At 41.4% G+C, this 115343-nt stretch carries 101 protein-coding genes and 1 pseudogene (2 of these 102 cut by a window edge); 31 read left to right on the top strand and 71 right to left on the bottom strand.

Features of this window, described 5'->3' with window-relative positions; translation table 11 throughout:
* Positions 1 to 503: the 3' portion of a TraB/GumN family protein gene (locus ATS75_RS13315; RefSeq protein ID WP_058560910.1), read on the top strand. Its footprint begins 418 nt before the window's first position; 503 of the gene's 921 nt are visible here — the last part of the coding sequence; its start codon lies off the left edge, out of view; the stop codon is at positions 501 to 503.
* 118 nt (positions 504 to 621) lie between these two features.
* Here ATS75_RS13315 and trpS read toward each other — a convergent pair whose 3' ends face one another.
* From trpS to rpe, 3 genes are all read right to left on the bottom strand, one after another.
* Entirely contained in the window at positions 622 to 1626 is a 1005-nt protein-coding gene (gene trpS / locus ATS75_RS13310) for a tryptophan--tRNA ligase (protein ID WP_058560909.1), read from the bottom strand.
* A 64-nt stretch (positions 1627 to 1690) separates the two neighbouring features.
* Positions 1691 to 2356 (bottom strand): phosphoglycolate phosphatase, encoded by a 666-nt coding sequence (locus tag ATS75_RS13305; RefSeq protein ID WP_058560908.1) that lies wholly within the window; start codon positions 2354 to 2356, stop codon positions 1691 to 1693.
* A complete protein-coding gene (rpe, locus tag ATS75_RS13300) occupies positions 2356 to 3039 on the bottom strand; it encodes a ribulose-phosphate 3-epimerase (RefSeq protein WP_058560907.1) in 684 nt (227 codons plus the stop codon). The genes ATS75_RS13305 and rpe overlap by 1 nt, the downstream gene beginning before the upstream one ends.
* 531 nt (positions 3040 to 3570) lie before the next feature.
* Between rpe and ATS75_RS13295 the strand changes: the two genes are divergently transcribed.
* Positions 3571 to 3861, top strand: coding sequence for a hypothetical protein (locus ATS75_RS13295; RefSeq protein WP_058560906.1), 291 nt, complete (start codon positions 3571 to 3573; stop codon positions 3859 to 3861).
* A 3-nt stretch (positions 3862 to 3864) separates the two neighbouring features.
* Positions 3865 to 4050 carry a DUF2970 domain-containing protein gene (locus ATS75_RS13290; RefSeq protein WP_058560905.1) on the top strand — a complete coding sequence of 62 codons (186 nt, stop codon included), beginning with the start codon at positions 3865 to 3867 and terminating at the stop codon, positions 4048 to 4050.
* Here the strand turns inward: ATS75_RS13290 and ATS75_RS13285 are convergent.
* From ATS75_RS13285 to ATS75_RS13245, 9 genes are all read right to left on the bottom strand, one after another.
* Entirely contained in the window at positions 4013 to 4864 is an 852-nt protein-coding gene (locus tag ATS75_RS13285; RefSeq protein WP_058560904.1) for a Dam family site-specific DNA-(adenine-N6)-methyltransferase, read from the bottom strand. The genes ATS75_RS13290 and ATS75_RS13285 overlap by 38 nt on opposite strands.
* Before the next feature lie 54 nt (positions 4865 to 4918).
* Positions 4919 to 6268, bottom strand: coding sequence for an AAA family ATPase (locus ATS75_RS13280; protein ID WP_058560903.1), 1350 nt, complete (start codon positions 6266 to 6268; stop codon positions 4919 to 4921).
* Entirely contained in the window at positions 6268 to 7338 is a 1071-nt protein-coding gene (gene aroB / locus ATS75_RS13275) for a 3-dehydroquinate synthase (RefSeq protein ID WP_058560902.1), read from the bottom strand. The genes ATS75_RS13280 and aroB overlap by 1 nt, the downstream gene beginning before the upstream one ends.
* 25 nt (positions 7339 to 7363) lie before the next feature.
* Positions 7364 to 7882 (bottom strand): shikimate kinase AroK, encoded by a 519-nt coding sequence (gene aroK, locus ATS75_RS13270; protein ID WP_054204874.1) that lies wholly within the window; start codon positions 7880 to 7882, stop codon positions 7364 to 7366.
* A 184-nt stretch (positions 7883 to 8066) separates the two neighbouring features.
* A complete protein-coding gene (locus ATS75_RS13265) occupies positions 8067 to 10157 on the bottom strand; it encodes a type IV pilus secretin PilQ (protein WP_058560901.1) in 2091 nt (696 codons plus the stop codon).
* Positions 10144 to 10680 carry a pilus assembly protein PilP gene (locus tag ATS75_RS13260; protein ID WP_058560900.1) on the bottom strand — a complete coding sequence of 179 codons (537 nt, stop codon included), beginning with the start codon at positions 10678 to 10680 and terminating at the stop codon, positions 10144 to 10146. Before ATS75_RS13260 ends, ATS75_RS13265 begins: the two co-directional genes overlap by 14 nt.
* Positions 10677 to 11294 (bottom strand): type 4a pilus biogenesis protein PilO, encoded by a 618-nt coding sequence (locus tag ATS75_RS13255; RefSeq protein WP_058560899.1) that lies wholly within the window; start codon positions 11292 to 11294, stop codon positions 10677 to 10679. The genes ATS75_RS13260 and ATS75_RS13255 overlap by 4 nt, the downstream gene beginning before the upstream one ends.
* Complete coding sequence (locus tag ATS75_RS13250) at positions 11294 to 11857, bottom strand: PilN domain-containing protein (protein WP_058560898.1); 564 nt, start codon at positions 11855 to 11857, stop codon at positions 11294 to 11296. The genes ATS75_RS13255 and ATS75_RS13250 overlap by 1 nt, the downstream gene beginning before the upstream one ends.
* Positions 11845 to 12924, bottom strand: a complete 1080-nt coding sequence (locus tag ATS75_RS13245) for a pilus assembly protein PilM (protein WP_058560897.1) — start codon at positions 12922 to 12924, stop codon at positions 11845 to 11847. The genes ATS75_RS13250 and ATS75_RS13245 overlap by 13 nt, the downstream gene beginning before the upstream one ends.
* A 132-nt stretch (positions 12925 to 13056) precedes the next feature.
* Here ATS75_RS13245 and ATS75_RS13240 point away from each other — a divergent pair, with 132 nt between their 5' ends.
* Positions 13057 to 15561, top strand: coding sequence for a penicillin-binding protein 1A (locus ATS75_RS13240; RefSeq protein WP_058560896.1), 2505 nt, complete (start codon positions 13057 to 13059; stop codon positions 15559 to 15561).
* A gap of 74 nt (positions 15562 to 15635) precedes the next feature.
* Here ATS75_RS13240 and metL read toward each other — a convergent pair whose 3' ends face one another.
* Together metL and metB are read right to left on the bottom strand one after the other, a co-directional pair.
* Positions 15636 to 17981: a bifunctional aspartate kinase/homoserine dehydrogenase II gene (gene metL / locus ATS75_RS13235; RefSeq protein WP_058560895.1), complete on the bottom strand. Its 2346-nt coding sequence runs from the start codon at positions 17979 to 17981 to the stop codon at positions 15636 to 15638.
* A 5-nt stretch (positions 17982 to 17986) separates the two neighbouring features.
* A complete protein-coding gene (metB, locus tag ATS75_RS13230; RefSeq protein WP_058560894.1) occupies positions 17987 to 19249 on the bottom strand; it encodes a cystathionine gamma-synthase in 1263 nt (420 codons plus the stop codon).
* 237 nt (positions 19250 to 19486) lie between these two features.
* On the opposite strand from metB, the gene metJ reads away from it, so the two are divergent.
* Entirely contained in the window at positions 19487 to 19807 is a 321-nt protein-coding gene (gene metJ, locus ATS75_RS13225) for a met regulon transcriptional regulator MetJ (protein WP_058560893.1), read from the top strand.
* Between the two features lie 86 nt (positions 19808 to 19893).
* Here metJ and ATS75_RS13220 read toward each other — a convergent pair whose 3' ends face one another.
* Complete coding sequence (locus ATS75_RS13220; protein WP_058560892.1) at positions 19894 to 21135, bottom strand: malic enzyme-like NAD(P)-binding protein; 1242 nt, start codon at positions 21133 to 21135, stop codon at positions 19894 to 19896.
* Positions 21136 to 21743: 608 nt separating this feature from the next.
* Positions 21744 to 21956 (bottom strand): 50S ribosomal protein L31, encoded by a 213-nt coding sequence (rpmE, locus tag ATS75_RS13215; RefSeq protein ID WP_058560891.1) that lies wholly within the window; start codon positions 21954 to 21956, stop codon positions 21744 to 21746.
* Positions 21957 to 22188: 232 nt separating this feature from the next.
* Between rpmE and priA the strand changes: the two genes are divergently transcribed.
* The 5 genes from priA to ATS75_RS13190 all read left to right on the top strand — a co-directional run bounded on the left by priA (position 22189) and on the right by ATS75_RS13190 (position 27305).
* Positions 22189 to 24375: a primosomal protein N' gene (gene priA / locus ATS75_RS13210; RefSeq protein ID WP_058560890.1), complete on the top strand. Its 2187-nt coding sequence runs from the start codon at positions 22189 to 22191 to the stop codon at positions 24373 to 24375.
* A 20-nt stretch (positions 24376 to 24395) separates the two neighbouring features.
* Positions 24396 to 24926 carry an SPOR domain-containing protein gene (locus tag ATS75_RS13205; protein ID WP_058560889.1) on the top strand — a complete coding sequence of 177 codons (531 nt, stop codon included), beginning with the start codon at positions 24396 to 24398 and terminating at the stop codon, positions 24924 to 24926.
* An 80-nt stretch (positions 24927 to 25006) separates the two neighbouring features.
* Entirely contained in the window at positions 25007 to 25525 is a 519-nt protein-coding gene (gene hslV, locus ATS75_RS13200) for an ATP-dependent protease subunit HslV (protein WP_058560888.1), read from the top strand.
* 11 nt (positions 25526 to 25536) lie between these two features.
* Positions 25537 to 26865, top strand: coding sequence for an HslU--HslV peptidase ATPase subunit (gene hslU, locus ATS75_RS13195; RefSeq protein ID WP_058560887.1), 1329 nt, complete (start codon positions 25537 to 25539; stop codon positions 26863 to 26865).
* A 65-nt stretch (positions 26866 to 26930) separates the two neighbouring features.
* A complete protein-coding gene (locus tag ATS75_RS13190; protein WP_058560984.1) occupies positions 26931 to 27305 on the top strand; it encodes a gamma-butyrobetaine hydroxylase-like domain-containing protein in 375 nt (124 codons plus the stop codon).
* Positions 27306 to 27831: 526 nt separating this feature from the next.
* Here ATS75_RS13190 and ATS75_RS13185 read toward each other — a convergent pair.
* The 5 genes from ATS75_RS13185 to ATS75_RS13165 all read right to left on the bottom strand — a co-directional run bounded on the left by ATS75_RS13185 (position 27832) and on the right by ATS75_RS13165 (position 32810).
* Positions 27832 to 28167, bottom strand: coding sequence for a hypothetical protein (locus ATS75_RS13185; protein WP_058560886.1), 336 nt, complete (start codon positions 28165 to 28167; stop codon positions 27832 to 27834).
* A 452-nt stretch (positions 28168 to 28619) separates the two neighbouring features.
* The gene (locus ATS75_RS13180) at positions 28620 to 29006 is read right to left on the bottom strand and encodes a hypothetical protein (protein ID WP_235591180.1); all 387 of its coding nucleotides are present in this window, start codon (positions 29004 to 29006) and stop codon (positions 28620 to 28622) included.
* Positions 29007 to 29247: 241 nt separating this feature from the next.
* Positions 29248 to 31128: a methyl-accepting chemotaxis protein gene (locus ATS75_RS13175; RefSeq protein WP_058560885.1), complete on the bottom strand. Its 1881-nt coding sequence runs from the start codon at positions 31126 to 31128 to the stop codon at positions 29248 to 29250.
* Positions 31129 to 31245: 117 nt separating this feature from the next.
* Positions 31246 to 32274 carry an MJ1255/VC2487 family glycosyltransferase gene (locus tag ATS75_RS13170; RefSeq protein ID WP_058560884.1) on the bottom strand — a complete coding sequence of 343 codons (1029 nt, stop codon included), beginning with the start codon at positions 32272 to 32274 and terminating at the stop codon, positions 31246 to 31248.
* Positions 32271 to 32810 (bottom strand): phosphatase PAP2 family protein, encoded by a 540-nt coding sequence (locus ATS75_RS13165; RefSeq protein ID WP_058560883.1) that lies wholly within the window; start codon positions 32808 to 32810, stop codon positions 32271 to 32273. The genes ATS75_RS13170 and ATS75_RS13165 overlap by 4 nt, the downstream gene beginning before the upstream one ends.
* Before the next feature lie 206 nt (positions 32811 to 33016).
* On the opposite strand from ATS75_RS13165, the gene rraA reads away from it, so the two are divergent.
* Together rraA and ATS75_RS13155 are read left to right on the top strand one after the other, a co-directional pair.
* The gene (gene rraA / locus ATS75_RS13160; protein WP_058560882.1) at positions 33017 to 33514 is read left to right on the top strand and encodes a ribonuclease E activity regulator RraA; all 498 of its coding nucleotides are present in this window, start codon (positions 33017 to 33019) and stop codon (positions 33512 to 33514) included.
* The gene (locus ATS75_RS13155; protein ID WP_058560881.1) at positions 33515 to 34561 is read left to right on the top strand and encodes a formimidoylglutamase; all 1047 of its coding nucleotides are present in this window, start codon (positions 33515 to 33517) and stop codon (positions 34559 to 34561) included.
* 32 nt (positions 34562 to 34593) lie between these two features.
* Here the strand turns inward: ATS75_RS13155 and ATS75_RS13150 are convergent, their stop codons facing one another.
* Both ATS75_RS13150 and hutI read right to left on the bottom strand, forming a co-directional pair.
* A complete protein-coding gene (locus ATS75_RS13150; RefSeq protein WP_058560880.1) occupies positions 34594 to 36252 on the bottom strand; it encodes a GGDEF domain-containing phosphodiesterase in 1659 nt (552 codons plus the stop codon).
* Positions 36253 to 36382: 130 nt separating this feature from the next.
* Positions 36383 to 37627 carry an imidazolonepropionase gene (hutI, locus tag ATS75_RS13145; RefSeq protein WP_058560879.1) on the bottom strand — a complete coding sequence of 415 codons (1245 nt, stop codon included), beginning with the start codon at positions 37625 to 37627 and terminating at the stop codon, positions 36383 to 36385.
* A 115-nt stretch (positions 37628 to 37742) separates the two neighbouring features.
* Between hutI and hutC the strand changes: the two genes are divergently transcribed.
* The 3 genes from hutC (at position 37743) to hutH (ending at position 41737) form a co-directional block, all read left to right on the top strand.
* Positions 37743 to 38450 carry a histidine utilization repressor gene (gene hutC / locus ATS75_RS13140; RefSeq protein ID WP_058560878.1) on the top strand — a complete coding sequence of 236 codons (708 nt, stop codon included), beginning with the start codon at positions 37743 to 37745 and terminating at the stop codon, positions 38448 to 38450.
* Positions 38451 to 38528: 78 nt separating this feature from the next.
* The gene (gene hutU, locus ATS75_RS13135; RefSeq protein WP_058560877.1) at positions 38529 to 40202 is read left to right on the top strand and encodes a urocanate hydratase; all 1674 of its coding nucleotides are present in this window, start codon (positions 38529 to 38531) and stop codon (positions 40200 to 40202) included.
* 2 nt (positions 40203 to 40204) lie between these two features.
* Positions 40205 to 41737 carry a histidine ammonia-lyase gene (gene hutH / locus ATS75_RS13130; RefSeq protein WP_058560876.1) on the top strand — a complete coding sequence of 511 codons (1533 nt, stop codon included), beginning with the start codon at positions 40205 to 40207 and terminating at the stop codon, positions 41735 to 41737.
* Between the two features lie 16 nt (positions 41738 to 41753).
* On the opposite strand, the gene ATS75_RS13125 is transcribed toward hutH, so the two are convergent.
* Positions 41754 to 42524 (bottom strand): hypothetical protein, encoded by a 771-nt coding sequence (locus tag ATS75_RS13125; RefSeq protein WP_058560875.1) that lies wholly within the window; start codon positions 42522 to 42524, stop codon positions 41754 to 41756.
* A gap of 133 nt (positions 42525 to 42657) precedes the next feature.
* On the opposite strand from ATS75_RS13125, the gene ATS75_RS13120 reads away from it, so the two are divergent.
* Both ATS75_RS13120 and hemN read left to right on the top strand, forming a co-directional pair.
* On the top strand, positions 42658 to 44685 hold the full coding sequence (locus tag ATS75_RS13120; protein ID WP_058560874.1) for a methyl-accepting chemotaxis protein: 2028 nt from the start codon (positions 42658 to 42660) through the stop codon (positions 44683 to 44685).
* Between the two features lie 115 nt (positions 44686 to 44800).
* A complete protein-coding gene (gene hemN, locus ATS75_RS13115) occupies positions 44801 to 46174 on the top strand; it encodes an oxygen-independent coproporphyrinogen III oxidase (protein WP_058560873.1) in 1374 nt (457 codons plus the stop codon).
* A 57-nt stretch (positions 46175 to 46231) separates the two neighbouring features.
* On the opposite strand, the gene ATS75_RS13110 is transcribed toward hemN, so the two are convergent.
* The 3 genes from ATS75_RS13110 to ATS75_RS13100 all read right to left on the bottom strand — a co-directional run bounded on the left by ATS75_RS13110 (position 46232) and on the right by ATS75_RS13100 (position 48706).
* On the bottom strand, positions 46232 to 46744 hold the full coding sequence (locus tag ATS75_RS13110) for a DUF2489 domain-containing protein (RefSeq protein WP_058560872.1): 513 nt from the start codon (positions 46742 to 46744) through the stop codon (positions 46232 to 46234).
* A complete protein-coding gene (gene yihI, locus ATS75_RS13105; protein WP_058560871.1) occupies positions 46744 to 47334 on the bottom strand; it encodes a Der GTPase-activating protein YihI in 591 nt (196 codons plus the stop codon). The genes ATS75_RS13110 and yihI overlap by 1 nt, the downstream gene beginning before the upstream one ends.
* Before the next feature lie 739 nt (positions 47335 to 48073).
* Entirely contained in the window at positions 48074 to 48706 is a 633-nt protein-coding gene (locus tag ATS75_RS13100; protein WP_058560870.1) for a c-type cytochrome, read from the bottom strand.
* Between the two features lie 282 nt (positions 48707 to 48988).
* On the opposite strand from ATS75_RS13100, the gene yihA reads away from it, so the two are divergent.
* Positions 48989 to 49645 (top strand): ribosome biogenesis GTP-binding protein YihA/YsxC, encoded by a 657-nt coding sequence (yihA, locus tag ATS75_RS13095; protein ID WP_058560869.1) that lies wholly within the window; start codon positions 48989 to 48991, stop codon positions 49643 to 49645.
* Here the strand turns inward: yihA and ATS75_RS13090 are convergent.
* Both ATS75_RS13090 and ATS75_RS13085 read right to left on the bottom strand, forming a co-directional pair.
* Positions 49642 to 50169, bottom strand: a complete 528-nt coding sequence (locus tag ATS75_RS13090) for a DUF1285 domain-containing protein (protein ID WP_058560868.1) — start codon at positions 50167 to 50169, stop codon at positions 49642 to 49644. The two genes, yihA and ATS75_RS13090, sit on opposite strands and share 4 nt — an antisense overlap.
* Before the next feature lie 263 nt (positions 50170 to 50432).
* Complete coding sequence (locus tag ATS75_RS13085; protein WP_058560867.1) at positions 50433 to 51020, bottom strand: YceI family protein; 588 nt, start codon at positions 51018 to 51020, stop codon at positions 50433 to 50435.
* A 435-nt stretch (positions 51021 to 51455) separates the two neighbouring features.
* Here ATS75_RS13085 and ATS75_RS13080 point away from each other — a divergent pair, with 435 nt between their 5' ends.
* Together ATS75_RS13080 and ATS75_RS13075 are read left to right on the top strand one after the other, a co-directional pair.
* Entirely contained in the window at positions 51456 to 52376 is a 921-nt protein-coding gene (locus ATS75_RS13080) for a lipase family alpha/beta hydrolase (protein WP_058560866.1), read from the top strand.
* A gap of 35 nt (positions 52377 to 52411) precedes the next feature.
* On the top strand, positions 52412 to 53182 hold the full coding sequence (locus ATS75_RS13075; RefSeq protein ID WP_161936900.1) for a lipase secretion chaperone: 771 nt from the start codon (positions 52412 to 52414) through the stop codon (positions 53180 to 53182).
* Positions 53183 to 53240: 58 nt separating this feature from the next.
* On the opposite strand, the gene polA is transcribed toward ATS75_RS13075, so the two are convergent.
* Positions 53241 to 55976 carry a DNA polymerase I gene (gene polA, locus ATS75_RS13070; protein ID WP_058560864.1) on the bottom strand — a complete coding sequence of 912 codons (2736 nt, stop codon included), beginning with the start codon at positions 55974 to 55976 and terminating at the stop codon, positions 53241 to 53243.
* Between the two features lie 517 nt (positions 55977 to 56493).
* Here polA and elbB point away from each other — a divergent pair.
* From elbB to ATS75_RS13055, 3 genes are all read left to right on the top strand, one after another.
* Positions 56494 to 57144, top strand: coding sequence for an isoprenoid biosynthesis glyoxalase ElbB (gene elbB / locus ATS75_RS13065; RefSeq protein ID WP_058560863.1), 651 nt, complete (start codon positions 56494 to 56496; stop codon positions 57142 to 57144).
* 197 nt (positions 57145 to 57341) lie between these two features.
* On the top strand, positions 57342 to 57734 hold the full coding sequence (locus ATS75_RS13060; protein ID WP_058560862.1) for a c-type cytochrome: 393 nt from the start codon (positions 57342 to 57344) through the stop codon (positions 57732 to 57734).
* 189 nt (positions 57735 to 57923) lie between these two features.
* Positions 57924 to 60503 carry a diguanylate cyclase domain-containing protein gene (locus tag ATS75_RS13055; protein ID WP_058560861.1) on the top strand — a complete coding sequence of 860 codons (2580 nt, stop codon included), beginning with the start codon at positions 57924 to 57926 and terminating at the stop codon, positions 60501 to 60503.
* On the opposite strand, the gene rep is transcribed toward ATS75_RS13055, so the two are convergent.
* Positions 60504 to 62522: a DNA helicase Rep gene (gene rep, locus ATS75_RS13050; protein ID WP_058560982.1), complete on the bottom strand. Its 2019-nt coding sequence runs from the start codon at positions 62520 to 62522 to the stop codon at positions 60504 to 60506.
* Between the two features lie 123 nt (positions 62523 to 62645).
* Here rep and ubiK point away from each other — a divergent pair, with 123 nt between their 5' ends.
* Entirely contained in the window at positions 62646 to 62906 is a 261-nt protein-coding gene (gene ubiK / locus ATS75_RS13045; RefSeq protein ID WP_058560860.1) for a ubiquinone biosynthesis accessory factor UbiK, read from the top strand.
* Between the two features lie 53 nt (positions 62907 to 62959).
* On the opposite strand, the gene can is transcribed toward ubiK, so the two are convergent.
* The 7 genes from can to ilvG all read right to left on the bottom strand — a co-directional run bounded on the left by can (position 62960) and on the right by ilvG (position 71389).
* A complete protein-coding gene (gene can, locus ATS75_RS13040) occupies positions 62960 to 63613 on the bottom strand; it encodes a carbonate dehydratase (protein WP_058560859.1) in 654 nt (217 codons plus the stop codon).
* A 16-nt stretch (positions 63614 to 63629) separates the two neighbouring features.
* A complete protein-coding gene (locus tag ATS75_RS13035) occupies positions 63630 to 64808 on the bottom strand; it encodes a methyltransferase (RefSeq protein WP_058560858.1) in 1179 nt (392 codons plus the stop codon).
* 31 nt (positions 64809 to 64839) lie between these two features.
* Positions 64840 to 65892 (bottom strand): ABC transporter substrate-binding protein, encoded by a 1053-nt coding sequence (locus ATS75_RS13030; protein WP_058560857.1) that lies wholly within the window; start codon positions 65890 to 65892, stop codon positions 64840 to 64842.
* Between the two features lie 98 nt (positions 65893 to 65990).
* Positions 65991 to 67541, bottom strand: a complete 1551-nt coding sequence (gene ilvA / locus ATS75_RS13025; protein WP_058560856.1) for a threonine ammonia-lyase, biosynthetic — start codon at positions 67539 to 67541, stop codon at positions 65991 to 65993.
* A gap of 2 nt (positions 67542 to 67543) precedes the next feature.
* A complete protein-coding gene (ilvD, locus tag ATS75_RS13020) occupies positions 67544 to 69400 on the bottom strand; it encodes a dihydroxy-acid dehydratase (RefSeq protein WP_058560855.1) in 1857 nt (618 codons plus the stop codon).
* A gap of 97 nt (positions 69401 to 69497) precedes the next feature.
* A complete protein-coding gene (ilvM, locus tag ATS75_RS13015) occupies positions 69498 to 69743 on the bottom strand; it encodes an acetolactate synthase 2 small subunit (RefSeq protein ID WP_058560854.1) in 246 nt (81 codons plus the stop codon).
* The gene (gene ilvG, locus ATS75_RS13010; RefSeq protein WP_058560853.1) at positions 69740 to 71389 is read right to left on the bottom strand and encodes an acetolactate synthase 2 catalytic subunit; all 1650 of its coding nucleotides are present in this window, start codon (positions 71387 to 71389) and stop codon (positions 69740 to 69742) included. Before ilvG ends, ilvM begins: the two co-directional genes overlap by 4 nt.
* Before the next feature lie 861 nt (positions 71390 to 72250).
* Between ilvG and ATS75_RS13005 the strand changes: the two genes are divergently transcribed.
* Together ATS75_RS13005 and ATS75_RS13000 are read left to right on the top strand one after the other, a co-directional pair.
* On the top strand, positions 72251 to 73129 hold the full coding sequence (locus tag ATS75_RS13005) for a TraB/GumN family protein (protein WP_058560852.1): 879 nt from the start codon (positions 72251 to 72253) through the stop codon (positions 73127 to 73129).
* A 448-nt stretch (positions 73130 to 73577) separates the two neighbouring features.
* Positions 73578 to 74195, top strand: a complete 618-nt coding sequence (locus ATS75_RS13000; RefSeq protein WP_058560851.1) for a hypothetical protein — start codon at positions 73578 to 73580, stop codon at positions 74193 to 74195.
* Positions 74196 to 74216: 21 nt separating this feature from the next.
* Here the strand turns inward: ATS75_RS13000 and ATS75_RS12995 are convergent, their stop codons facing one another.
* The 23 genes from ATS75_RS12995 to cutA all read right to left on the bottom strand — a co-directional run bounded on the left by ATS75_RS12995 (position 74217) and on the right by cutA (position 100578).
* Positions 74217 to 75950: a response regulator gene (locus ATS75_RS12995; RefSeq protein ID WP_058560850.1), complete on the bottom strand. Its 1734-nt coding sequence runs from the start codon at positions 75948 to 75950 to the stop codon at positions 74217 to 74219.
* A 124-nt stretch (positions 75951 to 76074) separates the two neighbouring features.
* Positions 76075 to 78408, bottom strand: coding sequence for a fatty acid cis/trans isomerase (locus tag ATS75_RS12990; protein WP_058560849.1), 2334 nt, complete (start codon positions 78406 to 78408; stop codon positions 76075 to 76077).
* 4 nt (positions 78409 to 78412) lie between these two features.
* Positions 78413 to 78775, bottom strand: coding sequence for a hypothetical protein (locus ATS75_RS12985; RefSeq protein ID WP_058560848.1), 363 nt, complete (start codon positions 78773 to 78775; stop codon positions 78413 to 78415).
* A gap of 141 nt (positions 78776 to 78916) precedes the next feature.
* Positions 78917 to 79582: an SDR family oxidoreductase gene (locus ATS75_RS12980; RefSeq protein ID WP_058560847.1), complete on the bottom strand. Its 666-nt coding sequence runs from the start codon at positions 79580 to 79582 to the stop codon at positions 78917 to 78919.
* A gap of 106 nt (positions 79583 to 79688) precedes the next feature.
* Positions 79689 to 80495: a VOC family protein gene (locus ATS75_RS12975; RefSeq protein WP_058560846.1), complete on the bottom strand. Its 807-nt coding sequence runs from the start codon at positions 80493 to 80495 to the stop codon at positions 79689 to 79691.
* A gap of 104 nt (positions 80496 to 80599) precedes the next feature.
* Positions 80600 to 81313: a hypothetical protein gene (locus ATS75_RS12970; protein WP_058560845.1), complete on the bottom strand. Its 714-nt coding sequence runs from the start codon at positions 81311 to 81313 to the stop codon at positions 80600 to 80602.
* A 111-nt stretch (positions 81314 to 81424) separates the two neighbouring features.
* On the bottom strand, positions 81425 to 83218 hold the full coding sequence (locus tag ATS75_RS12965) for an alkaline phosphatase (RefSeq protein ID WP_058560844.1): 1794 nt from the start codon (positions 83216 to 83218) through the stop codon (positions 81425 to 81427).
* 11 nt (positions 83219 to 83229) lie between these two features.
* A complete protein-coding gene (locus ATS75_RS12960) occupies positions 83230 to 84819 on the bottom strand; it encodes an alkaline phosphatase (protein WP_058560843.1) in 1590 nt (529 codons plus the stop codon).
* A 237-nt stretch (positions 84820 to 85056) separates the two neighbouring features.
* A complete protein-coding gene (locus ATS75_RS12955) occupies positions 85057 to 85680 on the bottom strand; it encodes a tetratricopeptide repeat protein (protein WP_058560842.1) in 624 nt (207 codons plus the stop codon).
* Between the two features lie 115 nt (positions 85681 to 85795).
* The gene (locus tag ATS75_RS12950; RefSeq protein WP_058560841.1) at positions 85796 to 87109 is read right to left on the bottom strand and encodes an adenylosuccinate synthase; all 1314 of its coding nucleotides are present in this window, start codon (positions 87107 to 87109) and stop codon (positions 85796 to 85798) included.
* Between the two features lie 218 nt (positions 87110 to 87327).
* Positions 87328 to 88206 (bottom strand): protease modulator HflC, encoded by an 879-nt coding sequence (hflC, locus tag ATS75_RS12945; RefSeq protein WP_058560840.1) that lies wholly within the window; start codon positions 88204 to 88206, stop codon positions 87328 to 87330.
* Between the two features lie 5 nt (positions 88207 to 88211).
* A complete protein-coding gene (hflK, locus tag ATS75_RS12940) occupies positions 88212 to 89378 on the bottom strand; it encodes an FtsH protease activity modulator HflK (RefSeq protein ID WP_058560839.1) in 1167 nt (388 codons plus the stop codon).
* Positions 89379 to 89484: 106 nt separating this feature from the next.
* Entirely contained in the window at positions 89485 to 90768 is a 1284-nt protein-coding gene (gene hflX, locus ATS75_RS12935; RefSeq protein WP_058560838.1) for a ribosome rescue GTPase HflX, read from the bottom strand.
* 16 nt (positions 90769 to 90784) lie between these two features.
* A complete protein-coding gene (gene hfq / locus ATS75_RS12930; RefSeq protein ID WP_058560837.1) occupies positions 90785 to 91051 on the bottom strand; it encodes an RNA chaperone Hfq in 267 nt (88 codons plus the stop codon).
* Between the two features lie 80 nt (positions 91052 to 91131).
* Positions 91132 to 92049 (bottom strand): tRNA (adenosine(37)-N6)-dimethylallyltransferase MiaA, encoded by a 918-nt coding sequence (gene miaA, locus ATS75_RS12925; RefSeq protein WP_082665479.1) that lies wholly within the window; start codon positions 92047 to 92049, stop codon positions 91132 to 91134.
* Positions 92050 to 92059: 10 nt separating this feature from the next.
* Positions 92060 to 93889 (bottom strand): DNA mismatch repair endonuclease MutL, encoded by a 1830-nt coding sequence (gene mutL, locus ATS75_RS12920; protein WP_058560835.1) that lies wholly within the window; start codon positions 93887 to 93889, stop codon positions 92060 to 92062.
* Positions 93890 to 93904: 15 nt separating this feature from the next.
* Positions 93905 to 95200 (bottom strand): N-acetylmuramoyl-L-alanine amidase, encoded by a 1296-nt coding sequence (locus tag ATS75_RS12915; RefSeq protein WP_414858288.1) that lies wholly within the window; start codon positions 95198 to 95200, stop codon positions 93905 to 93907.
* Between the two features lie 69 nt (positions 95201 to 95269).
* The gene (gene tsaE / locus ATS75_RS12910; protein ID WP_058560981.1) at positions 95270 to 95737 is read right to left on the bottom strand and encodes a tRNA (adenosine(37)-N6)-threonylcarbamoyltransferase complex ATPase subunit type 1 TsaE; all 468 of its coding nucleotides are present in this window, start codon (positions 95735 to 95737) and stop codon (positions 95270 to 95272) included.
* Positions 95738 to 95884: 147 nt separating this feature from the next.
* Entirely contained in the window at positions 95885 to 97225 is a 1341-nt protein-coding gene (gene accC / locus ATS75_RS12905) for an acetyl-CoA carboxylase biotin carboxylase subunit (RefSeq protein WP_058560833.1), read from the bottom strand.
* Between the two features lie 26 nt (positions 97226 to 97251).
* The gene (gene accB, locus ATS75_RS12900) at positions 97252 to 97716 is read right to left on the bottom strand and encodes an acetyl-CoA carboxylase biotin carboxyl carrier protein (protein WP_058560832.1); all 465 of its coding nucleotides are present in this window, start codon (positions 97714 to 97716) and stop codon (positions 97252 to 97254) included.
* A 33-nt stretch (positions 97717 to 97749) separates the two neighbouring features.
* Complete coding sequence (gene aroQ, locus ATS75_RS12895; RefSeq protein WP_058560831.1) at positions 97750 to 98202, bottom strand: type II 3-dehydroquinate dehydratase; 453 nt, start codon at positions 98200 to 98202, stop codon at positions 97750 to 97752.
* A 226-nt stretch (positions 98203 to 98428) separates the two neighbouring features.
* Complete coding sequence (locus ATS75_RS12890) at positions 98429 to 100258, bottom strand: protein-disulfide reductase DsbD (protein ID WP_058560830.1); 1830 nt, start codon at positions 100256 to 100258, stop codon at positions 98429 to 98431.
* Entirely contained in the window at positions 100258 to 100578 is a 321-nt protein-coding gene (gene cutA / locus ATS75_RS12885; protein ID WP_058560829.1) for a divalent-cation tolerance protein CutA, read from the bottom strand. The genes ATS75_RS12890 and cutA overlap by 1 nt, the downstream gene beginning before the upstream one ends.
* A gap of 161 nt (positions 100579 to 100739) precedes the next feature.
* Here cutA and ATS75_RS12880 point away from each other — a divergent pair, with 161 nt between their 5' ends.
* The 3 genes from ATS75_RS12880 to groL all read left to right on the top strand — a co-directional run bounded on the left by ATS75_RS12880 (position 100740) and on the right by groL (position 103352).
* The gene (locus ATS75_RS12880; RefSeq protein ID WP_058560828.1) at positions 100740 to 101216 is read left to right on the top strand and encodes an FxsA family protein; all 477 of its coding nucleotides are present in this window, start codon (positions 100740 to 100742) and stop codon (positions 101214 to 101216) included.
* A 151-nt stretch (positions 101217 to 101367) separates the two neighbouring features.
* Entirely contained in the window at positions 101368 to 101655 is a 288-nt protein-coding gene (locus tag ATS75_RS12875) for a co-chaperone GroES (protein WP_054204533.1), read from the top strand.
* A 47-nt stretch (positions 101656 to 101702) separates the two neighbouring features.
* Entirely contained in the window at positions 101703 to 103352 is a 1650-nt protein-coding gene (gene groL / locus ATS75_RS12870) for a chaperonin GroEL (protein ID WP_058560827.1), read from the top strand.
* 113 nt (positions 103353 to 103465) lie between these two features.
* Here the strand turns inward: groL and ATS75_RS12865 are convergent, their stop codons facing one another.
* Complete coding sequence (locus ATS75_RS12865; RefSeq protein WP_058560826.1) at positions 103466 to 104947, bottom strand: bifunctional ADP-dependent NAD(P)H-hydrate dehydratase/NAD(P)H-hydrate epimerase; 1482 nt, start codon at positions 104945 to 104947, stop codon at positions 103466 to 103468.
* A 166-nt stretch (positions 104948 to 105113) separates the two neighbouring features.
* Here ATS75_RS12865 and ATS75_RS12860 point away from each other — a divergent pair.
* Together ATS75_RS12860 and yiaY are read left to right on the top strand one after the other, a co-directional pair.
* Positions 105114 to 105326: pseudogene (locus ATS75_RS12860) on the top strand (VOC family protein); the annotation flags it as partial.
* Positions 105327 to 105489: 163 nt separating this feature from the next.
* Positions 105490 to 106638: an L-threonine dehydrogenase gene (yiaY, locus tag ATS75_RS12855; protein WP_152996224.1), complete on the top strand. Its 1149-nt coding sequence runs from the start codon at positions 105490 to 105492 to the stop codon at positions 106636 to 106638.
* 493 nt (positions 106639 to 107131) lie between these two features.
* Here the strand turns inward: yiaY and speD are convergent, their stop codons facing one another.
* From speD to ATS75_RS12805, 9 genes are all read right to left on the bottom strand, one after another.
* Complete coding sequence (gene speD, locus ATS75_RS12845) at positions 107132 to 107944, bottom strand: adenosylmethionine decarboxylase (RefSeq protein ID WP_058560823.1); 813 nt, start codon at positions 107942 to 107944, stop codon at positions 107132 to 107134.
* An 87-nt stretch (positions 107945 to 108031) separates the two neighbouring features.
* Positions 108032 to 108445 carry an OsmC family protein gene (locus tag ATS75_RS12840; RefSeq protein WP_058560822.1) on the bottom strand — a complete coding sequence of 138 codons (414 nt, stop codon included), beginning with the start codon at positions 108443 to 108445 and terminating at the stop codon, positions 108032 to 108034.
* A 79-nt stretch (positions 108446 to 108524) separates the two neighbouring features.
* The gene (locus ATS75_RS12835; RefSeq protein WP_058560821.1) at positions 108525 to 108872 is read right to left on the bottom strand and encodes a DUF3802 family protein; all 348 of its coding nucleotides are present in this window, start codon (positions 108870 to 108872) and stop codon (positions 108525 to 108527) included.
* A gap of 146 nt (positions 108873 to 109018) precedes the next feature.
* A complete protein-coding gene (gene astD / locus ATS75_RS12830) occupies positions 109019 to 110488 on the bottom strand; it encodes a succinylglutamate-semialdehyde dehydrogenase (protein WP_058560820.1) in 1470 nt (489 codons plus the stop codon).
* Positions 110489 to 110503: 15 nt separating this feature from the next.
* Positions 110504 to 111520, bottom strand: a complete 1017-nt coding sequence (gene astA / locus ATS75_RS12825) for an arginine N-succinyltransferase (RefSeq protein ID WP_058560819.1) — start codon at positions 111518 to 111520, stop codon at positions 110504 to 110506.
* 86 nt (positions 111521 to 111606) lie between these two features.
* Positions 111607 to 112812, bottom strand: coding sequence for an aspartate aminotransferase family protein (locus ATS75_RS12820; protein WP_058560818.1), 1206 nt, complete (start codon positions 112810 to 112812; stop codon positions 111607 to 111609).
* Between the two features lie 515 nt (positions 112813 to 113327).
* On the bottom strand, positions 113328 to 114488 hold the full coding sequence (locus ATS75_RS12815; RefSeq protein WP_058560817.1) for an HDOD domain-containing protein: 1161 nt from the start codon (positions 114486 to 114488) through the stop codon (positions 113328 to 113330).
* A gap of 51 nt (positions 114489 to 114539) precedes the next feature.
* The gene (locus ATS75_RS12810; RefSeq protein ID WP_058560816.1) at positions 114540 to 115121 is read right to left on the bottom strand and encodes an anthranilate synthase component II; all 582 of its coding nucleotides are present in this window, start codon (positions 115119 to 115121) and stop codon (positions 114540 to 114542) included.
* 154 nt (positions 115122 to 115275) lie between these two features.
* A protein-coding gene (locus ATS75_RS12805; RefSeq protein WP_058560815.1) for an acyl-CoA thioesterase crosses the window boundary here: on the bottom strand, positions 115276 to 115343 show its end. 337 nt of this gene lie beyond the right edge of the window; the window shows 68 of its 405 coding nt (coding positions 338-405); its start codon lies beyond the right edge, outside the window; the stop codon is at positions 115276 to 115278.

The raw sequence follows: 115343 nt of genomic DNA, 5'->3' as shown, positions 1-115343 counted from the left end.
CGATGGAACTGCAAAAACAAAATTTAATGGGTGAAGGGGTTGATGCTTACTTCACAAAAAAAGCCACTGAGGATAATAAAACAAAAAATTACTTAGAAACAATGGAGTTTCAACTAGCGCTATTTAAAACAATGGGCCAAGGTAACGAGAATGACTTTATTAAACGTAACTTAGCTGAAATGAATAACTACAGTGAGATGTTTAAAGGATTATTAACTGCGTGGCGAGAAGGCGATACCGATACACTAAATAAAGTCGCACTTGAAGATATGCAGCAAAATGATCCTAATAGCTACAAACAGCTTATTGCTGATAGAAATAATGACTGGTTACCAAAAGTAGAAGCCATGTTTAACAACGATAAAAGTGAGTTTGTACTGGTTGGAGTCGCACACCTTGCAGGTGAAGATAGCTTGTTGACACTGCTTGAGAGCAAAGGTTACCGCGTTTCTTTAGTGGAAGTTGATAGCACAGTAGATGTAACGGTCAAAAGGGCAGAATAATGGATAAAACCGACAAGCTTGCTATATCGCTGCTGCTTATGTTCAGCTCTGTGATGCTAAGTTGTGTTCTATAAAAAATGCCGCTAATAAGCGGCATTTTTTTATAGTCTAATTAAACTTATCCGCGAGGAATAAAACCTAGTGCATAGTATACCGATTTAAGTGTTTTCTCGGCACGAACACTGGCTTTTTCTGCACCTGACTTCATAATGCTATTAAGTAATGTTTGATCTTCACGAATTTCTTTGAAACGAGATTGAATTGGTTCGATCATGCTGACAACGGCATCAGCAGTGTCTTTTTTAAGGTGACCATACATTTTATCTTCATATTCAGGAACAAGATCTTCTATTGAACGCTTAGTCGCAACAGACATTAGCGTTAACAAGTTAGATACGCCCGGCTTTTCAGTTCGATCAAAGTAGATACGCGCTTGTTCATCTGAATCTGTGACTGCTTTTTTCAGCTTTTTCTCAATCTTTTTAGGCTCATCGAGTAACATGATGTAACCATTCGGATTATCATCAGATTTAGACATTTTCTTGAGCGGATCTTGCAGGCTCATCACTCGCGCACCGAGCTCTGGAATATACGGTTGAGGCACCTTAAATACGTCACCATATAGATTATTAAAGCGGTTAGCGATATCACGCGTTAGCTCTAAATGTTGCTTTTGATCTTCACCCACAGGCACTTGATCCGCTTGATACAATAAAATATCAGCCGCTTGTAGAACAGGGTATGAAAATAGCCCCACGTTGACATTATTAGCATGCTTTGACGATTTGTCTTTAAACTGCGTCATGCGATTTAATTCACCCATTTGGGCATAACAGTTTAGCACCCATGCTAACTGTGCATGCTCTGGCACTTGTGATTGTACAAATAAAGCCGCTTTTTCTGGGTCAATTCCGCAAGCTGCATACAAAGCGACACCGTCCAGTACGCGTGAACGCAGTAATTCAGGCTCTTGACGAACAGTGATCGCGTGTAAATCAACCAACATAAAGTAACTTTCGTGGTCTTCCTGTAGCTTAAGCCACTGGTTGATAGCGCCAACATAGTTGCCTATTGTCATACCACCGGTTGGCTGAATGCCACTTAACACTACTGGTTTACTCATGATGTTCCTTTATATTACTAAAATAAAAATACTGTGGTTAAAAACACGTAAATTGAAAACGAACCTACCTCTGGGTAAGTACGGGTATTATATCTAAGAATGTATCACAGAGGTACTGTGGATTGTAATCACTCAGGTTTTCACCTTGGTTATAGCCATAGGTCAGTGCAATTACATCAATGTTTGCAGCCTGCGCTGCTAGAATATCGCTTTTTGAGTCACCAATCATTATTGCTTGGCTTACTGGCACGTTTAATTGCTTACACGCAAACAGAAGCGGTTCAGCAGATGGCTTTTTAGCCATATCATCGCCACACACGATCACATCAAAGTGTTCCGATAAGGCAAGTTTATTAAGTAGCTTTTCAGTAAACCGACGCGCTTTATTGGTCACAAGTGCCTTTGGTGTATTACGTAAGGCTGCAAGGCCTGTTTCAACATGTTGGTATAGTACACTGTACTCGCCAACTTGTTGCGCGTAATGCCCATAAAAAATCTCGATAGCTTTGCGCGTAAGTTGCGCATCTAACTGCTCGCTTATTTGCATATCTCCACTTAAACCTCGCTTTACCAGCGTGTCGATACCATTACCCACCCAGCTTTCAACCAGTCGCTGACTAACGATGGGGAAAGCAAGCTCAGACAACGTTAAGTTCATGGCAATGTATAAATCATACACACTGTCGACTAAGGTGCCGTCTAAATCAAATAAAGCCGCTTCATACTTCATTACTTAACGCCCTGTAATTGCACTCGCATTTGGTCAACAACGGTTTTATAGTCAGGCTGATTAAAAATGGCTGAGCCTGCAACAAACATATCGGCACCTGCTTGTGCAGCCGCCGCTATATTATCAACCTTTATACCGCCATCCACTTCCAAGCGAATTTTTCTCCCTGAATCATCGATAATTTTACGGGCTTGACGCAGTTTCTCTAAGGTATGAGGAATAAAACTTTGACCGCCAAAGCCTGGATTAACAGACATGAGTAAAACCACATCTAACTTATCAATAACATGCTCTAAGTAACGTAGACTCGTTGCAGGGTTAAATACGAGGCCAGCTTGGCAACCACAATCTTTAATAAGCTGTAAGGTACGATCAATGTGTTCACTTGCTTCAGGGTGAAAAGTAATAATTGATGCACCCGCTTCAGCAAACTGAGGAATTAAACTATCAACTGGCTTGACCATTAAATGCACATCAATCGGTGCTGTCACACCGTAATCTCGCAATGCTTTACACACCATAGGTCCAATCGTTAAATTTGGTACATAATGGTTATCCATAACATCAAAATGGACAACATCCGCCCCAGCATTGAGGACATTCTCAACATCTTCACCTAATCGAGCAAAATCAGCGGATAAAATAGAGGGGGCGATAAGATATTTTTGCATTGTTTCTAGCATGGGCAATCCTTAGAGTCTCTTCAAAACATACTAACAAGTTATACTTGCAGAATTTTAATGCGCATAATGTAACAAATAACCTTAACCCGGGGGAAATAATTCTATGGCGATCAACCGGCAAATTGCATTCCTCGCATGTATTTTTGCTATTACTAAGCTACTTTAAACTTAACTGACTAAGCGAGTATTGATAAATAAATATGAGGATGGCAGCTTATTCAAATTCTAATCGCGCTGTCACATTAAATTTTTAGCACTTTTTGTTAAATGCATCCACAATATAAATCCTTCCTATCAATAAAACATATTTACTTAGGAGTTAATAATTTAGCGAGGCAATGGATGAAATAACGCACTTGCTCTATCCGGTTAATTGCAACTATCAACTTTAAAACAACTTACCATAAACATTAAGTTTACTTTAACCCTATAATATCATTGATTTTTTACATTTAATAAGGAAAATTAAGTTTGTTATTTAAACAATTATTATGTATGCTTAAATAAGTAACACCTTAATGGACTAGTAAAATGCAAGCTTTTAAAATTGGGATATTAACTGCGACTGCTATAACTATCGGTACAATAAGCTTTTTATCTAAAAGTGATGCTGAACTTCTTGTATCTAATGATTGCCAATGTAGCTCAGAACACTTTGTTAAAAATGCGGCCCATTGCATGAATGCAGAACAAGAGTCTAGTTGGATGTCGTGGATAACAGGTGATAGTCGAAGCGCTCAGTTTCATTACTTAGACCTTTTAGAGCTACTTACACGTTCTGATGAACCCCAAAAAGCACGCTCACTTAGTCCTCGATTTTAATAGATGCATCAGCTGCTAAGTGCTTTTCAAAGCGTAATTGCAGCGTTTTTTGGAGTGCAATCTGAAGGTAAGCGTGAATCAGACTTCAAACAACACTCCCCTTTATCTATTATTATTATAGCTATCATGCTGTTTTTTATATTTATTGCCGCTATCTTCGCTGTTGTTTCTTGGGTTTTAAGTACATAGCCATCAGCTCGTCTACCTTGTTTCGAGAACCACCTTTAGGACTAATTGTTCGTTTTACTTGAATTTTATCCAATGATGCCTGACTGTAAATCTTACGCGTCCAGACTGTATCGTGGTTAGAAATGAGCACCGGCGTATTTTTTTCAAATGCAGCTTGTTCAGCAAGGTTTGCTAAATTAGCTTGATCATCTAGGTTGAATCCTCCCTTTGCATAAGAAGTAAATGAAGCGGTTTTACTTAAAGGCACATACGGTGGATCACAGTAAATCACTGCATTGTCTGGAACTAGTTTAAAAACATCATCATAGCCTAAACAGGTAAATGTTGCCTGCTGCGCTTTATTTGCGAAGAAGTGCATTTCTTTTTCAGGGAAATAAGGCCGTTTATACTTTCCAAAAGGGACATTGAAGATGCCCTTTAAGTTGTAACGACATAAGCCATTATAGCCGTGGCGATTCATGTATAAGAACAAAATCGCGCGCTCATAAATATCATTACTTTGATTAAACTGCACACGATATTCGTAATAAGCTTCGGGATGATTGTTTATATCTACAAACAGCTTTTTAGCATCACTTATAAATTCGTCTGGAGAATTTTTCAGCTCATTATAAAGATTAATAAGGTCTGCATTGATATCGTTCAAAATATAATGTTTAAAATGCGTGTTGAGAAATACAGATCCAGCGCCTACAAACGGTTCAACTAACGTATCAGCATGCTTACTTGCAGCATCCAAGCGTGTGCTGATATCTTCAACTAAGCTGTATTTTCCGCCGGCCCATTTAAGGAAAGCTCTGGTCTTTGTTTGCATTGGCTCTTTACTTAAAACTGATATGGCCGCGATTTTACACTAATCAGTATACTTTTACTGATCTAGTAACGCGATTTCTTGTTTTATTTTACTGATTCTTTTATAAAATGGCTGATTGTTAAGCACAGCTTTAGGTAAGGTAGGTGTAACTTCTCGTGCCGCATTTAAACTTTCGTAACCACCGTAGGTAACGACCCACCACTGCTTATTATTACGTTGTGTTTGATAGATTTTTGCCGAATCGCTTAACTGCTGCTCGACAACAAATTGCTCAGCAATTGCTTGCTTTGTCACTGCTAGCAACTGAATAACAACAGTATCATCAGCTTGCGAAGTAAACCATGCATTATCAGCAGGTAAAGACACAACAATATCAGGCTTAACCGTGTCTGCGATACCTGTTTCAGGCGCAACTAGTGGCTCAAGCTCGTCGGCAACTATGTCTGATTCATCCGGTGCAACAACAAGGCTGCCAAAAATTGCAGCAACATTATTTTGATCTTCTTGTTCGTGCTCGCTTGGTGATTCCTTCAACGGTTGTTCGTCTTCGCTTACTTGCGAATCGCTCTTCGCAGCTATAACTTCCAGGGTAGAGGAAGGTGCTGACTGCTGTTTAAAATCATCAACCGCAATCGCTGTTGGCACATCTTCTACCACTTCTTGTTGGTATATTGCTTGCCACCAGTTGGTCATATCTGATTTATACAAAAAGCCAATAATAAGTAACATAATGATCAGCATTAAAGTGATTAAGTGTAATCGCCAAGATACTTTATCTGCGACTTTAACCTCTGCGCTATGCTCTACTGATTGCCACGCTAATAAAAGGCTTGGATTACCATGAGACTCTTTTAGGAATGTTTGAAAAACAGGGTCTTCATCCAATGGTAAATCTTTAAAATACCAGCCCATCAACTGCTTACTCTCGGCAATTGAGAGTGCCTCGAGGTGAATTTCGACAGCATTACTGAACTGACCTACCGATTGAGATGCCACTAAAATATATAATGTTGTTGGGCTTTTTTTAGCTAATATAGCTAAGTCAGCAGCCATTTCATCAGAAATATGACGGCCCCCATCAAGCACCCACAAACAGGGTCCACAATTTTGACTGTTGACTAACTGAAAGAAATTATCACTTAGGGACAAAGTTTGATCTATTAACGGAGCACGAAAGCTTTGTTCTAACAGTTCACTCATCAGCTGCGCGTCAGTCATACGTGCACTAACTTGTACAAACGCTTTGTTAAAGTCGTTATATTTATCCGTGATGAACGTTTCTAAAAGATAGCTTTTGCCAAGCCCTGAAGGCCCCAAAAGAGTAATTAAGTTTTGCCCGTACTCAAACTGTAGGGCTATGCGATCAACCAAGGCCGATCGGCTTGGTAAGATTTGTGACTGCATTAGCGTCCTATTAAATCACGAACCTGTTGATCTGATACATTATCAACGAGCGCACATTGGCCAAACTCGGTGGGTAGAATAAAACGAATAGTCCCCTTTTTATTCTTTTTATCTTTACGCATATGATGCAAAAAATGCTCACTATTCATCACTTCTGGTATATCACACGGTAAATTATATGCTGTAATTAAAGCGGTGATTTTTTTCACTTCAGCCGCAGTCAAATCACCACGTGTATGGGCTAATTCTGCAGCCAACACCATGCCTGTTGCCACTGCTTCGCCATGCAACCATTTACCATAACCCATTTGAGCTTCAATTGCATGAGCGAAGGTATGCCCTAAATTAAGGAGAGCACGTAGGCCTGCTTCTTTCTCATCTTGTGCAACAATCAAGGCCTTGATCTCACAGCAGCGTGATATAACATGCTGAAGTGTTTCTTCATCCAGTGCGTGTAACTGAGCTATATGATTTTCTAAAAAAGTAAATAACTCGGTATCGTAGATAAGGCCATACTTAATAACTTCGGCCATACCTGCCGCAAACTCCCGCTCAGGTAACGTATGCAATGATTGAGTATCGATAAAAACAGCTTGTGGCTGATAAAATGCCCCAATCATATTTTTACCCAACGGGTGATTGACGGCAGTTTTGCCACCAACAGAAGAGTCAACTTGCGATAACAAAGTTGTCGGTACTTGGATAAAAGGGATACCACGTTGATAACAGGCAGCAACAAAGCCAGTCAGATCGCCAACCACACCACCGCCAAGGGCAATTAAGCACGTATCTCGGCCGCAATTATTTTCTAACAAAAATGCTGAAATCTTTTCAAACCACTCTAATGATTTGAATTGCTCGCCGTCAGGTATAACAAAATGAAGTGGGGTTAAATCAGCTAATAACGCCATTGCATCATTTAAATACAAAGGTGCAATGGTGTTATTAGTGATGAAGATAGGACGACAATCACCTAAGTGCTGACGTAACCTGTCTGTGTTATGAAGTGCAGATTTGCCAATATATATAGGATAACTACGCTCGTCTAAATTAACAGTTAATTCAAGCATCGCCAGTATCCTTTATTATTGGTTTTTAAAAATCTAATTTCTCAATGATTTGATTAGCAACAACTTTCGCGCTTTGCTCATCAGTGCGTACAGTAAAATCAGCAACTTCTTTATATAGCGGCTCGCGTTCTTCAGCTAGACGCTCTAATACGTCACGAGGTGCTTCTTCTGTTTGCAGTAATGGGCGACGCTTGTCGCGCTGCGTACGTGCAACTTGCTTTTCAATTGGTGTCTCTAGGTACACAACGATACCACGAGCTGAAAGCTTATTTCGAACTTCTTTACTCATCACTGAACCACCACCAGTTGCAAGTACAATACCTTGCATTTCGGTTAGGTCGCCAATGACGCCTTCTTCACGAAGTCGAAAGCCTTCTTCACCTTCAAGGTCAAACACCCATGCTATATCAGCACCTGTACGGCGTTCGATTTCTTGATCAGAATCGACAAATTCAAGATGTAATTGGTCCGCAATGTGACGACCAATTGTGCTTTTGCCAGCCCCCATAGGGCCAACTAGAAATATATTACGTTTTTCAGCCATATCTTTTAGTACAAACGAACTCTAAAATTTGAAATAAAACCCCGCCTAACGACCTGGCCCCAAAATTAAGGAGGGGATTATCTCAGTAATTGATTGGGTATTTCAAGTCAAATAGAACAAAAAGACAATTAACGAGCAATTAAAGTTAAAAATTGCCCGTTATGTTAAAGAAACTCGACTTGTTTTAGTCTATTTGAATTTTCGGGGTAACGAAAATTAACAATTCTTTCTTCTCATTAAACTCACTCGTACTTTTAAAAAGCGTTCCCAAGTATGGAATATCACCAAGTAAAGGCACTTTTTTCACTGAGTTTATAATTTGCTGCTGGAATATACCACCAAGTACCACTGTTTGACCATTTTCTACCAATACTTGAGTTTGAATCTCTTGAGTATCAATTGAAACAGCTGAACCTGTTGGCGTTTGAACGGTATCTCCACGCGTATCTTGCGTGATTACTAAATCCAATATCACTTTATTGTCAGGCGTTATATGTGGGGTTACCTCAAGGCTGAGTACCGCCTTCTTAAAAGTAACCGTTGTTGCACCACTTGACGCAGACTCTACATAAGGGATTTCTGTCCCTTGCTCAATACGTGCTTTTTGCTGGTTAGCTGTAGTAATACGTGGACTTGCAATAATTTCACCACGGTTTTCCTCTTCTAGCGCCGTTAGCTCTAAATCGAGCAATGTGCCATTTGCTAACTTAGCAACGTGCATACCTATGCTACCAGCAGCACCAGTTATAGGTAAGTTAACGTTTAATCGATCAGAAATACTTGGAATAGTGCCATTTGATATCGTATTTGCACCTTCAAGCGTGCCTGATATACCGTCTGTTCCTTGTTGATCACTAAAGCCCCAGCGCACACCCAAATCTTCTTTGACATTATCACGTACAGTGACCATGCGAGATTCGATGACAACTTGTTTGACTGGTATATCCAATGTTTCAACCATTCGACGAACACTTTCAATGCTCTTAACAGTGTCTTTAATTAGCAATGTATTTGTTCGTTGATCAACAGAAACACTCCCTCTTGGGGTAATTATACTGTTGGTGTCTGTTTTTAATAAATCAGCAAAGTCTTCCGCTTTTGCGTAATTTAAACGAATATACTCGCTGTATAACGGCTCTAAATCTTCAACTTGCTGCTTTGCTTTTAAATCTTTCGCTTCTCGCGCTGCAAGCTCTTCTGATGGTGCAACCATTAGGATTGAACCATCCATCCGCTTATCGAGGCCTTTTACACGTAAAACCACATCAAGCGCTTGATCCCAAGGCACACCATTTAGGCGCAAAGTAATATTACCTGTTACTGAATCACTCGTTACAAGATTGAAATCATTATAGCCTGCGATAATCTGTAAGACTGCTCTAACAGAAATGTCTTGGAAATTTAGCGTCATTGGTCGGCCAAGGTACTCTTTACCGCCATCTAAAAATGAGCGCTGAGATGCATCTTTTTCCACGGTCAGTGAAAATACATTTTCAATTTGCTGGAACGTGTACTTAAAGGCAGAGTTTGGCTCAATAACAACACGGCTTTTATTATCTTCTTTAAAGGTTTCGATTGAGCTCACGATTGTGCCAAAATCAAGCACATCTAGTTCATAAAGAAGATCATCTAAGATATCAGTGTGATGAAATTCAGCAATGATCTTACCTCCACTTTCATGCACATCGACTGCTGCCTGAGTATCTTGTAGAAAAACTAATACACGGGCTTCGCCTTTTTCACCTCTGCGAAAATCTATTGATTGGATGGTGTTTATATAACTAGCCGTATCATCTGTTGAACCATCAGAACTATCGCTCTTTGCGCTACTCAGCATGTTGTCTGATACATGCAATGACACAAGATTATTTTTGACCGTTGTTTGATAAATCTTCAAGCTATCCATGTGTACTGTAACGAGTAACATGCCCTCTTTAACGTGACTTGAAACCTTTTCAATGCCCGCTTGATTGATAGCAACTTCTCCAAGTTCTTTTTCTACACTGGAGCCCATAAAACGCATTTCAATACGTGCTGGGCTATTGAACACTTGAATATTTGGTTGTTGTGTTATTTCTTCATCAAATACCAGCTGTAACTCCGTTTCTCCTTCAAGCAACGGATTATAACGAATATCATAAAGTAATGGCTCTGCAAAAGCAGAGTGTGTGACAAACAGTGTAATAGCAACAAGCAACGCTTGTTGAACCCTATTACGCCAAGATACTCCCTTACGCATTTTAATTTTACCTTTATTATTTTTAACTTGCGTCATCAGTCGTCGCCTCTAACATTTCAAGTTTAGTCAGGCGTTCTTTCCAACAACCAGATCCATCGGGTATTAGCTCTAACAATTCAATATAATCGTTCTGAACATCTTTTACTTCACCATGGTACAAACCGAGATGATAGCCAACGGTTACACGGTGTAAAGTCTCATCTGCCGCTTTAATAAGTGCCCACATGTCTCCTTGGGAGCCTAAAGTACCTTTCATCGCCAAATTGTCTAACGGGTACTTTTCTAGTGGTTCGCGCGTTCTGTCAGGATCAGGATGAAGACAGTTTTTAATTTGTACTAAGTTGCTTTGAATAATTTCAGGCTGTGGCGCAACAAACGGACTACGTAATTGCCCGGCACTGTAATCAAAGTGTTCAAACTGAGTTAATTTCGGTATTTCTTCTACTTTTGGCGTTGTGCTGGCTTTTACTTGATCAATAAACTCCTGCTGCTCTGCAGTATCATCGTTACATCCCGTTAAGGCAACTGTAATCAATACAGTCAGGGCTATTTTTTTCATTGTTTAGTCCCTTTTTGTGTATCGCCTTCATAACGGTATGTCTTTGCAACAACGCTGAATGTCAGTTTTCCTGAATTGTTACTTGTTATCGAAAAATCATGCAAACTGACAATTCGCGGTAACTGAGCAACTTTGCCAACAAAATCACCAAACTCATGATAGCTACCTACCACCTCAATTTTAATCGGTAACTCAGTATAGAATTCTTTTTCAATTTCTGGCAGCCAACCAATTTTTAAAAATGTTAAACCACTCGTAGTGCCAACATAGGTTAAATCATCTAATAAGCCTGGTGTTTCATTTGAAGTCGGTAAGCGACGTAGAAGTTGCGAAAACTTATCTTCCATATCGACCATTTGTTTACGATAGATTTCTAAATTACTGGCTATCGCATATTTAGTACGGTAAGTATTACGTAGCTCAACTTCTTTAGCGACTGCATTATGATAACTATCTATTTCACTGGAAACTAACAAACTATAGCTAAAAAATAATACCAGCGCAGCCACAAAAGCCCCGCAAATCATCTTAACAACTAAGGGCCAGTCGCCAATATTTTCAAGCTCTATTTCGTTCCAATCGATTTCTGTTAGCGCTTTAATATCTAGGTTCATTATTCTTTTTCACCTATTTTATCAAAGGGTTTTACATAAAACTCCATATTGAAATCGCTTAATAAACGTGATGAATTTTCACCAGCAACAATACCTTGCATGCTTGGTTTTTCTAATAGGTAGGAGTTTTGCACTTGTCTAAGCATACTCGACAATCGATTATTAGACTCACTTCGCCCAATAACTTGAATCGCACTGCCGCGACGCTCTAGTTTTGTTAAGTACACGCCACCGGGGACGATTTTAGCAACCTCATCCATGATCTGTGTGCCTAAATTACGGCTACTCTGTAAATCTTCAATAAGTCGCATACGTTGCTGCAAGCTTTCTTTTTTTCTATCTAGCTCACGTATTTCTCGTATTCTCATGTCCAATTGGGCTATTTCAGTGTTCAAGAAGTTGTTTCTAATATTTTGACCATCACGCAAGCCGCCATAGTAAGCACTCAACATATACATACTCAAAAAACTAACTAAAACCACTAAAAACAAAATCGTAGCAAACTTATTTTGCGATTGTTTACGCTGCTGCTCACGCCAAGGGAGGAGATTTATATGTGGCATGATGAAAAGCTCCTTAAAGCCAACCCGGTTGCAATCGCGAATTGAGTTCGATGACGTTGCATCACATTTCGATCAACTCTGGGTGAAACATCCATATTTTCGAATGGTTGAGCAATAATAGTATGAATGCCAAGTTCTTCAACTAAAAGCCTGTCTAAGCCATCTATCATTGCTGTACCGCCAGTTAGCACGATGTAGTCTATGTGCTCTTTACCGCTGGTAGTTAAAAACATTTGTACTGCTCGGCGAACCTGCTGCAGTAAAGAAGTTTGAAAAGGCGCTAACACTTCAAAGGTGTAATTAGGTGGAAGGTCACCTGTCGTCTTGCCTATTTCAGCTTCATCAAAGCCTTTATTATAATAAGATACGATACTATTGGTGTATTGGTCACCACCAAAAACTTGATCCCTTGTATAGATTGTTTCGCCGCCAAGAACCACACTGACCAGCATGAGCACTGCGCCAATGTCTATCATCGCAACACATTTATTAAATGCATCACTGGGAAGTTGTTGATAGTAAACATCCATAGCACGGCTAAGTGCGTAACTTTCTACATCCACTACTTTAGCCACCAACCCCGCACTTTCTAATGCCCCTACGCGTGCTTCAACACTTTCGGTTCGCGCAGCAGAAAGCAACACGTTCATTTTTGTCGGATCAGCTTCATTAGTGCCTAACTTTTCAAAGTCTAGGCTAACTTCATCCAATGGGTAAGGAATTAGGCTATCTGCTTCGATTTCAATCTGTGATTCAAGCTCTGCATCTGAAAGCGTCACATCCATAAATATAACTTTTGTTATCACTGTTTGGCCAGAGACAGCGACGGCAGCCGATTTTGCTGATTTAGGTAATTTACGTTTTAGTTTCGTAATAATATTGCCTATCGCCTCAATGTCTTGAATGTTTCGTTCTGACATTGTGCCTTTTGGCATAGGCTCAATTGCTAGGGCCTCAAGGCGATAGCCAGTTTCCGTTTCATTCAGTAACACAGCTTTAATGGCATGCGAACCGATATCTATCCCTATCATCATTGATGAAGACTTATTCAGTAATTGGCTTAACATGTTAGCAACTTGGCCTTTGTTTTAAGAATAAACAAGTTATAATTTTTATCTGAAAAAATATTATTCATTTTTTAATCAATATATACTATCAGCCTACGATTCTAATTGGGAGTCCATTTAGGGAAAATATAAGTGATTTTATTCAAGCGAACTTTACAATTTATTATCATTTGCATCTTTTTGGGGCTAATTACTTTAGTCAGCCTTTATTATTATGTTAAATCTGATATCCCTAGCGTGCAAGTTTTAAAAGACGTGCAGTTACAAACTCCTATGCAGGTCTTTTCCCGCGATGGATTGCTTATCAATCAATTCGGCGAAAAACGCCGCATACCGGCTCGTATCGATGAAATTCCTCAACCACTTATAGACGCGCTGTTAGCAACTGAAGATTCTCGGTTTTATGAGCACATAGGTATTGATCCCATTGGTATTGTTCGCTCCGCTATTGTTTTAATTTCCACAGGTGAAAAGAAACAAGGTGCAAGTACAATTACCATGCAGCTAGCGCGAAATTTCTTTCTAACGAGAGAAAAAGCATACATTCGTAAAGTAAAAGAGATATTTATTGCGCTGCATATTGAAAATCTGCTGACAAAAGATGAAATCCTCGAGCTTTATCTCAATAAGATTGAACTGGGCAACCGCGCTTTTGGTATTGGCGCAGCTGCACAAGTTTACTATGGTAAATCATTAAACGAATTAAACTTAGCACAAATGGCGATGATTGCGGGGCTACCAAAAGCCCCTTCTGCATTAAACCCTATTCGTAATCCTGAACGCGCTAAAGCACGCCGTAATGTTGTGTTAGGCCGCATGCTTGATGAAGGCTTTATTACTCAAGCAACATTTAACGAAACCGCTAGCCAACCAATTACAGCTCGTTTTCATGGTGCAGAAATTGACTTATATGCGCCTTACATCTCTGAGATGGTTCGTGCTGAAATGGTCAACCTCTACGGTTATGAGCGCGCCTATAATTCCGGGTTTAAAGTATTTACAAGTGTGGAATCAGACGTTCAAGCTGCAGCTCAAAAAGCACTTGTAGATAACTTGCATGCGTACGACATGCGTCACGGCTACCGTGGTGCTAGCATGCAACTTTGGGATAGTGCAACCCAACCACCTTTAAGCCATGATGCAATTATTAAGAAGTTAAAACCACTGGCAGAAATTGGTCCGTTATTAGCCGCCGCTGTGTTAGAAGTGAATGAGCAATCAGCGCAAGTCATTCTCAAAAATGGCGAACAAACCATGCTCGCTTGGGATAATCTAAAGTGGGCACGCAAATATATAACTCGCTATCGCCAAAGTTACGCACCTAAAACCGCATCAGAAATTTTAACGCCGGGCGATCAAATTTGGTTGCGTAAAAACGATGATGGCAGTTACATATTGAGCCAACTTCCTGAAGCTGCCAGCGCGCTTGTGTCTCTTGACCCTAATGATGGTCGCATCAAAGCAATAGTCGGTGGGTATAGTTTTGAGCAAAGCCAATATAACCGAGCCGTACAAGCAAAACGCCAAGTAGGTTCAAACATTAAGCCTTTTATTTATTCAGCTGCTTTAGAAAATGGTTACACATTGGCTTCTATTCTCAACGATGCACCTATCAATCAATGGGATAAAAGCTTAGGGGTTGCGTGGCGTCCGAAAAATAGCCCAGCAGTTTATAATGGCCCTATTCGTATCCGTCGCGCACTCGCACAATCAAAGAATGTTATTTCTGTGCGCTTACTCCGTGGCGTAGGTTTAAACCGCACAGCAGATCACTTATTAAAGTTTGGTTTTAAAAATGATGACTTAAACCGCAGTGAATCCCTTGCTTTGGGAAGCGCAGCAATTACGCCGCTAGAATTAGCTAGAGGAATGAGCGCATTTGCCAATGGTGGCCATTTGATAACACCGTACTTTATCAGTGAAATCCAAGATTCTGCCGGTAATGTGCTTTATAAAGCACAACCACAGTTAGCATGCGATACGACTGACTTATCCAGTCAAACAAGTTCGCTAGCATTAAATGATATCAGTGATGAAACGGCCACGAGCTCGCATACTTCTTCGCAATGTGCGCCTCGTATTGTATCAAAGCAAAATGCATTTCTAATTGCAGACGCGATGCACAGTGCTATTTGGGGAGGCGGAAGCTGGGCACATAAGACAGGGTGGAGCGGCACAGGTTGGCGCGCACAAGCATTGAAACGCCGTGATTTATCAGGTAAGACAGGCACGACTAATGATTCTGTCGATACCTGGTTTAGTGGTTTTAACCGTAACGTAATGACCACTGTGTGGGTGGGTTTTGATAACCCTGGTAACCCACTTGGACGTTCAACCTATAATAGTAACTTAGATAAATCTCAGATATCAGGTGCAGAATCAGGCGCTAAAACAGCGCAACCTGCCTGGGTCGACTTTATGCGAGTGGCGTTAAATACAAAACCTGAAGCCCCGATAGAACCCCCTGAAGGGTTAGTGTCTATTCGTATCGATCTTGCTAGCGGTTTACTCAGCCAGAAAAACGATCATACTAGCCGCTTTGAGTACTTTGAAAAGGGCTCATCCCCGACAAAGTACGTGATTCAAAATACAGATGATGTTTTTGAAGACACAAAAACGGAAGAAGAACTATTTTAGGCTCAACGATTTAAGCCTAAAACTAAAAAAGCGCCACTTTTTCAAAGTGGCGCTTTTTTATATCTGTTATCTACTTACTTTAAATTTTGCACCAACCAGTATAAGTCGGAGTGAACCCCTGCAGCGGTCACGTCTTTACCTGCACCGGGTCCTTGTATCACCAAGGCGTTTTCACTGTACCACTGGCTATTGATAACAAATATGTTATCGCCCGGTGTTAAGTTTGCTAGTGCATCTCCTTTCGTCGCAAATGCCAAGCCGACTTTTGCTGTCACTTTATTATCTATGATTGATAATGCGCCAGTGTAGCGTAGCACTTTGCCTTCTTTATCCGCTTGTTCGGCTTTTTCACAAATGAACTGATCTAGCAGATCTTTGTTCGCTAAAAATGACTGCCAATCACCGTGTGCTAATTGCTCTGGCATCAAAGGGGTTAACCCTATCTCATCCAATTCTAATGTCAAACCAAGCTCACGCGCTAAGATAAGTAATTTACGTTGCATATCTCGACCAGATAAATCTTCGCGAGGGTCAGGCTCAGTAAACCCCATTTCTTGTGCTTTTAGCACCAGATCTGAAAATGGCACACTACCATCATAACTGCTGCATAACCAAGACAACGTACCTGAAAAAACGCCTTCAATGTGAGTGATTGTATCACCACTATTTTGTAAATCAGCAAGTGCAAAGTTAATTGGTAAACCCGCCCCCACAGAGGTATTGTAGCGCCATAATAAATTACGTTCCGTTAAGTTATGGCGCAATGCCTGATACCATTCATTATCGGCGGTACCAGCGTATTTATTAGCGCTGATCAAATGACAATCTAAATTAACAAACGCTGGATATAGTTGGCTAAATGACTCACTCGCTGTGATATCAATCACTACCTTATGCTCATAATCTAATTCGCCAATATGGCTAACCAAATCTGCAGCATCGTAATCTAGCGCTTCGTTATCCCATTGCGTTTGCCACTGCTCTAACCTAATGCCACTTGGGCAAAACACCATTTGTTGTGAACGCAATAAACCAACAAGCTTTACACTAAAATGCTGTTCTAAGCGTTCTAGCTGTTGTGATAGCTGGGTTATAAACACTTCCCCAACATTACCTAAACCGGCAATGATCACTGCCAGCTCCTGGCCTTTGTTAATCAATTTATCGTGTAATAATGTTAATACATCACTATCTATTGCTTGATCTGTCAGTAACAACGCGTAGTCATTATCTTGATGGCTAAAGCGTGGTGTCGAGCTCTCTTCACTCAATAATGCAGAGGCTTGTAAAGAAAGATGAGCAATATCATTGCTCGGCGCCACTATAGCGCACCCATATAAATTAGATTCAATGATGTTCGCACGTCCTTGCAAATGACTTACCACTTGATGTGTTGCCTCACCGGGCACCAAAAGGTACGTATCACCTTGTTTAACAAAGTGATGCAAACTGTGCTGAATAAGCTGGCTCAATTGCCCAACTTCACCTGCATTTAGTTGATCAACACGCAGTAAATCTATATTTTCCAAAGTGGTGATAAAACGCTTTGCTTTACTATAACCCTCTTTCACTATCTCCGTTGGATTCGCTTCGCTATCAAAACTACTTCGAACAACAAGTTTGATGTCTGAATTTTTAAGCGGTGATAAGGTCTTTGCATGCAGCACAGGGTTACCTAAACGAGCCAGCAAATTGGCTTGCCCACGACATACTTTTGAATACTTGACAGCTTTAGTCACTTTGCGCGGATCAGTACTGTAAACGCCCTGTGTATCTGTCCAAATAGACACTTGTTGCGCATGGCAATAACTGCCTAGCAATGTGGCACTGTAATCGCTGCCATTGCGTCCTAATGTTATCGTATTGTCTTGACAGTCACTGGCAATAAAACCGGTTACCACATTAATATGCTCAGCACTGATCTGCTCTTGGCACGCTTGCTGGTTTTTTTGATGCAATAACTGCCCATCATTAAGTGTAAATAATTGACGTGCATCAAGGTCTTGAGCTGCTAAACCTAGTTGTTTGAGATAAGCCGCCAATAAACGAGCTGACCATACCTCACCATGCGCAAGTAAAGGCGCTTCGCTCAGTGTATGCTGCGCTGCATGCTCTGCTAGTGTTGCCAATTCTTGCTCCAACACATTCAGCGCCGATTGCTTTGCTTGTGCTGTTAGTAGTTGCTCAATGAGAACGCGTTGATGATTATCAAGCAATAGCAAAATGTCACTTACAGCTTGCTGATCACCTTGTTGATAGCTTTGCCATAACTTAACTAATGTGTTGGTTGTTTTGCCTGCAGCAGACACCACAACACAATCACCTAACTCAGTGTGTGCCAGTATTATATTTGCGACTGCTTGATAGCGCTCTGGTGAACTTAAACTCGACCCACCAAACTTATGAACTATATTTACCATTTTTATTACCACAACGCCGTATGTGCTGGTGTTAACTTGAACGAGCTTGTGTGTTCACTTTGCTGTTCTTGCGGAACTACTTTTTTTGATGCCACAGGGCTCTGACCGTGACCTGGTTTTACTTTATTAAATACACGATCTAAGTCAGCAACCAAATCTTTGACATCTTCAATACCGACCGAAATGCGAATCAAGGTATCACCAACACCCGCTTCTAAGCGTGCCGTTGCATCCATACCGGCATGTGTCATCGTAGCCGGGTGGCAAATTAAACTCTCAACTCCCCCTAATGACTCTGCTAGGCTAAACTCTTCTAAGCTCGTCAAAAATGCCGCAGCATCATTTACATCCCCTTTGATATCAAAGCTAACCATGCCACCAAAGCCACGTTGTTGCTGTTTTGCCAGCTCATGTTGAGGATGAGACTCAAGGCCTGGGTAGTAAACTTGACTCACATACGGTGAACTTTCTAAATACTGCGCAATAACAAACGCATTTTCTTGATGTTGGCGCAAACGCACATTTAACGTACGTAAACCGCGCAGTGTCAAATAGCTATCAAATGGCGCGCCAGTAATACCTATATTATTTGCCCACCAAGCCAACTCATCACCTAACGTTTGGTTGGCTGCAATCACAGCGCCGCCAACAACATCCGAGTGGCCATTAATATATTTAGTGGTTGAATGCACAACAATATCAACACCAAACTCGATTGGGTTTTGTAGCGCTGGCGATAAAAAGGTGTTATCGGCACCAACAAGTGCACCGCACTGTTTAGCAATCGCAGTAATCGCTTTAATATCAGTCAGGCGTAAAATGGGATTACTCGGTGTTTCAATCCAGATTAGTTTTGGTTTTAACTCAAGAATTTTTTGATGGTTTTCAACCTTGGTTAAATCTAGAACCACTAGCTTAAGTAAGCCTCGTTTTTCAAGTGAGGTAAATAAGCGATAACTGCCGCCATAGCAATCGTGTGGGATCACTAACGTATCATTGCTGTTAAGTAACTGTGTTGCTAAATGTACCGCAGCCATGCCTGTCGCAGTAATAATACCTTTTGCGCCACCTTCAAGTTCAGCCAATGTCTCAGCTAAAATATCACGGTTAGGGTTACCGCTGCGGCCATAATCGTATTGACGTTTTGTATCAAAGTCAGCAAATGAATAGGTCGTTGATAAATGGAGAGGAGGCACAACTGCACCGTGATGTTTATCAGCGTCGATTCCTTTTCGTACCGCGATAGTTGCTTTGTTCTTTTGACTCATAACGTCACCTACAATTAAATGGATGTTTAGACGTCTAAAAGGTTAGATGATCAATACTCATAAGTCAAAGAATTTGTGGTACAGAGTTTACATTTATAGAAGTAAAGAAATTTAGCGAGCTAGATGGCTAAATAACAAGTGTTTGACTATCTTTTTTAAAACGATAGAATTTCCCGCATCTTTGCAAAGCAACTCGGCGATGCAAACAATTAATAACCTGAGGCAACGATACTTCTTATGGCTAAATGGAATGGTGAATATATTCACCCATATGCAGAACACGGTAAAAAATCAGAACAAGTGAAAAAGATCACCGTATCTATTCCACTCAATGTACTTAAAGTTTTAACGGATGAACGCACGCGTCGTCAAATTAACAACTTAAGACATGCAACAAATAGTGAATTGCTTTGTGAAGCATTTTTACATGCGTTTACTGGCCAGCCTTTACCGAATGACGACGACTTACGTAAAGACAATCCAGAGAAAGTACCTGAAGAAGTGAAGAAAATTATGCTTGAGATGGGGCTTGAAGTACCTATTCTTAACGAAGATTAAGCTACATTCCTGCCTTCAGGAATTGGATACAAAAAAACCTCAGTAACTTACGTTACTGAGGTTTTTTATTATCAGATTATTTTGACCTAAGCCATATAGTTTTCAGGCATATCAATTTGCGCTACACCTGAATCAATCGCCGCTTGCGCTACAGCTTTAGCAATACGCGGTAATAAACGCGGATCCATTGGTTTTGGAATAATATACTCAGGGCCAAATTCTAATTTATCAACACCTGCAGCAGTTAGTACTTCAGCAGGAACAGGCTCTTTTGCAATACTGCGAATAGCATCTACCGCTGCAATTTTCATTTCATCATTGATTTGGCTTGCACGAACATCAAGCGCACCACGGAAAATAAATGGGAAACATAACACATTATTTACTTGGTTCGGGTAATCAGAACGACCTGTCGCCATTATAAGATCGTTACGCGCGCTGTGTGCTAATGCAGGGTTAATTTCAGGATCCGGGTTAGAGCAAGCAAAAATAACGGGCTTGTCCGCCATTAACTTTAAATCTTCAGGCGCTAATAAATTAGGCCCAGACACCCCAACAAACACGTCTGCGTCTGCAATAACATCTTGCAAAGTACGTTTATCAGTGTTGTTCGCAAATAATTGTTTATATTCATTAAGGTCATCACGGCGAGTGTGAATAACCCCTTTACGGTCAAGCATATAAATGTGCTCACGCAGTGCGCCACACTTAATTAGCAACTCCATACATGCTACAGCAGCAGCACCTGCACCTAAACACACGATGATCGCATCTTCAATCTTTTTACCTTGAACTTCTAAAGCGTTGATCATGCCAGCAGCTGTTACAATCGCTGTACCGTGCTGATCATCATGGAATACGGGAATGCTGCAGCGCTCAATTAACGCTTTTTCGATTTCAAAACATTCTGGGGCTTTAATATCTTCGAGATTAATACCACCAAACGTATCGGCAATATTAGCCACCGTATTGATAAAGTCTTCAGTCGTGCGATGTTTTACTTCAATATCGATAGAATCAAGGCCTGCAAAACGTTTAAATAGTAGCGCCTTTCCTTCCATCACTGGTTTTGAAGCCAAAGGGCCTAAATTACCTAGGCCTAATATTGCTGTGCCATTTGTGATAACCGCAACTATGTTGCCTTTACCTGTATATTTATATGCATTAGCGGGATCCGCTGCAATTTCACGAACAGGTTCAGCAACACCAGGGCTGTATGCTAAAGCGAGATCTTGAACGGTTTCAGCTGGCTTAGTAAGTTCAACGCTGATTTTTCCTGGAACGGGGTGGGCATGGTAGTGTAGTGCTTGTTCACGAAAGTCTGACATAACGCGATTTTATCCTGCAAGTAAGTTAAATTAAGTGTGAGAGAGCAGTTCTATATCTTTAATTGAGAACAATACCGATATTATAATTAAATTCAAGCAATATCAGGTCTATCCTGTTATAAGCTATATCAGTTAAGTTTATGCGTTTTGTCAGCATTTTTAGCAAAAAATTCCAAAATGACATGATAAAAACACACGCTAAGCATCAAAAAACCTGGCTGAAATTGATTGAATTTACCCCGCACAGTGTAATTAGTGCAAGCTTAGGTTCAATAAGAACGTTAACCGACGATAGCAACAGTTAAGTATAATTTAGCCTATTTTAGTTACAAACATCATTGATACGTACTTTGCTGTTACAATTAATATAGTGAAAAAAATGCGGCTTGTCTGTTCATCTCAAGCTATAGCCATTATAAAAAGCAGAAATATCACTCGGCATAAAGGCGATATGAAGGGTAATGGAAGGTGGCAACAAAGCCGTACAGAATGGAATATTTGATGAATTTAACCTGCCGTTCTAAATAAAGGCTGCCAAAAGCAGTGTTCCTTTATTACAGGCACAAAAAAAGCACCCTAAGGTGCTTTTCTCGACACAAAAGCAGAAATTACTTGCTGCTAAGTGAACCGAAACGCTTGTTAAAGCGATCAACACGGCCACCTGTATCTAGAATCTTTTGCTTACCAGTGTAAAACGGGTGACACGCAGAACATACGTCTAAGTGGATGTCTTTACACAGTGTAGAACGAGTTTCGAATTTATTTCCGCATGAACATGTTGCTGAAATTACTTCGTACTTAGGGTGAATACCTTCTTTCATAGAAACCTCTAGTTAAGGCCGCATCGCTCTCCAAACCCGAAGTCTGGCACCATACGTCGTTTAAATCAAAATAATTGGACGCGTATTTTAAGCAACAACCCCGCTCGCTACAAGCTTTAAATGCGTTTTTTGCCAATAAAATGAACAAACGCTTTAATCGGCTTATTTGCTGATAGGTTTTTTATCGTAACTTTAGTACATTAGCGGTCTTGTTGGTTATTGTTGAGTTGCTATGAGTTTTGTTGAAGTTGCTATAAAAGTCCCGCTACAGCGTACTTTTGATTACAGCCTACCGGAACAACTTAATGGTTTATCAATCACACCAAAGGTCGGTTCGCGGGTTATTGTGCCATTTGGTAATCAAAAGAAAGTCGCCGTGGTACTAGCATTAAAGACCACCACTGACGTACCAAAAGATAAAATTAAAGCACTCATAGAGGTGATTGACGATGAACCAATATTATCTACTCAGCACCTTGATCTATTGCGCTTTACTGCTCGCTATTATTGTTACCCATTAGGCGAAACAATACATATAGCGTTACCTGGCGCATTACGCCAAGGAGAATGCCCTGATAAGAGCAGTATTAACATGGTCGCCTTAACTGAAAAAGGCGCCAAGCTCCCGTCTTTAAAAGCCAAAAGCCAACTAGGATTATTAAAGCAATTAGCCGAATCAGGTAAGTCCTCATTCACTGAATTAAAAGCGCTGGGATTTAATAAAAAGACCATTGATAGCCACCTCACAAAAGAGCTTATTAGCCAAAGTATTGAACACGATAACCTATGGCAACAACAAGCACCACAAATTGGTACTAAACCTGTATTAAACAAAGAGCAAGCCGTTGCCTGTACGTCAATAAACCAAAGCACAGGTTTTAATAGTTTTTTACTTGAAGGGGTAACAGGCAGTGGCAAAACCGAAGTTTACTTACAATGCCTAGAAGAAATACTAAAACGGGGCGAGCAAGCACTGGTACTGGTACCTGAAATTGGCTTAACACCACAAACCGTTAACCGCTTCCGCCGCCGCTTTGTTGATACCCCAATCATGCTTTGGCATTCAGCCCTCACCGATAACGAACGCTTACAAACGTGGCGCTTTTGCGAAAAAGCCGGTTGCGCTATTGTGATAGGTACTCGCTCAAGTATATTTTTGCCTTTTTTAAAGCTCGGTATGATCATTGTTGATGAAGAGCACGACAGCTCTTTTAAACAACAAGATACCCTTCGCTACCATGCTCGAGACTTAGCCGCATACCGTGCGTTTCAACATAAAATTCCATTAATATTGGGCTCAGCGACACCCGCCTTAGAAACACTACACAAAGCAATTAACGGTAAATATCAATTATTGAGCCTGACGCAACGCGCGCAAACCAGTACAGATAACAAGTTTCAGCTGTTAGATATGAAAGGTCAGCCCGATCAAGCCGGTATCGCCCATGCAAGCCTTGCTACCATGCGCCAGCATTTAAACCGTGGTAAGCAAGTGATGGTGTTTTTAAACCGCCGTGGCTTTTCACCTACGCTAATTTGCCATGAATGTGGTTGGCTCAGTGAGTGCTCACGTTGCAGTACCAGCGCAACGTTTCATAAAGCCATAGGTCAAATGATATGCCATCACTGCGGTGAGCAAGAGCGCGTGCCACATCAATGCCCTGACTGTGGCAGCACACAAATATTTCCAAATGGTAAAGGCACCGAACAAATAGAAGAGTTTTTAACAAGTGAATTTGCCGATATCCCCATTAGCCGTATTGACCGCGATTCAACTCGCCGTAAAGGCAGCTTAGAAAAAGCCTTGGATGATATAAACCAAGGTGGTGCTCGTATTTTAGTGGGTACGCAAATGCTCGCTAAAGGCCACCATTTCCCAGATGTAAGCTTAGTGCTTATTTTAGATGTAGACAGCGGCCTTTATTCCTGTGATTTTCGTGCTACTGAACATTTGGCTCAATTGGTTACACAAGTTGCAGGACGCGCAGGGCGAAGCGGAGAGCCCGGCCACGTGTTATTACAAACGCACTTTCCTGAACACCCACTATTACAAGACCTAGTCAACAACGGTTATCAAGACTTTGCCCGCTTTGCTTTACAAGAGCGTGAAGATGCACAATTGCCCCCAATCACTAATATGGCGATTGTTCGAGCCCAAGGCCATAACGTAAAACAGGTGGTGGATTTTTTAACTGATTTAGTTCCAGTGCAAGGTGTAAGTGGTATACAATTGCTGGGTCCAATTCCTGCCCCACTTGAAAAGATAGCAGGAAAATACCGTTTTCAATTACATATTCAAGCGCTTGATCGTCAGCAATTACATCAATATCTCGCGCAAATGATAGAGTATTTAAGCACCAGTAAATTAGCACAGAAAGTGCGCTGGAGTTTAGATGTCGACCCAATCGATATGATTTAAGGTTAGAGCTTTAAACACACATGGCACAACACGATTTTATTAATAAAAAGCCGGGTAACCGCAACAGTAAAAAACAACCACCACCGAAAAAGCCTTTTCCTATTTTATTAGTCCTTGTGACTCTGGTGTTAGTGGGCGGATTTTGTTTTGGCCTTTGGTATGTCAAAACTAATGCCGATCCTAAACTGGTTGAGCAACAAGCGAATCCAACTAAAAAGATTGAAAAGGTTGAACCTGCAAAACCGCGGCCACCTGAATTTATCAAAGAAATAAAAGAGCATGAAGTGCAGGTCGAGGTCAAAGAGCTTGAACAAAAGGGCCCCTATGTTATGCAATGTGGATCATTTAGAACCCATGCTCAAGCCGAAACCCTCAAAGCAAAAATTGCGTTTGCGGGCCTAATTGCCGAGATCCGCGAAACCACAGGCACCAATGGCATTTGGTATAAAGTGCGCTTAGGCCCTTATAAAACAAAGCGTTTAGCTGAAAGCGACAAAAACAAACTTAAGCGCAGCAAAATAATGGGTTGTGGAATTTGGCTTTGGACTTGATTTTAATCCATTAACCCATATTAACTCCTCATCAATCGTTTTTTACGAGTCGCCCCTGCGACTCGATGATGAGGAATAACATGACCACTATTGTAAGTGTACGTCGCGGCGATAAAGTCGTCATTGGTGGCGATGGCCAAGTCTCTCTTGGTAACACCGTAATGAAGGGCAATGCCCGCAAAGTTCGACGCCTTTATAATGGCAAAGTAATCGCTGGTTTTGCTGGCGGTACTGCTGATGCCTTTACCCTATTCGAACGTTTTGAAAGCAAACTTGAAATGCACCAAGGTAACCTCACCAAGGCGGCCGTTGAAATGGCCAAAGATTGGCGCAGCGATCGTGCCCTTCGTAAACTCGAAGCTTTGCTCGCAGTTGCTGATGAAACAGCCTCTTTGATCATTACAGGTAACGGCGATGTCGTGCAGCCTGAAAACGACCTAATCGCTATTGGTAGCGGTGGTAACTTTGCGCAATCAGCCGCAACTGCGTTACTTGAAAACACCGACCTCAGCGCCCGTGACATCGTAGAAAAAAGCCTTACTATTGCAGGCGATATTTGCGTATTCACTAATAATTTCCAAACCATCGAAGAATTGTAATAGGAACCGCTATGTCTGCTATGACTCCAAGAGAAATCGTACATGAACTTGACCAACATATTATTGGCCAAGCAAAAGCAAAAAAAGCGGTGTCTATTGCCCTTCGTAACCGCTGGCGTCGCATGCAATTAAACGACGACTTACGCGCTGAAGTGACCCCTAAAAATATCTTAATGATTGGGCCTACCGGTGTTGGTAAAACAGAGATTGCACGTCGCTTAGCAAAACTTGCTAATGCGCCATTTATCAAAGTAGAAGCGACTAAATTCACTGAAGTGGGTTACGTGGGTAAAGAAGTTGAAACCATCATTCGTGACTTGGTTGACGTATCAATTAAAATGACCCGTGAGCAGCAAACGAAAAAGTTTAAACACCGCGCTGAAGAAGCCGCTGAAGAGCGCATCCTAGATGCCCTACTACCGCCTGCCAAAGACTCATTTGGTGAAAGCCAACGTGATGATAACTCTTCAACTCGTCAAACATTCCGTAAAAAGCTACGCGAAGGCCAATTAGACGATAAAGAAATAGACATTGATGTTGCACAGGCACAGCCAAATGTGGAGATTATGTCGCCACCGGGCATGGAAGAAATGACCAACCAGCTGCAAAGCATGTTTCAAAACATGTCTGGTGACAAGCGCACCAAACGAAAGCTTAAAATTAAAGAAGCATTCAAGCTTTTAACCGAAGAAGAAGCGGCAAAACTGGTCAACCCTGAAGAGCTAAAAGAACAGGCAATCTTTGCTGTTGAGCAAAACGGTATCGTATTTATCGATGAAATCGACAAAATCTGTAAGCGTGGTGAATCATCAGGTCCAGATGTTAGCCGCGAAGGCGTACAACGCGACTTACTGCCACTGATTGAAGGCTCAACCGTAAGCACGAAGCATGGTATGGTAAAAACCGATCACATGTTGTTTATCGCCTCTGGTGCATTCCAAATGTCTAAACCATCAGACATGATCCCAGAGCTACAAGGTCGTTTACCTATTCGTGTTGAGCTAGAAGCACTGACTGCTGATGACTTTAAACGCATTCTTACTGAACCTCATGCGTCACTTACAGAGCAACAACGTGAACTGCTTAAAACTGAGCAAGTGAATGTTGAGTTTGCTGATGACGCCATAGAGCGCATTGCAAAAGCAGCGTGGCAAGTAAATGAGAAAACCGAAAACATTGGTGCACGTCGCTTGCATACGGTCATGGAAAAATTAATGGAAGAAATTTCATTTGATGCCTCAGAACAAGCTGGCACAAGCCTTGTTATTGATGCGGCGTATGTTGAAAAACACTTGGGCGCATTGGTTGAAGATGAAGACTTAAGCCGCTTTATTCTTTAACAGCCGTTTAATGTATACTTAAGGCCTCCTATTGGAGGCCTTTTTATTGCCCTATGAGTTTAGCTATGAAACAAGTTATAAAAGTTCATTACCACAGCGTTAGTAAGACCCTCGACGTCTATTTCGATGACGACTCATCATGCACTTTCAGCAGTGAGTTTTTACGTGTGCATTCCCCCTCTGCCGAAGTGCAAGGTCATGGCAATGAGCCTATGAAACTCGTGTTGGCTAAATCACAGGTTGGTATCAGCAAAATAGAACCTGTTGGTCATTATGCAATTAGGCTCATCTTCGACGACAACCACAACAGCGGCTTATTCAGCTGGAGTTACTTCTCACACCTACAAGCTAACCATGTTGAGTTATGGCAAACATACCAACAACGCCTCGCAGAGCATCAAGCGAGCAAAGACAGCGTACCGATAAAGTTTGTGCCTTAATAAGTTGGCGAGAGTAAAGTTATACCTATTCGCTTAATTAAGAGATCTATTTTGAGGCAAGAAAACCTTGTCGATAACAAGGCAAAACAATCGTCATTTAGTTGTTCTAATTAAGATCTTTTTAACGCCATTAGCGTCAGGTTTAATACCTAAAAATGATTTAGTATTATTGCGGATTGGTATTAACAGTTAAAAGGTTCAAGATAAAAGTTAGTGCAGCTCGGCGTTTAAACTAACTATGTAGATTGCCATTATGAAGCAGCGAAATCTAATGAGAAGGCGCTAGGCTTTAGCTTCTAGATTTTTAAGCTCAAAAAGTTATCTAAATAAGTCTTAGAAAGCCTTTAAAATTAGTGAAACCTAACAACCGCGTTTGTGCCAATACAGTCTTTGAACATGAGTAACGCCCGCGCTAGGGGCTGATAATGTTTGGCTAAAATTGTGTAGCGAAGCGCAATCGAGCCAAACTTTAGCAGTCTCGTCACTTTATGTGCTTGTCATACACTTCTAGCGTTTGCCGAACCAATTAAGGCAATATAACTAAAGGCGCTTGAGCAAGAAGCATTATCGCTGAGCCCCAGAAGAATGCCCACACCCCACCATGAACTCCACGGTATTTTATAAGGATTTGACTGACAGCTAGCAATACTAAAGGCAGCGATATGCATGAAAAAATAGACACTAATTTTATGTTTAGGTTGCTGAGGTCATAACCTGAATACTTGGTTGCCAAAGGTGATTCTAGCGAAACTGAAAATAGATAAATACTAATTAATACCATCAGTAAAGATGCAAAAACCAAAAATATGGCTCTATTAAGAGTGATAGTTGGTTGGTTAACACGAATAAAAACTTGTTCCATGAGTTTTCCTTTTTGCTAAGCCCCTGACAGGGAAGTGCATAACATTTTAGTATTTATGCGACACGCTATTTGTATTGCAGTGCCGCTTGTTGAACTGAGGCGCTACCTGCTCGGTGTGTCAGAGTGGGTGTTGTTTATGCTATGGACTTAAGGATATAGAAAGGCTTTTTATGAACTAAGCTAATCAAGCCAATTTCATTGGCGTGCCTATCGTCTCTAAGCTATCCCTGCATTACTCAGTGTTTACTATGTCCCCATTATTAAACCAAACGTTTAACAATTAAGCAATTGCTATTTTTCTCAAGTGCATATACTAATTGCCTGAGCTGTTAAACTCATTACTATTTGATTAATTTAATAAATAGCCTGCTAATTAATCCTACTTTATTAGTCGCCATACCTTGACTCATCACTTGAGTGGCATCGACTATATCATCACTTTAGATTAGCTATTACTTGCTTTCTGGCAGCCTAACTTTTTTATACGTTTTATTACACTTTGGGCAAAAGAGGTCTAAATCAAATTTATAATTTACACATTGGAAAAAGAAACCATATATTTTGCTACCAAGTTTTATGAAGGTAAGCAAAAATGCCGTCGCAATCATTAAGCTAAACTCATACATTCCAGCCTGTTCAAGAGCCCAATCAATGACAAGCTCAACGATTAAAAGTACAACTACTTTTTCGTGTTTTTTAATTGCTGCAAAAATGAGAACTGCAAAAGCAATAAAACGAGCAAAACTTTGCGATTCCTCAGCTAAGAAAGCCACAATTCCAATGGGTATAGCTAAACAAACGCTAAGAAAGATAAACCCTATCATGTCTATTTTTGACATCCAAAAATGTATTTTGAAGTCTTTTTTAACCGCGCAATGATTACACTTTAGCAATGAGGCTCCAATTAACTGGTTTATCGTCGAGAAATAAAACTGAGAGTAACCTTTAACTTAAAAATAGAAAAGAGTACAAACAAAAAAGCCATAAGCTCAAGCAACTTAGACTGCTTAAAACTTATGGCTTAGCGCTTAAAGCTCAACTAACCCCTAGAGCCTAAACCCTTGAACCTAGCACCTATTATTAAACCTTAAACTTATCTATCGCTTGATGAAGTACTCTAGCTTGCTCTGATACTTCTTCGCTGGTTTGTGCATTTGTGGTGGCATGGGTTGACGCATCCTCAGCAATATCACGAATACGTACAACGTTTTTATTGACCTCTGATGCCACTTGGCTTTGCTCGTCAATGGCTGCTGCAATATGTGTACTCATCTCCATGATGGTTTGAACATCCTCGGTAATTGAGCCCAGCAATTCCCCCGCTCTGGTGGCTTGCTCGGCGCTCTCTCCGCCTTGTGTACGGCACCGTTGCATTATACTCACCACTTCTTGTGTGCGACCTTGCAGCGTTGAAATAATACTTTCAATTTCTTTAGTCGACTCTTGTGTACGTTGGGCTAGTGAGCGTACTTCATCTGCAACCACCGCAAAGCCTCGGCCTTGTTCACCAGCACGTGCAGCTTCTATTGCCGCGTTAAGTGCAAGAAGATTTGTTTGCTCTGCAATACCACGAATTACATCAAGAACCGACCCAATGGTTTCACCGTCTTTCTCGAGCTGTGATACCACCGCAGACGCATCACCTAACGAGTTTGATAACTGGTTAATATGATTTACTGTTGATTCAACCTCTGAGCGACCTTGTTGCGCATTCAAATTGGTTGATTCAGCTTTTTTAGCCGCGGCTTCCGTGTTGTGTGAAATATCTTGAATGGTGGCCTGCATCTCGGTGGCTGCTGTTGCTACCATATCGGCCTCATGTAATTGCTCTTGCATGCCTGTACTTGTCGCTGCCGTTGTTTCTGATAAATTACCAGTGGCGATATTTAACGTACTTAACGCTGTATTTACTTCATAAATGAGCTTTTTAAAATCACCAATCAAACTATTAAAATCCACAGTCATCGTGGTAATTTCATCTTGACCTGTTTCTTCAATAACTAAGCTAAGATCGTTGTTGCGTCTAATGCTGTTAATCGTATGATAGACCCGCTCAATAGGCTGAATGATTGAACGGCTGGTGAAATACACTAACAACATCACAATTAAGCCAGCAATCAAAAAAGTGACTATCGCTATCATTTGTGCACTTTCTGCAGTGTCAGAAACCTGCTGTTTTGTGGCACTTGTAATTCGAGAAACAACGTCATCGCTTTGCTTAACGCTGACTCTCATTTTCCCAAGCGCGCCAGAATCAAGATCGAGGCCAAGCGACACTTGAGCATTAACTAACGCTGTGAATTTATCTTCATAGCTGGCTAATAGTGACACTAACTGTGAGCGTGTATTGCTGTTAATGCTCGAGTTTTTAATCGCTTTCTCTAGTTCATTCACTATGCCTTCAAACCTTGATAAATATTTCATATCTAGACGGAGCATAAAATCTTTTTCCGCTCGACGTAGTTGTAGCATCAACGTAAGCAGTTGATAATTATTTTGCTCATTCAACAAGGTCTCTATTTTGTGCACTGCGCTGCGTAATTCACCATATAATGCATCTTTAGGGTGTAAACCGATAGCCCTTTGAAACTCTACAACAATTTGAAAATCATCGTAATATTTTTGAGCTAGCACACCAAATTGATTCACATCACCCGTCGCTATTCCTAGCTCATCAGATAATACTTTGAGTTTGCCTAACTTATATTTGAGTTGTTCGAACTCTTTGTCAAACAAGGTTAATTTGGATTCATCTTTATAAAACAAGAAATCTTTTTCATACTTTCGCATGGATAATTCATGAATATCGAGCTCCTCCGCATACTGGATAGTTTCATTTAATTTCAGCATAACTCTTGCTTCATAAATGATGATAAATAACATAACTATCATTGCTAAACCAACAACGAGCGCATTAATTTGTAGTCGACGCTTGATCGTCAAGTTTTGGAGAATTGTCATCTACTGCAGCCTTTTAGTTAGGATCACTAGATTTTCTAGTAAAGTACTTAATTTATAGTGTAGATTATCCCACGAAATTATCACTACTCACTACAAAAAATTATTACTGGGTACACTTTAGCTAACTGAATCCCATAAAGAATGGTGCAACTTTTCAGTACTTTGCCATTGTTTTCCTGTCAACCAATTCACTAACGGGCCAGGATCACTGGGAAAGTTGATCTGCTTGATAGCTTCGCTGTTAAGCCATTCATCTAACGCAAATGGGTTCAAATAATTCATTACATGGGCCGCATTCATTGCGCGCAATGTTTGTGCATTTGCATCTTGTTCAAATTGGCCCGAAAGTGGCTTTAATAATAGTTTTTTACCTAGTTTAAGTGCTTCACTTGAAAGCTCAAAGCCCGCATTTGCAATAACTCCGCTGGTGTTTGCCAAATCATTTAAAAAGCCAGTGCGTGAAGGGGCACGTAAATGAATATTCAAGTTTGAACCATTTTGGGCATTTGGGTGATAACAATAGAACTCTTTATCGGGAAAGTCTTTTAAGTAATCAATAATGCTCGTTAAGTCTTCAAATGGCAGGTAAACAAGAATCTTATTATCAACACTTACGGGATTATCATGTGGGTGATCCGCGATAAAAGGGGGAATAATATTATCTGCAAATGGCTGCCAATGAACACCTAAATAAATATCAGCAGGCGCATAATATTTAATTAAAGAACGCCGAAGCATCGCATTGCCAAACATAGGTACTTTCGGTGATAAAAATGCGGCTTGGTGACTCATTCCTATTACTGGGACCCCTTGTTTTTTCGCAGCCCACGCTGTTACAGGCTCAAAATCATTAAAGACAAAGTCGTAACCAGAGACATCAAGCTGTTTGATGTCATGAAGTAATTTGCACAACCTCACATTTTTAACTGTGCGATAACGGCTTACTTGCCCGTGTTGAGTTGCAAAAGATAGCCCCCGAAAACTACGGTAGTGTGAAAACTCTCCCATATCAAAATAGTCTTGTTGTGCACGCCCTGAAAAAACATAATCAACGTCAACACCCATTTGATTAAATGCACTGGCCATGACTCGCGCACGAGTAATGTGGCCGTTTCCTGTCCCTTGAATACCATAAAGAATTTTCATAGATAGCCCACCGCAATTATGGCCGTGGCGCCACAAACTGAACCCATTACAGCGCCAAGCACCACATCCGCAGGAAAATGAACCCCTAAGACAACCCGAGAAGCAGCAACCCCGCTTGCCCATGTCAACCAGACCCACATTAACTCAGGAAAGTACTGCGTTAGTATTACTGCGACTAAAAAAGCACCAGCACTGTGCCCTGAAGGTAAACTAAATTTGTCACTGGGAATAATATACGCCCCTTGTACTAGGCAATCACAAGGACGCACCCGCGCAAAGCGCTTTTTAGCCAAGAAGTAAATTGGCCTTTCTATTAAAAAGCCTAACAGTAACGTGATTGATAAACGCTGCAATTCTAACTCATTACCAAGCCAGCCAAACCCCACAGCCAGCAAAACATATAAGCCGCCGTCTCCACTTTTTGAAAAACCCAATGCCACATTTTTTAGCCACACAGGTGAATTCCCATTGAAGAGTTTAAGAAAGAGGTTTTCGTCAAACTGCGCGACTTTTTTTAATAGGTTGTACTGACTCATTATTAGGTCCTTTTTTAAGCATAATTTCAGCATAGGTGCTAAAAATAACAATTGGGTGAAGCTTTTAAGACACTAATATTGCTTTTACTGATTTAGCGCAATTTGTGCTTAAAAATAGGGCAATTAACTCTCATTAAGTCGTTGTTATTGCGTTTAAGAGAGGTATACTGAGAACTCGCTCTTATATCTTTTAGAAGGATAGAAAAATGGACTACAGCACCTCTGATTTATGCGATCACTTTGCCGATGTGGTTGATGTGCTCGAACCTATGTTTATCAATTTTGGTGGCCGCCACAGCTTTAGTGGTCGTATCAAAACGGTTAAATGTTTTGAAAATAACGAATTGATCAGGGAGATCCTAAGCGAAGATGGCGATGAGTGTGTTTTACTTGTAGACGGGGGCGGTTCAACTCGTCGTGCGCTTATTGATATTGAGCTTGCTGAATTAGCGGTAGAAAATAACTGGCAAGGAATCGTTGTTTATGGTGCCATTCGTCACGTTGATGAGCTTGAAGAAATTGATTTAGGTATTCAGGCAATTGCGTCGATTCCTGTAGCCGCTGATAGCCAAGGTGCAGGTGAAGACGGCATTGGTGTTAACTTTGCTGGCGTGTCATTCTTTGATGATGATTACATCTATGCTGATAGCACAGGTATTGTGCTATCAGGTGAAGAGCTTGAACTTGAAATCGTAGAAGAATAAATGTCTCAGTTTTTAAATATCTACGACGAAGCGACTGTTAAGCCTTGGTGTAGCAGTCGCGCAAATGAAAAAAAAGCGTGGCAATCAATTGCGCTTTTAGATACGCAAGTAGACCCCCTGCAAGCCATGCGCGATGCAGCCCAATTTGGCATTAAGTACGTTTTACTCGGGGTCTGTGAAGACATTGGCCCACGGGCAAATCTAGGTAATGGTGGTGCTACAGATGGCTGGCATGCATTTATTAAGCGTTTTTTAAATCAGTCAGATAATCAATTTTTAGCTAATGAAAAAGTGCTTTTATTAGGTGAAGTAGACATTGATGATATTACCGCTGCTGCAGCGCCTTTGGATAACCAAAGCCCAGAACAACTCGCTCAACTTCGCTCCTATTGCGCACAAATAGATGAGCGCGTAGAGCATGTACTAAATTTAATATTCAGTGCTGGACTTGAGCCTATCATCATTGGCGGTGGTCATAACAATTGTTTAGGTATTATTCGCGCTCTTAGCAAACATAAAAACCAACCAATCAATGCAATTAACTTTGACCCCCATGCTGATTTTAGAGAGTGCGAAGGTCGCCATTCTGGAAATGGCTTTCGTTATGCTTATGATGAAAAGCACTTACACAATTATCATGTTATTGGTTTACATGAGCTAAAAAATAATCAAGCGATAATTGAAGCGCTCGCTAACGCAGACTTTAACTATGACAGCTATCAATCACTTCAAGTCAGGCGTGAAAAGTCGCTTACCGATGCATGCCAACAAGCACTTGAAGTACTGAGTCAGAAGCCGCTGGGAATTGAGGTTGATTTAGACAGTATTTCACTGATGCCCGTTAGCGCATATACCAATTGCGGTTTCAGTGTGAGTGATGCTGAACATTTTGTACATTTAGGGGCAAGCAAGCCAAATAGCTGTTACTTACATTTATGTGAAGCTGCACCAAGCCAACACCCTAGCGGTTTAAAGGCGGGTTTAAATGACGCCGGTCAGATAATTACAGCGTTAGTTAATGCCTATTTACAAGCTAAAGAGATGTAATCCCTTTAGCTTTAAATCAGTATTTTATCGCACTATGAATGTTCTATTTGCCATTGCTTCAGCCATGAAATCATACCCACGCTGCTTAAAGGGTGACTAAAGTAATACCCTTGCGCTGCAAACGCATTTAGGCTTTTGGTAAAGTTTAATTGTTCTTGCGTCTCAACACCTTCGCAAATCACTTTGCTATTTTGTTGGTTATGCATTTCAACCATACCGCTAATTAAGCTACGTATATGCCCTTGTTGACTAAAATCAGTAGTGAGTGAAGGTGCCACTTTTACATACTCCACAGCTAAATTGGGGAGTTTAGCTAACCAGACAGGGCTATCTCCTAAGCCATCTACACACATTTTGACACCTTGACTACTTAATCGTGCAACCATTGCTTTGCCTTGGGCATCTAAATTTAAAAATACCTCTAATGGGCACTCTATAATCAAATCTCCAGGTAATAATTGGTGCTCAGTAAAGACCTGATCAATAAATGAAATAAATTCTTCATTAAGCATTTCAGGGCCAAAGACATTAATGCTTAAAGGCATTTTAATCCCTTCCATGCGCAGTGCCATCACAAGCTCAGCAGCCCTTTCAATCACAAATTCAGCTAATGGATAAGCTAAGCCAGCAATGCGAATATCATCGATAAACCTATTTGCGGATAAGATACCTTGCTTTGGGTGCTGCCAACGAAGAAGCAGTTCTAAAAACTCAATTTTTTCATCTTCATTGCGAACAACTGGCTGAAAATAAAGTTCTAATTCACTCGAAAAATCAATACCCGCGAGCTCTTTAAGCCGTGCTTGTTGCTCTAGCTGCTCTACCATCATATGCTGTTGATAGGCCACTATTTGCCTATTTGGCTGACTATCTAATGCCAAATAGGCATAGGATATTAAGTTCTCAAAACGCGCGTCCCCTTTGCCACACTTAACGTAGCTCGCTCTCGCTTTTACTTCAATCGTGCAATTAGCGACATTGAATGGCTTCAGTGTTGCACCTAAAATACGGTCGATTAACTGCTCATGGAGATGGTTTTGCGTATCTAAACTGCAGATAAATGCAAAGTTTAGCCCACCTAGATGTGCTAACTTTTCTGAGTCGCCGAGGCTGACCACTTCTTCAAGCATCAATAGCTGCTTTATTCTATTGGCTGATTGTGCAAGCAGTAAATCACCAAAGTCTCTGCCTATATGCTGATTAACCTCTGCAAACCCTTCTAATCGAATAATAACAAGCGCCCCCATATGAGGAGCATTATCGCGCCAATTATAAAAGTAGTTTTGTAATTGCATGCGATTAGGAAAGCTTGCCAAAGGCGATAACGTTAAAGCATGCTCATTTACTGCAATCTCAGATTGGGTATCGTTAGGGGGATCTTCATCCATAAAATAACCAGAGCTGGCAAGGACTAATGTGGCTAAAACCAACCAATCTATTGGCAATCCTAGCAACCAATTAGCGGCATACAGAATTAAAAAAGTAAGTGCAGCCACAAAGCTGATGCTGAGCATAGTCCAGTTATTTTGCTTTGATACAAGCCATGAATGAGTAGCTATTGCTAAGGCTAAAAGTAATTCAATATAAGGATAGTGTGTGCTTAACAGTGCTAAAGCAATACATGCATTGATGATATAACTTAGCCGCAACGTGGCTTGTTTGACCACGCATAAAGCACAAATCATCGACATAAGAATGGCCCCGCTTAAAAAAACGGGTATCTGTGAATGTGTAAATAAAGCACTCCCTGCTATCGATTCAAATCCAGTATTTGTTAATAGTGCGAGTAAGGACATTAAGAAAATACAACATAGAATTGGACTATTTAAGTCTACCTAATATCCACAGATTTAACAGTTTATTTACGCCTAATTGATAACTTAATTGTGCAGGGTGCGGTATTTGCCAATGTGCAATATCAGCACGCATGCCAACTTTAAGCACACCACGGTCCTTTAACCCCAGTGCTTTAGCGGCATTGCAAGTTACACCTGCTAAAGTTTGCGCCGGTGTTAATCTAAATAAAGTACACCCCATATTCATCATTAATTGCAAAGAACACAATGGAGAGGTACCTGGATTGAAGTCTGTTGATATCGCAATGGGTACATTATGCTGTTGTAATAATGCGATAGGTGGCTGCTTAGTTTCACGTAAAAAGTAAAATGCGCCAGGCAATAAAACAGCCACTGTGCCGGCCGCGGCCATAGCCTTTACACCTGCCTCATCTAAGTACTCGATATGATCGGCAGATAAGCCTTTAAACTCCGCAACCAACTGCGCACCTTGCTGATTAGATAGCTGCTCAGCATGACATTTAACAGGTAGGTTATGTTTGCTTGCCGCTTCAAACACTCGGCGAGTCTGCTCATTGCTAAAGCCTACATTTTCACAAAACGCATCAACAGCATCTGCTAAATCCTTTGAAACAACTTGCTCAAGCATTTCATTGCAAACAAGTTCAATATAATCATCGCTTCGGCTTGTATACTCAGGGGGTAATGCATGGGCACCTAAAAATGTCGTTTTTACATCAACGGGGTGGTTTTCACCCAGTAACCGTGCAACTTCCAGTATTTTTATTTCATTCTCACAATCCAGCCCATAGCCGGATTTAATTTCAACGGTTGTGACGCCTTCCGCATAAAGTGCATTTAAACGATCTTTTGCTAATACAAACAAGGTTTCATGATCCGCTTCACGCGTTGCTTTAACAGTACTTGCAATCCCACCGCCTTGCGCTGCAATTTGTTCGTAGCTCACACCTTGTAAACGCTGTTCGAACTCTTCAGCTCGTGAGCCCGCAAACACTAAATGTGTATGGCAATCAATTAAACCGGGAGTGAGCCAATGGCCCTTAGCCGATATCGTTGGTGTTGCAAATGCATCAAACGTGGGTAAATCACTTTGCTTACCAAGCCATGCTATCTGACCGTCTTTAATTGCTAACGCTGCATTTTCAATTGCACCGTAAGTATCATCAATGTTGCTGTCCATCGTTGCAATATTGGCATCTGTAATTAACAAATCCCATTCATTTGATAACGTGCCTACTATTGGATTCATGTGAGCGCCCTTAAATACTATTTTTTGATAGTTTAACAAGCCATCTTGTATATACAAGATAATTGTGTCATCTTATAGTGAATAAGTAATTCACAAGATAGTGTACTTTAAACACATGACGACGCCTAAATTTGCACAAATAAAGCAATTCATTGTAGACAATATTCGCTCAGGCGCTTGGCTTGAAAATCAACGCGTACCGTCTGAAAATGAATTAGCAGACCAATTTAGCGTCAGCAGAATGACAGCGCGACGTGCTTTAAGTGAATTAACTGAAGCCGGTATTTTAACTCGAAGCCAAGGGTTAGGAACATTTGTTGCCAGTTTTAAATCGCAATCATCTCTATTAGAAATAAAAAACATTGCTGACGAAGTCAAAGCACGTAACGGCAACTATAGCTGCACCGTGCTGGTACTTGAGTCTATTAATGCACTTGCTCCTATTGCGATTGCATTGGGTGTAGAGGCTGACAGTGTCGTGTATCGCAGTGTATTAGTGCATAACGAAAACGATCAGCCCTTGCAAGTTGAAGAACGTTTTGTAAACCCAGCATTGGCTGATAGCTATTTACAACAAGATTTTACACACTTGACACCTCACGAGTATTTATCAAGTGTTGCACCGCTAACTGAAGCACGTCATACCGTTGAGGCTATTATGCCTAACGCTGAAATGTGCCAGTGGTTAAATTTATACCATGAAGAGCCCTGCTTGCAGGTCATACGTCGTACTTGGTCATCAACAGGCATTGTCAGCTTTGCCCGACTCGTATCACCAGGCAGTAAATATCGCCTTGGCGGGCACTTAACATTTAAAAAATGAATTTAGATATCAATGAAATGCGCTTAACTGCGTATTTTTTTGAAACCAAACAGCTTGTATATACAACAGGAGCACATTATGAATAATAGACTAGACGAATCGCGTATTATCCGCGCCCCGCACGGTGATAAAATCAGTGCTAAAAGCTGGCTCACTGAAGCCGCTAAACGCATGCTAATGAACAACCTCGATCCTGAAGTGGCAGAGCATCCCCATGCACTTGTTGTATATGGTGGCATCGGTCGAGCTGCCCGTGATTGGCCTTGCTTTGACAAAATCATCGAAACATTAGACCGACTTGAAGATGACGAAACCCTATTAGTGCAATCAGGTAAACCTGTAGGCGTATTTAAAACCCACAGCAACGCACCCCGTGTTTTAATTGCCAACTCTAACCTTGTTCCTCACTGGGCAAATTGGGAACATTTTAATGAGCTCGATAAACTAGGTCTAATGATGTACGGACAAATGACTGCTGGTTCATGGATTTACATCGGTTCACAGGGCATAGTGCAAGGCACGTATGAAACATTTGTCGCGATGGCTAAACAACACTTTAACGGTGAAGCAAAAGGCAAATGGGTATTAACTGGCGGATTAGGTGGAATGGGCGGGGCTCAACCACTTGCAGCAACCATGGCGGGCTTTAGTGCATTAGTGGTTGAATGTGATGAAAGCCGCATCGATTTCCGTATTAACACGCGCTATGTTGATGTTAAAGCCACTGACCTAGATCACGCGTTAACCCTTATTAATGAAGCTTGTGCTAAAGGCGACGCTCTTTCAGTTGGTTTACTTGGTAATGCCGCGGATGTATTTAGTGAACTTGTTAAACGAAATATCACGCCAGATGTTGTTACAGATCAAACGTCAGCTCACGATCCTCTTAATGGTTATTTACCGCAAGATTGGAGCATGGAACACGCCGCAACAATGCGCGAACAAGACCCTCAAGCGGTTGTAAAAGCTGCGAAGCAATCAATGGCGGTACAAGTTACAGCAATGTTAGCTTTGCAAAAAGCAGGGGCTGCCACAACTGACTATGGTAATAACATTCGTCAAATGGCATTAGAAGAAGGTGTAGAGAATGCCTTTGATTTCCCTGGTTTTGTACCTGCTTATATTCGTCCACTATTCTGTGAAGGTATTGGTCCATTCCGTTGGGTTGCCCTTTCTGGTGATCCAGAAGACATATACAAAACAGATGCTAAAGTTAAAGAGCTTATCCCTGATGATAAACACTTACACAACTGGCTTGATATGGCCCGTGAGCGTATTCAATTTCAAGGGTTACCAGCGCGTATCTGCTGGGTTGGCTTAAAAGACCGTGCTCGTTTAGCGCTTGCGTTTAATGAAATGGTGAAAAATGGTGAACTTAAAGCGCCAGTGGTTATCGGTCGAGATCACTTAGATTCAGGTTCAGTTGCCAGCCCTAATCGTGAAACTGAAGCGATGAAAGATGGTTCTGATGCTGTATCCGATTGGCCATTACTAAACGCTCTACTTAATACCGCGGGCGGTGCAACGTGGGTCTCACTGCATCATGGTGGTGGCGTAGGCATGGGCTTTAGCCAACACTCAGGTGTTGTTATTGTTGCAGACGGTACAGACGAAGCCGCTGCACGTGTAGGCCGTGTTTTATGGAACGACCCTGCAACCGGTGTAATGCGTCATGCGGATGCTGGATACGATATCGCAATTAACTGTGCTAATGAGCAAGGCTTAGACCTGCCAATGCTTAATAAGGAATAATCATGTTTGAATACACTCTCACACCCGGCCAGCTTGATTTAGCTACATTGCGTAAAATAAATCAATTGCCAGTGACATTAACATTGGCTGCTGACAGCGAGATAAAAATTGCTGCAAGCGCGCAAACCGTGCAAGACGTTATCGATCAAAACCGTACTGTATACGGTATTAACACCGGATTTGGCTTATTAGCCAACACCAAAATAGCGGAACATGAGCTGGAATTATTACAGCGTTCAATTGTATTGTCTCATGCTGCTGGTATCGGTGAGTATATGGATGACAGTACTGTGCGTTTAATGATGGTGTTAAAAATCAACTCGTTATCACGTGGCTTTTCAGGTATTCGCTTAAAAGTTATTGAGTTTTTTATACAATTACTTGCTGCAGAAGTCTACCCTTGCGTGCCAAAAAAAGGCTCTGTGGGCGCATCGGGTGATTTAGCACCATTATCACATATGTGCCTACCTTTATTAGGTGAAGGCGAAATGCGCCACCAAGGTAAACTTATAAAAGCCAGTGAAGGACTTGAAATAGCAGGATTAGCGCCACTCACATTAGCAGCAAAAGAAGGTCTCGCCTTATTAAACGGCACGCAAGCATCTACCGCGTTTGCTTTACAAGGTTTATTTCGTACTGAAGACCTGTATGCACAAAGTTGTGCCATTGGTTCTATGAGTATCGAAGCTGCAATGGGCAGCCGCTCTCCTTTTGATGCGCGTATTCATGAAGTCCGTGGTCAACGTGGGCAAATTGATTCTGCGGCTATTTTCCGCGACATGTTGGGCGAACACTCTGACATTAGTAAAGCGCACGTTGACTGTGAAAAAGTACAAGACCCTTACTGCTTACGCTGCCAACCTCAAGTGTTAGGCGCTTGTTTGACACAAATACGCCAAGCCGCTGAAGTATTGTTGTGTGAATCAAATGGTGTGACGGATAACCCATTGGTGTTTGCTGATGTAGGCGACATTATTTCTGGTGGTAACTTCCATGCAGAACCTGTTGCAATGGCAGCAGATAACTTAGCTTTAGCGATTGCTGAAATTGGCGCACTAGCTGAGCGACGTATTGCATTATTAATTGATTCGAACCTGTCGAAATTACCGCCGTTTTTAGTTGAAAATGGCGGAGTTAACTCGGGCTTTATGATTGCCCAAGTTACGGCAGCTGCGTTAGCTTCAGAAAATAAGTCACTCGCGCATCCAGCATCGGTAGATAGCTTACCAACGTCAGCAAACCAAGAAGACCATGTATCAATGGCCACATTTGCTGCTCGCCGCTTGGGTGAAATGGCAGACAATACACAAGGCGTACTCGCTGTTGAATGGCTGGCTTCTGCACAAGGCTTGGATTTTAGAGCGCCACTTAAAGCATCTGCTAAAGTTGAGCAGGCAAAAGCAACCTTACGCGAGAAAGTGAGTTACTACGACAAGGACCGTTACTTTGGCCCTGATATAGAAGCGGCGAACACGCTGTTAGCACAAGGTCAGCTTTGCCATCTTTTGCCTAAAGATGTGCTCACTTCATTTTAAGTATTAACCACGGGGTTTAAATATCAAACTGATAAGTAAACCCAAGTGATTCGATAGCCGAGCCATCAATAATGCGCTCGGCTTTTTCATGACTTAAAAACGTGGGGGGGGGTGTCCCATTTTGCGTACACTTTTGTGTGTAGTAATCAACCTTGCTTGGATGCGATGGATTAACCACATTATAAGTAGACCCAGCGACCTGCCAATGCTCGCATACAGTAACAATCGCATTGATCACATCCTGCTGGTGCACCATGTTCACCACTTGCTGGCTAGAACCACTCAATTCTTTACCTGCCACAAACTGTCCTGGATCACGGTTTGGTCCCATCAACCCGGCTAAACGCAATACTTTCCCCCCGTTATTTAATACATATTGCTCTGCATCAACTAACCGCTGTTGACGTTCACCGGCTACAATAATGTTACTTTTCTCATCATACACTTGTTCATTATTGCCATACACTGCGGTTGATGAACAAAGAATAAACCCTTGCATATTCATCTGTTTTGCCAAAGCAAAGCTGCGCTCTAATGTTGCTTGATAATTACTATCAGCATGGCGACTTCGTGGTGGCATAGCACAGACCCACCAAGCATTCTCTAAATCGAGTTGGTGATGAAGTTGATCATTTTTTAATTCCAATTGACGTAAAAAATCATGGGAATGCGCTTCACTTCGATGCGTTCCCTGTACTAGCCAGCCATTTTCCTGCTGATTAATACATAATGCTTTACCTAACCAACCAGCCCCCAGTACGACTAACCGTTGTTTACTTTCACCCATAAAATAACAAAATCCTTACAGTTTTGTAATATTAGACATATTTGTCTTACCTTATAATATGGCGAATAAGACAAAGATATGATTAGATAGACACTAATGGCTTACTCTACTAAATAATAAGAATGTGTGCATCATGCTTAAAAACCTATCATTGCAAAAAAAAATATTATTCCTAATTGGGGGCACTATTAGTGTATTACTGATTATTGCTTCGGCCTATTTTGTTAGTCATATTGCCTCACTCTCTCGACAAGGTATTGAACGCGAAGCGCACAGCTACTTGCAAAGCGAACAGCTTTCAATGCAGGGATACTTTGCAAAATACGGTAAACTGGTTAGTACGTTTGTGAATAACCCACATTTAATTAACTGGTTTGATGCATGGGATAAACGAGATCAACCATTAGAGGGTGCCTCTGGCTATGATGAAGTTGACCAAGACTTTGTACGCATTAGTAGTAGTGACGAAAATATCCTGTCAGCGTTTTTTGCTTCAGCCAAAACCGGTGAATACTTTAAAGAGCATGAGCGTACCACGCATTATAATGGCCAACCTTACTACGCTTATAAGCGCGGGTGGTGGCAAGACGCGCTCAAATTAAATCGCTTGTATGTTGGTCCAATTTCAGTCGACTTAACAACAGGTAATGCATCCGCCGTTGTTCAACAACCGGTTTATAACCAACAGCGTGAGTTAATTGGCTTTGGTGGGGTTGACTTACAACTTAATAAAATCAACAAAATGGTTGAAGACATCCGCTTTAATGGTCAAGGCTATGGCTTTTTACTTGATGGCAACCAAAAAGTAGTGCACCTATCAAACCGCACTAATCATAAGCTGTCTGTCACTGACGAAGGCCCAAATGGCAAAGAAGGCTTAGAACAACTAGAAAAACAATTTAGTGATACTCAAGGCTTTTCAAACTTAAATCGACTGATGAAAAACAACACCCGCGGCGATGCTCGCGTTACATTACAAGGTAAAGAGTACTTTGTTGTGTACGACCGACTTCAGTTAGAAACCCCCTATTTGAACTGGTATGTGGGCCTTTTAGTACCACAATCTATGATTGATGAACCTGTTGATCAAGCCGTAACAACTACCACTACATCGGTCATTATTATTATTGTAATCATCATCGCAATGATTATTTGGGCCACTCATATGATCTCTAAACCGATCAAAACACTGACTAACATCATGCGTGATATTGCTTCAGGTGACGGTGATTTAACTCAAAAAATCGCCATCGATAGTAAAGATGAAGTCGGTCAACTTGCTCATCATATGAACACCTTTATTGATAAACTTCGTGCGATGATGCTTGATACCGCTGCACAAGCTGAACAACTAACGAATGCCGCAGCGCAATTAAAATCAGTGTCACAGCAAACAAATACCGAAATTCAACAAGAGAAACAACAAGTTGATAGTGTAAGTGCCGCTGTAACCGAAATGGCTTCAACGGTCATGGAAATTTCACGTAACGCACAACAAACTAATAACGCTGCTGAAGAGGTGCAAACTATTACAGAAGATGGCGCTAACCGTTCTCAAAACGCACAAAGTGTGATGATTGCACTCGCCGAGCATATTGGTGAAGCATCTAAAGTAGTAGCAGGTTTAGAGCAAGAAAGCGGGAATATAGGTGCCGTTGTTGATGTTATTAACTCCATCGCCGAACAAACAAACTTACTTGCGCTTAATGCTGCTATTGAGGCCGCTCGTGCAGGTGAACAAGGCAGAGGCTTTGCGGTCGTCGCCGATGAAGTGCGCTCTCTCGCCAGCCGCACCCAAGAGTCAACGGATGATATTCGCAATATGATTACGCGCTTACAACAGATTGCACAACAAGCATCGACGATGATGCAGCAAGGTCAAGAGCGTGCCCAAGGCTCTGTCGAGCAAACGCAAGAGGTCCTAGATGCACTTAAAGACATTGCAGACTCTGTCACTAAAGTACAAGATCAAAGTCATCAAATAGCAACATCAACTGAACAACAAACCGTGGTAGCTGAAGATATTAATAGTAGCCTTTCTGCGATAAACAACTTAGTTAATAGCACAGCTGATCATGCATTAGAACTTGCAGATGAAGCCCGTGACTTAAATGAACTGGCTAGCTCATTAAATCGTACGGTCAACGAGTTTAAACTTTAAACTCACTTTTACTAAGTAAAAGAGTGCCTAAGTGGCACTCTTTTTTGTTGTAGATCAATACCGCCATGTTGTGGTTTTTTTATAATTGCGCAAACTTTATTTAAAGGCGCGCGTGATGATAAATTTACCTCAATGGGATGAAAACTTAATTAATAAATACAATGTATCTGGTCCACGGTATACATCCTATCCGACCGCTTTATCATTGCAAGAAGGCTATAAACAAAGCAATCTTATTGATGCTATAGCATCTTCCTCGAGCAATAGTTTATCTTTATATATACATATTCCATTTTGTAGCCAGCTTTGCTATTACTGTGGCTGTAATAAGGTGATCACCCGCCACCAATCCAAAGCTGATTTATACCTTGATTATTTAGAAAAAGAAATCATCGCCCAAGCCCCACTCTTTAGTCATTATCAAGTTGAACAACTGCATTTAGGCGGTGGCACTCCAACATTTTTGACCGCCGACCAAATGACTCGTTTAACCACATTATTAAACCAGCACTTTAATTTTACTGGCGATGCTGAGCGCGGTATTGAAATAGACCCCCGCTCGCTCGCAGACGGCATGCTCGCTCACTTACGCAGCTTAGGCTTTAATCGTGTATCATTTGGTATTCAAGATTTTAACGATGCAGTGCAGTTAGCAGTTAATCGCCCTCAAAGTGCTGACGAAGTAAAAGGGCTTATAAGCCAAGCGCGTGAGCTTGGTTTTTCATCAATCAATGCCGATATGATTTACGGCTTACCACTGCAAACGCCAGAGAGCTTTAAAGAAACAATAGAGCAGCTCATTGCACTGAGCCCTGACAGAGTTTCTGTGTTCAACTATGCCCATTTACCTGAACGCTTTGCAGCACAACGAAAAATTAAAGACGCCGATTTACCAAACGCGCATGACAAACTTACAATGTTTAAAAATACACTTGAGCAAATGCGTGCTGCAGGGTATCAGTTTATTGGGATGGATCACTTCGCAAAAACCAGTAATGAGTTAGCGGTAGCACAAAATAAGCAACAGTTGCATCGTAACTTTCAGGGCTATACAACCCACGGAAATTGTGACTTGTTAGGTTTGGGCGTGTCATCAATTTCACAGATTGGCACCTCTATTTTACAAAATCAAAAAGAGCTTAAGCACTACTATAGCGCTATCGAAAATCAAGCAGGAAGCCCTATCATAAAAGGAATGCAACTGAATGCTGATGACGTGATCCGCGCAGATGTCATTAAGCAACTGATCTGTCATTTCGAACTTGATATGCAACATATCGCTGCCAAATATCAATTAGCGTTTGATGCCTATTTTGAGGATTCTTTACAAGCATTAAAGCCATTACAAGAAGATGGTTTAGTCGCTATCGAAAACCAACGTATCACCGTTACTGCACGGGGTAACTTATTTATTCGGATTATCTGTATGTGCTTTGATGCGCACTTACAAAAACAAATTAGTGCAACGCGATTCTCACGAGTCATTTAACACACAATAAAAAAGCAGACCTTAGTCTGCTTTTTTATTGTTTATATTAAGGAGTGGTTAATTAAATACCACGTTTTCACTGCCAGGGGCTGCTTTAAACTCTTCAATAATCTTTTTACAATCCACTTTAATTTGATCAGCGTGTGTTTCTTCTGCACGCCAACGCGCCGTATCTTGTTTAAAAATTTCTTTCTTCGAATATTTTTTACGCGCGTCGTGGGTCGGCATTTCTTTTACCACTTCATACATTGCAAAAATGCCCGGATAACGAAGCGTTAAATCGCTCTCTTGCGCAAAGCTATACTGCGACATTAACACCCAAATACGCAAGCTTCCTTCAGAAAACTCACATTGCTCCTGCTCCATAGCCCGTGCAATAAGGTGAATACTGTCTGCGAGCTTAGCATTACGCTCTAAACGCGATTTAGCCAGCTGTTGCTGCTGTTTGGCTTGCTCTTTCGCTATATGCTCGTTTTGTGCCTTGAGCTTATAGAGCAGTTGCCCTGCGTAAAATGCTAAGCCTGCGATGATCACAGCGCCCACACACAGAGCTAAGATCATCATATTCATTATTTATCATCCTCATCATCTAGCCACTCATTCGCGAGATCGTTTGATAAATAACGGTCAAAGTCACTATTACCTTGCGCTTCATGTTCTTCGTCATCAAATTCATCTTCTGGTTCATCTTCAATGCCCAAAATTTCACACAGCACTTGGTGACGATCTATGCGGCTATTAAAGTATTTAGCATCTTTACCCGTTAGCATTTCGCCTTGTTCATGGCGCTCAATGAGTTTTAATAGTCTTTCATCATTTTCTAACGCTTCAAGCTCTTGCTCTGGCGATAACTCTGGCTCGGTCACTTTCACAAGCTCAACCTGAGGTTTTAAGTTACGTTTTAGCTCAATGACTGGCTCAGGCGCTTTAGCAACTAAAGACACTGGCTTTTTGCTGCCCACACGTTTGTCTTTATTCTGAGTGTGACTATTTTTTGTTTCTTGCTGGAGTGCATCCACCGCGTTTCGAGAGCCCGGTTTTGCACCTTTGTGCTTTTTAACACGCTGCTCTTTCAAAGCACGTATTTCCTTAAGCTTGTCTTGACTCAAACGAACTGGCCCGTTTGATGGAATTTTACGTGATTTTTTCTTTCTACTCATATCTTGATCGTCTCACTTAAGAGGTTTTGAACAACACACACTATGGCGTTGCAATGCTGGCCTTGCCAGAAGAATTCGGTCAGTGCTGAATGAGGTTGGGTTACTCGACTACTAGCGCACTTTTTCGCTCGCTATTGTAACAGGACAAATAAAAAGGCGGTAGAGAAAACATCTCTACCGCCTACTAATCTGAGCGCCATAATTCTGGACACTTCTCCCTTCGACTTTTTAGTCTTTATTATTTTTATTATTATTGCTGTTCCATTTTGTTATTGTTATTACATTCCCTGTGGCATTCCATTTTATTATTATTATCAAACTTCCATGATTTTTTATTATTCTCGGTCTTCAATGACACTTTTTTAGTATTTCCTTTGAGAACATCAATGATGTTAACCCTCAATATTGACGCTGACTACTTTCCTTATAGCTTAATCCATTTTGTTTTTGTTGTTCGTTGCGACAGGGGATAATTTACGCATTAATAATTTTGTTACAACTAATTTATATATTTTTTCTTACAAGAAACAAGTTGCAACAATACCAAGGTAATAATTTACAATAACTTAGATTAAAACAAAAAATAAAAATAAGATTTTACTTACACATGACTATGGGCAATGTCTTACAAATGGTTGGGATAAAAGCGAAGGGTTATAGATACAAAAAAAGCAGCGACTGCTGCTTTTTGAACTCATTGTATAGTTTAGTATTAGCTAAAAAACTAATCTATGCTACTTTAGTGCAATCCACCTAAGTACTTTGAAAGCACTTCAATGTCTTTATCTGTTAATTTTTTAGCAATGTCTTGCATCATTCCGTTTAAGTCATTATTACGACTTCCATCACGGAATTTTTCCAGCTGTGATTTTATGTAACCTGGGTGCTGGAACGACACTTTAGGGAACTTAGCTAAAGACGACCCATTACCGCGCGGACCATGGCATGAAGCACATGACGGGATTCCACGTTCAGCATCGCCTGCTTTGTACAACATTGCGCCCGCTTCAACCACATCTTTAGGTGTTGTTCCTTCTGACATATTCAATGTCGAAAAATAAGCTGCGATGTCTTTCATGTCTTGATCACTAAGAGGCATAGCCATTGCGCTCATTACAGGATCCATACGACCCTCTTTACCGCCAGACGTCATACCTGATTTGAACTCGACTAATTGTTTATAAATGTAATCTGCGTGTTGACCTGCAATCTTTGGGTAGATATTAACCGGCGCATTACCGTCTGGGCCGTGACAAGCCGCACACGTTGCTGATTTTTCTTTACCTGCGTTTACATCGCCATCAAATGCTGTTGCGTTGCTTGCTGACAACGCACCAAGCAATATAGTTAAAGATAGTGCTATTTTTTTCATGGTGAATTCTCTGTTTCCGACCCTGTATCATCTACAATATGGATGTTGCGATTTATATATTCTACACGATAATAAATTCTCTGGCACGTTTTCTACTCATATTAAACTTATAAATTATAGGGTTTTGACCTAGATTAAGCTTTATTCACATGCTTTTGCTTTATTTAAGGCGCTTTACTTGTCTCAAATCCGCTTTTTAATGTGTTGGTAATAGTATAAAATACGCGCCCTGAGTAAACTTAGTTTACTTTTTATTCTTTTTCATTGTACTTAGGAAAGCCCGTGCTTAAATCTCGTATCAAATACAACACTGCGTCGTTCGTTACCAGCGCTCCAGATATCACTAAATTACCTGCTGATACGGGAATTGAAGTTGCTTTCGCGGGTCGTTCTAATGCAGGGAAGTCAAGTGCCCTCAACGCACTCACTGACCAAAAGCTGGCACGCACCAGTAAAACACCCGGTCGTACGCAACTAATCAATACCTTTGAGTTAGCTGATGTTGATGACATGCGCCTCATTGATTTACCTGGCTATGGATTTGCCAAAGTACCTATTGAAATGAAAAAGAAATGGCAAAAGTCATTAGGAGAATACTTACAGAAACGCCAAAGTTTGAAAGGTATTGTGGTACTGATGGATATACGCCATCCGTTAAAAGATTTGGATTTAGATTTAATCAACTGGGCAATTGGCAGTAAAATTCCGGTATTAGCGCTACTAACCAAAGCAGATAAACTCAAGCAAGGCGCTCGCAAAGCACAAGTACTTCAGGTACGCCGTGAGTTAAGCAACCTTGAAGGCGATATCACTGTCCATGCATTTTCATCGCTAAAAGGCACTGGTTTACCTGAGCTGGCTAAAAAATTAGATGAATGGTACCTAGGACCTATTGTTGCAGTACCACCGAGTGATGAAACACCCACGCCAGAAGCTTAATTAACAGATAAATAAAAGCGCTGCGACGCAGATTGAATGAAATAGCCTTGCTCATCTGCTCGTGCTATTTCTTCAGCCCATTGATAATAAACACTTCGCGTAATTCGCGCACTACAGCCATTTGGCAACTGTAAATACGGCACTTCATCACCTTGATAGTTTTGCATTATTAAAGGCTGCGTCGGCGTCACCAGCCACACTCGCTCAAGATTATCAACGCAACATAATACGTCACCCTGAACAGTGGTTTCATAACGCCAGCTGACGATCATAAACGGCGAATCAGCAACAGTAATTGCTATCTTTTCGATAGGCGTTTTTAAATAAAACGTACCGTGTTCTTTGCATAAGACAGACGCAAATAGCTTTACCAAATTTAATCGCGTTATCTCGCTGCCTTGGTAATACCACCTTGCATGGTTGTCTATTTCAATCGGTAATGAGCCACACGACGAAGGCTGCCATTGTTCAAACGGTTTACAGGGCTGAGATAACAATGCTGCTAAATCTGAAACTGACCGCATGTGTTTTCCTAACAATAGAAGAAATTGATTCGTTAACTGATTTTTACCACATGCATGTGCATTGAACAAATGCATATATACCCAAACCACCTCAAGATGCCGAATTCAGCGTTTTACAGGGGCTTAATATCAAGGCGTTACTTTGCAACAATGGCAGTCCCGTTTAAAAAGTAACAACGATGAGAGTAAGTGCCAGTGAAACGCCCTGCGGGTTGGTTTAAAAGCGACGCTCGCATCTTGAGGTGGCCTGGGTATACTTTATGTTATTGCGCTTTTTCTAACGTAAGTGAATAACTCACTGGCACTGCTGTGGCAATCGCAGACAGTCCAGCTAGTTTTTGTAGTGTTGCAATCCCCTCTATTACGGAAAAATCAGCTGCATTAATAATTAAAGGCGATAAAGACGAGACTGTTATGTCACCATCTTGAGCAACATGTATCAATACATCCGTACTAATCTGCTTTTGTTCTCCATGGAAGTTGAGCGTAGCTTTAATCGCTTTGAGTGTGTGCTGGCCAGCAGTCAACTGTGGCAATTTTTTGCTTAAATCAGCATGCAAACTTGCCTTCGGAAATTTGACGGTTTCAAAGACAAATTCAGTCATACGCTGATTACGAATTGGGATCATTGTCTCCACGGATGCCAAATCGATATTTACGCTGAAATTGCCTTGCTCAGATAATGAACCAGATACAGTATTGAAATGATGTACTTCAGCGATACTGCTATTCTTGATTGAAACAAAACTCACTTTGCTTTTATCGTTGTTTAACTGCCAATCAGCTTGTGCGATGTTGCTCACAAATAGACTTGCCAATGAGAAGCCTAAAACAGCAAAAGATTTAACCACGACGCTATCCTTTCAAAAATGAAAATGAGATTAAATGGTATCACCTAAGCACTTTAGTGCAATAAATAGTGCGACAGAATCGTGTTGTGGCAGACAAGAAAAAACGGCTCTGTCAATAAATACAGAGCCGGTATAGCAAACTGGGGAGAAGCTATCAATAAGTTGCACCCTTTCGAGTGCATCATCAACAGGATGTCCTACAGGATGAGGACGGCGCGGACTTTAGCAAATCGGTTCGCATAAATAAACTAAATACACTGACCAAGCCGCAGAATTGATAAACCAATAACGTAACCTACAAAATATATTTTATTTTAACATTTAAATAACATTGCAAGTGGGTGAAATTTGTTCTATTTATCTAAATAGAATAAATACTCAATTGTTATAGTCACTCACGAAAAAACCTTAACACACAATAAAGAGCACTCTCATATGAAAAAAATAATAACACTCACTGTTTTGAGCCTCCTTACCTTATTTAGCTATCACGTCAAAGCGGGCTATACCGAAACTAAATACCCTATTGTTTTAGCCCATGGCCTAATGGGGTTTGATGACGTTTTGGGTATCGATTATTTTTATCGTATCCCGGAGCAATTGAGTAAAGATGGTGCCATGGTATTTACTACCTCAGTGTCTTCACTCAATAGTTCAGAGCAAAGAGGTGAACAACTTTTACTGCAAGTAGAGCAAATACTGGCACTGACTGGGGCCCAAAAAGTCAACTTGATAGGCCATAGTCAAGGGGCGCAAAGTATTCGATATGTTGCATCAATAAAGCCAGCATTGGTGGCATCTGTAACCAGTGTAGGGGGTGTCAATTTTGGCAGCCCTGTAGCCGATATAGCCAGAGATGGATTAACACCGGGATCAAACCTTGAAGGCGTTGCCAAAAGCGCATTCGATGCTTTTGGCGGGTTGATTGCTTTACTCTCTGGTAATAGCCAATTGCCACAAGACGCCATTGGGGCACTTGAAAGCCTCACAACTCAAGGCGCATTAGCGTTTAACCAAAAATACCCTGAAGGACTACCACAATCTCCTTGTCAACAAGGGCCATTGCAAGCGAGCAATGGTGTGTATTATTTTTCGTGGAGCGGAACACGTGCTTTCACCAACATTTTTGACCCTTCCGATGCTGCATTAAGTGTTACCTCTCTTTTAATTCCAGGTGATGACGACGGTTTGGTCTCACGTTGTAGTAGTCACCTCGGGTATGTCATAAAAGATAACTACCGTATGAATCACCTTGACGAAGTAAATCAAATACTTGGTTTTCATCATTTATTTGAAACTGATCCCATTACAGTCTATCGCCAACATGCAAACCGATTAAAAAATATGGGCCTGTAATAATGCGCTCCCCTATATTTTGGGTGTTTTCAACTATGCTGTTTATTGGACTGGGCTATGTTTTAGTCCAACCTAAGGCGCCCATCTCTCCTTCTAAAGTAAACGTACCTACAAGCGTAGATAGGGTGTTTGAGCATGTAATTTTAACAGCCCAAAATACGAATGAGTTTAATACCCACACGATTCATAAAGAGTGCACTGAACTTGAGCAATGTCAGCCATATGAAGCCTTGTTTGCCAAATACTTAAGCTTTAAGGAAGCATTATTAACGTATCAGTCTGCACTGGCACACTTACCTTTAAACGAGTTGTTGCATGAAATAATGGCATTACAAAGCCAGTATTTTACTGAGCAAGAAATAGCGTTACTTTTCGATGAGGATAATCAATGGCAAGCCTACACACTGGCTAAACTTGAGGTGAACCTTGATAACTCGTTAACGGATGAATTAAAGCATCAGTTACTGGCCAATATAGATGCTTCGCAACCTGAGCATATTTTATCGGCGCTCAAACCGAGTAAAGATATACATGCGCTTAATACCGAGCTAAATGAAGCGTTTAATAGTCAAAATTATAATCAACTGGCCAGTGAGTTTGGTGATGCCGCAGCCACGCGGTTGATTGATTTGCAGCACGAACGTCAACAATGGCAAGCCTTATGCAAGAAACTTATCAATGAGATTAGCCACTTAAAGCAAAACTTAAGTTCATCACAGGCACAACAAAAAACAGCTCAATTATTAGATAAACACTTAACAACACAACAAAAGCGTCACTTTTTAGCGCTGTACCCTGAAACATAAAAAACGCGGCCAAATTGGCCGCGCTTTTTTAATGAGATCACTTTTCTAATAGCGATTATTAATGCGCTTGCTCCCAGTTGTCACCCGTATCAGCTTCAACGATGAGCGGAACATCCAACGCAGCCGCTTCAGACATTAACTTACAAATCTGAGCGGTGTATTGCTCTGCGCAGTCCGCTTTAATTTCAAACACTAATTCATCGTGTACTTGCATTAATAGCTTCACCGTATTAGGTGCTTGCTCGTTGACCCACTTGTGCACAGTAAGCATGGCCTTTTTAATAATGTCAGCGGCGGTTCCTTGCATTGGCGCATTGATTGCTGCACGTTCAGCTCCTTTTCGACGTGCGCCATTACGCGCATTGATCTCTGGTAAATGTAAACGACGGCCAAAAATAGTTTCGACGTAACCATTTTCTGCAGCTTTTTCTCGTGTTGATTCCATGTAATCAAGTACACCAGGAAAACGCTCAAAGTACTTATCAATATAGTGCTGTGCTTCATGGCGTGGTACATCTAGTTGACGCGCTAAACCAAATGCAGACATGCCATAAATTAAACCAAAGTTTACCGCTTTAGCTTTGCGGCGCATGTCTGTCGTAACAGCTTCAAGCTCGACGCCAAAGACTTCCGCAGCCGTTGCACTGTGAACATCCAGACCATTTGCAAAGGCATTTAAAAGCCCTTTATCTTGCGATAAATGCGCCATAATACGTAATTCAATCTGACTATAATCGGCCGCCACAATTTTATACCCATCCGCAGCAATAAACGCTTCACGGATACGACGCCCTTCCTCTGAACGAATGGGAATATTTTGTAAATTAGGATCAGTAGAGCTTAATCGCCCTGTTGCCGTAACCGCCTGATGGTAAGAGGTATGAACACGGTTCGTCTGCTCATTAACCATTAAAGGCAGTTTATCGGTATAAGTTGACTTCAGTTTTGACAGCCCACGATGTTCAATAATAACTTTTGGCAACGGGTAGTCATGCGCCAGCTCTTGCAGCACTTCTTCCGCTGTTGAAGGCGCGCCTTTTGGGGTCTTTTTGATAATAGGGAGTTCAAGCTTTTCAAACAAGAGCACTTGTAATTGTTTAGGTGAACTTAAATTAAATGGTTCGCCTGCGATTTCAAACGCTTCTTTTTCAAGTTCAATTAAGCGCTCACCCAAGCGTTGGCTGTGTGCTGCCAGCATTTTACTGTCAATGGCCACACCGGTGCGTTCTATATCTGAAATAACGCTCACTAGCGGTAATTCAATTTCTTCAAAAACTGATTTTAGTTTTTCATCGGCCTCAATTTTAGGCCATAGCACTTGGTGTAAACGCAGAGTAATATCTGCATCTTCAGCAGCATAAGGCGCTGCTTTTTCAAGCTCAATTTGGTTGAACGTTAACTGTTTTTTGCCTTTACCTGCGATATCTTCAAAGCTGATATTCTTGTGGCCTAAGTATTTAAGCGCCAGTGAATCCATATCATGGCGTGTACCCACACTATTGAATACATAAGACTCTAGCATCGTATCAAATTTTATCCCGTTTAATGCAAAGCCTGCATTCGCTAATACACTCTTATCATATTTAAGGTTTTGACCGACTTTGGCTTTATTTTCATCCGCTAAGATAGGGCCAATTCTTGCCATCACTGTTTCAAGTGATAACTGCTCTGGCGCATCAGGGTAATCATGCGCAACAGGTAAATAAAATGCTTCGCCCGCTTTTACTGCAAAGCTCATCCCCACTAACTGTGCCTGCATATAATCTAAGCTTGTTGTTTCAGTATCAAAAGCAAACAACTCTGCGTCATTTAATTGATTAACCAATGTATCTAACTGCTCAGCTGTTAGAATAGTTTCATAATGGGCATCCGCCACTTTAGGTAATTCACTTTCTTCGCTGGGCACTGCCAGGTTGGTATCAGCGTCTTTAGGGTTATCAAGTAGCTCAGCTAACCAACGGCGGAACTCACATTCTCCATATAATGCGATAAGTTCATCACGGTTAGGATCTTGTAGCTTGAACGTGTCTAAATCTGACTCAACTTCAACATCGCATTTGATAGTTGCAAGCTCATAGCTAAGAGGTAAATGATCAACTGCTGCTGCCAGTTTTTCACCAATCTTCCCTTTTATCTCACCCGCATGATCTAATACGCCCTGTAATGAACCATACTTTTGTAACCATTTAACCGCTGTTTTTGGACCACACCCATCTACACCTGGAATATTATCAACCTTGTCACCCATCAGTGCTAAGTAGTCGATAATCAGCTCAGGACCCACACCAAACTTCTCAACAACGGTGACGGGATCTGAAATGCTATCTGTCATGGTATTGATCAATGTAACGTGTTCATTCACTAGTTGAGCCATATCTTTGTCGCCAGTAGAAACAAGTACATGACGCTTTTGCTCTGTTGCGATACGCGCAAATGTACCAATCACGTCATCCGCTTCAACACCTTCAATACTAATAAGCGGAAACCCCATAGCTTTAATGATGCTATGTAATGGTGCAATCTGCGTACGCAAATCGTCAGGCATAGGCGGTCGATTAGCTTTGTACTCACTGTACATATCATTTCGAAAGGTTTTACCTTTGGCATCAAAAACAACCACCATATGCGACGGATCATATTGTTTGATCAAACTTTTCAGCATATTGATCACGCCATAAATAGCACCTGTCGCCTCTCCTTTTGAGTTAGTTAAGTGCGGTGGCGAATGATAAGCACGAAATAAATAAGAAGAGCCATCAACTAAAATAAGTGGGTTTTCTGGGATCTGAGCCATGGTGTAATTGGATCCTAAATAAAAGATAAACAGAATTATGATAAGCATGCCATAAGGCAAAACATAAAACGACTGCGAATTGGTTAACTAATTTAATAATGACAGAGTAAACTGTGGATAACTTTGTAGATAACACGCACAAGATATTCCTCCAAAGTAGTGTAAACAACCTAGAAAAACTTTAAGTGTATGTTTTATATAAAAAGATAATACGGCGTTCTTTTTTATTATTTTTTAGGTAAATGTGGAAAAGCAATTTTAACCCTTTTACATTCACTCTTTTATACGGTTATTTTTTACCCTTCTAAATAACCGGACGAGCATTCTACCACAATGGATCAAAGATCATAGTGATCCTTTATAATTTTTTCCTCTTATAACGCTCATATAAAAGTATATGCCTTGATTTTACTTCACTAAAGTACAGGTTGAGAAAATACATGTGCATTATATTTTCCATAATTTAACTTCAACTGCATGCTAGACTGAGCAACATTGTATAAAGGAGATCCTCATTATGAAAAAAATTGCCGTAATTTTAGCTGGCTGTGGTGTGTATGATGGCGCAGAAATAAATGAAGCCGTGCTGACCTTGTTACACATCGCAAAAGCAGGCGCATCGTACCAATGTTTTGCACCCGATATAGAGCAAATGCACACGATTAATCATTTAAGCGGTGAGCCAATGAGCCAAAATCGAAATGTATTAGTGGAAGCAGCCCGAATTGCACGCGGCGACATCAAACCGCTTACGGATCTTGATGCTACACACTTTGATGCTTTGATCCTTCCTGGGGGATTTGGGGCTGCAAAAAACCTATCTGATTTTGCCGTAAAAGGAACACAGGCACAGCTTCAACCCGATATTAAAACAGCGTGCCAACAATTTGCAACGATGGCAAAACCTGCTGGCTATATGTGTATTGCCCCAGCAATGATCCCACTGATTTATAATGCAGGTGCTAAAGTAACCATTGGCGATGATCCTGAAACAGCATCAGCAATTAATATGCTTGGTGCAGAACATGTTAATTGCGCTGTTGATGATATTGTTATTGATGAACAGCACAAGTTGGTAAGCACACCTGCTTACATGCTTGCCGAGTCTATTCTAGAAGCTGATGCAGGAATAGAAAAGCTAGTCAAAGCCATTATTAAAATGTGTTAATACATTTTGAGCAGCTAAACCACGATCAAATTAATGATCTTTAAATCGATATTTTTTGCGTTAAAGCAAAAAATATCGATTTTTCAAAATAAAAACGACTCTCGGCGTTTTATAAATTGTAGCTAAGCGTTATAATCGTTCTAAATTCCGTCATCTATCGTGATTGATCACGTTCAAATCGAAGTGAGCAAGGCAAAATGAAAAAACTATCAGCAGCATTATTATTGCTAGCAACCACCGTAAACGCACAAGCATATGATAACTCTATGACTGAAGATGCGATCAAAAAACGTATCGCTCCAATTGGTGCAGTATACTTTGAAGGCGATAAAGCCGCTGTTGCTGAAGTGCCAGCAGGCCCTCGCTCTGGCGAACAGGTGTATCAAGCATCATGTTTTGCATGTCATGGTACTGGCGCACTTGGCGCTCCTAAGTCTGTTGATGACTGGGCCCCTCGACTTGCAAAAGGCGCAGAGACATTATTAGATCATGCAATTAATGGTTTTAATGCCATGCCGCCAAAAGGAACATGCATGGATTGTTCTGATGATGAGATTCAAGCAGCCATCACATTCATGACTAAAAAGTAATACTAAATTACTTAAAAAAATAAAAAAGGCTGAAATTATTCAGCCTTTTTTATTTTAAAAACAATAAAAACAAGTACTTTATAACTATAAAAAAGCTTTTTCCTCTCATACTATTATCTACTTGACCTTTAGCACAAAAAATGAAAATATAAGAGCAATAATTATACAATAATAGATGGTTCAACATCAGTGGAAGATAAAGTAGCTTTACTGAAAAAGCTAGAGCATAAAAACGCACGTTTATCCGCCTTAGTAAAAAAGTATAAGCAGTCCCATCATTTACAAAATGCCCTGATTCAATTATCAGAGCAGGCTAGCAATGTTGCAGAGTTGACACTACTTTACCCTGCTATTCACGATATTCTCCAAGATTATGTTCACAGCAAAAGCTTCTATGTTGTTTTATTAAATCAATTTACCAATACATTAGAGCTTTCTTACTTTGCTGATGAGAAAGACGGTATAGCGATTCCCCTTAATCAAGACCATAACTTTAGCCAAGGTGTGACAGGCTATGTATTCAAACAGGGGAAAACAACCTATTTCAGCGGGGAGGAAATGCAAGCCGCGGCTGACCAAGGTGAATTTAAAGTATTGGGTACCCCGGCAGAACACTGGGTCGGTGTACCCGTTTATCGCAACAGACAAATCATCGGCGTCTTGGTTGCGCAAAGTTATGATAAAGAACAGAGTTATTCTGATCAGCAAATAGAGTTGCTTGAGGTTATGTCGATGTACCTCTCCACAGCAATCGAGCGGGTAAAAAAACGTGAACTCCTTGAATCAGAAGTTAAAATAAGAACCCGCGCCCTCACACAAAGCAACGAAGCACTCAATTTAGAAGTAGAGCAACATAAAAAGACCCTTGAGCGTCAGCATATTTTATTTAAAATATCTGAACTCGCAACACAAAGTAAACAAATAGAAGAAGTCTACCAGCAAGTCCATGAGATAATAAAATCAATAACCTATGCTGATAACTTATACATTGCCTTGTATGACAAGGAGTCTGCTTGGTTAACTTTTCCGTATTGCGTTGATGAATTCCGTAGTAATACCCAACCACGTCCTTTTGCTAAAGGCTACAGTGAATTAGTGCTAAGCACTGAGCAGACTCAACTCCTCGATACTAAACGCTCTGAAGAGCTCATTAAGCAAGGCGTCATTGAGCGACCAGAAAAAGTACCAGCAAAGCAAACTGCCACGAGTTGGCTAGGGGCGCCGCTGAAAACATCACAGGGAGTTATTGGCTTAATTGTTTGCCAAGCTTACCAAAATAAGCATATTTTCAATCAAGATGACTTTGAGCTGATTACGTTTGTTTCACACCAAATAGCCACGGTATTACAGGCACATTTGGCACACCAAGCACTTAAGCAAAGTAACCAAAATCTTGAGCAACGCGTCGCTGAAAAAACAAAAGAGATTCGCCAAACTAACATGCATTTACAAATGCAAATTGAAGAACGAAAGAAAATAGAACAGCAGCTGTACCATGACGCTCATCATGACTCTTTGACAGGTTTACCTAATCGCAGCCTGTTTTTAACTCAATTAGAAAAAACACTACAGCATAACCAGCGTTTCCCTGAGCAACAATTTGCAGTGCTATTTATTGATTTAGATAAATTCAAAGACATCAATGATCAACTAGGACACCAAGCGGGCGATCAATTCTTAATTGGGGTGGCTGAATCGTTCTCCCAATGTATTCGTGAGCATGATTTATTAGCGCGTCTGGGTGGCGACGAGTTTGTTATTTTGTTAACCCACTTGACTGAACGCCAACAAGCTGAAGACGTTGCCAAACGAATTATTAAATTAATGAAAAAGCCGTTTTGTATGAAGGGAATATGTGTACAAAGTGGTGCCAGCGTGGGGATTACTTATTCTAAAGTCGGCTATAAACACACTGATGAAATTATCAGAGATGCCGATGCCGCAATGTACTATGCCAAAAATGCAGGCCGAAGTCGGTTTGAGTTTTTCCACCCACTACTTAATGTTGGCGCAAACCCACATGGATTTGAAGCTAATCACCACTTAGATACCTTACCAATCCATTTTCGTAGTTCAGAGATAATCACACTGGATGAAGAGTTTCAGCCCGAGGTATTGGTTGAAGCATTTGGTGAGCACCCAGTCCTTGGCAGTACGAGCTTTGATATTTTAAAGAAGTTCACTGCTGATAAAACACAGCAACTCGAGGTTGAATTACAACTTTTAAACCAAGTTTGCCAACAAGCAAGTGTGGCTAATTTAAACCTTGTTTTAGTCCCTTGCTCGGCTCTATTACTCGAAAAAGTCGAATTTCAGTCGCTATGTTTAACACTCAACAGTCACACAAATAAAAAGCAAGTATGCCTATTGTTCAATGAACAAGAGATTCGGTATGCGTCAGCAGTACAAATCAGTAATCTCAAACAGTTAAGTAAACTTGGCTTTGCGATTGGTTTGAATGACTTTGCTAAAGATCGTTGTGAATTGAACTTACTCACTGATATTGATTTTAACTATGTGTTACTCAGCTCAACATTTAGCAAACGCGTACTGCAACAACAAAGCTATGATTTGCAGTTACAAGGCGTATTAGCTATCACGAAAATAAAACAGGTCAAAGTCATTGCAAAAGGCCCCTCTATTTTAAACTTTAGAGCTTTATTAGACACCCATGGCCTGTCACTTTTTGTTGGTAAACAGCACGCAATGACAATACCCGTTGAAAATACTTTAACGCCCAATGATGACGCCGAGCAGCAGTTAAACTGATTAGTTAGGCTTTTTTAGCATGGCTCGTAAGTTAGCTACACGAGCTTGGCCTTTTTCCATACGCTCAGCTTGCGTATTGGGTGCTTTTCTATTTTCAAACGCTAAGTCATCTTGTGGCAGCTCTTGTACAAAGCGGCTTAATTCTGTTTGCGATGTTTCACCAAATTGTCGGCGTATTTTCGCATAGGTCATGGTTAATTCTTGTTGTGCACGCGTGATACCTACGTAAGCTAAACGTCGTTCTTCATCAACATTTTCTTCATCAATACTCACTTGATGCGGTAACAAGCCTTCTTCCATTCCCACCATAAATACGTACGGGTATTCGAGGCCTTTTGATGCATGTAACGTCAGGAGCTGAACGGCATCACTTTCGTCTTCTTCTTCATTGCGTTCGAGCATGTCTCGCAATGTTAATTTACTGACAACCTCAGCGAGCGTCATTGGCTGATTATCAGCATCCCCTGTCAACATGTCAGTGATCCACCGGTATAACTCAGAGACATTTTTCATCCGCATTTCTGCTGCTTTCGCGCTCGGGGATGATTCATACAGATACGCTTCGTAATTAATTTGTCTAATCAAATCTTTTACCGCTTCAAGCGTGTCACCACGTACAGCGTTATCTGACAGTTCTACCACCCAACGGGCAAAACCGGCTAACGAATTAAGTCCTCGCCCCTTAAGTCTGTAACTTAGGTCGTTATCAAAGCAGGTAGCAAATAAGCTTGCGTGCTTTTCATTAGCTAACGTTCCTAATTTTTCAAGCGTGACAGTGCCTATTTCACGACGGGGTGTATTAACAATGCGTAAAAAGGCATTATCATCGTCCTGATTCACTAATAACCGTAAATACGCCATGATATCTTTAATTTCAGAGCGTGAGAAAAACGACATCCCACCACTAATTTTATAAGGAATACGGTTACTCATTAACGATTTTTCAAAGCCACGGGCTTGATGGTTACCACGATACAAAATCGCATAATCTTTATAGCTGGTTCGCTTCATAAACTTATGTGAGATGATTTCAGCCACCACGCGCTCAGATTCATGTTCCTCATCACGACAACCAATCACTTTTATCGGCTCACCATAACCAAGTTCACTGAATAGTTTTTTATCAAATTCATGCGGGTTATTAGCAATCAAAATATTGGCCGCTTTAAGAATTCGCCCCGCGCTGCGATAGTTTTGCTCAAGCTTAATAAGCCTAAGGCCTGGAAAATCTTTACTTAGTAGTACAAGGTTTTGTGGTCGCGCACCTCGCCATGAATATATCGATTGGTCGTCATCCCCTACTACCGTAAAGCGCGCGCGTTCACCCACTAATAGCTTTACTAACTGGTATTGGCTGGTATTGGTATCTTGGTACTCATCCACCAGCAGATAACGAAAACGCTGCTGCCAACGTTCTCGAGACGTTGCATTATTGGTTAATAATAAAGTGGGGATCATAATTAGATCATCAAAATCAAGCGCGTTATAGGCGCGAAGTTGAGTTTGATAACGTGCGTACAGCTGAGCAAATAACGCTTTTTGTGGCTCTCTGGCCTCACGGATCGCTTGCTCAGGGAGGATGAGTTCATTCTTCCAACTACCAATCTGCATCTTCAATAAATTAAGCAGATCTTTGTCTTTTTTAAGTTCGTCCTCGGTTAAATCACCCAATAGCTGATTCGTGTCTTGATCATCAAACAATGAAAAGCCTGGCTTGAAACCTAAAGTAGACAATTCTTTTTTAATAATCTCAAGCCCTAAGGTGTGAAACGTAGAGACCCATAACCCCTTTGATTCTTGCTTACCAAGTGTTTGCATTACCCGTTCGCGCATCTCTTTGGCAGCTTTATTGGTAAATGTGACGGCAGCAATATTGCGCGCTTGATACTCACATTTTTGCACTAAATAAGCGATTTTATTAGTAATAACTCGCGTTTTACCTGAGCCTGCTCCTGCTAGCACCAAGCATGGACCACTAATATATTTTACCGCTTCATCTTGTTTAGGATTGAGTTTCATAACGACCAAAGAGATTGCATTAAAGACGGGCAATTTTAACGTAATCACTACAATACGCCTAGCCAATAAGGTAATATTAACCACTATAGCTATTATCATTTTACGCGACACCGAGGGATAGATATGATCAACCCAGCAAAAATTGAAGAAATCGCCAAGCAAATCTCTAGTAACATGCCACAGGGTGTTAAAAACCTCGCAGATACGTTTGAAGCAAAAACCAAGCAAGCCATCCAAAATAAATTAGCTGAAATGGACTTTGTTAGCCGTGAAGAGTTTGAAATTCAGAGCAAGGTACTTATACGTACGCGCGAAAAGCTAACTGAACTTGAAGAGAAGGTTGCGTTATTAGAGCAACAACTTACGAACAAAGATGACGTATAAATAATACGTTATAGAGTGATTAAGGCAGCTGACGCTGCCTTTTTAATGCCTGATTATGTTCGGCGTGTAAATACTTTTTCTGCTGCTACCTTGTAGGTATCTATCACTTCATCAGCACATGTAACAACCGACTCTAAATCATTCAAATGACCATTCGCCAAGCCATATACCCAGCCATGAATTGTCAAATCTTGTCCTCGTTGCCATGCTTCTTGCACAATATTAGTACGGCATACATTGCGCACTTGCTCGATAACATTCAACTCAATAAGGCAATCAAGACGTTCTTTCTCAGGCATGCTATTGATTTTGCTAATGTACTTTTCTTTAACGTCACCCACATGGCGTAACCAATTATCGATAAGACCAAACTTGGCATCATTCAGTACCGCTTGCACACCACCACACCCATAATGACCCACCACCATAATGTGTTTTACTTTTAGCACTTCAACAGCGTATTGCATGACCGACAAGCAATTATGATCCGTGTGCACAACCACATTTGCCACATTACGATGAACAAACAATTCACCAGGCATTAAATCGACAATTTCATTAGCTGGCACTCGTGAATCTGAACACCCAATCCATAAGTACTCTGGATTTTGCTGCATAGATAAAATTTTAAAAAAGTCAGGATCGTCTTTGCAAGTGCGCTCTGCCCAGCGTTTATTATTTTCAAATAAGTTCTTTAACTTTCTCATTGGATCCCTTATCTATTTATTTCGGTAAGCGTGCTTTGATCAAGATATTGCGAGGTGTTAATTGCTTTTCACAAAATGTGTTCACGGTGACTTGATAACCTTGTTGTTGCAAATATAAAGCACGATCAAGCACAAGCCAAACTTCAATTGCTCTGCGGAACACATGTCGAACCAGTTCGATGCGTTCAGTAACTTTTTTACGCATTTGCCCTTTCAATAGAAAATATTGATAATCAATGCCTTGCGGTATTTTTATGGCCTTTTTGTCAGCAGCCCATGCGCAGAATGCTTCAAATGAATCTGAGAACACGGCCTTATTAACAGAGGGCACACTAATGTAAGTTGTTGAACCTGTGATATCTTTTCTCATGGCGTCAAACCCTAACCGCCATTCCACTTCTGTTTTACGTACTTTCGCAACTCGCGAAGGCGCGGTAACAGTTTCCTGTAAAGCAAGCTTGAGATCTCGGTGGCGCAAGCTCAGTTGACTGCGTTTTGCTTGCTCACTCATTGCCTCATACTTATCATCTGTGAACAAGTGATAACAACATGGCGATAAACTTATCTGCTGTGTTTTTGCCTTACTCGCAAGCTGCATAAAGTGTTGATGCAATGCCCCACAAGCATGCAGTGCAACCGCATGTTGTTGTGGTTCAAAATAATCAGATACATCATCGGTTAACACATCAGCTTGGCTAAATTTCACCGCGAGACCTTGCTGCTGAGCACTGTGCTGGCCTTGTTCGCACAAGTGTGTTTGCAATTCGATACTATGTACACTGGGCGCATGATTAAACGCGATCATACGCCCTAAATGCCCTTTTCCTGCACACCATTCAAGCACTGGCTGAGCTTGCTCGCCCAAAGATCCAACAAAATCTTGTAACTGCTCAAATTTACGCCCCTTAATACCATTACTTATCCAAAAAGGATAATCAGTGCGTGCTACCTGCGCGACAGATAAGGTGCTTAAATAAGGCAATTGTTCAACACCTTCAATGTGCGAGCTAAAAAATGCGTATAGCGCATCTTGATCGCTATCTAATTCTGCAACATCACTATCTGACAACTGTTCAAGCGGGGCCGACAACGATGACCATGGCAGTTCATCATAATCAAACGCTGTACATTGCCAGTATTGTCGAGTTGAATAAAGGAGGTTATCTAAGGCTGTAAACTGCTCAGCTAGGGTCATAAAATTTAACGATGAGAAAATATTTTCACTATTATACGCTTTTTTTGAACATCAGTCGTATATAAAGCGGGAGGAATAAAATACTTAGGACAATCGCAGCGATAAGCATCCATGACAATTCCATCTCTTCGGGTACATCATTACGATAGATAAACCCTGCTTTAACGTTATCAAAACTCCCCTCTTCAAGCTGGTATAAGTCAGCAATTAAACGCCACTTAGGCATCGACATTGCACCGAGCTTTGTATCGGGCGGCAAAATGTAATCTCTCAGTACTTCCGCCTCATTGGTTAGCTCATTAATGCTTTTATGGGTGGCATATTTTTCTGCCGTAACTGCTATCGACTCTTCTAAGTGCATCATCGCATAGCGCCAACCTTTTAAACTTGCTTTGTAAAACTTCTCGACCATTTTTGGGTTTTCTGCCAGTACGCTTTGCGTTGTATAGAGAACATCGCTGTAGACATTTATACCGTACTTTTGCGGGCAAATAAGTCGATGCTCAATGCCTTTTTGCAGCATTTGAAACGGCTCATTGGTAACGTAAACTTGTATGGCATCTAACTCGCCATTAAGCCACTCCTCTTCAGCGTCTATCCCATGGTAAACAGGCAGTAATTTTGTATCTATCCCACTTTGCTCCAACATCACGAGTAATTCAGCACTTTCTTGTGTGCTAATACTACTGATCCGCTTATTTTGAAAGTCGTGAGGGTGGAATATATCTGAGCTTTGCTTGACCATCCAACAGTAAGGCGAAAACTGCAATATTGACGCCATCGCGACCAGAGGTTTCCCATTGATACGCTGCTGTAAAATGCCTGAATGACCAACACCAAAATGTGCCTGACCGCCGAGCACTTTATTAAACGTATCAGGGTCACTTTTTATTGCGGGAACAATGCTCACCGTCAATCCGGCTTCTTCATAAAAGCCTTTCTCTTGGGCCATGTAGTAACCCGAAAACTGAAACTGATGAGTCCACTTAAGCAGCAATGTGACGTTATTTGTTTCGCTTGCAACATGAAAGCAGCTTAATCCTAAAATTAAGCTTACCGTTGCAATAATTCCTTTTAATAGCAATGTTTTTTCCTGCACTTAATGTTAAATCTAACTATAGGTAATGATATCAATAAGGCAACGTTTATGGCCCAGTATTAACCTGAACCATAAACTGAAAGTTAGTTGTTGGCAGCGAAAGCTGTTTTCGTTGGTGGTTGCGCTGTTAAGAACTGAGTAAAACACGGGTTATGTGTTTCATCTTGCACACTGTATCCTAAGCGGTTTAAGTGTTCATTAAATACATCAAACTGACTTGGCTCAATTGCAAAACCAGCCAACACATTACCCATTGACCCGCCATGGTTGCGATAATGAAATAAAGTGATATTCCAATTACTCCCTAACGTATCTAGAAATCGAGCCAATGCGCCTGGGTACTCTGGAAACTCAAAACGCAGCAAGCGCTCTTGCATTTGCTGCGGTGCTTTACCTCCAACCATATAACGCACATGTAATTTAGCCAGTTCGTTATCTGATAAATCACAAAATGCATAACCGTTAGCGGTTAAACCACTTTTAAGCTCATCCAACTCTTGCTGGCCTTGGCGCAATGCCACACCCACAAATATTTGCGCTTCACCAGGTCCTGCATAACGATAGTTAAACTCTGTAATCGCTCGACCACCTAAAGATGCACAAAACTGTTTAAAACTACCTTTTTCTTCGTTAATAGTAACGGCTAACAAGGCTTCATTTTTCTCACCCAGTGCTGTGCGCTCTGCAACATAGCGCAGGCGATCAAAGTTTAAATTAGCACCAGACAAGATAGCCGCTAAATGCAAACCTTTCAGTCCGCTTTGTTGACTCCACTTTTTAAGCCCCGCGGTGGCAAGTGCACCAGATGGCTCGGCAATAGCACGAGTTGAAACAAAAATATCCTGCATCGCTGCACATATTTCATCACCCGACACAGTAACCACTTCATCACAAAACTTTTGTGCTAAACGAAAGGTCTCACGGCCGATAATTTTAACGGCCACACCATCAGCAAAACTACCAACTCGTTCAAGTTCAATGGGTTCACCCGCCTCAAGCGCCGCTTTTAAACATGCACTTTCATCAGCTTCAACACCAATTACTTTAATATCTGGGCGTAATGATTTGATATACACCGCCATACCAGCAAGTAAACCACCACCACCGACAGGAATAAACACCGCATCAAGTTGGTTTAGTTGCTGCATTAACTCGCGTGCCACGGTGCCTTGGCCAACAATAACATCTGGATCATCAAACGGCGGAACAAATACCCCGTTGCGCTTTTCAGTAAGATCAAGCGCATGGGCTTTTGCTGCATCAAAATGATGACCATGCAACACCACTTCACCGCCAAGTGCACGTACTGCATTAACTTTTATTTCAGGTGTTGTGACCGGCATAACAATGGTTGCCTGATGCCCCAAATGCGATGCACTAAGCGCTACGCCTTGGGCATGATTACCCGCAGAAGCAGTGATCACCACTGAGCCTTTGGGTAATTTTACTAATTTATTATATGCGCCACGCAGTTTAAACGAATAAACTGGCTGCTGATCTTCGCGCTTTAACCAAATATGGTTTCCGAGGCGTTCACTCAAGGTAGGCATTTCGCTTACCTCTGTGACTTTTGCCAGTGGCTCCATATTGGCCTGAATAATAGCGCGAAAATAATCGAGCTCTTGAGAAACCATAATTAACTCAGCTCCTCCAGTTTAGCTAAATCACGCACTGCGCCTTTATCAGCACTAGTTGCTAACAACGCATACGCTTTTAATGCAGATGATACATAACGTTCACGATCAAGTGGCTTGTAAGCCTGCTTGCCACGCGCCAATTGTTTTTGTTTACGTGCTTCAAGCTCGTCATCACTTAGTGCCAAAGTGATTTCACGGGTCGCAATATCAATGATGATTTTGTCACCGTTCTCAACATATGCGATTGCGCCACCACTTGCAGCCTCAGGCGATACGTGGCCAATTGATAAACCCGATGTACCACCAGAAAAGCGACCATCTGTAATAAGTGCGCACTTTTCAGCAAGGCCTTTTGATTTTAAATAGCTGGTTGGATAAAGCATTTCTTGCATGCCTGGGCCACCTTTAGGGCCTTCATAACGGATGACCACGACATCTCCGGCTTTTACTTCGTCATTCAATATCCCTTCTACTGAATCATCTTGTGATTCATACACCACGGCTGTGCCTTCAAAGTGCAGCATTTCATCAACCACACCTGCACTTTTAACAATACAGCCATCAACCGCTAGATTACCCGCAAGTACCGCTAAGCCACCATCTTGACGGAAGGCATGTTCAACACTGCGGATACAGCCGTTTTCACGGTCATTATCGCCTTCATCCCAACGACATTCTTGGCTCATTGCCTTTGTTGTTCTTATACCGGCAGGGCCTGCGCGATAAAACTTTTGCGCGGCTTTATTATCAGGATCTGTGGCATCCCATTTCTTAACTAGCTCACCCATCGTCATGCCAGCAACATGGTTTACTGATAAATCAACCAACCCAGCTTTACCCAACTCACGGATGATTGCCATCATGCCACCAGCGCGGTGTACATCTTCAATGTGGTACTGCGCAGTAGCGGGTGCCACTTTGCATAAAAACGGGGTTTTACGTGACAACTCATCAATATGAGACATATCAAAATCGACACCGGCCTCTTGAGCTGCAGCGAGTAAATGCAATACTGTATTTGACGAGCCACCCATCGCGATATCAACCACCATAGAATTCATAAAAGCTGTTTTATTAGCAATAGCACGTGGTAGCACATCTTGATTATCTTTTTGGTAATACTCACGGCATAAATCGACAATGCGTGCTCCCGCTTCAACATACAGTTGTTTGCGGTCTTTATGGGTCGCAAGCGTTGTACCATTACCTGGTAAGGCAAGGCCAATGGCTTCTAATAAGCAGTTCATTGAGTTTGCGGTAAACATGCCTGAGCAAGAACCACAAGTAGGACACGCTGAACGCTCTACTTGTTCTGAATCAGCATCACTCACAGATTCATCCGCACCTTTAACCATGGCATCAACTAAATCGAGTTTAATATCAATGTTGGCAAGCTTGGTTTTGCCCGCCTCCATTGGACCACCAGAAACAAAAATAACAGGAATATTTAAACGCAGTGCCGCCAGCATCATGCCCGGTGTAATTTTGTCACAGTTTGAAATACAGATCATGGCATCAGCACAATGGCCATTAACCATATACTCGACCGAATCGGCAATTAAATCCCGTGAAGGCAATGAATACAGCATACCGCCGTGGCCCATAGCAATACCATCATCGATAGCAATGGTGTTAAATTCTTTTGGTACACCGCCCGCCTGGGTGATAGTTTCAGCCATTAATTCACTAAGCTGATTGAGGTGAACGTGACCAGGAACAAATTGTGTAAATGAATTCACAACAGCAATGATCGGTTTACCGAAGTCCGTGTCTGTCATCCCTGTAGCACGCCACAATGCGCGTGCACCTGCGCGTTTACGACCCTCTGTTGTTGTTGCACTTCTTAATTTAGCCATAGTTACCTCAGTGTTCAGCCGCAAGGCTGTTCCTCATTCTTAAAATTTTACTGCACGCTGACCAAAGCCAACCTGCCCTGTTGATCTTGTTTGTGTGCTATACCGCTTGTTGCTGGTGCACGTTTTGTAATGTGACCTGCTTTACATCAACTAACTTAGTTAGTTGGGTGGTCAATAAATAAATAGGTTTATCACTATCGACTGTCATCGCCACGTTATATTGGCCATCGTCTACATTGAGTTGAAAGTGCGTTAAGTCAAAACCTCGATGACGGACAACTCGTAAAAAGCGCTCAACAGCAACACTCTGATTTTTTAAAGCAATAGTTAAACTGTGTTTCATTTGGCACTCTCCGTCATCATTTGATCATTTGCCGCACCTGGTGGGACTAGCGGCCACACATTTTCTTTATCATCAATACAAGCATGCACTATGTAAGGGCCTTTGCTGTTGACCAACGCAGAGATTGCATCATCCACTTGGTTAGCATGCGTAATTGTTTGTCCAGGAATACCAAATACCGCAGCTAGCTGCACAAAGTCAGGATTATCCGATAGGTTTGTTTCACTATAACGACCTTCAAAAAATAGCTCTTGCCATTGACGCACCATACCTAAACGTTGGTTATCGAGAATCAGTATTTTTACTGGTAAGTTATTCCGGCGAATTGTGGCCAATTCTTGAATATTCATCATGATTGAGCCATCACCCGATACCGTCATTACAAAGTCATCTGGGCGGGCAACCTGAGCGCCAATGGCGGCAGGTAAACCAAACCCCATAGTACCTGCTCCGCCACTGCTTAAATGATTACTTGGGTGGCTAAACTTCATATGCTGTGCAACCCACATTTGGTGCTGACCTACATCGCAACACACTACGCCAGTGCTGGGCATGCGCTGACTAAGCTGATTTAATAAATACGGGGCAAATACTTTTTCACCCGGGTAGTCATAACGCCAGGCATGTTTTACCATCATGTCTTTGCTGTGCTGACGCCAAGAGTCTGGTGTTACAAAGCATTCAAGCTGAGGCAGTGACGTTTTTAAATCTGCGATTAACGACGCTTTAGCGGGTTTTCGTTTACCCACTTCTGCCGCATCGATATCTAAGTGGATCACTTTTGCTTTTGCTGCAAACTTTCCTAAGTTACCGGTTACGCGGTCATCAAACCGTGCACCAATACACACCAGTACATCGCACTCTTGCACAGCTAAATTAGCCGCTTGACCGCCATGCATACCCAACATACCTAAATCATACTCGTAATCGGGTAAGACACTGCCAAGTGCTTTTAATGTTGAAACCGCTGGCATTTGGGTTTTTTCTAAAAATTGCATCAGTTCATTCTGTGCATCGGCAGCCTGCACACCGCCACCTACGTAGGCAACAGGGCGCTGCGCTTCGCTTAACAGCTCATTCGCAATGGCAACTTGGTTTAAGTCAAGCTGAGGTAAGTAATCATCTGCAGCAAGCCAAGGCTGAAAAGGCACTTGAGCCATTTGAATGTCTTTTGGGATATCGACTAAAACAGGGCCTGGTCGGCCGCTTTGCGCTAAATGAATTGCTTCTTGTAATATTTCTGCCAAATCCTCAGCACGCTCAACCATGTAGCTGTGTTTTGTACACGATAACGACATACCTAAAACATCGATTTCTTGGAATGCATCAGATCCGATGGCCGCAGTAGGCACTTGCCCTGTTATTGCTAAAAGTGGCACAGAGTCCATCATGGCATCAGCAAGGGCCGTAATTAAATTTGTTGCCCCCGGGCCCGAGGTTGCAAAGCAAACCCCTAATTTACCCGTGCTGCGAGCAAAGCCTACTGCTGCAAACCCTGCGCCTTGCTCATGACGAGTCAAATAATGCTTTACTGGCGCACCATACAATGCGTCGTAAATTGGCATGATGGCACCACCTGGGTAACCAAATACATCCTTTACGCCATGTTTGGCTAATAAATCGATTGTTAACTCTGCGCCTGTCATTAATAAATCCCCATTCCTCAGTGACATTTTAAGCTCAATTACTAAATCTTAACCCTGAAACTAAAAAGCCCCCCGACTTGTTAAGTGCGGGGGGCTTTTCAATGCTTTACAAATTTAAAGCACTAAGTAGCCCCCGCGGTAATAATAATCACCACGACGTTAATTAGGACTAGGTTTAGTGTGTTTGTAAGCATGTAATAAATACCAAAATTTGTTTCGAATACACGGGATAGTTTTAGCCCCGTTTGTCTTTTTCTATTAGTACCGCGATGAGAGGGGGTAAGTCAACCCTAAAATCAATCTAAAACAAGAGTAAACAACTTACTATAAAGGTTTAAAAATCTAATAAAATCTTAAAAGTAAATTATACTTCCCAATATGTGTTTTTACTGCTAATTCAAACCTTGTTATAACCTTTTTATAGCTTGATTAGTTTTTGACTCGTTAGTCAAATATTTTAATATTTTTTATCAGCATAATGTACAAAGCTAATTAATCATCGCTAAACGCCTTTCGTGCATCTAAAAAAGTTACTACTCGCCTATTAATACTCATTAGGTATAGACCCAAGCCACCTCAAGATGCAGAATTCAGCGTTTCACAAGGGCTTAATATCAAGGCGTTACTTGGCAAGAATAGTCATCCCTTTTAAGAAGGAACAACGATGAGAATAAGTTCCTGAGAAGCGCCCTAAGGGTAGGTTTAAAAGCGATTTATACTGCGTTATTGATTTTAACAATAGAACCACTATTATTTGCAATCAATGCCTTGCCTAAATCGCTTTTAATTCCAACTGAAACTAGTATCTTGAGGTGGTTTGGGTATATGAATTATGGCTGCCACTGAACAATAAGGATAATGATGACATTGACGCAACGTATTAGTAGCTACTTTATTTTAGCTATTTTATTCACACTCAGCTTTTCAAGTAATGCAGAGCCCGGCCTTTGGCAACTTGAAAAAAACGGTGTTAAATCGTATTTGTTTGGCACTGTTCATGTAGGTGATACCAGCATGAAAGGCTTACCAAGCAAAGTTACTAAAGCCATTGATACAACTGACAAAGTAATTGTAGAAGTCGACATCAGTGCAATTAGCCCAATGGACATGCAGCGCCGTTCTATGCCGTTTATGATGCTTAAAAACGGTAAAACCCTACAGAGTGAGCTGTCTGAGCAAAACTATGCAAAACTAAAAAACTACTTCAATAAAAAATCAATTGATATTGCCATGTTTGACGGCCTTGCACCATGGGCTGTTATGGTAACAATGATGCAAATTGAATTTCAAAATGCCGGATTTTCAGATCAAAACGGCATCGACAAGCAAGTACTTGCATATGCAAAAAGCAAAAACAAAGCCGTAGGCGAACTCGAAACGTTAGAGTACCAAATGGAAATGTTTAATCACATGTCGCTGCTTAGTAACGAAATGATTGAAGAGACGTTTGAGCAACTCGCTGATGTTGAAACCTATTTCATTACCCTTGTGGATGCGTGGAAAAATGGTGACATGGCCACACTCACGAAATATTACAACGAAAGCTTTGATGACAGTAACTACGGCGAAATCAGCGAACAGGTTATGCTGATTGAACGGAATAACAACTGGATAGAAGAACTCACCCCTCGCCTAGCTAAAGAGCAATTATTTATTGCCGTAGGCGCCCTGCACTTACCCGAACAACACGGTTTATTAAAGCAGTTTAAAAACCAAGGGATAACCGTTACTCGCTTGTAACTAAATGATCTAATGTAGGTTGTCATTTATGGCGACAACCTGCGCCTTTTGAGATTGGCGCGCTAAAGCACGACCTACATGTGCGCAACACTACCAAACGATTTAAACGCTTGGGCAACTCAGCTCGAGCGTTTATTTTGGACCTTCCATTGTTTATTATACGCATCTTGCTCCCACTCTCTTTGTAGATTGAGAGGGGAAGCAATAAAGCTTTAACCTTAAACGTTCACCGTTGGGTTTCGTTGCTCTCAACCCAACCTACGGCGGTAAATTTAACATCGAGCTAGTCTGGCTTTTGCTAGGGCCTAGCCCTTGCAATTTTTTGCAACTCAATAGCACCCGACAAACTCCTAGTTTTACTGTCGATAAAATAATTTATTGTGCTTTAAACCTTTTATAATTCCTTTGCGACTAATTAATTAAATACATTCACACAACAGGTAACGTTATGAAGAAATTATTATTATTAACTGCATTGACGGCGTTTTTAAGCACACAGGCATTGGCAAAATCAGAACATCAAATAAATCACTCTTTTGCGCTTGATACACAAACTACATTAGATATTAGCTTTCCTGTGGGTAGCCTTGAAATCAATACTTACAATGGCAATGAAGTACAAGTCACGGTTGAATTAGAAGCAAAAAATAATGGCTGGTTTAATAACAATGATGACCTTGAAAGCCTAACCATTGATACTCAGCAAACGGGGAGTGAGCTGGCCCTAAGCTTGGATAACGACGATGTTCAACAAACATGGACTGTTACCGTGCCGCGCAGCCTAGCCGTCAATTTAGACTTGGGCGTGGGTGATATTGAAATCAATGATTTTGCAAATAGCGCTGATATCGAAGTTGGTGTTGGTGCTGTTCGCATTGATAGCCAAAGTGACGATTATAAGTCGATTTCGCTGGATAGCGGAGTGGGTGATACACGAATCTCAGGATTTATAAGTGATGCAAAAACAACCCGTAGAATGGTCAGCTCTGAAAGTGAATACTCAGGTAACGGCACCTATAAAGTGAAGGTTGAAGTGGGTGTTGGCGATATAAAAGTGAAGCATTAATCCCCTTCATCCATAATCACTTTAATTGCCCTTACTTAATGTTTCGATAAGGGCTTTTTTGATTGTCTCTAAGTTAATCGGTTTAAATACATGTGCATTTGCGCCTAATTGAACAGTCCGCTCAATATCCGCTTGCGATGTATTGGCTGTAACAACAATAATTGGCATGGTTAAGTTTAACTCTTGGCGAATAATTTCGATGGTTTTAAACCCATCCATAACTGGCATATTTAAATCCATAAACACTAAGTCATAACTGTTCTCTTCCACCTTAGCGGTCGCTATCAAACCATTTTCAGCCAGTTCGCTGGTATAACCTAGTCCCTTCAGCATTCCTTTAAGTATCATTGCGTTTAGCGGGTTGTCTTCCACAATAAGGCAATGTAAAAAAGCAGGTAATTGTTGTTGCGGTTGAGGCTTAAGCTGAATTGCAATGGGGAGCACTATGCTAACAAGCGCACCGTGCGGTTCGTTCTCTGAGAACTCTATGCTACCTTGTTGCATGTGTAAAATATGCTGAACACGTACCAATCCTATCTGCATGCCTTGAAAATGGTTATCTTGCTGGGTATGCTCACTAGTAGATAAATAAGGGTAGTAGTTTTTAAAGCCAACCCCTGTATCGGCAACAATGAATCTCAGTTGCTGTTTATTTTTAATTGATGCTTCAATAGTAATTTTACCCGAAGCCGTAAACTTTAATGCATTGGATAACACCTCACTAATGACTTGCTGCAAACGGCGATGATCCAATTCAACAATACAATCTAAGGAATCGGCTAAGTTTTTTTCTAGTATTAGCCCTTTTTCCTGACAAGCAAATTGATAAGACTGAATGACCGTATCAATTGACTCCCATAAGTTTGATTTGCTCGTTATTAGCGCCCATTGTCCCAAGCTCATTTGGTGAGCCTCGTTTAATTCATCTAAAATACTGAGTAGGCGATTTGAACAATAATGCGCCTGTTGTTTTAAAGTACCTTGCGCATCTGATACATTAAGCTCTTCAACTGAATGAAGTAACCCTTGCAATGGTGTTCTCAGCTCATGACCCGCTCTTGCGATAAAGCGCTGTTTGTTTTGGCTAATTAACTCTGCATGTTGTTTTTGTTTTTGATATTTATCAAGTGTGACTTTTATGTACTTTTCCATTGGTCTAAAAATGAATTTCAATTCAAAAAGTAACAAACATATAGTGAACAACCACACGCCTAACTCAATTTTAGACACCATAGTGACTTTACTATTTGATTGCTGTTCAAATAAACTAACTGCATGATCTAATTTAGATAAGAAAAGCTCAACCTCGTTAATATTAAAAACAGTCGGTATGTCCCTTTTGCTAATAGAATCTGATTGCAACACTTCGGTTGCAGCTGCTACAAACCGATCGCTTTGTTGTGCTAAATTGCTCGGCGTTAAAAAATAATAATCGTTAAGCTCATCACTAAGGAAGGTGTACTCGCCAGCGTTATTTGTTTGCAATAAAAAAGTATGTCCTTCTTTAAACGCTTTGACTGCTTGGTATAAAGAGTGTCGATGCTCCGCGTTATCCTGCTGGCTGATGACATTGACATGCCATGCTATTTTTTGCGAAAGCATTCGCTGCTTACCTGCGATATTAATCACTTGAGCATCATTTTTTTGGATAGACAGAAAAGACTGAAGGATTAAAGCCGCTGCCGTACTTAAAATCGCTATCGCCAACAAGGCAAGGCGATAACGTGTTCGAATGCTTGAAATTAATCCTACCATACTCCCCCCCTCGCTTTGATTTCATTTAATTGTAGTCCAGCAATACTAAAGTAACACTTTGTAAAAAATAAAAAACCCTGTCTTTAACAGGGTTTTTCATTGGCTTTGAAGGTGGAACGACTATTTAACGATTTTCTAGGCGATTATAGTCGAATAACCCATATTCAATTTGGCGATATTCTTTGGCAACATTATGCAAAATATCGCTATATTGCCAAAATTGAGGGTGTGTTCTACGAATCGCAAATTGACTCTTCAGCGCTCTGTAATCCGCTTCATCTTTAATTAACGGTAATTGGTGGGCAAAGCTTTCAACCTGCTGAGGGTTATTCAAATACCAGATTGCTTCAGGGTAGTCACCAATAAAGCCAGGTACAATCGTAACAGTGTCTTCAGCATACGCTCGTTGACCTTCCTCATTTAACAGACTGGAAATATTATAGTGTGCGTTATGATGGATTAAGGTGTATGCCTGATGCCCAGAACTTCCTTCTTTTACTAATACATAGGATATTTGAGGCAATAAATTAACCGCCTTTGCGGGCATATTATTTAATGTTTGCAAAGGATGTGGTACCGCTTTAAAGTCATAGCGAGGGCTCAATACTGGCTTTAACGCCTGTTTAATTAAACCGTATAACTCGTGTTGATGATCATTGGTTTTATAATCAATGCCTGTTGCTTGGCTAAAGCTTTCACCATATTTGAAAAAGTTAGTCAGGCTAGTATGCGATTTCCGATACCACGTGGCATTCAACTCTTTTCTCTGTTGCTTTGGTAACAACGCTAAAAAGTTTTGTTCACCTTCGAGCCTTAAAAAGTCCATATATAAACGGGTAATCAGTTGGTGCCCAATATTGCCATACACATCAAAGCCTGCCACTAGTAAATAATGGATACGTTCAAATAGTGCATAATCAAGGACCCACATAGTTTTTGGCTCTTGCCCTATAAACCCTTTAACAACCGTTGCACTATCAAAATGACGAAAAATAGTCAGTGCTGCATTGTCGTTAACACCTTCCCCTCGCCATAACAGGTCTGTCGTCAAATGCTCACCATCTTTAAACATTTCGTTGGCAAGCTTTACTTTCGCTTCAATATACGTGCTTTGGCGATTAGCGTATTTAACCCAACTAGAAATAGGTAAGGCGTTACTTTCTTCTGCCGCTGGTAATGCCAGTGCATCTTCATGTTGCAGCAGCATTTGGCCCACTTGGGGGGTTGCCGCTTTATCTGGATCGGCAAACGCCACCCAAAAATGATCGTTAATCACATTTAATGCTATTTGCCCACGGCACACGGGGCCTTTAATAAAACCCATAATAATTAATTCAGCTTCATCCAGCATAAACTGATATTTTGATTTTACCGGTATAACAGCGAAAGCCTTAAATGGGTTAGAGGCAACTTCAGGCTTGTAACTTGGCATTTTTTCAACCATATAATCAGGTTCGATAAACTGGCTGTAAATGCGCGCTAGCTTGGTATCATTAAGTGCAAGAGGTAAATGTGTTTTGGCTAAAATAGTGGAACGTTCATGCATCAAGCGGTAATAAACACGATCAACTTTTGGATCATCATACGGACGGCGTGTGTTAATAAGTTTAATTGCTTGCCCTGGTGGTGTACTTGAGCGTACTAGTTTGAAAAAGCTTTGTTCACCTTTTTGCTCAAAGTATATATGCGCTAAATACCAATGTTCGTATATATACCGTGCAGCCAGTTGATACTTTAAGCTGTCTTGATTTAAAAAACTTTCCCATCGTTGAGCTTGCGCAGTTGCCTCTTTACTAGGTGGCTTAATATGAGCCATTTTACCACCGCTTTTCAGCCACTTTTCCAGGTATTTAAACTCGCTTCGCGTAATACCTGGTAGGCCATAAGGCATACCTGCATGTGGTTGGCTTTTTGCTAAGCGGTCGAATTCTTCTATCCCCGTGCATAACTGAGAGCGATCGAGTGCAAAGTCAAATTCGTCGCCCAATACATCATCTTCAGGCAACGGTGAGCTCATTTTTAGCACTAAGCTGTTGTATAAAACACTGCCTGCTAAATTACCTTGCTCTGTTTGACCTCGTTCGTTTAGCACTGGTGAAAAGTTTTTATCTCGCCACCCTGCAGTATCTGTTGCATCATAGAGCAAGCGGCTAGGCTTAGATGCAAGTAAACGGGTGCCGTCATACACTAATTCTTTACTCAGCCCACGATCAATACCTTCAGGCGAAGATAACTTCAATTGGCAAGGGGCGTCGTAACAACCATGACAAACAACACATCGGTTATCTAATACAGGCTGTACATGCTGTAAAAACTCGCGTCCAGCGCCTGAATCATGCTCTACAATTCGCTGTTGTACATTTTCAGGCCCAAATAACTCATCATAATGAGCAGCCCCAAGGTATGCGCACCCTGTTAATATAATAGTCGCAACGCTGAGTAAAAAGGATTTTGCCATGCTATTACTCGTCCTCATCACCTAAGTCAAATGTTGGCATCATATCCATCTGCGGCGATACAAAGGTCATGTCATTGTCAGCATCTAACATTGCACTGAGTAATGGTCCGTGTGTCAGCGTCAATTGTGCTTGGTGAGCCGAGGTAGTTAGTGCGACAAACACATCACTCTGTGCATCTAGCTGGTACTCATTAATAGTGATCCCAATACTGCTATCAACACGTGGGTTTTGGCAAAGCTGAGTTAATAACTCATCGTCCAATACGATGGTTAGTAATAAGTCAGGCTGCTCTAAATCACGTTCGTTTAACGTTTCATCAAAAAGAAATAAAGGAAGGGTTAAATTACTATTTTGCTCTAATTCCATGTGCGGCTCTCTAAAAGGGGCTGTTTGGGCTTATATAAACAATAATTATAGCAAAAAAGAGGAGCAAAATGAGGGAAAGATGCTAATAGCGGCGCGCTTTAAACTCGCCACTATAAATATGAACAATGTTAGAACCCACTATCACCAAGGCAAGGTTTCACCGTTTGAGTGCCAAAACCCACCAGTATTGCCTAAGTTAAGTGCATCAATACGTTTAATTAAACGCTCAGCGGCTTGCTCTGGTGAAATATCACCTGCAAAGTTGACCATTTGAGTCTGGACAAAGCCCGGATGAAAAAGCCCCACTGCAATATTTTTACTTTTGAGCTCATGAGCAAGACTTACAGATGCGGCATTAAGCGCAGCCTTAGACATACGATAACCAATATAACCACCTGATCCATTATCGGCGATTGATCCCATGCGACTGGTGATCATCGCAACTTTCGCATCAACACCTAAACTATGAAGCAAGGCATGGGTAACCCTAATGGGTGCAACTGCATTAATTGCCAACTGCTGGTTAATGGCTGTAAAGTCCATATCTGCCATGCTTTCATTGTAAAACACACCGGCGTTATTTATTAGTAGATCAATTTTATGACCATGCAACTGGTTTTGCAGCGTTACAATATCGCCCTCATTTGCAACATCAATATTACTAATGACTGTTACATCGAGCGCTTTTAACTCATCACTTGGCTGGCGAACGATTGCTGTAACCTGATAGCCTTTTGCTAAGTATTGCTGACATAAATTTAAGCCAATACCTCTATTTGCGCCTGTAATCACCACGTGCTTTGTCATAAGTTAGCTCCAATAAAAAAATGATAATAATGAACTTGGGGCAAACAAAAATAAAAAAAGCGCCGTAGCGCTTATTTTGGTAAATTTATAAAATGAAATGCGCAAACTAACCGCATTTAACATCATCCATTGCTGAGGTCATAATTGAAAACACTGCCCCTTGCGGGTCTGTTATTACACTAAAACGCCCCACCTCAGGGATATCTGTAGGTGGGACACACACTTCACCGCCTAGTTGTTTTGCCCTTGTTGCTGCCTCATCACAATTACTGACTGCAAAATAAATCATCCAATGAGCAGGAATATCAGCTGGCCACTCTTCGGTCATTTCAATCATGCCTGCAACAGGCTTGCCTGCTATATTAAACAAAGTGTAATCCATGCCTTCCATAGGCTTAATTTCACTTTCCCAGCCTAATAGTTTGCAATAAAACTCGCGGCTTTTTCCACCATCTCTACTGGCCAGCTCGTGCCAATACGGTGTGTTTAACTCACCCAAACGCTGGCATCCAACATGTTGGTTGCCTTGCCATAAGGCAAACATAGCGCCGCCAGGTTCGTTTATAAGCACCATACGGCCCGCATCCATAACATCATGAGGGCCTGCAACTATCTCAGCGCCCAATTGTTTGGCTTTTGTCGCTAGGGCATCAACATCGTCAACGGCAATATACGTGAGCCAGTGGCTTGGCACATCTGCCACTTTTTGCTCTGCTGGCATCTGATACATGGCAGCAACATCGTCACCTTGTTTTTGCAACATGGTGTAATATAAATCGTCCCCTATCGGTTGATCATCATTCCCCCACTCAAACAGCTCAGTGTAAAACGCTTTACCCTCAGCCCAGCTGTGCGTACATAGTTCTGACCAACAAAATACGCCGTGAGGATGATTTACTTTTTGTGCGCCCATGGTTTTCTCATTATTTGATGTTGATACACTAAAGTTAAAGGAGGAAACTTTATTTTACCAGTTTTAAAAGCAAACTAATTACCCAAATAATATCCGTGCGCGTATTAATGATGATGATGATTGCTTTTTAATGCCTTGCCATTAGTGTCATAAAAGCCCGTTGCGCCATGCTCAACAAAGCCGAGATTAATCATTTTTGCTAAAAATGGGTCACTTTCATTATCACCAATGTCCGCATAGTCGGTTGTCTGGTACTTATCCCAATTGGCAAACTGTTCAAGCACGGTTTGTTTGTTAAAGCTCACTGATTGTAAGGACGTTATGCGACTATAGTTAGCCGTATTAACCTGCATTGATTCGACTAATTGCTGATTACTCAGCCAGACAACCTCTATAACGGTATCAGCTTGCTTTAGGTAATAGCGTTGCTTTTTATCACACCCTTCCCCTTGCTCACTTTGCAATTGCATTTTTGCTAAAAGCTGATCACTGACTAATTGGTATTTACTACTGAAGTCTTGACTACCCTTTACTTCAGAAGGTTGATATTCAATACCCCGCTTTGCCTGTGTAAAGTAGCGAATAGGGCGTATTTGCTGATTACTTAACTGGCGCCAAAGCTCAACCAATTGTTCACTTTGTTGTGCAACTTGGCGTGGTGTACGCCACAATGTGAATGACTGCTCATTTTTAGGCAATTTTTGGCTAGTTTGCTCACTCACTTTATAACTAGCTTGTAGGTATTGGTTATCGGCTTTGCACTCAACGGCACTAGCGAATGGGCTTAACAACACCATAGATAAAATAATTGATTTCATAGAGTTTATTTTCTTTGATTAGATTAGGTATAACTGTATCGCGTTGATTTGGCATATTTATGACAAGAGCAACTCAGGTGAGTTGCTCTTTAATTATGTATTTACAGATGATTACTTAGTTAACTTTGCATCTGCGTTTTTAACAAGGTCACCGGCATAATCCATTACATGGAACAGGAAGCTTTGTTCATTTGTGCCTGTCACAAGATGTGCACCTGGGCCTATTGCATAAACACCTACATCTTCACCAGCATGAGTTTCTGAACCTAGTGGCACAGTTGCTTCTTGATGAAAGCCTGGGCTCATTGTATCGACTGACGTTAAGTCAAAGCGACCCACAGCTGGTCCCTCAAGGTATGACGCATCTGCATTCGTTTCGTCACCTAAATCCCTGTAACCAAGGCCATTAGTATAGCCAACTGTAGTGTATGGCATGCCGTCTGCAGCCATGCTTGGCTCAGTCTTACCCACCGCAACCACTTTTCCTAAAATTGGGTTACCACGCTTTGGATAGCCTGCAATAGTAAATACATGGCTGTGATCAGCGGTAACGATGATCAACGTATCTTCGATACTGGTTTTATCCATAGCCACTTGTACTGCTTTTGATAACTCAATAGTGTCATTTAACGCATTGTAAGCATTGCCTGCGTGATGAGCATGGTCAATTCGTCCGGATTCAACTGTAAGGAAAAAGCCTTTATCGTTATTATCAAGGACATCAATCGCTTTGGCGGTCATTTGTGATAATGAAGGTTCACCAGCGATATCATTCGCACGGTCTGCTTCGTATTGCATATGCGATTCATTGAATAAGCCAAATACTTGTGAAACACTTTCTGTATCTAGATTATCGAACCCAGCTTGGTCCATCACATATTGGCCCGTTGGGTATTTTTCTTGCCACTCAGCGGTTAAATCGCGCTCATCCGTGCGGTCACCTTCAACGGCACTCATCGCATCAGCAGAGTTAAATGCCGCATCTTTTGGTAAAAAGTGACGACGCCCACCACCCATAACCACTTCAAGACCATTTACATCAATACCCGCAAAGCGTGCCTCTAAGTTGGCTTCAAAGTTAACCAGCTGAGAGGCAATATCTTCACAGCCACCTGTTACGGCATCTTCAGGCATATCTGAAACATCTTCCCAATTACGATCCGCAGATTTTGCATATGTCGCTGCAGGTGTTGCATGGGTAATACGCGCTGTCGATACAATACCTGTTGCTAAACCATTAATTTCAGCAAGTTCAGTCGCAGTAACCAGCTCATTACCGGCTACGGTTGAACACACGCCACGCTCGATATCTTCATCTACACCAATCACGCCTACATCCGTTTTTACACCCGATGCCATTGCTGTCATGGTGCCTGCTGAATCAGGAGTTTGTGCATCTACATTATACGTTTTAGAAAAACCAGAAAATGGCATAGTGTCAAAGCTTAGTAGGTGTTCTTCACCCATTTTGCCTTCAAGCTGACCTGCAAGAATACGTGCCGCTGTCACGGTTGATACGCCCATGCCATCGCCCACAAACAAAATGATATTTTTTGCTTTGCCTGATTCTTTTACTATTTTTTCAATATTGTCTTGGCTAGTTGCCATCTTCACTTTTGCATCTTTAAACCATTGGTTAGTCGATAAATTTACTAACTGCTGAGGTGTTAAAGAGCTTGCTGGATCATTACATGTAACCGTAGTCCTTAATACTTCATCGGCATCTAGCTCACCGTTACGATTGGTATCTTCACCTTCAAGCTTTTCGGTGCCGCCATTGACGCACTGCTCAGAGCCTACTGGCAAAGTGTTATTTACAACGAGAGTTTTATAATCTTTATCGTCGTCTGAGCAGCCAGTTAAAGCGACAACCACTGCTAAAGATAATAGGTTTAATTTTTTCATGTTAGCCGCCATTATTGTTTAATTAATTCGAGTGCTTGATTAACTAAGTGGAACACTACATTTTGCTCTACTACACCTTGCGCAAGTTGTGCACCAGGTCCTTTGGCATGAAGTGTAATGTCTTCACCTGCATGCGTTTCAGAGCCAAGTGGTACCGTTGCCTCTTGGTGAAAGCCAGCACGTGTTGTATCAATAGTGGTTAAATCATGACGGCCAACATTAGGGCCTTCAAGGTAAGCAGCATCTGCGTTTGTTTCATCACCTAAATCTCTAAAGCCTAGGCCATTTGCATAACCTACCGTTGTATAAGGCATGCCATCTGCAGCAAGTGATGGGTCTTCTTTACCTACAGCAACAACTTTACCTAAAATTGGGTTACCGCGCTTTGGGTAACCTGCAATCGTAAATACATGGCTGTGATCAGCAGTTACTAAAATGAGCGTTTCTTCAGGGTTAGTATTATCAACCGCGGCTTGAACTGCTTTAGCAAATTCTATCGTGTCGTTTAACGCGTTATACGCATTACCAGCATGGTGAGCGTGGTCAATACGACCTGACTCCACCGTCAGAAAGAATCCCTTTTCATTGTTATCTAAGATATTAATAGCTTTCTCTGTCATTTCAGATAACGAAGGTTCACCTGCGATATCATTCTCACGGTCTGCCTCATACTGCATATGTGATTCATTAAATAACGCCAATACTTGTTTTGTATCCGCTGATATCGCTTCAAAACCCGCTTTATCCATGACATATTGACCATCTGGATAATTTGCTTGCCATTCAGCCGTTAAGTCACGTTCATCTGTTCTATCACCTTCAACTTCACTCATTGCATCGGCTGAATTGAAAGTAGCATCTTTAGGGAGAAAGTGACGACGTCCGCCACCCATTACCACGTCAATACCATCAACATCTGTCCCTAGGAATCTTGCCTCTAAGTTTTTCTCAAAATTCACTAGCTGCGATGCAATATCTTCACAACCAGCGGTCACTGCACCTTCAGGCATATCTGATACATCTTCCCAATTACGATCTGCTGACTTAGCGTAGGTTGCAGCTGGTGTTGCATGGGTAATACGTGCTGTAGATATAACGCCCGTTGCTAAACCTTTAATTTCAGCCAACTCTGTTGTAGTGATCAACTCATTACCAAAAACAGTTGAGCAATCACCCCGCTGAATATTTTCATTCACACCAATAACACCCACATCTGTTTTAACACCCGATGCCATTGCCGTCATAGTACCCGCAGAGTCTGGAGTTTGCGCATCCACGTTATATGTTTTTACTTGAGCAGAGTAAGGAAACGCTTCAAAGCTGAGCAGCCCTTCTTCACCCAGTTGACCATCACGTTGGCCCGCTAAAATACGTGCAGCGGTTAACGTTGAGACACCCATACCATCACCCACGAACAAGATGACATTTTTTGCTTTCGTTAGTTGTTCTTCTTGAGCTTGGCTTTGCTTGGTAGCAAGGGTCGTTTGAGCACTTTCATACCACTGGCTTTGTGTTTGGCTTTGCGGTAAGACACCTGCATTTGCTGCTGCAGATAATACCAATGTAAACCCAATTGCAGTCGCAATTTTATTGATTTTCATTCTAAATCCCGTCTCTATGTTTTTGATATAGAATCGTTAGCCCCAATAGGGGATGAGTTAATGTACGGGAAGAATATTAATGAGGGTTTGTGAAACTAACGGTAATTATCAATGACAATGAGGTTAAGAAAAAAAGTAATATTTATGAAAATCAACAAGATAGATATGATATACCATAACAATTCTACACTGAATAAAGTGCCCTTCAAGTTCGTATAAACGAACCTGCATGAACTATTACATAGGTAGTCGAGCGCGAGCGATAACGCTGTCTGGCATTTTTTGCGCCAGCTGGCTCAATGCACGTTCTATTTTTTTATGCATGGCTTTATCTGCCACCATTGAATGGAATAACCAACGGTAAGCGTCTTCATAATCACGGGGGCTGCCATAGCCATCATTAAATAGCTTTACTAGTCTTAATTGTGCTTTTAAGTTGCCTTGTGCCGATGCCTCACGCAGGTATGTGACTGCCATTGTTTTATCTTTTTGTACTAATTGGCCAACATCGTAGTAACGACCCAATTGCTCTAACGCTGCCGCCAACCCCTGACTAGCCGCTTGACGCATATAATAAACACCCAGCTCAACATTACGGTCAACGCATACGGCATAAGCAAGCATATCACCGTATAAAAATTGATAAGACGGCAGTGCCATTTTATTGGCTCGCGCTTCGATATCTTGCACTAACTGGCAATCATCTGCCTTTACGCGCGCTAAATGTGCATTTTTATTGATCAGTGCCAACAATTCAGTCTCAGTGTATAAAGGCACAGCAGCTAACGGCTCTTCTGCTTTAACATCGCTTACATACAGCATTGAGAACACCACTAATGATAAACAAGACAACACACGCATTTTAGTCACTTTAAATTTAAAACCATCTTAATAAAGTTTATACAAAGATCGTTCCATATTGAATTAAAGATACAAAAAAAGCTGCACTAGGCAGCTTTTTTAGCTCAATAAGTATTTAAGCAAACGGATTGCGTAATACCATTGTTTCTACACGGTCTGGACCGGTAGAAATAATATCAACAGGCACACCTGTGATTTCTTCAATACGCTTGATGTAATCAAGCGCTGCTTGTGGTAACTGCTCAACAGACGTCGCGCCGACTGTGTTTTCAGACCAACCAGGCATTTCTTCATACACTGGTGTTACTTTCTCGTAACCTTCAGCAGCAAGTGGCGTTACGTTAGTCACTGTGCCATCTTCAAGCTTGTAGCCTGTACAGATTTTTAGCGTTTCTAAACCATCAAGTACGTCTAGTTTAGTTAAACAGAAACCTGAGATTGAGTTAATTTGTACCGCACGGCGCATTGCCACTGCATCTAACCAACCTGTACGACGAAGACGACCAGTCGTTGCACCAAATTCATGGCCAACTGTCCCTAAGTGCTTACCAATTTCGTCTTGTTTATCAACACCATCGTAAAGCTCTGTTGGGAAAGGACCAGAACCTACACGTGTTGTATATGCTTTAATAATACCTAACACATAATCAAGGTTTAATGGACCAAAACCAGCACCCGTTGCAACACCACCGGCAGTCGTATTAGACGATGTTACATATGGGTAAGTACCGTGATCGATATCGAGTAATGTGCCTTGAGCACCTTCAAACAAGATATTATCACCAGCAAGACGAGTTTGATCTAGTAATTCAGTAACATCAACAACCATTGCTTTTAGAATGTCAGCAACAGCCATTGCATCGTCAAATGTCTTTTGGAAGTCAACAGCCTCAACTTTGTAGTAGTTAACTAATGTGAAGTTATGGTACTCCAATACTTCTTTAAGTTTTGCTGCAAACAATTCAGGATTGAATAAATCACCGATGCGTAAACCACGACGGGCTACTTTATCTTCGTAAGCTGGACCAATACCACGACCTGTAGTACCGATAGCTTTATTACCACGTGCTTTTTCACGGGCTACATCTAATGCGATGTGGAAAGGCAAAATTAGCGGACATGCTTCACTGATCAATAAACGATCGCGTACTGGTACGCCACGTTCTTCAAGCATGCCAATCTCTTTCATTAGCGCTTCTGGTGAAACTACAACACCATTACCAATCACACATTTAACATTGTCACGTAATACACCCGATGGAATAAGGTGTAAAACTGTCTTTTCACCGCCGATTACTAAAGTATGCCCTGCATTGTGGCCACCTTGGTAACGAACTACTAAAGATGCTTTGTCTGTAAGGAGGTCAACTACCTTACCCTTACCTTCGTCACCCCATTGGGTGCCTAATACAACAACGTTTTTGCCCATTGTAAATTCACTTAGAAAAAATTAGGACGAGATTTTACCAGAAAATGAGGGCAAAGATCACCCCGTTTAGGTTATTTTTTCTGCGAGAAACAAAAGCAACACCTACATTATAAATTAACTAGTTGAATAACATTAAGTTATTCATAAAAATTTCGTTTTACTAAAAGAAAAACCCTGCATATACAGGGTTTGGATTTGGTCATCTGATGAAGGAGAAATTACTGCGCAGCAGCACCCTTCATGTATTTAAAGAAATCGCTGTCTGGTGATAATACCATCACATCTTGCTTACCTTTAAATGTTTGCTTATAGGCTTCTAACGAACGAACAAAGCTAAAGAACTCAGCATCTTTATTATAAGCATCTGCGTAAATAGCGGCTGCCTGCGCATCGCCGGCACCACGAACAGAACGAGCATTTCGCTCTGCATCAGCAAGCATAACTGTTACACGACGGTCAATATCAGCACGAATAGTCTCAGCTTTTTCTTGACCCTCAGAGCGGTGCTCTTTTGCAACAGCAGTACGTTCTGCACGCATACGTTGGAAAATAGAGCTACTTACTTCTTGTGGTAAATTGATTTGCTTAACACGTACATCAAGCACTTCAATACCCAGTTCTTGTGCGCTTTCAGAGGCTTGTACTAATGCTTCTGCCATCAATTCACTTCGCTCACCAGATACAATTTCACGAATAGTACGTGAACCAAAGTTTGTACGCAGGCCATTATTCACTTTTTGCTTTAGTAGTGTTTCAGCATATTGCTTATCACCACGAGCGCGTAAGTAAAATGCACTAAAGTCGTTTACACGCCATTTCACAAATGAGTCAACGATTAAGTCTTTTTTCTCACTGGTTACAAAGCGATCCGGTGCACCATCTAATGTCTGAATACGTGCATCAATACGACGTACTTGACTGAAAAAAGGTACCTTGAACTGTAAGCCAGGGCTGTAAACAATGGCTTTATCGTCACTGTCTTTTTGTACCTTACTGAATAGCATCACAATTGCTTTTTGCCCTTCTGGTACAACAAATACCGACGAAAATGACAATACAACGGCAGCTAATAATAGAACTAAACTAAAGTTTTTCATTACGCTTATCTCCCGTCGTTAAAGCGATCTGCGCTAAAGCGGTCTGAACTTGAGTTCACAGTGCTATTGCGTGATGTGTTTATTTTATTACGTAAGTCGTTTATATCACTTGAACTTGGTAACGCTACACGAGTAGCTGTGCCTTGTTTTTCCATGATTTTATCAAGCGGTAAATACATCATGTTATTACCACCTTTCACATCGACTAGCACCTTAGAGCTATTACCTAGCACTTCTTGCATTGTATCAATGTATAAACGTTCACGTGTTACTCTTTTAGCTGCTTGATACTCTGGTAATAATTTCTCAAAACGAGCCACCTCACCTTGCGCTTCTAAAATGATACGTTCGCCATAACCTTCAGCTTCTTGTGTCATACGCGTAACTTGACCACGTGCACGCGGTTCAATCTCACGGGCATACGCTTCAGCTTCACGAATAAAACGTTGTTCATCTTCTTGTGCAGCAATAGCATCATCGAAGGCGTCTTTTACTTCAGCCGGTGGGCGTGAATCTTTAAAGTTCACATCAGTTACGACTAAACCTAAGTTGTACGGTTCGATGATTTGGTCAAGCTCATCCCATGTTTGTTGACGCACAATTTCACGGCCATTTGTTAATACTTGGTCCATTTTAGAATGACCAACAACATAACGTAGCGCGCTTTCTAGTGCTTCTTCTAAGCTAGAGTCAGCATTTGTGACACTGAACTTGTAAAGGTAAGGGTCAATAACACGGTACTGAACCTGAAACTCAACGCTTACTACGTTTTCGTCTTCAGTCAGCATAAAGCCTGATGTTGATAATGAACGAACGGCCTCAATATCCACTGGAATAACCGTTTCAATAAACGTCATTTTCCAACGAAGACCAGGTTGCGCAATTCGGTCATATTGACCAAATTGTAAAACAATACCGCGCTCGGCTTCTTTCACTGTGTAAATACCACTTAATGCCCATACAATTGCAGCAATAATGAGCACGAAAGATAAACCGGCTCCACCAAGCCCACCGCCGTCTTTGCCGGATTTATTACCGCCAAACAAGCCGCCAAACTTATTGCTGAATTTACGGAACACCTCGTCTAAATCAGGTGGGCCTTGATCACGTCCGCCTTTTTTGTTCCACGGATCTTTGTCATTGCCATTATTACCCGGTTCATTCCAGGCCATAGCTATACTCCATTGTTATCTAAATAATTTAGGTAATTGTATCAAATCTACCAAATATACCGCCATTCTCATACTAAAAACGACGACGTACAGTAAATTTTTACTTTTATAAAATAAATGAATCAATCTCCGGTCCAAACTCTTTCTTCAGTTTGTTCCATTCAACCATTGGCATACGTGTGGTCAACAACCACTGCCCGTGTTCATCAAAATCTTCTTCATGTACAGCGTTTAAACTAAACAATGAAGCACGCAAGCGCCCATATTGCGGTGCAAGCTTAAGTGTATGTGCGAACATCTTTTTCGCAAGCAGCTCACTTATTGCCTCTGATAGTAATTCGCAGCCTAGGCCACTTTGAGCTGACAACCATACTCTTATAGGCATGCCTTCGTCATCACGATCAATTCGAGGCGCAACATCTTCCAGCGCATCAATTTTATTATAAACGAGTAATTGCGGCACTTCATCGGCCTCAATCTCTTTTAAAACCGATTGTACCTGTTCTATATTTTCTTTGCGACGTGCATCTGCCACATCAACAACATGTAATTGTAAATCAGCTTCACGTGTTTCAGTCAGCGTCGCTTTGAACGCAGCGACTAAGTCATGAGGTAAATGACGAATAAAACCAACCGTATCAGCAAGAATAACTGAACCTACATCGCCTATTTCAAGCTTGCGTAATGTCGGGTCCAGAGTTGCGAACAGCTGATCGGCAGCATAAACATCTGAATTCGTAATACGATTAAATAGAGTCGATTTACCTGCGTTGGTATAGCCAACTAAAGAGACTGTTGGAATTTCATTTCGGTTTCGTGCACGACGCCCTTGCTCACGCTGCACGGCTACTTTGTCTAGGCGCGCACGGATACTTTGAATGCGGGCACGTAATAAACGTCTATCCGTTTCAAGCTGTGTTTCTCCGGGTCCGCGAAGACCAATACCGCCTTTTTGGCGTTCAAGGTGGGTCCAACCGCGTATTAAACGAGTCGACATGTGACGCAATTGTGCCAACTCAACTTGCAGCTTACCTTCATGAGTACGCGCTCGTTGAGCAAAAATATCAAGTATCAGGGTCGTTCTATCAAGCACTCGACACTGGCAAACAAGCTCTAAATTACGCTCTTGAGAGGGTCTGAGTTGGTGATTAAATATGACGACATCTGCATTGTGGATTTTGACAATCTCAGCAATCTCTTCTGCTTTACCGCTACCGACGAATAGTTTCGGATGTGGTGATTGACGGCTGCCTTGCACAACCGCCAAACTGCTAACACCAGCAGAAGATACTAACATTTCCAGCTCATGAAGATCTTCACGATCTCCTTCTTGAGGAAAGTCAATATGGACTAAGACTGCCTGTTCGCCGGCTTTATAACGGTCAAACAAGCATTACGCTCCTAATTTAAAAATTTCCAGGTTCTGGCTGCTCATCACCCTCTTCACTTCCTTGTACACCTTGGAAGTTAACTGCGCGAGCAGGGACTACTGTAGAAATAGCGTGTTTATACACCATTTGATTTACTGTGTTTTCTAGTAAAATTACAAATTGGTCAAAAGACTGGATCTTACCTTGTAGTTTGATGCCATTAACCAAAAAGATTGATACTGGAATACGCTCACGACGTAACGCATTCAAAAATGGGTCTTGTAACGATTGGCCTTTTGCCATGTTATTATCCTTCGTTCTAGGTGTTATTATAATTAAGTGGCTGAACTCATTTAACAAAGCTAAAAAACATTCAACTACTACTAGCTTAGCGAACTTACAACACGTTGCAAGTTTTCTTCATCACCGGTCGTTAACCAAGTTACCTCAGGCCAGCTTCTCAACCAAGTCAACTGACGTTTAGCAAGTTGTCGAGTGGCTGCAATACCGCGAAACACCATGTCATCATAGTTTGTCTCGCCAGCAATGTAATCCCACATTTGTCTATACCCTACACAACGAATTGAGGGTAAGTTTGGGTGTAAATCCTTACGTTGATATAGGGATGAAACTTCTTTTTCAAACCCCTCATCAAGCATTATTTTGAACCTATGTGCTATACGTTCATGTAAATCAGCGCGATCATCGGGTGCAATTGCAAATTGATGAAACGTATAAGGTAATTTGGGCTGTTTTTCTTTTTGCAGCTCAGTCATTGTTTTACCTGTTAAACGATACACTTCTAAGGCACGATTAATGCGCTGCGAATCATTTTCACTCATTTTTTCTGCTGCTTGTGGGTCTACCTCTGCAAGCTCTTTATAAAGTGCAGGCCAACCATGCTGATTTGCCTGGGCTTCAAGCTCAGCACGCACATTAGGGCAAGCCTCAGGCAGCGGCGATAAACCGTCAATCAACGATTTAAAGTACATCATTGTACCGCCAACAAGCACGGGTACTTTACCTTGTTTATGAAATTGATCAATTTTTTCAATCGCATCACGGCGAAAGTCAGCGACAGAGTAACTTTGTGCAGGATCAATAATGTCAATAAGGTGGTGCGGCGCCAATGCCAGTTCTTGTGCATCAGGTTTTGCTGTACCAATATTCATATCTTTATACACTAAGGCTGAATCAACGCTGATTATTTCGGTTTTTAAATGCTGACAAAGCTCAATAGCCAGTGCAGTTTTGCCTGCGGCTGTTGGACCCATTAAAAATATGACCGGTAAATTACTCAACGCGTTGACCCTAATCTAGCTGTGTTAAATAGTGATGTAAGTCTATTTTAACCGCTTTTGATCGCAAACGCTGAATTGTTTGCGGATTATTTTTCATTTGTAATAACTCAGCTGCAAAAGCATTGCTCGTGAAGTAGCGCTCAGGAACATGGCTTCGTTGCCATTTCAACCAGCTTTCTAGGTTTTCAAATTGGTTTTTACATGCTTGCAGTAAAAATTCAAGCGCCTGATTAACATCGAGTAAATACAAGCTACACGGTAATTTTTTTACCATCACAAACTGTTTTTCTATAACCAGCTCAAACCCTAATAGTGTAAACCATGATTGCTGTTCAGTTAGATTGTTTAAATCCTCTTTGGCTAAATTAATCCGAACTGGTAATAGTAAAGCCTTACCTTCAAGACTTGCATGCTCACTAATCAACTGCTGCCAATGATCAACCAATGCATATTTGAAGTGGGAACAATACACCTGCTGCTGCTCGCTAAATACACAACTCCCGTCCTGCTGCACCAGTAACGAGGTAGCATTGACTGTGCTCGCAACCACTGGCGTTTGATCTAAGGCAGGGGCTACGGCTCGATCAAAATGTGCGGCATGTTGCTCACTCACTCCCTGGTAAAATGAATTTACGTCGTGGAAAGTGGTTTTGCTCTCTTTTGCTTCAGGGGTTCGCCCTCCCATTGAAGCTGAGCGAGCATCCCCTGACGTTCCCCCCGTATAACCACTCCCCGTGCTTGGCTGCAAAGGTGTTTTTGGATAATCAAATACATCTCTTTGCTGCTCATGTGGGTCAACTGCAGGCGAATAGCGGTCACTGCCTGGTGTATTTAAATGTGAAAAATCATCTTGTAACGGTACCACAACTTGTTTGACCGCTTGTAAAATAAAGTCATGCACTAAGCGGCCTTGATGAAAACGTACTTCATGCTTTGCCGGGTGCACATTGACATCCACTTGCCGTGGGTCAATATCAATGTATATGACAAATCCAGGAAGCTCTTCTTGACCTGCAACTTCTTCAAACGCTTGTCGAATAGCGTGAAGAATGAGCTTATCGCGCATCATGCGATTATTTACATAGGTATATTGAATCGTATTCGTTGACCCTACAGGCAACACCCATCCGTGTAATTGTAAACCAGTATCTCCAGATTCAATATATAAGCCTTGTTCTGCAAACGCTTTACCCGCCACTTGCGACACCCGGGTAATCGCTTGAGCAGGATCAGTTTTAGCACGGTACTGGCGCACAACTTTAGCGTTATGCGTTAAGGTAATTGATACATCAAAGCGACTCAATGCAATTCGCTTTATTAGTTCATCAATATGATTAAACTCGGTTTTTTCGGTGCGTAAAAATTTGCGCCTAGCAGGTGTATTAAAAAACAAATCTTTGACTTCAATGGTAGTGCCATCAGGGTGAGCTGTTGGCTTAATCTGCACTGCCATATCGCGGCCTTCAGCACAAGCTTGCCACGCGGCCTCTTGCGCTTTAGTCTTCGAACTAAGCGTCAACCGAGACACTGAACTTATTGATGCTAAGGCTTCACCACGAAAACCCAATGAACAAATATTTTCTAAATCATCCAGTGATTTTAATTTACTCGTAGCATGACGCGACAGCGCTAGTGTCAGTTCGTCTTTATTAATACCTGAGCCATTATCACGAATGCGAATGAGTTTATGACCACCCCGCTCAATATCTATTTGTATACGTGTAGCCCCTGCATCTAAGCTGTTCTCAACCAACTCTTTAACAACAGACGCTGGTCTTTCAACGACTTCACCGGCTGCAATTTGGTTAGCTAATCGCGCGGGTAAAATTTCAATACTCATACTGTTCCTAACGAATTAGCTTTGCGGAATATTCAGCTCTTGGCCGATAAATAAGGTGTTTGATTTGAGTTTGTTTACGCGTTTTAATTTATTCACACTCACCCCATAGCGACTTGCAAGTAAGCTTAATGACTCCCCAGAGCGGACTTTATGTGTGGTCGGCTGTTGTGATTTTAATGATGCAAATAACGAGTCATCCGGTGGGTTTTTTAGGTAATAATTTTTCAACGAAGTAAAAATGGCTTTAGCGAGCCGTTCTTGATAATCGGCTGTTTTCAATAAACGCTCTTCGCGTGGATTAGAAATGAACCCCGTTTCAACCAAAATTGACGGAATATCGGGCGATTTTAATACACCAAAGCTTGCCGCTTGTGGTCGTTTTTTATGCATTTTGGCCACTTTTTTTAGTTCATACATCACTTCTTCTGCAACGCTAAAACCTGTTTTCATTGAGTGGTCCATCGACATATCAAGTAATGCTTGTGCTAAGTACTTCTCGCTGGCAGTATTTTTTATCACGCCAGCAGCTCCGCCTAGGAGCTCTGAATGTTTTTCTTTATCCTCAAGCCATTTACCTATTTCAGAGTTGGCACGGCGCAGCGACAATACCCATACAGATGCCCCACTTGGCTGGGGGCTGGTAAATGCATCAGCATGGATTGATACAAAAAAGTCTGCTTTTTTCTCGCGTGCACGACTCGTTCGGGTGTTCAAATTAACAAAGTAATCACCTCGGCGAACCATTCTCGAAATCATGCCTTTTTCGGCATCAATCATCCGTTCTAAACGTTTTGCTATTTGCAATGTAATCGTTTTCTCATAGGTGCCTGATGGCCCTATCGAGCCTGGATCTTCGCCACCATGACCTGCATCAATAGCAATCACAATATCGCGTGCTTTATTAAGCTCTCGCTTTTTAACGGCAGTATTGCTGGTTTTTACGGCTGGTTTAGCTTGTTCTTTATTATACAAATCAACAACTAAACGGTTTTTATAAGGACCCGTTGGCGCCAAAGCAAAGAGCACAGGTTTCACTGCCCCCTTTAATTCAAAAACAAAGCGAACGCCTTTACGGTTTTTAGCCTTAGAGTAGCGTAGCTTACTCACAATTTGATGTTTAGTGGGAATGCTGGGTAAGTACTTAATTTTGTCTGTGTTTTCAAGGTCGACAACGAGACGCAAAGGGCTCTTAAGCATGAAATAGCTGAAGTCAGGTTTGTCGTTTAGATCAAATACCACACGGGTGCTATCTGGAGATGGCCAAACGCGCACACTGTTAATCGCATTTTGTGCGGCAATCCCAAAGCTCATCACACTGAGCAAACAAACACACACCCAATAAACTACAACTCGATTCATTAGACCCATTACACCTTTTGTTTATTTTTGATTTAACTTTGCAGTAATTGCCTTGCCACGCTCGCTAACACTGTGAATTTCAATCTCTCTCGCTTCGCCAACATAGCGCATTGTAATATCTAAATCCGGTGTAGGAATAAACTCACCACCTTTTTCAGGCCATTCAACAACACAAATCGCTGTTGGTGAAAAATAATCGCGGATCCCCATAAACTCAAGCTCTTCTGGGTCTCCTAAACGATACAGATCAAAGTGGTAAACATGAGTATTTGCAAGCTCGTAAGGTTCAACTAATGTATAGGTTGGACTTTTTACTTTACCTTGATGACCAAATCCTTGCACGATACCGCGCGTTAATGTAGTTTTCCCTGCACCCAAATCACCGTGTAAATAGATGACGGCGCCCTGCTCTATTAAATTAGCAAGCTTATTACCCATTGCAACTGTCGCTGCTTCATCAGCAAGTTGAAAACCAACACTTTGGGCCATTACTACCTCATGAAAAATATATAAAACAACACCCTTAATCATACCAGATTATTTTTGTATGGCGAGCGCGCCGATCTTATTGAATTTCAGACACAAAAAAACCGGCAAAGTTGCCGGTTTTTTTACTAATAAACGGTTATAACACGTTTATAAGCCTAATTTCTTCTCAAGATAGTGGATGTTAGTGCCACCGTTTTGGAAGTTTTCATCGGCTAGAATACGTTTATGCAAAGGCGTATTTGTTTTAATGCCATCAATTACTAGCTCATTCAATGCATTACGAGCACGTGCAATAGCAACATCACGATTCTCACCATACGTGATTAGCTTACCAATCATTGAATCATAATGTGGTGGTACTTTGTAGTCAGCATAAATATGGCTATCCCAACGTATACCTAAACCACCTGCAGGATGAAAACGTGTAATTTTACCCGGAGATGGAATAAACGTTTCAGGGTCTTCAGCATTAATACGACATTCGATAGCATGGCCACGAATGACCACATCATCTTGTGTGAATGACAACGGTTGACCGGCAGCAATTTTTAACTGCTCTTTAATTAAATCAACACCAGTAACCATTTCAGTGACAGGGTGTTCAACCTGAATACGCGTATTCATTTCAATGAAATAGAACTCGCCGTTCTCATATAAAAATTCAAACGTACCCGCACCGCGATAACCAATTTCGATACACGCACGTGTACAGCGTTCACCAATGAACTTGCGCACTTCAGCCGTAATACCTGGCGCTGGCGCTTCTTCAACTACTTTTTGATGACGACGTTGCATTGAACAATCACGCTCACCTAAGTGAACCGCATTGCCTTGACCATCAGCCAATACTTGAATTTCGATATGACGAGGGTTTTCAAGGAATTTTTCCATGTAAACCATACTATTACCGAAAAACTGCTTTGCTTCTTGTTGCGTCAGCGCAATTGAATCAATAAGTTCAGCTTCGCTGCGTACAACACGCATACCACGACCACCACCGCCGCCAGCAGCTTTGATGATTACCGGGTAGCCGATACGCTTAGCAATTTGCATATTGCGTTCTTTGTCATCTGATACTGGACCGTCAGAACCTGGAACACACGGTACACCTGCTTTACGCATCGCACTGATTGCCGATACTTTATCGCCCATCAAACGAATTGTATCGCCTTTTGGACCGATAAAAACAAAACCACTTTGCTCAACTTGGTCTGCAAAGTCAGCATTTTCAGCAAGGAAACCATAACCTGGGTGAATCGCAACTGCGTCGGTTACTTCTGCCGCGGCAATAATGCGCGGAATATCTAAGTAACTTTCAGTCGCTGATGGTCTACCAATACATATGGTTTCATCTGCTAATAGTACGTGCTTAAGATCGCGATCCGCCGTTGAATGCACAGCAACCGTTTTGATCCCAAGCTCTTTGCAGGCGCGCAATATACGAAGTGCTATTTCACCTCGATTTGCAATGACTACTTTATCTAACATGAGAGTTGGCCTCTAAGGTTGCGCTATTATTCAATGATGAATAAAGGTTGATCAAATTCTACTGGCTCACCATTTTCAACTAAAATAGCTTTTACTGTACCGGCTTTGTCTGATTCAATTTGGTTCATCATTTTCATAGCTTCGATGATACAAAGTGTGTCACCTACATTCACTTTAGAACCGACTTCAACATAGGCAGGCGCTTCGGGTGATGCCGCTGCATAGAAAGAACCAACCATTGGCGACAATACTTGATGACCTGTAGGTGCTGCTGGCGCTGCTGCTTCAGTTGGTGCTGCTGGCGTAGCTGCTACAGGAGCCGCTGCTGGAGCTGGTGCATATTGTGGTGCATACTGTGGAGCGTAAGCAGGGCCTGCACTCATGTTATTACGGTTAATACGTACTGATTCTTCACCTTCAGTGATCTCTAATTCAGCAATACCTGATTCTTCTACTAGTTCAATTAGTTTTTTGATCTTGCGAATATCCATGAACGACCCGCCTTCTAGTTTGTGTGTTTAAAATTAATTTGCGTTTTGCAACCGACTAACCGCGGCACTTAATGCTGCGCGATAACCCATTGCACCTAATCCACATATCACGCCTTGTGCGACATCCGAAAAATACGAATGATGACGAAACGCTTCCCGTGCATACACATTGGTTAAGTGCACTTCATAAAACGGGATATCAACACTCAGTAATGCATCACGTAAAGCTACGCTTGTATGCGTAAATGCTGCTGGGTTGATAATAATGCAATCAATAGCTTGCCAAGCACCATGTATGTGCTCAATCAAAGCTTGCTCACTATTACTTTGAAAATGCGTTAACTCAACATCTAGACTCTGCGCGACGGTTGTTAGTTCGCTCATAATCTCACCCAGTGTTTGTGAACCATATTTCTCTGGCTCACGCTTACCAAGCATATTTAAGTTAGGGCCATTTATAACAAAAACCTTAAATTTTGCAGCCATAATACGCGATAATCCTATAAATAATGAGTTAAGCTATTTTTACTATAAACCTCAACATTTACTCTGAGGTTAAACATAAAATAACAAGTATTTCTCACGTTAACCACCTATTATAGTCAGTTCGATGTAAATAGCAGCAAAATACTGGTCTAATGACTAGGCACGCCCTAGAAACAAAAAACGCCACTACAATGAGTGGCGCTTTATATGAATGTGCAAAAAGTGTTTATTTAGCACGTTGACGAATGTTTATTAACCGTTCAGTAAAGTCTTCCGCATTTAAAAAGCCAGTCACACGTAGCTCTGCGAGCTCTTCACCTTGCGTATTAAAGAACAAAATACTTGGCAAACCAAATACCGTATATTCTTCCATTACTTCAATAGTCGTTTCATCACTTTCAGTAAGATCAATCTTTAATAACTCAAAATGAGCAAACTCGGCTTGCACATTTTGTTCAGGGAAGGTGTATTTTTCAAACTCTTTACACGCAGCACACCATTCAGCATACAGATCCACCATCACCAGCCGACCTTCATCATTCGCCTCTGCGATGGCTTGCTTAAGTTCAGCTAAGTTAGCGACTAATTTAAACTCTTGCTTTTGTGCCTGCTGCTCAGTAGAGGCTGCCAACGTAGGTGTTGGCCAAAAGTAGTTTTTAGTCAAACTCGCGCCTGTAATAACAAGTAAAGTGGCAACAAACCATAATGCTGTTTTGAGCTTGCCTTGGCTTTGACCGCTTTGCCAATAATGTAAATACAGTGCTGTCGCTAATGCGAGTAAGCCTGCCATAAGTAGAATAATCTCAAAATCCACAATACGCTCAAGTAGAATTAGCGGTACAACTAACATAATGAAACCGAACAGCGTTTTAACTTGCTCCATCCAACCGCCCGCTTTAGGTAATAACTTCCCGCCTGATGTGCCGAGTAATAATAGAGGAATCCCCATGCCCAAGCTCAATACATATAAAGTTAAACCACCCACTAAATAATCACCGCTTTGCGCAACAAATAACAGTGCTGCGGATAACGGCGCGGTGGTACAGGGTGAGGCTATCAAACCCGATAAAACCCCCATTAAAAACACGCCAATATAATTGCCGCCTTTTTGATTATTACTCACCTGCGTTAGTTTATTCATCATGCCACTAGGTAGCTTAATTTCGTACCAACCAAACATCGACATGGCTAACAATACAAACAATAAGCTAAAGCTAATAAGTACATATGGGTGTTGTAAATACCCTTGAACTTGGCCACCTAACGCTGCCACGACAAGGCCTAATGCTGCGTAGGTGACCGCCATGCCTTGAATGTATACAAACGACAGTGCGAACGCTTTCTTTGTAGAGAGATTTTGTTGTCCTGCAATCAAGCTCGACAAGATAGGAAACATAGGAAATACACAAGGCGTAAATGCCAAGCCAATTCCGACTAAAAAGAAAATAGCTAAATTAGTTAGTAAACCTTGTGATGCGAGCTTTTCTGTAAAATTTAGCGCTTTATCTGACTCACTTTGCTCTATATCAGAATTATTACTCGGCGTTGACTCAACATTTAATGCAGCAAATGCATTCGTTGTGTCGTTTCCATTCATATTCTGAGTCGTATTTTCACCTGCAATGACACTTAATGGAATAGTAATAATTTCAGGGGGGTAACACAGCCCTGCCTCTGCGCAGCCTTGGTAACGAATTTTAACAAGCCCCTCTTTGGCAACATTAGATACCTTGCTAATGACGCTAAATGAATCAAAAAAGACCTCGGTTTTACCAAAAAACTCATCTTCAATAACTACGCCCTCACCCAAGTCAGGGACTCTTATGTCTGCACCTTTTGCAATAATTTCGAGCTTTTTCTTATAAAGATAATACCCTGGAGCTATATCCCAGCCAATAAACAATGTATTGCCCTGCTGGTCAAAATCGAAAGTGAAAGCTTGATCAACAGGTAAAAATGTTTGCTCAGTAGGCTTTAATAAATCATTCAATACATTTGTAGTAGCGTGTGCTGGTAGTAGCCATAACGCACACACCAAGAAAACAAAAAAACGCATTAATTAAGTACCTCATCCATCCAATTAAAATAGGCTAAGTTGCCCGTTGAAACATCTACTACTTGAATTTCGGGTACCTCATAACTATGTAATTTTTTAATAGTTTGGATAACCTGGTTCATTTTTTCAGACTTCGTTTTGATTAACAATTTGCATTCAGTCGCGTTCGTCACTTTACCTTCCCACATATATACAGACTCTACGTTTGGAAGAATACTTACGCATGCAGCCAGGCCAAGGGTCACTAATTGCTCCGCCATTGCACGTGCTTCACTTGCATTAGCGCAAGTGGTAAAAACAAGTCGAAAATGAGTCGTCATATTGAACCTTTAATTGATTGTTTTGCCCAACTCATAGTAGCTGATAGCTAAAGCAAAGTGTAGCCATGAGCGCCCACTGTGCTATTACTATTGAAAAAAGACCTGATGACCCATATTTATATTTCATCACGATGTAACGTGAGTACACTTTAGAGAGCTTTATGTTTAGATTTTTATTTTTGTTATTTATTCTCGTGCCAATCATTGAAATTGCACTACTGATTCAAGTCGCCGATGTCATTGGCGGATTTGCGACGATTGTATTAGTGGTTCTAACCGCAATAATCGGCGCAAAACTTGTAAAACAACAAGGTATGGGAGCATTACAAAATGTACAAACCCAAATGGCACAAGGGCAAATGCCAGCCAAAGAACTATTTACCGGCTTATGTGTAATCATCGCGGGCGTATTATTGGTCACACCCGGCATTATGACTGATGTATTTGGCTTTTTATTATTAACTCCTGCCATTCGCAATAAATTAGCCGCAGGCCTTGCTAGTCAAGCAACCGTGCGTATGAGCGCGGGTATGCAGCAAGGCCCTTCGCCATTTGCGCAGCAGACCCAGCAAGAGCCTGAACCGCGTAAAATGAGTGAGCCAACCACAATTGATGGTGAATACGAGAGAAAAGATTAAAATTTTTACTTTTTTCACTTGGGTTTTTGCGCATTACCCCCATTATTGAGTACAACTAATCCGAGGCAGTTAAACAACTACGATTTAATCGCCTTGGTACACACAAAACTTTTTTCTGTCCTGTTCAGAAACTGTTAGGAGAACTAAACAAATGAACATTCGTCCTTTACATGATCGCGTGATCGTTGAGCGCCTAGAAGAAGAAACTAAATCAGCTGGCGGTATAGTATTAACTGGTTCTGCGGCTGAGAAATCAACCCGCGGTAAAGTTGTCGCTGTTGGTAATGGCCGTACTCTAGATAACGGTGATGTAAGAGCATTAGAAGTTAAAGTCGGTGACACTGTGTTATTCGGCTCATATGTTGAAAAAGCTGAAAAGATCGAAGGTCAAGAGTACCTGATCATGCGTGAAGACAACATTTTAGGCATTGTAGGCTAAACCTACTTTTCGTTTAACAAACATTTAAGAATTTAGAGGAAAAAATCATGGCAGCAAAAGAAGTACTTTTTGCAGGTGACGCACGCGGTAAAATGTTAGCTGGCGTAAACATCTTAGCAAACGCAGTTCGTGTAACTTTAGGCCCTAAAGGTCGTAACGTAATCCTAGACAAATCATTTGGCTCACCAGTGATCACCAAAGATGGTGTATCAGTGGCAAAAGAGATCGAACTTGAAGACAAGTTTGAAAACATGGGCGCACAAATGGTGAAAGAAGTTGCATCTAAAGCAAATGATGCAGCCGGTGACGGTACAACTACCGCCACTGTTTTAGCACAATCTATTGTAAATGAAGGCCTAAAAGCTGTTGCTGCGGGCATGAACCCAATGGATCTTAAACGCGGTATTGATAAAGCAATCATCGCTGCAGTTGCAGAGCTTAAAAAACTTTCAGTACCATGTGCTGATACTAAAGCAATTGCTCAAGTAGGTACTATTTCAGCTAACTCTGATAAAGAGATTGGCGACATCATTGCTCAAGCGATGGAAAAAGTAGGCCGTAATACAGGTGTTATCACTGTTGAAGAAGGTCAATCACTTGAGAACGAACTTGATGTTGTAGAAGGCATGCAGTTTGACCGTGGTTACCTATCGCCATATTTCATCAACAACGCTGAAAAAGGCGCGGTTGAACTAGATAACCCATTCATTCTACTTGTAGACAAAAAAGTTTCTAACATCCGTGAGTTACTCCCTACATTAGAAGCGGTTGCTAAAGCAAGCAAGCCACTACTTATCATTGCTGAAGACCTTGAAGGTGAAGCACTAGCAACACTAGTAGTCAACAACATGCGCGGTATCGTTAAAGTATCAGCTGTTAAAGCACCTGGTTTTGGCGACCGTCGTAAAGCAATGCTACAAGATATCGCAGTATTAACTGGCGGTACTGTTATCTCTGAAGAAATCGGTCTTGAGCTTGAAAAAGCAACAATCGAAGACTTAGGTACAGCTAAACGCGTAGTAATCACTAAAGATGATACAACGATCATCGACGGTGCTGGCGAAGAAGATGGCATCAACGGTCGTGTTTCACAAATCAAAGCACAAATCGAAGAAGCAACGTCTGACTACGACAAAGAGAAACTACAAGAGCGTATGGCAAAACTTGCCGGCGGTGTTGCTGTAATCAAAGTTGGCGCAGCGACTGAAATCGAAATGAAAGAGAAAAAAGACCGCGTAGAAGATGCACTACACGCAACTCGCGCAGCGGTTGAAGAAGGCGTAGTGCCTGGTGGTGGTGTTGCACTAGTACGTGCTGCTAGCAAACTAGCTGCACTAGTAGGCGACAACGAAGACCAAAGCCACGGTATCAAAGTCGCACTACGTGCTATGGAAGCACCACTTCGTCAAATCGTAACTAACGCAGGTGACGAAGCGTCTGTAGTCATTAACGCAGTAAAAGGCGGCGAAGGTAACTACGGTTACAACGCAGCATCTGGCGAATACAACGACATGATTGAAATGGGTATCCTAGATCCAACTAAAGTAACGCGCTCTGCACTACAATTTGCAGGTTCGATTGCGGGTCTTATGATTACCACTGAAGCCATGGTTGCTGAAATTCCTAAAGATGAGCCAGCTGGTGCCCCTGATATGGGTGGCATGGGCGGAATGGGCGGCATGGGCGGCATGATGTGATAAACATCACCCTCTAAGCACCTCGCTTATAAAAACCCAGCTTCGGCTGGGTTTTTGCGTATTATAGCTTTCAGTTTTAAGTTGTCAGCTACCAGAAACTTGATCTGACGGCTTTAGTTTACCAATTCCCTGACTATCGTAAATAAATCACTTGGTAGCATACCGCGTTCGCCGTCGCGTTGTGCAGCTATATCTCCAGCTTTTGCATGCAAGATCACACCAAAACACGCAGCTTGCTCAACCGTTAATCCTTGTGCGATAAGACCAGCAATAACCCCAGTGAGTACATCACCGCTGCCGCCGACCGCTAGTGCGGGGTTGCCATCAGTGCATACCCACGCTTTAGTGCCGTCAGTGATAATGCTGCCCGCCCCTTTGAGTGCACAGGTCGTTGAATATGTTTCTGCCAATTTGCGTGCACTGTGATAACGATCTGATTCAATATTACTAATGGCGCAACCAAGTAGTCGTGCGGCTTCGCCTGGATGCGGTGTGAACACCGTGTTTTTCAGTGCAATAGGCGCTGATTGCTGAGCAATAAGGTTTAATGCATCGGCGTCGACCACCATTGCTTTATTGTGGGCAACAAAGTGTTGAATAACCGTTTCGAAGGTGGATTTAGCCCATGAGTCCTGGCCAAGCCCTGGGCCAATCGCGATACATGTTGCCCATTCTAATGCTGCGTGAAGATTAGTTGTCGTCACCATCAATTCAGGGCGACCCATACTGATAGCCAATGCAGAATTTGGGTGAGTATATACCTTAACCATACCTGCGCCTGTACGAAGCACGGCCTCGCTAGTTAACCTTATTGCACCGGCAGTGCCTGCATTGCCGCCAATACACAGTAACTTGCCATGGCTGCCTTTATGGCTGTTGTTTTGCCGCTTAGCTAAACCTTGTGTAGTGTCATAATTAATAAGCGCAGCGCTTGGCGTTGCCAATTGGATAAACGCTTGGCCAACGCCTAAGTCTGCAAATTCATATTTACCAGTATATGCTCTGCCCTCGCCCGTCACTAATCCTTGCTTTATGCCAACAAACGTAACACAAAGCTCAGCTTGAATAGCAATACCTTGTACAACACCGGTGTCAGCATTAATACCCGAAGGTAAGTCAATCGCAATAATTGGCGCGGGACTATCGTTGGCCGTTTTTATTACTTTAGTAAATGGCTCTCGCACCTCACTTTTAAGGCCTGTGCCCAGCAAACCATCAATAATAATGTCTGCAGTTTTTATTGTTAGCGGGTCATAATTTGATATTTCACCACCAACGGCTAACCATGCTTTTTGCGCTGTAAGCGCATCGCCTGTTAAAGGCTTATCTGGCGCCGCAGCAATCACTGTAACGTGTTTGCCAGCTTGTTTTGCCAAGCTTGCAACAATATAGCCATCACCCGCATTATTGCCAACGCCAACTAAAACAACATAATCTTGCGCGTGTGGGTAATGCTTAATCGCCTGCTCAAACACTGCCTGACCTGCACGCTCCATCAGCGTATACATAGACACAGCGCTTTGCTCTGCCGCACTAGGTTCGTGTGTGCGTACTTGTTCGGCACTAAATACAGATTGAGATAAGTTTGCTGGCATGCTGAACCTTAATGATGTTTTTTACCAGCATATAAGTGGTAACAATAGCAGTCAAATGGTTGGTAAAATCAACCATGAACGACTCTACACAGCCTTTTGTCCTCTGATGAATTGTTGTTATGTGATAGAACAGCCAAACACAGTTATTAATCTGTAAGATAGGTCAATGCACAATATCAAACAACACATAGGAAGCATCGCGTTAGTGGTAGAAAACTACGATGACGCCATCGCATTTTATACTCAAAAACTGAGATTCGATTTAATTGAAGATACTAATCTTGGTAATGGCAAACGTTGGGTACTAATCGCTCCACCTAATTCGAATGGCACTAACTTGCTGCTGGCACAAGCAAGTACGCCACAGCAATTAGACTCTGCTTTATATTTTAGCAACCTATTGTTAAATATAGTTTACTTCGCTGAATTATGAAACTATGCCATGGTTCGTTAAATAATGATAAAGTTTGATTTTAGTCAAAGCCTTACTTCTATTTTAGGATAAGTTATATAAAGGATTTATTCTAACTAATGGAGATTTTATAATGGCTGGATTTTTTATCCCTTCAATCAACCTCATGGGTATTGGCTGCCTTGAAGAAGCTGTTGATAGTATTCAGGCTAAAAGCTTTAAAAGAGGCTTAATTGTTACTGATTCGGTGCTAGTTAACATTGGTATTGTAGGCAAAGTTCAGAAATTATTAACCGAACGTGATGTTGAAACGCTAGTTTTTGATGGCACTCAACCTAACCCTACCACAAGCAATGTTAATGATGGCTTAGCGATATTAAAACAAAATGACTGTGATTTTGTTATTTCACTAGGCGGTGGCTCTCCGCATGATTGTGCTAAGGGCATTGCTTTGTTGGCGACTAACGGCGGTGAAATTAAAGATTATGAAGGGGTTAACCGCTCTACTAAATCACAATTGCCCTTAATTGCCATAAATACTACCGCAGGTACGGCCTCGGAAATGACATTATTCTGTATTATTACCGATGAAGAACGTCATATTAAAATGGCTATCGTTGATAAGCATACTACACCGATGATTTCAGTAAATGACCCCGAATTGATGTTAGAAAAGCCCGCATCATTAACCGCAGCCACGGGGATGGATGCGTTAACTCATGCGATTGAAGCCTACGTTTCTATAAACGCTACGCCAGTAACTGATGCGGTGGCGATTAAAGCGATTGAATTAATTCAAGCAAACCTTCGCACTGCGGTTACACAGGGTGATGATATAAATGCTCGTGAACAAATGGCTTATGCACAGTTTATGGCGGGTATGGCGTTTAATAACGCTTCTTTAGGTTACGTTCACGCCATGGCCCATCAATTAGGTGGCTTTTACGATTTACCTCACGGGGTTTGTAATGCGATTTTGCTGCCGCACGTACAACGATATAACGCGCAGGTGTGCCCTGAAAGACTAGGTGATGTTGCTAAAGCAATGGGCGTTGATACTACTCGTATGACCCCTGAAGAGTCAGCTGAGGCGGCAATAAGTGCGATTGTTGAATTATCTCAAGCGGTTGATATTCCATCAGGTTTAGCTCTGTTAGATGTTAAAATAGATGACTTCAATCTATTAGCAGATAACGCCCTTAAAGATGCTTGTGGATTTACTAACCCAAAACAAGCTACCCATGCAGAAATTGTCGAGATATTTGCTGCTGCAATGTAGTGCCATTAATGTAGTGTAAGTCATTTAAAGTTTCTCTATAAAAAGGTCGTGATTTACGCGGCCTTTTTTGTGCTGTTATCAATACGTTTATTTACACTTACTAACTTACTAACTTACTAACTTACTAACTTACTAGCGCCTATGCGTTTTCAGCTAAGGGCTTAATACGGAAAATGCCTTTAACCACAGCGGCCTTATCAACCACCGCTTTGATTTGCTTTGTCCATGCTTTAATTACAGTACCCTTACTGTTTCACTCAACTGAGCTTGATAGTTGGCAACTAGTAGCAAGTTCGGTTTGGCTAGACGTTGGTATTTGCTTTTTATTTGGCGCTAAACCCTGCTGGCAAGTTTACCTGCGACGCTGAGCGCACTTTATACAAACTTTCATAGCCGAAAGCCTGTATATCCTAGCTAACGTTACTCTAATTAGCTTACACAAACAAAAACGGCGCGTAACTTTCGTTATGCGCCGTTTTTAAAAACACTTAGGTTATTCTGTATCTGGTAAGTTACGGCCGTAGAAGATCTCTTGCATCTCACGGGTTAACTTAGAACGAATTTCTTCTTCTTCGTCGTCAGATAAGTCATCTGTAGACACACCAAATAGATAGGTATTTAAATCCGTCTCTTTTAGCATCATCTTAGTGTGAAATAGATTTTCTTGATACACGTTCACGTCCATCATTTGGTACGCTTCTTTGGTATCTTCAGTCATGTAATTCTGAATCGAATTAATAGCATGATCGATATAGTGTTTCACACCATCTACGTCACGAGTAAAACCACGTACACGGTAGTCAATTGTTACCACGTCTGAATCCAAGCTGTGAATTAAGAAGTTCAACGCTTTGAGTGGCGAGATAATGCCACACGTTGACACTTCGATATCAGCACGGAACGTACAAATACCATCATCAGGGTGTGCTTCAGGATACGTGTGAACGCAGATATGGCTTTTATCTAAATGCGCAACAACAGTGTCAGGCAATGGTCCAGGCGTTTCGTCAACATCATACGTTTGCTGTTGTTCGATTGGTTCCTCAGATACCAATATTGTGACACTGGCACCTTGCGGATCATAATCTTGGCGAGAAACATTAAGAATGTTTGCGCCGATAATATCAACCACTTCACCTAAAATATCGGTTAGTCGATCAGCATTATACTGTTCGTCGATATATTCAATATATTCTTTACGCTGTTGTTCGGTCTTTGCGTAGCAAATATCGTAAATACTAAAGCTCAAACTTTTGGTTAAGTTATTAAAGCCATGTAGTTTAATTTTATCGAAGGGTTTGTTCATGATAAACCAACCTATAAACGAGTGAAATCTGCCACAGCAGAATGAAAGTTCGCGGATTTTATACGAATTTCACCACGGGAAAAAGCGTTATTTTACCTGTTGTTGCACAACTTCATGACTGTGGGTAATTTCTACTGTTTTATCAAGCATTAATGCAACTGAGCAATACTTTTCAGCAGACAGTTCTACAGCACGTGCAAGGTGTTTCTCAGAGACATTATCACCAGTGACAACAAAGTGTAGGTTTATCTTGGTGAACACGCGAGGAGCTGATTCAGCGCGCTCTGCGTTCATCTGGACTTGAACATCTGAGAAGTTTTGTTTGGTTTTTTTTAAAATACTCACCACATCAACTGATGAACAACATCCAGCTGACATTAATACCATTTCCATTGGACTTGGCGCTGCACTATCACTGCCGGCATCAAACACAACATTATGACCAGAATTAGAAAGGCCAATAAATGTATCGCCTTCAACCCATTTTACATTCGCTTGCATATAAGTAACCTGAAAAAATTATTTTCTTGATTGTATGCAAGTCACAAGCATATGCAATAAAAAGCGACAACCAATTTACTTAAGCCCCTTCAGCCACAGCGTTATCAAATAAATTTTTGACTAATCCTGCAAATTCATCGATAAATGCGTGTTGCTCTATGGTCACCTGTTTGCTAGTAACACTACTGAGTACTTCTTGTAAATCATACACAATGCCATCAACCTCACGCACGATCATGCCACGCTGCTCTGTTGATAGCTCGCTGTGTTGCTCGCATAACAGCATGACATTTTCAGCGATATCGTCTTCTATTAACTCCATTATCGTAGGAGCGCCAGGTTTTATTTCGCCGGGCTTCTCAAATAACGCTAAATTTTGAGTAAGATACATGATGAGATCATCATACCCTTGCCTATCTAAAACCATAATTAAAACACCTGTAATAAAATTATTAGGACTCTAATGATTTAAGCAGAAAGCGCTTTTAATTGCTACCTTTGCTCAGTAACCAATACAAAAAAAGCAGCCGAGGCTGCTTTTTTAGTTATTTAGTACCAAATTTAAATACGGTACTAGTCAATTTTTAAACCAGGACTTAATGTTGCCGGCATAGCGACTTTTTCAAGTTCAACTGAAGCAACGGGGTATGCGCAATAATCTGCCGCATAATATGCACTAGCTCTATGATTACCTGAAGCACCAATACCACCAAATGGGGCAGCGCTTGATGCACCTGTAATTGGACGGTTCCAGTTTACAATGCCTGCACGAATGCGACGCAAGAAGTGGTCATAATCAGCTGCGTTATCACTTAACAAACCTGCAGATAAACCAAAGCTGGTGTCGTTTGCTTTATCAATCGCGCTATCAAAGTCTGTAAAACGGAATACTTTTAATAAAGGACCAAAGTGCTCATCATCTGGGAAGTCAGTAACGTTGCTACACTCTAAAATACCGGGTGTTACAAAACCGGTATTTTCAGTGTGTGTAAGCTCAACTAATACTTCTGCACCTAGTTCAATTAGCTGCTGTTGTGCTTTAGCCATACCTGCCGCGGCAGCTGATGAAATCATCGACCCCATGAACGGCTGGTCTGCATCATCAAAGTTACCCACTTTAATCGCTTTAGTTGCTGTAATTAAGCCAGCTAAAATTGCGTCACCTTGCTCACCCGCTGGTAAAAATAATTTACGTGCACACGTACAGCGTTGACCACTTGAGATAAATGCAGATTGCAGAATATCGTGAATCGCCGCTTTAGTGTCTGCAACATCAGTAATAATAAGCGGATTATTACCGCCCATTTCTAATGCGAGAATTTTACCCGGCTGACCTGCAAACTGCTCATGTAAAATATGGCCAGTGCGTGATGAACCTGTGAAGAACAAGCCGTCAATCTCTTTATGAGCAGCCAATGCTTTACCGGTTTCAACTTCACCTTGCACAAGGTTAATAACCCCAGCTGGTAAGCCAGCTTTTTCCCATAGCTTAAGCGTTAGCTCAGCCACCATAGGCGTTAACTCTGATGGTTTAAATACCACAGTATTACCGGCTAAAAGTGCTGGCACAATATGACCATTCGGTAAATGGCCCGGGAAGTTATAAGGCCCAAAAACAGCAACAACACCGTGTGGCTTGTGGCGGATCATAGCGCGCCCTTGTGGCATTGGGTTTTCAACATCACCGGTGCGATCTAAGAAAGCTTTTTCAGAAATAGCAATTTTCCCCACCATGGCACCCGCTTCTGTACGCGTTTCCCATAATGGTTTACCTGTCTCTTGTGCAATCGCTACAGCAAGCTCTTCGCTGTGTTCTTTAAGTGTGGCAGCAAACGTTTTTACAATCGCTAAACGCTCATCAAACGACTTATCAGCCCAAGTGTAGAATGCTTCACGTGCAGAGCTTACTGCGCTATTTACTTGCTCAGCAGATGCCGAGTTCGCTTGCCAAATAACGTCGTTATTTGCAGGGTTTACTGAATTAAATGAATCGCCTTGGCCTTGTGACCACTGACCATTAATAAATTGTGCAGGATGAGTCATATACTTTCTCCTAAATTATAAGCTTGTAGCGGAAACTAAATCACCCGCTTGTAAGTGCAGTGCATCAGCCATTGCTTGCGGTAATGTCAGCTCTGAGCATGTCGCGTCAAAGTCAAGCTGTGCAATGGTTGCTCTAAAGTCACTTAGTTTTTCGTTTGCTAGCAACACCGATGTGTCACCATTGTTATCACCAATTTTTACAGTAAAGTTTTTCGCATTACGAATGGTCGCAATATTGTCAACTTTTGCTTCAACCGTTGGGCCAGCATCAAAAATATCAACATAGCCATTAAATGTGAAACCTTCACTTTTTAATAACTCAATAGCAGGGCGTGTATTGTCATGAACTTTGCCAATCACGTCTTGTGCATCTTTACTCAACAGGTTTACATAAATAGGGTACTTTGGCATTAATTCGGCAATAAACACTTTTTGACCAATACCGGTTAAGTAATCTGCTGTTGGGAAATCCATTGAGAAAAAATGCTCTTCTAGCCATTGCCAGAATGGGCTATCGCCATTCTCATTCGATACCCCACGCATTTCAGCAATGACCGTTTCAGCAAATCGTTCTTGATGTTGTTTAATAAACATAAAACGCGCTTTTGACAGTAATTTGCCATTGCTATTTTTACGATAACCATTTTTTAAGAACAAGGTGCAAAGTTCTGTAGCACCAGTGTAATCATTACATAGCGTTAAAATATCAACCGCTTTGTATACATCAAGTGTACGTGATGAATGAATTACTTTACTTAAGTGATAATGGTAAAACGCATCATCAAGGCCTACAGCAGCTTCAATGGCTGAAGTACCTACCACTTCCCCTGTTTCGCTATCTTCAAGAACAAACAAGTAACCTTCATCACCCGGATGAGATGCACTTTTTGCGAATGAGCTTAATGAATGATCTATTTTCTTTTGTAATAACGCTTCGTTATTCGGTAAAGAGGTAAAGCCATGCCCTGATTCATGGGCAATTTTCAATAAAGCTGGGTAATCACATTGCTGGATTGGGCGAAGGATCATCATGAGTCCGCTTGCTCCCTTATATATAACGGTAAAATTGGAATGTTTGGGCAAGCTTGCTACTTGCCCTTATAAGATGAGTGCGGTAATTAACCGTTCACAACTTTAGCGACTGCTTTTTCAAAGCGTGCCATACCTTCACGAATATCCGACTCTGGTATTACGAGAGAAGGCGTGAAGCGAACAACGTCAGCTCCTGCAACTAACGACATAACACCTTCATTAATACCGGCAACTAAAAACTCTTTCGCACGGCCTTTGAACTGCTCGTTAACAACCGCACCAATTAATAGGCCTTGACCACGAACTTCAGAGAATACGTTGTACTTGTCGTTAATAGCCGTTAATAACTCACGGAATAACGCTTCTTTTTCTTTAACGCCAGCAAGAACCTCTGGTGTATTTACTGTATCAAACGCCGCTTCACCAACCGCACACGCAAGTGGATTACCACCATAAGTAGAGCCGTGGGTACCAATTTTAAGGTGCTTAGAAATGTCAGTCGTTGTTAGCATAGCGCCAATTGGGAAACCGCCGCCCAGCGCTTTAGCAGATGTAAGAATATCTGGTGTTACACCCAAACCTTGGTATGCGTATAGCTCACCCGTGCGGCCAACACCTGTTTGTACTTCATCAAAAATAAGCAGTGCATTGTGCTTAGTACACAGCTCACGAACACCTTTTGCGAACTCATCTGTTGGTGAGATGATACCGCCTTCACCTTGAAGTGGTTCCATCATTACAGCGCATGTTTTATCTGAGATAAGTGCTTCAAATGCAGCTAAATCGTTATAATCACAATGTACAATATCACCAGGCTTTGGACCAAAACCATCAGAGTAAGCAGCTTGACCACCCACAGTAACAGTAAAGAATGTACGGCCATGGAAACCTTTGTTAAATGCAATGATTTGCGACTTTTCAGCGCCGAACTCTTCAAGCGCTAAACGGCGCGCTAATTTCAGTGCCGCTTCATTTGCTTCTGCACCAGAGTTGGCAAAATAAACTTTATCAGCAAATGTTGCATCAACGAGCTTTTTAGCTAGACGAAGTGCTGGTTCATTTGTCATAACATTTGATAAATGCCAAATTTTTTCACCTTGCTCTTTTAATGCACTGACAAGTGCAGGGTGGCAGTGACCCAGACAGTTAACAGCAATACCACCAGCAAAGTCGATATACTCACGGTCTTGCTGATCCCATACGCGCGAACCTTCGCCACGAACAGGAATTACGCTTGAAGGTGCGTAGTTAGGTACCATTACTTGATCAAATAATTCGCGATTGACTGTCATTTTAAATCCTCTTAATTGTGATATCGCAGAGAGTACGAAGCAACTAGTTTATGAGCTTCGTCACTTATTCTATGCTGCAAATCAGCATAGCTTAAATTTTAAAAAAAGACTCTCTGGTTCAATTTTCAGATAGCTATTATTTCAGAGTTTGATGCTATTGTCTCTTATAAAACTTTCATGAAACCCTTGTAATTAAAGGGATTGAGATATTATTTCATAGATAGTGAATAACTATTTGCAGTGAATGATTGTTTCTTTTTTAGAGTACCAAGCGGTTATATTGATAACGTGGCGAGTCTTTTGTATTTAAATAGAGGGGAAGAAATAGACTGACTGATGAATGAATAGTCGCAAAAAAATTAACAATTATTTTATAATTAATCTCATTTTAGTCTGCTTGAAGGTAAATATGGCACTGCTAGGCCTAACGCACCTTTAACAACGTGAGTGTAATTACCTATAACAGTACCATTATCCGATTGGCTTTATCACCGCACGCTCATCGCAAGAAGCGGTCAATCTAATTTAATATGAAAGTTCTGTAAATTAACCTTTTCTAAATGCTGTAACTCCGCTTTAGTAAAGTTAATATATTCAAACCAACGCTGTGCTTCATCACTTTCAACTAACTGATGCTCTAGAAGCGTCACATATTGAGAATAACACCGTGCTTTTTGCATAACCGCAGCTAAAGGCAAGAGTGAATCACCTTTGGTAACCCCTTTAGTCAGTTGCTCCATCACAAAGTTAAAAGGCAAATAACGAAATGCCATTTTTTCAATCACCTTTGCCGTTATTTTTAATGATTGCTCACTGAGCAAAGTACTCAAAAATAAAGGATCGGGCTTTAACTCCAACAATGCAGTATGGAGATCTTTATGTTGCTCTTCTCGCGCTAGGGTGACTTTACGCCGCCAAACTAATTCAAATGTACGAAGATATAAACGCACCAGCGCTATTTTTCCAACATCCAATAACATACCGAGCGTAAAGGCATGTATTTCATTAACGCCATTTAGCTTTGCAATTTCTTGTGCAGCAATAGCACATGCCATTGAGTTATCACGCAAGCGACGTTTAAGTAATGGGAAAGGCTCTGTGCTATGTGGCATCCAATGGCGAACAGCAAATGTTGGCACAACAAACTTTAAGTTATCAAGGCCTATATAACGTAAAGCCAGTGAGGGGCTGTCGACTTTAACAGACGTGTGCTTATTACGCTGTGTACGGTAATAAGGTAAATTTACAAAGGTAACAAGGTCGCGACTTAACCAGCTCAAATCATTAGCAAGAGGCTCTAAACGACCAACAGACGCTGACTTAACAGACAATATATCTAAAATAGCTGGCACATTATCCTCAATACCAATTGTTTCATGCAAAACACTGTCTATATCAGCAAGCTGCTTCTTCATTGCCGTTTCTATCGCATTATGTAGTTGCTGACTCGCTTGAGCACGGTATTTATGATGTGCTGTGCTCGACTCTTTACGTTTAGCATGCGCCGCCATTTCTACTTCAAGTAATGTGCGTTGCTTTATCGGCTCACCATAATTGACCTCAAGCGTATGAATATAGCCTATTTGACGTTGCGCAAAATTATGACCGAGCAATAAGTCATGTGCTCGTTGCTCTAAAACATTGGCGGTAATCTGTTGGCGCTTGATGTCTGTCATTAAATCATTTCTTTTATAAAATAAACGGAGAACGGTAAATTAACTCTAAGCCTAGAACCGAGTTAAAAAGTTGGCAAGTAATTCAAGCCCTTGTTCTGTTAATATTGCCTCTGGGTGAAATTGCACTCCCTCTAAAGCAAGCTCTTTATGCGTAAGCCCCATTATATACTCAAATTCACCGGCGTGTGTTTGTGTCCATGCTGTTATATCAAGTTCAGCGGGCAACCCTTGCGCCTCAACAACCAAAGAGTGGTAGCGACATACCGTTAGCGGATTTGCTAACCCTTTAAACACACCTTGCTCACGATGGTATACCGGTGATGTCTTACCGTGCATAACCTGCTTAGCACGCACAACATTTGCACCTAATGCCTGGGCAATGGTTTGATGCCCCAGGCAAATTCCCAAAATAGGATAAATCCCCTTTAGTTGTTCAACAGCTTGTAATGAAACTCCAGCCTCATTAGGTGAACAAGGTCCTGGTGATATCACTATATGCTGAGGATTTAGCTGCTTAATTTGTGCAATGCTTAACTCATCATTGCGCTTTACTAATACCTCTTGGTCAAGACGCTGAAAGTATTGCACTAAGTTATAAGTGAACGAGTCATAATTATCGATCATTAACAGCATGAATTATGTAACCCAAAAACAACATCAGAATAATGGGATGGCATTCTATCTTAATCACTGACAAGTTGCAGTGTATTGTCTTATAAAAACATCCGAGATGTGTAAACAATACCTACTTGGAGACTCACTAACTAAGCGCCATTATCGTAATAAGCTACAGCTGTTCACTCGTGACTAAATGCGCTGACAAAGCGTCCTTTTCAGCCTTTGATAACGCAACAG

The sequence above is a fragment of the Pseudoalteromonas sp. H105 genome, from assembly GCF_001469215.1.
Taxonomy (GTDB): Bacteria; Pseudomonadota; Gammaproteobacteria; order Enterobacterales; family Alteromonadaceae; genus Pseudoalteromonas.
This window is presented reverse-complemented; position numbering and strand designations above follow the sequence as displayed.

Bases quoted from the DNA above. Each gene is read 5' to 3' on its own strand.
- astA (WP_058560819.1), bottom strand. From the start codon at position 111,520: ATGATGATCCTTCGCCCAATCCAGCAATGTGATTACCCAGCTTTATTG.
- ATS75_RS12980 (WP_058560847.1), bottom strand. From the start codon at position 79,582: ATGACAAAGCACGTGGTGATTACAGGCGCAAATAGAGGTATTGGCTTA.
- ATS75_RS13260 (WP_058560900.1), bottom strand. From the start codon at position 10,680: ATGAAAAAAATAGCCCTGACTGTATTGATTACAGTTGCCTTAACGGGA.
- ATS75_RS13090 (WP_058560868.1), bottom strand. From the start codon at position 50,169: ATGCGGTCAGTTTCAGATTTAGCAGCATTGTTATCTCAGCCCTGTAAA.
- ATS75_RS13120 (WP_058560874.1), top strand. From the start codon at position 42,658: ATGCTTAAAAACCTATCATTGCAAAAAAAAATATTATTCCTAATTGGG.
- ATS75_RS12875 (WP_054204533.1), top strand. From the start codon at position 101,368: ATGAACATTCGTCCTTTACATGATCGCGTGATCGTTGAGCGCCTAGAA.
- hutU (WP_058560877.1), top strand. From the start codon at position 38,529: ATGAATAATAGACTAGACGAATCGCGTATTATCCGCGCCCCGCACGGT.
- ilvG (WP_058560853.1), bottom strand. From the start codon at position 71,389: ATGACAGGCGCAGAGTTAACAATCGATTTATTAGCCAAACATGGCGTA.
- ATS75_RS12915 (WP_414858288.1), bottom strand. From the start codon at position 95,200: ATGAGCTTTGGGATTGCCGCACAAAATGCGATTAACAGTGTGCGCGTT.
- ATS75_RS13305 (WP_058560908.1), bottom strand. From the start codon at position 2,356: ATGAAGTATGAAGCGGCTTTATTTGATTTAGACGGCACCTTAGTCGAC.
- ATS75_RS13285 (WP_058560904.1), bottom strand. From the start codon at position 4,864: ATGCAAACAAAGACCAGAGCTTTCCTTAAATGGGCCGGCGGAAAATAC.
- hemN (WP_058560873.1), top strand. From the start codon at position 44,801: ATGATAAATTTACCTCAATGGGATGAAAACTTAATTAATAAATACAAT.
- ATS75_RS13205 (WP_058560889.1), top strand. From the start codon at position 24,396: ATGGCACAACACGATTTTATTAATAAAAAGCCGGGTAACCGCAACAGT.
- mutL (WP_058560835.1), bottom strand. From the start codon at position 93,889: ATGAGTATTGAAATTTTACCCGCGCGATTAGCTAACCAAATTGCAGCC.
- ilvM (WP_058560854.1), bottom strand. From the start codon at position 69,743: ATGAAACACAGTTTAACTATTGCTTTAAAAAATCAGAGTGTTGCTGTT.
- polA (WP_058560864.1), bottom strand. From the start codon at position 55,976: ATGGCTCAGATCCCAGAAAACCCACTTATTTTAGTTGATGGCTCTTCT.
- groL (WP_058560827.1), top strand. From the start codon at position 101,703: ATGGCAGCAAAAGAAGTACTTTTTGCAGGTGACGCACGCGGTAAAATG.
- cutA (WP_058560829.1), bottom strand. From the start codon at position 100,578: ATGACGACTCATTTTCGACTTGTTTTTACCACTTGCGCTAATGCAAGT.
- ATS75_RS12955 (WP_058560842.1), bottom strand. From the start codon at position 85,680: ATGCGTGTGTTGTCTTGTTTATCATTAGTGGTGTTCTCAATGCTGTAT.
- ATS75_RS13125 (WP_058560875.1), bottom strand. From the start codon at position 42,524: ATGGGTGAAAGTAAACAACGGTTAGTCGTACTGGGGGCTGGTTGGTTA.
- can (WP_058560859.1), bottom strand. From the start codon at position 63,613: ATGAGAAAGTTAAAGAACTTATTTGAAAATAATAAACGCTGGGCAGAG.
- ATS75_RS13165 (WP_058560883.1), bottom strand. From the start codon at position 32,810: ATGAGTCAGTACAACCTATTAAAAAAAGTCGCGCAGTTTGACGAAAAC.
- rpmE (WP_058560891.1), bottom strand. From the start codon at position 21,956: ATGAAAGAAGGTATTCACCCTAAGTACGAAGTAATTTCAGCAACATGT.
- ATS75_RS13000 (WP_058560851.1), top strand. From the start codon at position 73,578: ATGAAGAAATTATTATTATTAACTGCATTGACGGCGTTTTTAAGCACA.
- ATS75_RS13290 (WP_058560905.1), top strand. From the start codon at position 3,865: ATGCATCAGCTGCTAAGTGCTTTTCAAAGCGTAATTGCAGCGTTTTTT.
- ATS75_RS13220 (WP_058560892.1), bottom strand. From the start codon at position 21,135: ATGTCAGACTTTCGTGAACAAGCACTACACTACCATGCCCACCCCGTT.
- aroB (WP_058560902.1), bottom strand. From the start codon at position 7,338: ATGCTTGAATTAACTGTTAATTTAGACGAGCGTAGTTATCCTATATAT.
- ATS75_RS12970 (WP_058560845.1), bottom strand. From the start codon at position 81,313: ATGAAATCAATTATTTTATCTATGGTGTTGTTAAGCCCATTCGCTAGT.
- ATS75_RS12965 (WP_058560844.1), bottom strand. From the start codon at position 83,218: ATGAAAAAATTAAACCTATTATCTTTAGCAGTGGTTGTCGCTTTAACT.
- aroQ (WP_058560831.1), bottom strand. From the start codon at position 98,202: ATGGCTGCAAAATTTAAGGTTTTTGTTATAAATGGCCCTAACTTAAAT.
- ATS75_RS12990 (WP_058560849.1), bottom strand. From the start codon at position 78,408: ATGGCAAAATCCTTTTTACTCAGCGTTGCGACTATTATATTAACAGGG.
- ATS75_RS13245 (WP_058560897.1), bottom strand. From the start codon at position 12,924: ATGTTAAGCCAATTACTGAATAAGTCTTCATCAATGATGATAGGGATA.
- ATS75_RS12815 (WP_058560817.1), bottom strand. From the start codon at position 114,488: ATGACAGACATCAAGCGCCAACAGATTACCGCCAATGTTTTAGAGCAA.
- metL (WP_058560895.1), bottom strand. From the start codon at position 17,981: ATGGTAAATATAGTTCATAAGTTTGGTGGGTCGAGTTTAAGTTCACCA.
- ATS75_RS13080 (WP_058560866.1), top strand. From the start codon at position 51,456: ATGAAAAAAATAATAACACTCACTGTTTTGAGCCTCCTTACCTTATTT.
- ATS75_RS13110 (WP_058560872.1), bottom strand. From the start codon at position 46,744: ATGAATATGATGATCTTAGCTCTGTGTGTGGGCGCTGTGATCATCGCA.
- speD (WP_058560823.1), bottom strand. From the start codon at position 107,944: ATGAACAAACCCTTCGATAAAATTAAACTACATGGCTTTAATAACTTA.
- accC (WP_058560833.1), bottom strand. From the start codon at position 97,225: ATGTTAGATAAAGTAGTCATTGCAAATCGAGGTGAAATAGCACTTCGT.
- accB (WP_058560832.1), bottom strand. From the start codon at position 97,716: ATGGATATTCGCAAGATCAAAAAACTAATTGAACTAGTAGAAGAATCA.
- ATS75_RS12820 (WP_058560818.1), bottom strand. From the start codon at position 112,812: ATGACAGTCAATCGCGAATTATTTGATCAAGTAATGGTACCTAACTAC.
- metB (WP_058560894.1), bottom strand. From the start codon at position 19,249: ATGAGTCAAAAGAACAAAGCAACTATCGCGGTACGAAAAGGAATCGAC.
- hslV (WP_058560888.1), top strand. From the start codon at position 25,007: ATGACCACTATTGTAAGTGTACGTCGCGGCGATAAAGTCGTCATTGGT.
- astD (WP_058560820.1), bottom strand. From the start codon at position 110,488: ATGACTCATCCTGCACAATTTATTAATGGTCAGTGGTCACAAGGCCAA.
- ATS75_RS13190 (WP_058560984.1), top strand. From the start codon at position 26,931: ATGAAACAAGTTATAAAAGTTCATTACCACAGCGTTAGTAAGACCCTC.
- yihI (WP_058560871.1), bottom strand. From the start codon at position 47,334: ATGAGTAGAAAGAAAAAATCACGTAAAATTCCATCAAACGGGCCAGTT.
- hfq (WP_058560837.1), bottom strand. From the start codon at position 91,051: ATGGCAAAAGGCCAATCGTTACAAGACCCATTTTTGAATGCGTTACGT.
- ATS75_RS13150 (WP_058560880.1), bottom strand. From the start codon at position 36,252: ATGTCGATGATTTGTGCTTTATGCGTGGTCAAACAAGCCACGTTGCGG.
- hutC (WP_058560878.1), top strand. From the start codon at position 37,743: ATGACGACGCCTAAATTTGCACAAATAAAGCAATTCATTGTAGACAAT.
- ATS75_RS12950 (WP_058560841.1), bottom strand. From the start codon at position 87,109: ATGGGCAAAAACGTTGTTGTATTAGGCACCCAATGGGGTGACGAAGGT.
- ATS75_RS13060 (WP_058560862.1), top strand. From the start codon at position 57,342: ATGAAAAAACTATCAGCAGCATTATTATTGCTAGCAACCACCGTAAAC.
- hflK (WP_058560839.1), bottom strand. From the start codon at position 89,378: ATGGCCTGGAATGAACCGGGTAATAATGGCAATGACAAAGATCCGTGG.
- ilvD (WP_058560855.1), bottom strand. From the start codon at position 69,400: ATGGCTAAATTAAGAAGTGCAACAACAACAGAGGGTCGTAAACGCGCA.
- ATS75_RS13280 (WP_058560903.1), bottom strand. From the start codon at position 6,268: ATGCAGTCACAAATCTTACCAAGCCGATCGGCCTTGGTTGATCGCATA.
- ATS75_RS12995 (WP_058560850.1), bottom strand. From the start codon at position 75,950: ATGGTAGGATTAATTTCAAGCATTCGAACACGTTATCGCCTTGCCTTG.
- rraA (WP_058560882.1), top strand. From the start codon at position 33,017: ATGGACTACAGCACCTCTGATTTATGCGATCACTTTGCCGATGTGGTT.
- ATS75_RS12985 (WP_058560848.1), bottom strand. From the start codon at position 78,775: ATGGAATTAGAGCAAAATAGTAATTTAACCCTTCCTTTATTTCTTTTT.
- ATS75_RS13265 (WP_058560901.1), bottom strand. From the start codon at position 10,157: ATGACGCAAGTTAAAAATAATAAAGGTAAAATTAAAATGCGTAAGGGA.
- tsaE (WP_058560981.1), bottom strand. From the start codon at position 95,737: ATGGCCCAAAGTGTTGGTTTTCAACTTGCTGATGAAGCAGCGACAGTT.
- ATS75_RS13180 (WP_235591180.1), bottom strand. From the start codon at position 29,006: ATGTCAAAAATAGACATGATAGGGTTTATCTTTCTTAGCGTTTGTTTA.
- rpe (WP_058560907.1), bottom strand. From the start codon at position 3,039: ATGCTAGAAACAATGCAAAAATATCTTATCGCCCCCTCTATTTTATCC.
- ATS75_RS12865 (WP_058560826.1), bottom strand. From the start codon at position 104,947: ATGCCAGCAAACTTATCTCAATCTGTATTTAGTGCCGAACAAGTACGC.
- ATS75_RS13175 (WP_058560885.1), bottom strand. From the start codon at position 31,128: ATGACAATTCTCCAAAACTTGACGATCAAGCGTCGACTACAAATTAAT.
- ATS75_RS12960 (WP_058560843.1), bottom strand. From the start codon at position 84,819: ATGAAAATCAATAAAATTGCGACTGCAATTGGGTTTACATTGGTATTA.
- hflC (WP_058560840.1), bottom strand. From the start codon at position 88,206: ATGAAAAACTTTAGTTTAGTTCTATTATTAGCTGCCGTTGTATTGTCA.
- aroK (WP_054204874.1), bottom strand. From the start codon at position 7,882: ATGGCTGAAAAACGTAATATATTTCTAGTTGGCCCTATGGGGGCTGGC.
- ATS75_RS13075 (WP_161936900.1), top strand. From the start codon at position 52,412: ATGCTGTTTATTGGACTGGGCTATGTTTTAGTCCAACCTAAGGCGCCC.
- ATS75_RS12975 (WP_058560846.1), bottom strand. From the start codon at position 80,495: ATGGGCGCACAAAAAGTAAATCATCCTCACGGCGTATTTTGTTGGTCA.
- ATS75_RS13170 (WP_058560884.1), bottom strand. From the start codon at position 32,274: ATGAAAATTCTTTATGGTATTCAAGGGACAGGAAACGGCCACATTACT.
- ATS75_RS12810 (WP_058560816.1), bottom strand. From the start codon at position 115,121: ATGCTGTTAATGATCGATAATTATGACTCGTTCACTTATAACTTAGTG.
- hutI (WP_058560879.1), bottom strand. From the start codon at position 37,627: ATGAATCCAATAGTAGGCACGTTATCAAATGAATGGGATTTGTTAATT.
- elbB (WP_058560863.1), top strand. From the start codon at position 56,494: ATGAAAAAAATTGCCGTAATTTTAGCTGGCTGTGGTGTGTATGATGGC.
- ATS75_RS12890 (WP_058560830.1), bottom strand. From the start codon at position 100,258: ATGCGTTTTTTTGTTTTCTTGGTGTGTGCGTTATGGCTACTACCAGCA.
- ATS75_RS13100 (WP_058560870.1), bottom strand. From the start codon at position 48,706: ATGAAAAAAATAGCACTATCTTTAACTATATTGCTTGGTGCGTTGTCA.
- ATS75_RS13255 (WP_058560899.1), bottom strand. From the start codon at position 11,294: ATGAACCTAGATATTAAAGCGCTAACAGAAATCGATTGGAACGAAATA.
- ATS75_RS13005 (WP_058560852.1), top strand. From the start codon at position 72,251: ATGACATTGACGCAACGTATTAGTAGCTACTTTATTTTAGCTATTTTA.
- ATS75_RS12840 (WP_058560822.1), bottom strand. From the start codon at position 108,445: ATGCAAGCGAATGTAAAATGGGTTGAAGGCGATACATTTATTGGCCTT.
- trpS (WP_058560909.1), bottom strand. From the start codon at position 1,626: ATGAGTAAACCAGTAGTGTTAAGTGGCATTCAGCCAACCGGTGGTATG.
- hutH (WP_058560876.1), top strand. From the start codon at position 40,205: ATGTTTGAATACACTCTCACACCCGGCCAGCTTGATTTAGCTACATTG.
- ATS75_RS13250 (WP_058560898.1), bottom strand. From the start codon at position 11,857: ATGCCACATATAAATCTCCTCCCTTGGCGTGAGCAGCAGCGTAAACAA.
- ATS75_RS13185 (WP_058560886.1), bottom strand. From the start codon at position 28,167: ATGGAACAAGTTTTTATTCGTGTTAACCAACCAACTATCACTCTTAAT.
- metJ (WP_058560893.1), top strand. From the start codon at position 19,487: ATGGCTAAATGGAATGGTGAATATATTCACCCATATGCAGAACACGGT.
- ATS75_RS13295 (WP_058560906.1), top strand. From the start codon at position 3,571: ATGCAAGCTTTTAAAATTGGGATATTAACTGCGACTGCTATAACTATC.
- ATS75_RS13155 (WP_058560881.1), top strand. From the start codon at position 33,515: ATGTCTCAGTTTTTAAATATCTACGACGAAGCGACTGTTAAGCCTTGG.
- ATS75_RS12880 (WP_058560828.1), top strand. From the start codon at position 100,740: ATGTTTAGATTTTTATTTTTGTTATTTATTCTCGTGCCAATCATTGAA.
- rep (WP_058560982.1), bottom strand. From the start codon at position 62,522: ATGAAACTCAATCCTAAACAAGATGAAGCGGTAAAATATATTAGTGGT.
- ilvA (WP_058560856.1), bottom strand. From the start codon at position 67,541: ATGGTTTCTCAAGAGCTCGATTATTTTCGCGCTATTATTCAGGCCAAT.
- ubiK (WP_058560860.1), top strand. From the start codon at position 62,646: ATGATCAACCCAGCAAAAATTGAAGAAATCGCCAAGCAAATCTCTAGT.
- ATS75_RS13035 (WP_058560858.1), bottom strand. From the start codon at position 64,808: ATGACCCTAGCTGAGCAGTTTACAGCCTTAGATAACCTCCTTTATTCA.
- priA (WP_058560890.1), top strand. From the start codon at position 22,189: ATGAGTTTTGTTGAAGTTGCTATAAAAGTCCCGCTACAGCGTACTTTT.
- ATS75_RS12835 (WP_058560821.1), bottom strand. From the start codon at position 108,872: ATGGTTTTAGATAGGCAAGGGTATGATGATCTCATCATGTATCTTACT.
- hslU (WP_058560887.1), top strand. From the start codon at position 25,537: ATGTCTGCTATGACTCCAAGAGAAATCGTACATGAACTTGACCAACAT.